The 114200-nt window shown below is 42.5% G+C and carries 124 protein-coding genes and 2 other annotated features (2 of these 126 cut by a window edge); of the genes, 99 read left to right on the plus strand and 25 right to left on the minus strand.

Going from position 1 to position 114200, the window contains the following annotated elements; translation table 11 throughout:
• From CYJ37_RS19845 to CYJ37_RS19870, 6 genes are all read left to right on the plus strand, one after another.
• Nucleotides 1-323: the 3' portion of a (deoxy)nucleoside triphosphate pyrophosphohydrolase gene (locus CYJ37_RS19845; protein ID WP_101551296.1), read on the plus strand. Its footprint begins 73 nt before the window's first position; 323 of the gene's 396 nt are visible here — the last part of the coding sequence; its start codon lies off the left edge, out of view; the stop codon is at nucleotides 321-323.
• Nucleotides 324-436: 113 nt separating this feature from the next.
• Nucleotides 437-3322, plus strand: coding sequence for a DUF3427 domain-containing protein (locus tag CYJ37_RS19850; protein ID WP_101551297.1), 2886 nt, complete (start codon nucleotides 437-439; stop codon nucleotides 3320-3322).
• Between the two features lie 171 nt (nucleotides 3323-3493).
• Nucleotides 3494-4006: a hypothetical protein gene (locus CYJ37_RS19855; protein WP_101551299.1), complete on the plus strand. Its 513-nt coding sequence runs from the start codon at nucleotides 3494-3496 to the stop codon at nucleotides 4004-4006.
• Between the two features lie 25 nt (nucleotides 4007-4031).
• The gene (locus CYJ37_RS19860) at nucleotides 4032-4424 is read left to right on the plus strand and encodes a hypothetical protein (protein ID WP_101551301.1); all 393 of its coding nucleotides are present in this window, start codon (nucleotides 4032-4034) and stop codon (nucleotides 4422-4424) included.
• 167 nt (nucleotides 4425-4591) lie between these two features.
• Nucleotides 4592-5179: a hypothetical protein gene (locus CYJ37_RS19865; RefSeq protein WP_101551303.1), complete on the plus strand. Its 588-nt coding sequence runs from the start codon at nucleotides 4592-4594 to the stop codon at nucleotides 5177-5179.
• A gap of 180 nt (nucleotides 5180-5359) precedes the next feature.
• Entirely contained in the window at nucleotides 5360-7204 is a 1845-nt protein-coding gene (locus CYJ37_RS19870) for a PDDEXK-like family protein (RefSeq protein WP_101551305.1), read from the plus strand.
• Nucleotides 7205-7541: 337 nt separating this feature from the next.
• Here the strand turns inward: CYJ37_RS19870 and CYJ37_RS19875 are convergent, their stop codons facing one another.
• On the minus strand, nucleotides 7542-8003 hold the full coding sequence (locus CYJ37_RS19875; RefSeq protein ID WP_101551307.1) for a hypothetical protein: 462 nt from the start codon (nucleotides 8001-8003) through the stop codon (nucleotides 7542-7544).
• 599 nt (nucleotides 8004-8602) lie between these two features.
• On the opposite strand from CYJ37_RS19875, the gene CYJ37_RS19885 reads away from it, so the two are divergent.
• From CYJ37_RS19885 to CYJ37_RS19900, 4 genes are all read left to right on the plus strand, one after another.
• Entirely contained in the window at nucleotides 8603-8902 is a 300-nt protein-coding gene (locus CYJ37_RS19885) for a hypothetical protein (RefSeq protein WP_101551310.1), read from the plus strand.
• A 264-nt stretch (nucleotides 8903-9166) separates the two neighbouring features.
• Nucleotides 9167-10060, plus strand: a complete 894-nt coding sequence (locus CYJ37_RS19890) for a hypothetical protein (protein ID WP_101551313.1) — start codon at nucleotides 9167-9169, stop codon at nucleotides 10058-10060.
• 20 nt (nucleotides 10061-10080) lie between these two features.
• Nucleotides 10081-10365 (plus strand): hypothetical protein, encoded by a 285-nt coding sequence (locus CYJ37_RS19895; protein WP_180827390.1) that lies wholly within the window; start codon nucleotides 10081-10083, stop codon nucleotides 10363-10365.
• Nucleotides 10316-11632 carry a replicative DNA helicase gene (locus tag CYJ37_RS19900; protein ID WP_101551317.1) on the plus strand — a complete coding sequence of 439 codons (1317 nt, stop codon included), beginning with the start codon at nucleotides 10316-10318 and terminating at the stop codon, nucleotides 11630-11632. Before CYJ37_RS19895 ends, CYJ37_RS19900 begins: the two co-directional genes overlap by 50 nt.
• A 169-nt stretch (nucleotides 11633-11801) precedes the next feature.
• Here the strand turns inward: CYJ37_RS19900 and CYJ37_RS19905 are convergent, their stop codons facing one another.
• Both CYJ37_RS19905 and CYJ37_RS19910 read right to left on the minus strand, forming a co-directional pair.
• Entirely contained in the window at nucleotides 11802-12236 is a 435-nt protein-coding gene (locus tag CYJ37_RS19905) for a hypothetical protein (protein ID WP_101551319.1), read from the minus strand.
• A 53-nt stretch (nucleotides 12237-12289) separates the two neighbouring features.
• A complete protein-coding gene (locus CYJ37_RS19910; protein WP_257964256.1) occupies nucleotides 12290-13411 on the minus strand; it encodes a hypothetical protein in 1122 nt (373 codons plus the stop codon).
• Nucleotides 13412-13949: 538 nt separating this feature from the next.
• On the opposite strand from CYJ37_RS19910, the gene CYJ37_RS19915 reads away from it, so the two are divergent.
• The 3 genes from CYJ37_RS19915 to CYJ37_RS19925 all read left to right on the plus strand — a co-directional run bounded on the left by CYJ37_RS19915 (nucleotide 13950) and on the right by CYJ37_RS19925 (nucleotide 17475).
• Nucleotides 13950-15341, plus strand: coding sequence for a YfcC family protein (locus tag CYJ37_RS19915; protein WP_257964257.1), 1392 nt, complete (start codon nucleotides 13950-13952; stop codon nucleotides 15339-15341).
• 121 nt (nucleotides 15342-15462) lie between these two features.
• Nucleotides 15463-16320: a MurR/RpiR family transcriptional regulator gene (locus tag CYJ37_RS19920; protein WP_180827391.1), complete on the plus strand. Its 858-nt coding sequence runs from the start codon at nucleotides 15463-15465 to the stop codon at nucleotides 16318-16320.
• Nucleotides 16321-16344: 24 nt separating this feature from the next.
• Nucleotides 16345-17475, plus strand: coding sequence for a M20 family metallopeptidase (locus tag CYJ37_RS19925; protein WP_101551324.1), 1131 nt, complete (start codon nucleotides 16345-16347; stop codon nucleotides 17473-17475).
• A 194-nt stretch (nucleotides 17476-17669) separates the two neighbouring features.
• Here CYJ37_RS19925 and CYJ37_RS19930 read toward each other — a convergent pair whose 3' ends face one another.
• Together CYJ37_RS19930 and CYJ37_RS19935 are read right to left on the minus strand one after the other, a co-directional pair.
• Nucleotides 17670-18584 carry a metallophosphoesterase gene (locus CYJ37_RS19930; RefSeq protein ID WP_101551325.1) on the minus strand — a complete coding sequence of 305 codons (915 nt, stop codon included), beginning with the start codon at nucleotides 18582-18584 and terminating at the stop codon, nucleotides 17670-17672.
• Nucleotides 18585-18641: 57 nt separating this feature from the next.
• Complete coding sequence (locus CYJ37_RS19935; protein ID WP_101551327.1) at nucleotides 18642-19370, minus strand: phosphatase PAP2 family protein; 729 nt, start codon at nucleotides 19368-19370, stop codon at nucleotides 18642-18644.
• Between the two features lie 503 nt (nucleotides 19371-19873).
• On the opposite strand from CYJ37_RS19935, the gene CYJ37_RS19940 reads away from it, so the two are divergent.
• From CYJ37_RS19940 to CYJ37_RS19990, 11 genes are all read left to right on the plus strand, one after another.
• The gene (locus CYJ37_RS19940) at nucleotides 19874-20152 is read left to right on the plus strand and encodes an ArsR/SmtB family transcription factor (protein ID WP_101551725.1); all 279 of its coding nucleotides are present in this window, start codon (nucleotides 19874-19876) and stop codon (nucleotides 20150-20152) included.
• A 174-nt stretch (nucleotides 20153-20326) separates the two neighbouring features.
• Entirely contained in the window at nucleotides 20327-20713 is a 387-nt protein-coding gene (locus CYJ37_RS19945; protein WP_101551329.1) for a VOC family protein, read from the plus strand.
• A 201-nt stretch (nucleotides 20714-20914) separates the two neighbouring features.
• Nucleotides 20915-21187 (plus strand): hypothetical protein, encoded by a 273-nt coding sequence (locus tag CYJ37_RS19950; protein ID WP_101551331.1) that lies wholly within the window; start codon nucleotides 20915-20917, stop codon nucleotides 21185-21187.
• Nucleotides 21188-21400: 213 nt separating this feature from the next.
• On the plus strand, nucleotides 21401-22093 hold the full coding sequence (locus CYJ37_RS19955) for a response regulator transcription factor (RefSeq protein WP_101551333.1): 693 nt from the start codon (nucleotides 21401-21403) through the stop codon (nucleotides 22091-22093).
• Nucleotides 22094-22190: 97 nt separating this feature from the next.
• The gene (locus CYJ37_RS19960) at nucleotides 22191-23114 is read left to right on the plus strand and encodes an ABC transporter ATP-binding protein (RefSeq protein WP_101551335.1); all 924 of its coding nucleotides are present in this window, start codon (nucleotides 22191-22193) and stop codon (nucleotides 23112-23114) included.
• The gene (locus CYJ37_RS19965) at nucleotides 23107-23856 is read left to right on the plus strand and encodes an ABC transporter permease (RefSeq protein ID WP_101551337.1); all 750 of its coding nucleotides are present in this window, start codon (nucleotides 23107-23109) and stop codon (nucleotides 23854-23856) included. Before CYJ37_RS19960 ends, CYJ37_RS19965 begins: the two co-directional genes overlap by 8 nt.
• Before the next feature lie 21 nt (nucleotides 23857-23877).
• Nucleotides 23878-24771, plus strand: coding sequence for a sensor histidine kinase (locus CYJ37_RS19970; RefSeq protein WP_101551339.1), 894 nt, complete (start codon nucleotides 23878-23880; stop codon nucleotides 24769-24771).
• A gap of 620 nt (nucleotides 24772-25391) precedes the next feature.
• Complete coding sequence (locus CYJ37_RS27390; protein WP_101551341.1) at nucleotides 25392-25715, plus strand: hypothetical protein; 324 nt, start codon at nucleotides 25392-25394, stop codon at nucleotides 25713-25715.
• 144 nt (nucleotides 25716-25859) lie between these two features.
• The gene (locus tag CYJ37_RS19980; RefSeq protein ID WP_009792042.1) at nucleotides 25860-26057 is read left to right on the plus strand and encodes a hypothetical protein; all 198 of its coding nucleotides are present in this window, start codon (nucleotides 25860-25862) and stop codon (nucleotides 26055-26057) included.
• Nucleotides 26058-26117: 60 nt separating this feature from the next.
• The gene (locus CYJ37_RS19985; protein WP_022543409.1) at nucleotides 26118-26537 is read left to right on the plus strand and encodes a hypothetical protein; all 420 of its coding nucleotides are present in this window, start codon (nucleotides 26118-26120) and stop codon (nucleotides 26535-26537) included.
• Between the two features lie 146 nt (nucleotides 26538-26683).
• On the plus strand, nucleotides 26684-27064 hold the full coding sequence (locus tag CYJ37_RS19990; RefSeq protein ID WP_101551343.1) for a hypothetical protein: 381 nt from the start codon (nucleotides 26684-26686) through the stop codon (nucleotides 27062-27064).
• Nucleotides 27065-27193: 129 nt separating this feature from the next.
• Here the strand turns inward: CYJ37_RS19990 and CYJ37_RS19995 are convergent, their stop codons facing one another.
• Nucleotides 27194-28102: an EamA family transporter gene (locus CYJ37_RS19995; RefSeq protein ID WP_101551346.1), complete on the minus strand. Its 909-nt coding sequence runs from the start codon at nucleotides 28100-28102 to the stop codon at nucleotides 27194-27196.
• A 326-nt stretch (nucleotides 28103-28428) separates the two neighbouring features.
• On the opposite strand from CYJ37_RS19995, the gene CYJ37_RS20000 reads away from it, so the two are divergent.
• From CYJ37_RS20000 to CYJ37_RS20055, 12 genes are all read left to right on the plus strand, one after another.
• Nucleotides 28429-28668 carry a hypothetical protein gene (locus tag CYJ37_RS20000; RefSeq protein ID WP_101551348.1) on the plus strand — a complete coding sequence of 80 codons (240 nt, stop codon included), beginning with the start codon at nucleotides 28429-28431 and terminating at the stop codon, nucleotides 28666-28668.
• Nucleotides 28669-28846: 178 nt separating this feature from the next.
• Complete coding sequence (locus CYJ37_RS27395) at nucleotides 28847-29005, plus strand: hypothetical protein (RefSeq protein WP_180827392.1); 159 nt, start codon at nucleotides 28847-28849, stop codon at nucleotides 29003-29005.
• Nucleotides 29006-29158: 153 nt separating this feature from the next.
• The gene (locus CYJ37_RS20005) at nucleotides 29159-29542 is read left to right on the plus strand and encodes a hypothetical protein (protein WP_101551350.1); all 384 of its coding nucleotides are present in this window, start codon (nucleotides 29159-29161) and stop codon (nucleotides 29540-29542) included.
• 319 nt (nucleotides 29543-29861) lie between these two features.
• Entirely contained in the window at nucleotides 29862-30383 is a 522-nt protein-coding gene (locus CYJ37_RS20015; RefSeq protein WP_101551353.1) for a hypothetical protein, read from the plus strand.
• A 312-nt stretch (nucleotides 30384-30695) separates the two neighbouring features.
• Entirely contained in the window at nucleotides 30696-31040 is a 345-nt protein-coding gene (locus CYJ37_RS20020; protein ID WP_009792033.1) for an ArsR/SmtB family transcription factor, read from the plus strand.
• A 16-nt stretch (nucleotides 31041-31056) separates the two neighbouring features.
• A complete protein-coding gene (locus CYJ37_RS20025) occupies nucleotides 31057-32352 on the plus strand; it encodes an arsenic transporter (protein WP_101551355.1) in 1296 nt (431 codons plus the stop codon).
• A gap of 28 nt (nucleotides 32353-32380) precedes the next feature.
• The gene (gene arsC / locus CYJ37_RS20030; RefSeq protein ID WP_009792031.1) at nucleotides 32381-32800 is read left to right on the plus strand and encodes an arsenate reductase (thioredoxin); all 420 of its coding nucleotides are present in this window, start codon (nucleotides 32381-32383) and stop codon (nucleotides 32798-32800) included.
• Nucleotides 32801-32891: 91 nt separating this feature from the next.
• The gene (gene arsD, locus CYJ37_RS20035) at nucleotides 32892-33251 is read left to right on the plus strand and encodes an arsenite efflux transporter metallochaperone ArsD (RefSeq protein WP_101551357.1); all 360 of its coding nucleotides are present in this window, start codon (nucleotides 32892-32894) and stop codon (nucleotides 33249-33251) included.
• 15 nt (nucleotides 33252-33266) lie between these two features.
• A complete protein-coding gene (arsA, locus tag CYJ37_RS20040) occupies nucleotides 33267-35039 on the plus strand; it encodes an arsenical pump-driving ATPase (RefSeq protein WP_101551359.1) in 1773 nt (590 codons plus the stop codon).
• Between the two features lie 13 nt (nucleotides 35040-35052).
• Nucleotides 35053-36000, plus strand: coding sequence for a thioredoxin-disulfide reductase (gene trxB, locus CYJ37_RS20045; protein ID WP_101551361.1), 948 nt, complete (start codon nucleotides 35053-35055; stop codon nucleotides 35998-36000).
• A 14-nt stretch (nucleotides 36001-36014) separates the two neighbouring features.
• Complete coding sequence (locus CYJ37_RS20050; RefSeq protein ID WP_101551363.1) at nucleotides 36015-36434, plus strand: protein-tyrosine phosphatase family protein; 420 nt, start codon at nucleotides 36015-36017, stop codon at nucleotides 36432-36434.
• 472 nt (nucleotides 36435-36906) lie between these two features.
• Nucleotides 36907-37443: a CBO0543 family protein gene (locus tag CYJ37_RS20055; protein ID WP_101551365.1), complete on the plus strand. Its 537-nt coding sequence runs from the start codon at nucleotides 36907-36909 to the stop codon at nucleotides 37441-37443.
• A 297-nt stretch (nucleotides 37444-37740) separates the two neighbouring features.
• Here the strand turns inward: CYJ37_RS20055 and CYJ37_RS20060 are convergent, their stop codons facing one another.
• Nucleotides 37741-38205: a hypothetical protein gene (locus CYJ37_RS20060; protein WP_101551367.1), complete on the minus strand. Its 465-nt coding sequence runs from the start codon at nucleotides 38203-38205 to the stop codon at nucleotides 37741-37743.
• Nucleotides 38206-38420: 215 nt separating this feature from the next.
• Between CYJ37_RS20060 and CYJ37_RS20065 the strand changes: the two genes are divergently transcribed.
• Nucleotides 38421-39674: an ATP-binding protein gene (locus CYJ37_RS20065; protein ID WP_142385286.1), complete on the plus strand. Its 1254-nt coding sequence runs from the start codon at nucleotides 38421-38423 to the stop codon at nucleotides 39672-39674.
• A 152-nt stretch (nucleotides 39675-39826) separates the two neighbouring features.
• Nucleotides 39827-40312, plus strand: a complete 486-nt coding sequence (locus CYJ37_RS20070; protein WP_180827393.1) for a hypothetical protein — start codon at nucleotides 39827-39829, stop codon at nucleotides 40310-40312.
• Nucleotides 40313-40396: 84 nt separating this feature from the next.
• Here CYJ37_RS20070 and CYJ37_RS20075 read toward each other — a convergent pair whose 3' ends face one another.
• The 3 genes from CYJ37_RS20075 to CYJ37_RS20085 form a co-directional block, all read right to left on the minus strand.
• Nucleotides 40397-40846, minus strand: coding sequence for a hypothetical protein (locus CYJ37_RS20075; protein WP_101551371.1), 450 nt, complete (start codon nucleotides 40844-40846; stop codon nucleotides 40397-40399).
• Nucleotides 40847-40962: 116 nt separating this feature from the next.
• Nucleotides 40963-41619, minus strand: a complete 657-nt coding sequence (locus CYJ37_RS20080) for a Type 1 glutamine amidotransferase-like domain-containing protein (protein WP_101551373.1) — start codon at nucleotides 41617-41619, stop codon at nucleotides 40963-40965.
• Nucleotides 41620-41767: 148 nt separating this feature from the next.
• Nucleotides 41768-43465, minus strand: a complete 1698-nt coding sequence (locus CYJ37_RS20085; RefSeq protein WP_101551375.1) for a M3 family oligoendopeptidase — start codon at nucleotides 43463-43465, stop codon at nucleotides 41768-41770.
• 151 nt (nucleotides 43466-43616) lie between these two features.
• Here CYJ37_RS20085 and CYJ37_RS20090 point away from each other — a divergent pair, with 151 nt between their 5' ends.
• The 6 genes from CYJ37_RS20090 (at nucleotide 43617) to CYJ37_RS20115 (ending at nucleotide 50210) form a co-directional block, all read left to right on the plus strand.
• Nucleotides 43617-44105 (plus strand): pyridoxamine 5'-phosphate oxidase family protein, encoded by a 489-nt coding sequence (locus CYJ37_RS20090; RefSeq protein ID WP_101551377.1) that lies wholly within the window; start codon nucleotides 43617-43619, stop codon nucleotides 44103-44105.
• A gap of 171 nt (nucleotides 44106-44276) precedes the next feature.
• The gene (locus tag CYJ37_RS20095; protein ID WP_101551379.1) at nucleotides 44277-45503 is read left to right on the plus strand and encodes a DUF819 family protein; all 1227 of its coding nucleotides are present in this window, start codon (nucleotides 44277-44279) and stop codon (nucleotides 45501-45503) included.
• 447 nt (nucleotides 45504-45950) lie between these two features.
• Complete coding sequence (locus tag CYJ37_RS20100) at nucleotides 45951-46805, plus strand: hypothetical protein (RefSeq protein WP_009792020.1); 855 nt, start codon at nucleotides 45951-45953, stop codon at nucleotides 46803-46805.
• A 324-nt stretch (nucleotides 46806-47129) separates the two neighbouring features.
• On the plus strand, nucleotides 47130-48425 hold the full coding sequence (locus tag CYJ37_RS20105; RefSeq protein WP_180827404.1) for an aldehyde dehydrogenase: 1296 nt from the start codon (nucleotides 47130-47132) through the stop codon (nucleotides 48423-48425).
• Nucleotides 48426-48543: 118 nt separating this feature from the next.
• Nucleotides 48544-49506, plus strand: a complete 963-nt coding sequence (locus CYJ37_RS20110) for a helix-turn-helix transcriptional regulator (protein ID WP_101551385.1) — start codon at nucleotides 48544-48546, stop codon at nucleotides 49504-49506.
• A 74-nt stretch (nucleotides 49507-49580) separates the two neighbouring features.
• Complete coding sequence (locus CYJ37_RS20115; RefSeq protein ID WP_101551387.1) at nucleotides 49581-50210, plus strand: type 1 glutamine amidotransferase family protein; 630 nt, start codon at nucleotides 49581-49583, stop codon at nucleotides 50208-50210.
• Between the two features lie 137 nt (nucleotides 50211-50347).
• Here the strand turns inward: CYJ37_RS20115 and CYJ37_RS20120 are convergent, their stop codons facing one another.
• Nucleotides 50348-52390, minus strand: a complete 2043-nt coding sequence (locus tag CYJ37_RS20120; protein ID WP_101551389.1) for a S9 family peptidase — start codon at nucleotides 52388-52390, stop codon at nucleotides 50348-50350.
• A gap of 307 nt (nucleotides 52391-52697) precedes the next feature.
• On the opposite strand from CYJ37_RS20120, the gene CYJ37_RS20125 reads away from it, so the two are divergent.
• The 9 genes from CYJ37_RS20125 (at nucleotide 52698) to CYJ37_RS20170 (ending at nucleotide 60858) form a co-directional block, all read left to right on the plus strand.
• A complete protein-coding gene (locus tag CYJ37_RS20125; RefSeq protein ID WP_180827394.1) occupies nucleotides 52698-53396 on the plus strand; it encodes a hypothetical protein in 699 nt (232 codons plus the stop codon).
• Nucleotides 53397-53597: 201 nt separating this feature from the next.
• Entirely contained in the window at nucleotides 53598-54329 is a 732-nt protein-coding gene (locus CYJ37_RS20130; RefSeq protein ID WP_180827395.1) for a plasmid pRiA4b ORF-3 family protein, read from the plus strand.
• 167 nt (nucleotides 54330-54496) lie between these two features.
• Nucleotides 54497-55258: a transposase gene (locus CYJ37_RS20135; protein WP_180827396.1), complete on the plus strand. Its 762-nt coding sequence runs from the start codon at nucleotides 54497-54499 to the stop codon at nucleotides 55256-55258.
• Nucleotides 55259-55640: 382 nt separating this feature from the next.
• Entirely contained in the window at nucleotides 55641-56597 is a 957-nt protein-coding gene (locus CYJ37_RS20145; protein WP_101551398.1) for an ABC transporter permease, read from the plus strand.
• Nucleotides 56584-57540: an iron chelate uptake ABC transporter family permease subunit gene (locus CYJ37_RS20150; protein WP_009792007.1), complete on the plus strand. Its 957-nt coding sequence runs from the start codon at nucleotides 56584-56586 to the stop codon at nucleotides 57538-57540. The genes CYJ37_RS20145 and CYJ37_RS20150 overlap by 14 nt, the downstream gene beginning before the upstream one ends.
• Nucleotides 57537-58304, plus strand: coding sequence for an iron ABC transporter ATP-binding protein (locus CYJ37_RS20155; RefSeq protein WP_101551400.1), 768 nt, complete (start codon nucleotides 57537-57539; stop codon nucleotides 58302-58304). The genes CYJ37_RS20150 and CYJ37_RS20155 overlap by 4 nt, the downstream gene beginning before the upstream one ends.
• A gap of 196 nt (nucleotides 58305-58500) precedes the next feature.
• Complete coding sequence (locus CYJ37_RS20160) at nucleotides 58501-59529, plus strand: siderophore ABC transporter substrate-binding protein (RefSeq protein ID WP_101551402.1); 1029 nt, start codon at nucleotides 58501-58503, stop codon at nucleotides 59527-59529.
• A gap of 278 nt (nucleotides 59530-59807) precedes the next feature.
• Nucleotides 59808-60443, plus strand: a complete 636-nt coding sequence (locus tag CYJ37_RS20165; RefSeq protein WP_101551404.1) for an O-methyltransferase — start codon at nucleotides 59808-59810, stop codon at nucleotides 60441-60443.
• Between the two features lie 82 nt (nucleotides 60444-60525).
• Complete coding sequence (locus CYJ37_RS20170) at nucleotides 60526-60858, plus strand: antibiotic biosynthesis monooxygenase family protein (RefSeq protein WP_101551405.1); 333 nt, start codon at nucleotides 60526-60528, stop codon at nucleotides 60856-60858.
• A 70-nt stretch (nucleotides 60859-60928) separates the two neighbouring features.
• On the opposite strand, the gene CYJ37_RS20175 is transcribed toward CYJ37_RS20170, so the two are convergent.
• Nucleotides 60929-61573 carry a GGDEF domain-containing protein gene (locus tag CYJ37_RS20175; RefSeq protein WP_101551407.1) on the minus strand — a complete coding sequence of 215 codons (645 nt, stop codon included), beginning with the start codon at nucleotides 61571-61573 and terminating at the stop codon, nucleotides 60929-60931.
• Between the two features lie 243 nt (nucleotides 61574-61816).
• Here CYJ37_RS20175 and CYJ37_RS27820 point away from each other — a divergent pair, with 243 nt between their 5' ends.
• The gene (locus CYJ37_RS27820; protein ID WP_257964258.1) at nucleotides 61817-62188 is read left to right on the plus strand and encodes a hypothetical protein; all 372 of its coding nucleotides are present in this window, start codon (nucleotides 61817-61819) and stop codon (nucleotides 62186-62188) included.
• Between the two features lie 268 nt (nucleotides 62189-62456).
• Here CYJ37_RS27820 and CYJ37_RS20185 read toward each other — a convergent pair whose 3' ends face one another.
• Entirely contained in the window at nucleotides 62457-63317 is an 861-nt protein-coding gene (locus CYJ37_RS20185) for an RNA polymerase sigma-70 factor (RefSeq protein ID WP_101551409.1), read from the minus strand.
• Nucleotides 63307-64593, minus strand: coding sequence for a phytoene desaturase family protein (locus CYJ37_RS20190; RefSeq protein ID WP_101551410.1), 1287 nt, complete (start codon nucleotides 64591-64593; stop codon nucleotides 63307-63309). The genes CYJ37_RS20185 and CYJ37_RS20190 overlap by 11 nt, the downstream gene beginning before the upstream one ends.
• 53 nt (nucleotides 64594-64646) lie before the next feature.
• Between CYJ37_RS20190 and CYJ37_RS27400 the strand changes: the two genes are divergently transcribed.
• The 6 genes from CYJ37_RS27400 (at nucleotide 64647) to CYJ37_RS20215 (ending at nucleotide 71104) form a co-directional block, all read left to right on the plus strand.
• The gene (locus CYJ37_RS27400; protein ID WP_022543421.1) at nucleotides 64647-64796 is read left to right on the plus strand and encodes a hypothetical protein; all 150 of its coding nucleotides are present in this window, start codon (nucleotides 64647-64649) and stop codon (nucleotides 64794-64796) included.
• Nucleotides 64797-64898: 102 nt separating this feature from the next.
• Nucleotides 64899-66566 carry an SWIM zinc finger family protein gene (locus CYJ37_RS20195; RefSeq protein WP_101551412.1) on the plus strand — a complete coding sequence of 556 codons (1668 nt, stop codon included), beginning with the start codon at nucleotides 64899-64901 and terminating at the stop codon, nucleotides 66564-66566.
• Between the two features lie 86 nt (nucleotides 66567-66652).
• Nucleotides 66653-67531: a DUF1835 domain-containing protein gene (locus CYJ37_RS20200; protein WP_257964259.1), complete on the plus strand. Its 879-nt coding sequence runs from the start codon at nucleotides 66653-66655 to the stop codon at nucleotides 67529-67531.
• A gap of 51 nt (nucleotides 67532-67582) precedes the next feature.
• The gene (locus CYJ37_RS20205; RefSeq protein WP_101551414.1) at nucleotides 67583-68434 is read left to right on the plus strand and encodes a DegV family protein; all 852 of its coding nucleotides are present in this window, start codon (nucleotides 67583-67585) and stop codon (nucleotides 68432-68434) included.
• 98 nt (nucleotides 68435-68532) lie between these two features.
• Nucleotides 68533-70575 carry a sigma-70 family RNA polymerase sigma factor gene (locus CYJ37_RS20210; RefSeq protein WP_101551416.1) on the plus strand — a complete coding sequence of 681 codons (2043 nt, stop codon included), beginning with the start codon at nucleotides 68533-68535 and terminating at the stop codon, nucleotides 70573-70575.
• A gap of 85 nt (nucleotides 70576-70660) precedes the next feature.
• The gene (locus CYJ37_RS20215; RefSeq protein ID WP_101551418.1) at nucleotides 70661-71104 is read left to right on the plus strand and encodes an NUDIX domain-containing protein; all 444 of its coding nucleotides are present in this window, start codon (nucleotides 70661-70663) and stop codon (nucleotides 71102-71104) included.
• A 157-nt stretch (nucleotides 71105-71261) separates the two neighbouring features.
• Here CYJ37_RS20215 and CYJ37_RS20220 read toward each other — a convergent pair whose 3' ends face one another.
• Complete coding sequence (locus CYJ37_RS20220) at nucleotides 71262-71831, minus strand: TetR/AcrR family transcriptional regulator (RefSeq protein ID WP_257964260.1); 570 nt, start codon at nucleotides 71829-71831, stop codon at nucleotides 71262-71264.
• 264 nt (nucleotides 71832-72095) lie between these two features.
• Here CYJ37_RS20220 and CYJ37_RS20225 point away from each other — a divergent pair, with 264 nt between their 5' ends.
• The 5 genes from CYJ37_RS20225 to CYJ37_RS20245 all read left to right on the plus strand — a co-directional run bounded on the left by CYJ37_RS20225 (nucleotide 72096) and on the right by CYJ37_RS20245 (nucleotide 79053).
• Entirely contained in the window at nucleotides 72096-74039 is a 1944-nt protein-coding gene (locus tag CYJ37_RS20225) for an efflux RND transporter permease subunit (RefSeq protein WP_101551420.1), read from the plus strand.
• 11 nt (nucleotides 74040-74050) lie between these two features.
• Entirely contained in the window at nucleotides 74051-75865 is a 1815-nt protein-coding gene (locus CYJ37_RS20230; protein WP_257964261.1) for a YhgE/Pip domain-containing protein, read from the plus strand.
• 237 nt (nucleotides 75866-76102) lie between these two features.
• Nucleotides 76103-76312, plus strand: a complete 210-nt coding sequence (locus CYJ37_RS20235; protein WP_374703163.1) for an excalibur calcium-binding domain-containing protein — start codon at nucleotides 76103-76105, stop codon at nucleotides 76310-76312.
• A 305-nt stretch (nucleotides 76313-76617) separates the two neighbouring features.
• Nucleotides 76618-77853: a methyl-accepting chemotaxis protein gene (locus CYJ37_RS20240; protein WP_441296446.1), complete on the plus strand. Its 1236-nt coding sequence runs from the start codon at nucleotides 76618-76620 to the stop codon at nucleotides 77851-77853.
• A gap of 138 nt (nucleotides 77854-77991) precedes the next feature.
• Nucleotides 77992-79053, plus strand: coding sequence for a DmpA family aminopeptidase (locus CYJ37_RS20245; RefSeq protein WP_101551425.1), 1062 nt, complete (start codon nucleotides 77992-77994; stop codon nucleotides 79051-79053).
• A 36-nt stretch (nucleotides 79054-79089) separates the two neighbouring features.
• Here CYJ37_RS20245 and CYJ37_RS20250 read toward each other — a convergent pair whose 3' ends face one another.
• Together CYJ37_RS20250 and CYJ37_RS20255 are read right to left on the minus strand one after the other, a co-directional pair.
• Complete coding sequence (locus CYJ37_RS20250; RefSeq protein WP_101551427.1) at nucleotides 79090-80292, minus strand: DUF4085 domain-containing protein; 1203 nt, start codon at nucleotides 80290-80292, stop codon at nucleotides 79090-79092.
• A gap of 53 nt (nucleotides 80293-80345) precedes the next feature.
• Nucleotides 80346-80777 (minus strand): hypothetical protein, encoded by a 432-nt coding sequence (locus tag CYJ37_RS20255; protein ID WP_142385287.1) that lies wholly within the window; start codon nucleotides 80775-80777, stop codon nucleotides 80346-80348.
• 303 nt (nucleotides 80778-81080) lie between these two features.
• Nucleotides 81081-81309 (plus strand) — a binding site (T-box leader).
• A 52-nt stretch (nucleotides 81310-81361) separates the two neighbouring features.
• On the opposite strand from CYJ37_RS20255, the gene asnS reads away from it, so the two are divergent.
• The 5 genes from asnS to CYJ37_RS20280 all read left to right on the plus strand — a co-directional run bounded on the left by asnS (nucleotide 81362) and on the right by CYJ37_RS20280 (nucleotide 86076).
• Nucleotides 81362-82753 (plus strand): asparagine--tRNA ligase, encoded by a 1392-nt coding sequence (gene asnS / locus CYJ37_RS20260; protein ID WP_009791976.1) that lies wholly within the window; start codon nucleotides 81362-81364, stop codon nucleotides 82751-82753.
• 164 nt (nucleotides 82754-82917) lie between these two features.
• Nucleotides 82918-83814: a DMT family transporter gene (locus CYJ37_RS20265; protein ID WP_101551430.1), complete on the plus strand. Its 897-nt coding sequence runs from the start codon at nucleotides 82918-82920 to the stop codon at nucleotides 83812-83814.
• The gene (locus CYJ37_RS20270) at nucleotides 83811-84086 is read left to right on the plus strand and encodes a hypothetical protein (protein ID WP_101551432.1); all 276 of its coding nucleotides are present in this window, start codon (nucleotides 83811-83813) and stop codon (nucleotides 84084-84086) included. Before CYJ37_RS20265 ends, CYJ37_RS20270 begins: the two co-directional genes overlap by 4 nt.
• Nucleotides 84087-84316: 230 nt before the next feature.
• Nucleotides 84317-85045 (plus strand): EAL domain-containing protein, encoded by a 729-nt coding sequence (locus tag CYJ37_RS20275; protein ID WP_022543432.1) that lies wholly within the window; start codon nucleotides 84317-84319, stop codon nucleotides 85043-85045.
• 26 nt (nucleotides 85046-85071) lie between these two features.
• Entirely contained in the window at nucleotides 85072-86076 is a 1005-nt protein-coding gene (locus CYJ37_RS20280) for a GGDEF domain-containing protein (RefSeq protein WP_101551434.1), read from the plus strand.
• Between the two features lie 88 nt (nucleotides 86077-86164).
• On the opposite strand, the gene CYJ37_RS20285 is transcribed toward CYJ37_RS20280, so the two are convergent.
• Both CYJ37_RS20285 and CYJ37_RS20290 read right to left on the minus strand, forming a co-directional pair.
• Complete coding sequence (locus CYJ37_RS20285; protein ID WP_009791970.1) at nucleotides 86165-86566, minus strand: DUF1761 domain-containing protein; 402 nt, start codon at nucleotides 86564-86566, stop codon at nucleotides 86165-86167.
• A gap of 12 nt (nucleotides 86567-86578) precedes the next feature.
• Nucleotides 86579-87514 (minus strand): AraC family transcriptional regulator, encoded by a 936-nt coding sequence (locus CYJ37_RS20290; protein ID WP_009791969.1) that lies wholly within the window; start codon nucleotides 87512-87514, stop codon nucleotides 86579-86581.
• 168 nt (nucleotides 87515-87682) lie between these two features.
• On the opposite strand from CYJ37_RS20290, the gene CYJ37_RS20295 reads away from it, so the two are divergent.
• The 5 genes from CYJ37_RS20295 to CYJ37_RS20320 all read left to right on the plus strand — a co-directional run bounded on the left by CYJ37_RS20295 (nucleotide 87683) and on the right by CYJ37_RS20320 (nucleotide 90899).
• A complete protein-coding gene (locus CYJ37_RS20295; RefSeq protein WP_022543433.1) occupies nucleotides 87683-88555 on the plus strand; it encodes a YitT family protein in 873 nt (290 codons plus the stop codon).
• A 114-nt stretch (nucleotides 88556-88669) separates the two neighbouring features.
• The gene (locus CYJ37_RS20300; RefSeq protein ID WP_101551436.1) at nucleotides 88670-89065 is read left to right on the plus strand and encodes a VOC family protein; all 396 of its coding nucleotides are present in this window, start codon (nucleotides 88670-88672) and stop codon (nucleotides 89063-89065) included.
• A gap of 327 nt (nucleotides 89066-89392) precedes the next feature.
• Complete coding sequence (locus CYJ37_RS20310; protein WP_101551440.1) at nucleotides 89393-89593, plus strand: hypothetical protein; 201 nt, start codon at nucleotides 89393-89395, stop codon at nucleotides 89591-89593.
• Between the two features lie 27 nt (nucleotides 89594-89620).
• Entirely contained in the window at nucleotides 89621-89998 is a 378-nt protein-coding gene (locus CYJ37_RS20315) for a hypothetical protein (protein WP_101551442.1), read from the plus strand.
• A complete protein-coding gene (locus CYJ37_RS20320) occupies nucleotides 89982-90899 on the plus strand; it encodes a hypothetical protein (protein ID WP_101551443.1) in 918 nt (305 codons plus the stop codon). The genes CYJ37_RS20315 and CYJ37_RS20320 overlap by 17 nt, the downstream gene beginning before the upstream one ends.
• Before the next feature lie 187 nt (nucleotides 90900-91086).
• Here the strand turns inward: CYJ37_RS20320 and CYJ37_RS20325 are convergent, their stop codons facing one another.
• Nucleotides 91087-91863, minus strand: coding sequence for a metal-binding protein ZinT (locus CYJ37_RS20325; RefSeq protein ID WP_253616395.1), 777 nt, complete (start codon nucleotides 91861-91863; stop codon nucleotides 91087-91089).
• A gap of 303 nt (nucleotides 91864-92166) precedes the next feature.
• On the opposite strand from CYJ37_RS20325, the gene CYJ37_RS20330 reads away from it, so the two are divergent.
• From CYJ37_RS20330 to CYJ37_RS20370, 9 genes are all read left to right on the plus strand, one after another.
• On the plus strand, nucleotides 92167-92937 hold the full coding sequence (locus CYJ37_RS20330) for a TerC family protein (protein ID WP_022543436.1): 771 nt from the start codon (nucleotides 92167-92169) through the stop codon (nucleotides 92935-92937).
• A gap of 139 nt (nucleotides 92938-93076) precedes the next feature.
• Nucleotides 93077-93535, plus strand: a complete 459-nt coding sequence (locus tag CYJ37_RS20335; protein ID WP_101551447.1) for a DinB family protein — start codon at nucleotides 93077-93079, stop codon at nucleotides 93533-93535.
• A 116-nt stretch (nucleotides 93536-93651) separates the two neighbouring features.
• Nucleotides 93652-93896 (plus strand) — a binding site (T-box leader).
• A 53-nt stretch (nucleotides 93897-93949) separates the two neighbouring features.
• Nucleotides 93950-94948 (plus strand): tryptophan--tRNA ligase, encoded by a 999-nt coding sequence (locus tag CYJ37_RS20340; protein ID WP_101551449.1) that lies wholly within the window; start codon nucleotides 93950-93952, stop codon nucleotides 94946-94948.
• A 375-nt stretch (nucleotides 94949-95323) separates the two neighbouring features.
• Nucleotides 95324-95797, plus strand: coding sequence for an 8-oxo-dGTP diphosphatase (locus tag CYJ37_RS20350; protein ID WP_180827397.1), 474 nt, complete (start codon nucleotides 95324-95326; stop codon nucleotides 95795-95797).
• 103 nt (nucleotides 95798-95900) lie between these two features.
• Complete coding sequence (locus tag CYJ37_RS20355) at nucleotides 95901-96590, plus strand: hypothetical protein (RefSeq protein WP_257964262.1); 690 nt, start codon at nucleotides 95901-95903, stop codon at nucleotides 96588-96590.
• Nucleotides 96591-96819: 229 nt separating this feature from the next.
• Nucleotides 96820-97353 (plus strand): dihydrofolate reductase family protein, encoded by a 534-nt coding sequence (locus CYJ37_RS20360; protein WP_180827406.1) that lies wholly within the window; start codon nucleotides 96820-96822, stop codon nucleotides 97351-97353.
• 81 nt (nucleotides 97354-97434) lie between these two features.
• Nucleotides 97435-97611 carry a hypothetical protein gene (locus tag CYJ37_RS27405; protein ID WP_165352667.1) on the plus strand — a complete coding sequence of 59 codons (177 nt, stop codon included), beginning with the start codon at nucleotides 97435-97437 and terminating at the stop codon, nucleotides 97609-97611.
• 46 nt (nucleotides 97612-97657) lie between these two features.
• Nucleotides 97658-98002 carry a DUF3139 domain-containing protein gene (locus CYJ37_RS20365; RefSeq protein ID WP_094768748.1) on the plus strand — a complete coding sequence of 115 codons (345 nt, stop codon included), beginning with the start codon at nucleotides 97658-97660 and terminating at the stop codon, nucleotides 98000-98002.
• A 185-nt stretch (nucleotides 98003-98187) separates the two neighbouring features.
• The gene (locus CYJ37_RS20370; RefSeq protein WP_101551458.1) at nucleotides 98188-98745 is read left to right on the plus strand and encodes a DUF5412 family protein; all 558 of its coding nucleotides are present in this window, start codon (nucleotides 98188-98190) and stop codon (nucleotides 98743-98745) included.
• 162 nt (nucleotides 98746-98907) lie between these two features.
• On the opposite strand, the gene CYJ37_RS27410 is transcribed toward CYJ37_RS20370, so the two are convergent.
• A complete protein-coding gene (locus CYJ37_RS27410; RefSeq protein ID WP_180827398.1) occupies nucleotides 98908-99057 on the minus strand; it encodes a hypothetical protein in 150 nt (49 codons plus the stop codon).
• 282 nt (nucleotides 99058-99339) lie between these two features.
• Between CYJ37_RS27410 and CYJ37_RS20375 the strand changes: the two genes are divergently transcribed.
• The 9 genes from CYJ37_RS20375 to CYJ37_RS20415 all read left to right on the plus strand — a co-directional run bounded on the left by CYJ37_RS20375 (nucleotide 99340) and on the right by CYJ37_RS20415 (nucleotide 105417).
• Nucleotides 99340-99780, plus strand: coding sequence for a hypothetical protein (locus CYJ37_RS20375; protein ID WP_257964278.1), 441 nt, complete (start codon nucleotides 99340-99342; stop codon nucleotides 99778-99780).
• A 618-nt stretch (nucleotides 99781-100398) separates the two neighbouring features.
• Entirely contained in the window at nucleotides 100399-100851 is a 453-nt protein-coding gene (locus tag CYJ37_RS20380; RefSeq protein WP_129613505.1) for a DUF6843 domain-containing protein, read from the plus strand.
• A gap of 113 nt (nucleotides 100852-100964) precedes the next feature.
• Complete coding sequence (locus CYJ37_RS20385) at nucleotides 100965-101450, plus strand: GNAT family N-acetyltransferase (protein ID WP_101551462.1); 486 nt, start codon at nucleotides 100965-100967, stop codon at nucleotides 101448-101450.
• A 406-nt stretch (nucleotides 101451-101856) separates the two neighbouring features.
• Complete coding sequence (locus CYJ37_RS20390; RefSeq protein ID WP_101551464.1) at nucleotides 101857-102432, plus strand: GNAT family N-acetyltransferase; 576 nt, start codon at nucleotides 101857-101859, stop codon at nucleotides 102430-102432.
• Between the two features lie 90 nt (nucleotides 102433-102522).
• Nucleotides 102523-102996, plus strand: a complete 474-nt coding sequence (locus tag CYJ37_RS20395; protein ID WP_240684249.1) for a GNAT family N-acetyltransferase — start codon at nucleotides 102523-102525, stop codon at nucleotides 102994-102996.
• Nucleotides 102997-103064: 68 nt separating this feature from the next.
• Nucleotides 103065-103343: a CPCC family cysteine-rich protein gene (locus tag CYJ37_RS20400; protein WP_101551466.1), complete on the plus strand. Its 279-nt coding sequence runs from the start codon at nucleotides 103065-103067 to the stop codon at nucleotides 103341-103343.
• Entirely contained in the window at nucleotides 103340-103705 is a 366-nt protein-coding gene (locus CYJ37_RS20405) for a hypothetical protein (RefSeq protein WP_101551468.1), read from the plus strand. Before CYJ37_RS20400 ends, CYJ37_RS20405 begins: the two co-directional genes overlap by 4 nt.
• A 268-nt stretch (nucleotides 103706-103973) precedes the next feature.
• Nucleotides 103974-104678, plus strand: a complete 705-nt coding sequence (locus CYJ37_RS20410) for an aldo/keto reductase (protein ID WP_257964263.1) — start codon at nucleotides 103974-103976, stop codon at nucleotides 104676-104678.
• Nucleotides 104679-104892: 214 nt separating this feature from the next.
• Nucleotides 104893-105417: a hypothetical protein gene (locus CYJ37_RS20415; RefSeq protein ID WP_249276826.1), complete on the plus strand. Its 525-nt coding sequence runs from the start codon at nucleotides 104893-104895 to the stop codon at nucleotides 105415-105417.
• A gap of 306 nt (nucleotides 105418-105723) precedes the next feature.
• Here the strand turns inward: CYJ37_RS20415 and CYJ37_RS20420 are convergent, their stop codons facing one another.
• On the minus strand, nucleotides 105724-106491 hold the full coding sequence (locus tag CYJ37_RS20420; protein ID WP_101551472.1) for an SDR family NAD(P)-dependent oxidoreductase: 768 nt from the start codon (nucleotides 106489-106491) through the stop codon (nucleotides 105724-105726).
• Nucleotides 106492-106666: 175 nt separating this feature from the next.
• Between CYJ37_RS20420 and CYJ37_RS20425 the strand changes: the two genes are divergently transcribed.
• The 6 genes from CYJ37_RS20425 (at nucleotide 106667) to CYJ37_RS20450 (ending at nucleotide 111725) form a co-directional block, all read left to right on the plus strand.
• A complete protein-coding gene (locus tag CYJ37_RS20425) occupies nucleotides 106667-107920 on the plus strand; it encodes an aminopeptidase (RefSeq protein WP_101551474.1) in 1254 nt (417 codons plus the stop codon).
• 15 nt (nucleotides 107921-107935) lie between these two features.
• On the plus strand, nucleotides 107936-108457 hold the full coding sequence (locus CYJ37_RS20430; protein ID WP_101551476.1) for an SMI1/KNR4 family protein: 522 nt from the start codon (nucleotides 107936-107938) through the stop codon (nucleotides 108455-108457).
• Nucleotides 108458-108596: 139 nt separating this feature from the next.
• Nucleotides 108597-109385: an SMI1/KNR4 family protein gene (locus CYJ37_RS20435; protein ID WP_101551477.1), complete on the plus strand. Its 789-nt coding sequence runs from the start codon at nucleotides 108597-108599 to the stop codon at nucleotides 109383-109385.
• Between the two features lie 158 nt (nucleotides 109386-109543).
• A complete protein-coding gene (locus CYJ37_RS20440) occupies nucleotides 109544-110083 on the plus strand; it encodes an RNA polymerase sigma factor (RefSeq protein ID WP_101551480.1) in 540 nt (179 codons plus the stop codon).
• Nucleotides 110073-110996 carry a stage II sporulation protein P gene (locus tag CYJ37_RS20445; RefSeq protein ID WP_101551482.1) on the plus strand — a complete coding sequence of 308 codons (924 nt, stop codon included), beginning with the start codon at nucleotides 110073-110075 and terminating at the stop codon, nucleotides 110994-110996. The genes CYJ37_RS20440 and CYJ37_RS20445 overlap by 11 nt, the downstream gene beginning before the upstream one ends.
• 291 nt (nucleotides 110997-111287) lie before the next feature.
• The gene (locus CYJ37_RS20450) at nucleotides 111288-111725 is read left to right on the plus strand and encodes a DUF1801 domain-containing protein (RefSeq protein WP_022543444.1); all 438 of its coding nucleotides are present in this window, start codon (nucleotides 111288-111290) and stop codon (nucleotides 111723-111725) included.
• A gap of 284 nt (nucleotides 111726-112009) precedes the next feature.
• Here CYJ37_RS20450 and CYJ37_RS20455 read toward each other — a convergent pair whose 3' ends face one another.
• The 3 genes in view from CYJ37_RS20455 to CYJ37_RS20465 are tightly spaced (at most 55 nt apart) and all read right to left on the minus strand, a layout consistent with a single transcriptional unit that may run on beyond the window.
• Nucleotides 112010-113218, minus strand: coding sequence for a methyl-accepting chemotaxis protein (locus CYJ37_RS20455; RefSeq protein WP_101551483.1), 1209 nt, complete (start codon nucleotides 113216-113218; stop codon nucleotides 112010-112012).
• Nucleotides 113215-113811 (minus strand): ECF transporter S component, encoded by a 597-nt coding sequence (locus CYJ37_RS20460; RefSeq protein ID WP_022543445.1) that lies wholly within the window; start codon nucleotides 113809-113811, stop codon nucleotides 113215-113217. Before CYJ37_RS20460 ends, CYJ37_RS20455 begins: the two co-directional genes overlap by 4 nt.
• Before the next feature lie 55 nt (nucleotides 113812-113866).
• Nucleotides 113867-114200 carry the 3' portion of a DICT sensory domain-containing protein gene (locus CYJ37_RS20465; protein WP_009791931.1) on the minus strand. 215 nt of this gene lie beyond the right edge of the window, so only the last 334 of its 549 coding nucleotides appear in the window; the start codon falls outside the window, past its right edge — the gene reads right to left on this strand; its stop codon occupies nucleotides 113867-113869.

Raw genomic sequence — 114200 nt, forward strand, 5'->3', positions numbered from 1 at the left:
CCGAGAAGTCCCTACCGTTATTATGGGAATTCCCTGGTGGTAAGATTGAAGAAGGCGAAAAGCCTGAGGATGCTCTTAAACGAGAAATCAAAGAAGAGATGCGTTGCACAATTGAAATAGGTGAACAGATTGAACACACCGTTTATGAGTATGATTTTGGAATTGTTCACTTGACTACATATTACTGTCAGCTAGTTGAAGGTGAACCAGTTCTTACAGAGCATGCTGCGATAAAGTGGTTGGCTCCTAATGAATTGTCCACTCTCGAATGGGCTCCTGCTGATATTCCTGCTATTGATAAAATTGCAAAAGTCTACGCGTGAGAAAAGCTATCCAACTTTTGGTTGGGTGGCTTTTTTAATGGTAACTGTTTACAGGGGATAAAAAGACCATTACAATTTTAATATAAAAATGGAAATTGAATGGTGATAATGAAATGGACTTTGTTCAAAACTTACAAGACTCGATATATAGAGGTTTCATAAATCAAGCCCATGGAAAATCGACGAAATATAAGCCGAAGTTATTGATCAATAATGCTCAAAATAAAGAGAATGTATTAGCATCACTACTTGAGGAACTTACTCATTGCAAAGATTTTTTCTTCTCTGTTGCTTTTATCACAGAAAGCGGCTTGGCTACACTTAAGTCGCATCTTTGGGATCTGAATCAAAAAGGGATTAAAGGCAGAATATTAACATCTACCTTCCTTCAGTTCAACCAGCCTAAGGTCTTTAAGGAGTTAATGAAGATTCCCAACTTGGAAGTCAGGGTTACTTCTCTGAAAGGCTTTCATTCGAAGGGATATATCTTTAAGCATGAGACTCATTATTCTTTAATCGTTGGTAGCTCTAACCTTACAGCTCAGGCATTGAAGGCTAATTACGAATGGAATGTAAAACTTAATTCTCATGAAAATGGAGAGATCGTTCATCATTTTGTTAAACAATTTGAGGAAGTCTGGAAAGAATCTGATCTACTAACAGCTAAATGGGTCGAAGAATACGAAAAGCTCTATCAAGGGCCACCTTCCTATGGTTCCCAAGTCATTGAGCTCCCAAGTCAATACCAGACTAATTCACTTGAAGAAGCTTTGAAAGTACAGCCAAACAAGATGCAGGAAGCAGCTCTTCAAAGTATCCAGCAGGTTAGAGAGCAAGGCAAAGAAAAAGCACTTGTGATCTCCGCAACGGGAACTGGGAAGACTTATCTTTCTGCCTTTGATGTTAGAAGTTTTGCCCCTAAGAGAATGTTATTTATCGTCCATCGAGAGCAAATCTTACAAAAAGCGAAAACGGATTATCAGAAAATATTAGGTGGCGCAGACAGGGACTATGGTATTTTATCGGGGAATTCTAAAGAGCAGAATGCTAGGTATCTATTTGCCACTATCCAGACACTTTCGAAGGATAATGTTTTACACCAGTTTGATCCTACAGAGTTTGATTATGTGTTAGTGGATGAAGTTCATAAAGCGGGTGCCAAATCCTATTTAAAAGTGATGGATTATTTTAAGCCGAAATTTCTAATGGGGATGACAGCTACGCCGGAACGTACGGATGATTTTAATATTTATGAACTGTTTGATTACAATATTGCTTATGAGATTCGTTTACAAGAAGCTCTTGAGGAAGATATGCTTTGTCCATTTCATTATTTTGGTGTAACGGATTATGAATATGATGGACAGTTACTGGATGAAACAGCTGCGTTAACAAAACTGGTTACAGAAGAAAGAGTGCAGCATATTCTTGAGAAAATAGACTACTATAGTTATTCGGGAGAAAAGGTAAAAGGGTTAATGTTCTGCAGTGGTAAAGAAGAAGCAGCAAAACTCTCTGAAGCACTCAATAGTCATGGTCTTCATACAGTTGCTCTTCTAGGAAATCACTCTCCTGAGGAAAGATTACTCAGAGTTAATCAACTTGAAAATGGAAGCTTAGATTATATTATCACCGTTGATATTTTTAATGAGGGTGTTGACATACCAAGTGTAAATCAGGTGGTCATGTTAAGGCAGACCCAATCAAGTATTGTCTTTATCCAACAGCTTGGCCGTGGACTAAGGAAGCATGATTCAAAAGACTTTGTTACCATCATTGATTTTATCGGGAATTATAAAAATAATTATCTCATCCCTGTTGCTCTGTCGGGTGATCGTTCCCAGAATAAGGACAATATACGCCGACGTACAAAGGACACTCACTATATTCAAGGTGTATCTACCATAAACTTTGAGGAGATCGCCAAGAAGCAGATTTTTAAGGCCATTAATGATAGTAACTTAACTGCCTTAAGGATTCTACGAGATGCTTACACGGAATTAAAAAACAGAATCGGTAGGGTACCGTATCTATACGATTTTATAGAGCATAACTCGATTGACCCGGCAGTTATTGTTATGGAACATACAAATTTTTATAAGTTCCTAAATAAGATTAAAGAAGAAACACCTGAACTATCAAAGTATGAATTCGATATATTAACTATGCTTTCTCAAGAGGTGTTGAATGGAAAAAGAAAGCACGAAATCATACTTTTAGACCTTTTATTAAAGAACGGAAAAGTAACAAAGGAAAGGTTCGTAGAAGAACTGGCTTCTCAAGGTTGTCATACTAGTGAGGAAACCATTAACTCTGTACAAAGAGTTCTGGATCTTTCTTTTTACACGCAAAATTCGGTAAAGAAGTATGGTCATCAGCCAATAGTTCAAACTAAGAATGACATTTACACTTTTAATGAGACTCTTCAAGAGAAACTGTCTTCCAATGCTTACTTTCAACTGTTAGTAGAAGATATTATAAAAACGGCAATGGCGAAAAGTGTGAGTTACAATTGTTCAGAACAGTTAACGCTATTTCAAAAATACTCACGTAAAGAAGTCTGTAAACTACTAAACTGGCAGAATGATGAGAGTGCAACGGTCTTCGGCTATAAAACAAAGCACAGAACCTGTCCAATCTTTGTTACGTATCATAAAAATGACGACGTTGAATCTAGTGTTAACTATACTGAAGAATTCATTAACCAAGAGACTTTTAGATGGTCCACCCGAAGTAATCGGAGGTTGGAATCGGATGAAGTACAAACCATCCTTAACGCCGAAAAGCTGGGGATTGACCTACATCTTTTTATAAAGAAAGACAATGATGAAGGTACAGATTTCTATTATTTAGGCAAAGCCACCCCAGAGCTAGGTAGTGAAGAAGAAGGAACAATGATAAACGACAAGGGAAAGGAATTACCTGTCGTTCGGGTGAATTTGAAATTAGAGAATGAAGTTGAATCTTCTTTGTATCATTATTTGATAGAGGATAAGTAAGAGCCAGGGGGACAGGTCCCTTGGCTCTTTTTATTGTAGGCCCAGGTGCCTGTCCCGGTGGCCCTGCTGCGGCAATGCGTGGGAATTATACCCTTATTTATGGGTTTATTTGGTATAATTATAATAACATAGATATAGTCAGAATCGTGGTTACGTATAGAGGAGGACTCCATGCTTAATAAATCCTTAGAACTTTCAAAGCTTGAAACAACAATTAGTAGACGGCAGAAAGAACTGTTGGAGTTGGAACAAAAGATAGAGGAAAAGAAAAGGCTACTGAAGCAGTTAAATCGGAAAGTCCGAAAGTTTGAAGACTACAATGCTGCTGAAAAAGAGGTGGCTGTAGCGGGAGCAGTAGAAACCGTGCCTGCTTTTGAAAGGAAGATAGGGGTTATCGCCAAGACAGACTTGAAAAACCTTTTGGAAAGTGGCAGTGTTCCACTATCCGTGATAGAGAATTTAATGGACAAAAGATACTCGAAAAATACCTTTGACTTGAATTTTCCTTTGCTGAGGGAAGTAACGGACATGGGTAAGATTGATGAACTTAAGATGGATCATACTGGGCGGAGCCGGTATTATGCTAAGCCTATTAGTATTTTGGGGAAGAAGTATTTGTTGTGTTCGCAGTGGTATGACTCGAGCAAAACTAGGTTGGTTCAGTGGATAGGAAAGTATAAATAATATTGAAATATATAGGGGGTTAACAATGATGCTAGCACTGGAATGGGAATCAGATCAATACAAACTATTTTCTACCACAAATATAGAAAACAGGGTAAATGCCGATAAGTTGTTTTTACGTTTTCTTATTGCAGTGGAAAAAAGTAGAGTAGATCTTGGCAAAGTGTTCACTATTCGAGAAATTACGACGTTTATTCCAAGAGAAAGTTCAGGATTAAAAAATTATGCTACATATGGTTTTTCTTTTATGAGTATGCTGAGTACCCAAAAGAATCGGGACTATTTCATATTTGAAAATCCAAGGGTAAGAGATGAGTTTACATCCCAATGCCAAAATAGATTAAGAGATAATTTTTATTGGAGAAAGCATTATTTAGAAGAAAGAGTAAGGATTAATCCTAAGTATTTAACGATATAAGTAGAAAGTTGAAGCGATAATATTAGAGAATAAATATATGGGTCATGGTGATATGGTGTTTAATTTAGCAGTGATGGGTGGGAAAATGGAAACCGATTCAGGAAAAGTTGTTTTTAAAAGGCTTGAGAAGAATTGGACAAGTATTCTTTAATATGTAGGTGATCAATGTGAATAAGGATCAGTTACTTGAAATTGCCATGAGAAGACTGACTCGTGAACAATTAAACTTCTTTGAAGACATTAATAATAATGATGAAGAGAATATTTTTAGACAAGTATGTATGTTTGACCTGTCATTAAATGACGGAGTAGGGATCCATAACATTAATCGAAATGATAATACGGGAAGATATCATACAAAAGACAGGGATATTTTCAGACCATTCCAATATATTCACGCCTACTTTAAAATGGATCACCAACAGATTGAATGGCTCACCAGAGAGATAATACATATGTGTGGTTTGCATTTAGAGTCTCTAATTAAACGTATATTTAAGATATCTAGAATACCATTAGGTCAAGCGTTATCTTATAAAATAGCAAGTATAAAGTTAAATGACCTCTTATATAAAGATTTAAAGGTTATAGTTAAACCTTATAATGATGCGAAACACTCCTTGTGGCAGGAAAAGGATTCTCACATGTTCGATATATATACTACCGTCCTATGCTATGCTGTTACCAGAAAGTTGTCCATTGAGCTATTAAATATTGCCGATTTGTATACCCCTGAGTATGTATGGAAGAACTAAATGATTACTAGTACGGTGAGTTGAATGCTAGAAATACCTTTTAAAAGCCGGAGAGACAGGCCTCTTAAGGGACCTGTCCCTGCGGCTCTCTGATGCCTGGGAAGTATTTAGAAGTAATAATATTTCAATTAAAAGAGACCATTTTCATTAGTTTATTTTTAATTTATTGGGAGGAAAAGGATGAGTTACTCTTTTGATTCTATAGCACAACTTGATCATTCAAAGGAATTTGCAATTTTACATAAAATGTTCCATCAATTTAACCCTTTAAAGGTATTAAGAGTTGACCAGTTTGAAATTCGTCATTCAAATGTTCTGGCTTGGTTACTAGATCCCGATGAGAATCATCAGTTTGGTAGTTTTTTTATAAAAAAGGTATTATCTCGTTTAGTTACAAAAAGCGAGAATGAAGAAATGTTAGCTAATGTAGATTACTTACCACTTCTTTATTCAACTTTAACAGATACTGTGGTTAATCGTGAGGTAAAAACATCTAATGGGAGATTTATTGATCTTTTAATAGAACTGCCTTCCTTAAAAGTAGTAATTGTAATAGAAAATAAGTTTCGTGCCTCAGAATCAGAAAATCAATTAATAGATTACCTTGATTACGTAACTGAACAATACAAGGGTTACACAATATTACCTGTATACCTAACACTAGCAAGTGATGCACCATCACATCCAGAGTATTGGTCGTTAAACTACCATGACATACTCGATATAATCACTCAACATCTAGAGTTAAACCAAGAAGTAATAGCAGATAACATTCATGATTTCCTCACCTACTATACAGCAATTTTACATGAAGAACTTGTAGAAGATGAGGAATCTATACAAATGGCTCTTGAAGTATACCAAAGGAATCAGGCAGCTATTGACGCCTTATTTGTTAGTCAACATAGTGAGTTTCGTAAACAACCTAGATTTAAAGATTTATATATGCAGATTGATAATTTATCTTTGAGTCAACAATTAGCGTTAAAACAAATTTATTTTAAAAAGAAAAAGACTATAGATTTCATCTTTAGAATTGGAAGTAATGTTTTACGTCAAGCGTTTTTAGCATTTGCTCATAAAGAGGAAATTCCCCAAGAGGCATACAATGCACATGTAAGAGTTCCTAACTTCATACTGCCCGAATGGCAAGATTTTGATGAGATAATTGGAAGGCCAGAGCAAGGATATTGGTTAGGGCATGGTCTAATCATTTGGTTTGAACGAACTTGGGACGATCTTCTGAAAATTAACGTTGAGGTAGGACCAGTTCCTTATGATAAGAGAGTACAGATACTAAATGCTCTTGAAATCCAAGGTGTAACTTTCCGTTCTTCAGCAAAGTTAGAAGGCAAAAAGTATACTAAAATTTATACTGAGGCAACATTGATAAGTGATTGGGCAGATAAATCAAATATAGTTGGAGGCATGGAAAGGTTATATAACAGTGACCTATTTAATAACTTGTTAAAACAAATTGCAACAGCTATTGAAAGCCTAATAAAAATAGAACAACAACAAAATGAATTAGAATTTACCGACACAAATGCATTAGACTATAACCCACCAAAACGAATAATTCCGAAAGACGCTTTCGTAAAATTTGCAATGAATCATGGAATTCCAAGTGACCTTTACAAAATAAAAAATCATGATGCTTCTTTCCTTGTCCCTATCTTTAGAGAGCTTGAGAATAGTTATGGTGTCACACGAATGAAGTGGTGGTGGCATGACAGTACCTTTACATATTGGTATGAGAGGTTAAAGGATGGACGACTGAAACTAACCTTAGAACTGGGCCCATTAGTTCCAGAGAAGCGCTTATCAATTATTGAACAACTTGAAGAAATGGGTGTAGGATTCTCGGTAAAGTCAAAACTCCCTTCAGCTAGGTATACCCGTATTTTTTCAGAGAGTGTAGTAATACGTAATTGGGAGGATGAAAAAGAAGTCTATCAAGCAATGGAATATTTATATAAAGATTCTAAGAATCAAAGCTTACTTAAGTTAATTGAGTGTTTATAGAGCAAAGCATAGAGCCAAGGGGACAGGTCCCTTGGCTCTTCTTAAGGTTGGCCAGGTGACCTGATTTACATATTAAAGTTAATGGATTGGTGAAAGAGGGTGCATACATGTTTGTAGCCATAGATCAGTATGATAGCAATTAATTTCTACAAGATTCTTATTGATGGGGATATCCCATGCGTGAGCGGCACAATTTAGTGGCGACACGTTAATTAAGTAAAAAGAGAGCCGCTGGTAAGAATAGGCCAGCGGCTCTCTAATATGCATTCATTGGCCACATAATCCGTAAATAGTGATTAAAACTCCGCAAGAGGCTGTTTGTGTCGCAATACTCAATTTACCTTCTTTTTTTATCTACTGGAAATTTTGTCTTTCGTTTAACCTCCGAAAGAGCTGGAGTAAAGATCTTTTCAATAACTAATTCCATTTTTTCTTTATCATCCTTTTTCAATTTCTTATATGTTGGACAATTTTCGAATTTTTCATTTATTAAATAGTATCTTCCAATAGAGATTGCATTGTGCCAATTTACACCGATATCGAAGATAATATTTTCATTCTGATCTACCAGTTCTTTGGTGAATTCACCTATGCTTTTTTTTCTTCCAAATTTCGATGATAAAGAAAAATCAATTGTCTTATTTAGTAAAAACAATGAAACCCCGATTACCGCAAAACCAGCCAGTATATAAGGAAGTGCTTTATAAAATAGCATTAATATTCCCAGTAAAGAAAATAATACCCAAGAAACTATTGGAACGAAAAAAACAATAACTAAGAATAAAATAATAATAGGCACAATAACCATCCTCGTAAAAAAATAATAAACCTAATATTACCATAGTTTTTTCAAAGAAACATTTACAATTTACATAACCCAATGGCTAAACAGATATGTGAATAGGTCTAACGGCGAAAATTGTGAATAGAGCTTAGCGTTAGATCCCCTAATATTTCTGTTTCTGAAGCCTATCAGTTTGGTGAGTACATTTTACACAGCAGGACTTCATTATTAAGATCTACTTAAGCATGTTTCAAAAAAAGAATGGCTTGCTGCAACTGATTTTCCAGATAGAGGTCATAGAGAAGGATTATGGTTTCATGCTGAGAAAGAAGAACCAAAAATCAGGGAATTGGATTTGATATAAGCGGATTGATTCGTCAACTTATTCGAATGGCAGTATTTACAATGGAAAGCTGTGATGGAAATGGCAGAAGACATGCTTTCATCGGTTTCCGCCCTGGAGTGAAGATGGATAAAGTCGAAAAACTTTTCGGATAATCTCCCCCTAAAAAAATCAGGATCCAAGGTCAGCATTTTATTCTTCCTTATATACTAGGGCTGAGCTTTTAGATTTAGTTGAAAAAGCAATAAAGATTGATCCTGGAATGCTTGAAATGCCAACAGAGGAAATTGCTAAGCTGCTGTTTTTAGACCAGCACGAAGAACTCCTAAACATTGATGGAGAAAGCGGTTTGGAGAAAAATGTCCGAGAACATGTGATGGAAATCCTTACTCCTCTTGTAGATCACGTGACGGTCGATTCTAAAGATAACATCCTCGCTCAAAAGAAATATCAAGGCGGACATGGTCCAGTTATTCTATTAAATGCCCACCTGAAGCCAAGGGGACAGACCCCTTGGGATGTTGGGCCAAGGGACCTGTCTCTGTGGCTCGCGACAATCTGCCTTGTTTAACTTCTTCCTCCTAAGAATCTTTTTGTAAGTGAAATGAGTTTGATAGGGGTGATATTAATATATATTCCATGGAAGGTGGGGGGATTTTGAATAAACCTTGAAAAGAGCCAGGGGACCTGACCCCAGTGCCCACAAAAGAGCCGAGGGACCTGACCCCCTGGCCCAGACCCCATGGAACAACCAAAAAAAAGTTCCGCACACCATGTCCATTTCCCATTCACATCTATATATAAGAGGTGAACAAACAAAAAGGAGTGGTTGGTAATGCAGATGCAGATGAATGGGTGGACTCAGTTTGAGAGGCAGGTTCGGTGGAGTGAGGTATTTCATCATGTGGAGGATTTGCGGTTGTATTTGCTGCTGAAGAGTGATGCGATGGTGAAGGATGAGGTGCCGTGCGGTGAGTTAGTGCTGAATGCGGGGCAGTATGTTCGTTCGATCACTCTGCTGCGGGAGGATCTGTGGTTTTATAATGTGAAGAAGAAGGATTTTTACAGTCATTCGCGGATTCAGCGTTCGATTAAGCGGCTGGAGAAGCTCGGTCTGATTACGGCGGAGCGGTTTCCGCATGGGTTTTTGTTTACGGTGCTTGGAGTGGAGGAACCTGCGGATGGCCGAGAACTGGCTGGAATGGGTGTGGAGGAACCAGCAGATGGCCGTGAATTGGCTGAAGTGGAAGCGAAAAATACGGCAGAAGTACAGGCTGAAAACGAACAGGATCCTTTTTTGCCGCCTACACGTGAATCGGACGTGGAGGACTCGCGAATCGAACCTGAAGACACAATAGAGAAAAGAAATAAAAGAGAGAAAAGAAAGAATAAAAACAACAACAACAACAGCATCTCCGAAGATGTCCGGAGAGCAAAAATCGCTGCTGTTGCTGAACATTTCATGGTAAGGAGAGGCAAAGGCTTTTTCCTGACAGCAATGGATTTGACAGCGATTGAAAGAATCTGTGAGTCTCCGCTATCGACTGAGCAGCTGACAGCGTTTATGGACGAGCAGTTTGACAAGGTGGAGCAGGGCGATGTGCATGATACGATCAACAGCCCGAAATATTTGGAGAAGATCCTGGAATCGTATGAACCGCCGGAGGTGCTGGAGCAGAGGCTGGAAGAGGCGCTTGCTGCCTTGGGTGAGAGAGTGGAGAATGCATGACGCTGGAGGAGTTCAACAGGGTGATCAAGGAAATCCATCTTGCTTTTCCCGGAAAGCGGATGGACCTTGATACTCTTGAAATCTGGCATCAGCATTTATCAGAATGCAGGTATCCGGCCGTGAAGCAGCGGCTGGATGCTTATATCAGGCAAAATTCATACCGGCCGGCACTGGCTCACCTTTATGTGAGGGATGAGACGGAGACAACGGTGCTGGACATGATGAGAGAATGGGAACGGGAAGGGGAGAAGAAGATTGGGGACAGAAGGTATAGGGATAAACTACGACCGCCTTGGGAGGAGTGATCAGCCGAGGGAGAAGCTGCTGGAGGCAGAAAGCATGATACTTGGGGCAGTACTGCTTGAGCCACAGGTGATTGAGCAGCTGACTTTGGGACCGGAGCATTTCACACAGGCGGAGAACCGGCAGATTTTTTCCGCGATGAGGGCCTTGGAGAGCAAGAAACTGAAGATTGACATGGTCATGCTGGTGGAAGAGCTGGGCGACCAGATTGAGAATGCCGGTGGCGTGAGTTATCTGGTGGAAGTCGCCAATAGCTGTCCGACGGCGGCCAATCTTGATCAGTATGAACAGATTGTCCTTAAGTATTACCAGCTGGGCCTGATCCGCAAATCCGCCCACTATTTCCTTGGCGATTTCACCCCTGAATCTGCGGCAGAGCTTTATAAAACGCTCATCCAATACCACACTCTTAACAACAAAGACAAAATGACAAAAGATGAACTTATGCTGCAGCTGTATGAATCGCTATATGAACAGAAGACAGGACTCCCGGGCGTGGACACTGGATTTGAAACACTGAATGGGCTGACCGGAGGCTGGAAGGAAGGGGAACTCATCATTCTCGCAGCAAGGCCCTCAATGGGAAAGACAGCGCTTGCCATCCAGCTCGCCTGGGAGTGTGCAAGCAGGAACGGGATATCTCTTGTCTTCTCACTGGAAATGAGCGCAAAGCAAATCTTCCAGCGGCTGCTCTGCAGCCTGTCCGGCATCAACATGATGAAATGGCATAATCCTCATAAATATCTGTCGATGGAAGAGATGGGGAGGATGCAGGAGGCCATGAACAGCGTGTATAAAGCCAAACTGACCGTGGAGGAGAACGGGCTTGTCACCCTGATGGAAATCCGCCAGCATATCATGAACCTGAAGCGTGAGCATCCGACGGAGCCATTCCTTGTCGTCATAGACTACCTACAGCTCATTACCGTCAAGGAGCGCTTTGACCGCCACGACCTTTCCATCGGGTACATCACAAAGCAGCTGAAGAGCATGGCGAAGGAATTCAAGATTCCTATTATCCTCTTGTCGCAGCTGTCCAGGGGAGTGGAGTCAAGGGCGGACAAACGTCCCCGGCTTTCTGATCTGCGCGATTCAGGCAATATTGAGCAGGATGCGGATTTGGTGCTGTTTTTGTATAGGGATGCTTATTATGACAGCAAGAGTGAGGTGGGGAATGAAGTGGAGGTGAATATTGCGAAGAATCGGAATGGGCCGGTGGGGATGGTTAGGTTGGGGTTTGAGAAGGAGGTTGGGCGGTTTTGGGGGTGAGGAGTCAAGGGAGCCAAGGGGACAGACCCCTTGGCTCTTTCTGATGGTGGGCCAAGGGACCTGTCCCCCCGGCTCCTATATATCTTCCTGGTATAATTCCTCTCCGTCTTTGGTGAAAACCTTTATCGTCTGAATGTTATTAGGGTCTAACATTGTTCTTGCTATGTAACTAATTGTATAGGATTTTTCCTTCTTTTGAAACTAACTCAATATAGCCTACTTTTTGAGGCCCCTTTTCAAACTTTACTCCAACATAATTATTATATTTTCCTTTGAGAAGAATCACATAAAAATCCGATTTTCCTTGCTTTATCTCTTCTGATTTTACTTCCCTGCTATTTTGAAATTCTACTAACCCTATAGTGCTATCTGATGATTTTTCATATAAAGAATATACATACTCTTCATCAGGATGGTATTCTAGGCTTTCGTATTCATTATGTTTCATATAATTATCATAGGCATTTAAAAGGCTGTTTTCATGGGTATCTGTTTCATTAAATACTAATTCATATACTACAAGCCCAATTACTAAAACACCCAATAGTGCCAAAGCAAGGATTGAATATCTCCTCAATAATATCACCTTCCAATTTTGAGCCAAGGGGTCTGACCCCCCGGCTCAAAGGCCAAGGGGACAGACCCCTTGGCTCTCTACTATTGATAATTAACAAAACCCGGAGCAGGATCCAATTCCAAAACATCCTTAGGTGTCATCAACGGCTCATCCTTCTTATAAAACACTTTAAACCCGCCGTACTGAATAGGCTCCTTTTGCACAAATTCATTGTATCCGGCTCTTTTGATGGCATCCAATCCATGGCCGTCGAAGTTGATGACGACTTCTGTGTTGTCTGTGGGGTGGATGGAGTCCTTGTTGATGAGGACATTTCCTGCGAATTGATGGACGATGACCAGTTTGTCAGGCAGTCCATTTTCGGCTGTTAGGTTTGATACATATTCGATTGCCTCTTGAATTTCCTTCCCGTCGACTGTGCCCAGATCCACTCCGGGCATTTGTCCTTCTTTGACATGGAATTCGGTATCGATGGCTAGGTGGACGAAAGGCAGTTTTAGGTATTTATCCACCGATTTGACCTGGTTCATGACGGTATCACGGGCAAGCTGGATATCCAGGATCAGCAGGGCGTTGTTTTCTTCGGCCAATTTCGCATATGTTTCTATATCTTCACTGGCTGTCGGGTGTATGTAATCACTATCATCTCCCGGGCTCCGCTGGGCGACGGTCGAAATCAATTCAATCGCCGGGATGGCTGGCCGCTCAGGATCCAATTCGGAATACTCCTTCGTTTGGGCCAGCAATTTTTCCATAAATACCTCAGGACTGTATTCTCCCAGGATTCCCATGTTTTTCGAGTTGGGATGACCATAATAGGAAACAATTCGATGTTCCTTCAGCGGTCCGTCAGTTTGATCCTCGGCGCCAGCTGTCAAGGTCTGGCCTAAAGGAACGCTTCTTTTCGTACTGCCTCCATGTGCCTGTGTCTTTGGCATTTCCTCAAGCTGCTGACTTGTATACTTGGTTTTCAGCGGCTGTGCTCCTTCAGAAGGTTTAATTGCCTGGTACGACGCTTCACGTGCAAACCTTGGTGACTTTGCAGCTTCTTCAAGCGTATACTGCATCTCACTAAGAGGCAGCTTTGACTCTTCATGCATCTTTGATCCTTCCTCTGACGACGTTACCGATTGCGAGCAGCCTGCTAACATCAAATAGGGGATGGCTGCCAGACAAGCCCCTGTTCTCAATCTCTTATTCACGTAATCCCACCTAATAAAAATTTATAAGAGGTCCCTTGGCTCCTTTTGTGGCTGGGCTGGGGACCTGTTCCTGTTAGTCTCTATACCCTCGGGGAGGGGAATCTATTACTCTATGGTAACATTCATTGAGATGTAGCGCCTTTGACATGATATTTACCAACTAATTACAAAATGTGTACCCCAGAATGCCAGCTGTTTACCACTAATTAGATATAAAATAATAATCCCTCTTTCAAAATTCTTGAAATGCAGTTTCAGCTCCTGTAATTCTAAAGAATCATTATAAAAACAATTCGAAAAAATTTGACTTTAAATTTTCATATGCTAAAATCCTATTATGAAGAATAAACTTCTTCTAAAGTGTTATACAGAAGTTTATTCTTCATTACTTAAAAGGAGGGTTTACTATTTGATAGAATAAAAGCAGAGTTATTTTTGACAGAGTTATTTTAACCTTTAAAATGAAAGCGCTATTATTCATCAGTGTTTGTATTGTTTTAAAAAAATTAAATCTAAGTATATAGGGGGGCGATTTTTTTTGAAAAGATTGAAGATAAAGGGGATGCCAGATGCTTTTGTTATTTTATTTGGCCTTCTTGTCCTGGTATGGTTAGCGAGTTTTATCATTCCAGCCGGAGAGTTTGAACGAACCACAGAAGGCCGCCCTACTGTTATTCCTGGTACCTTTCATTTAGTAGATTCTGAGAGATTAGGTATTATGGATTTGTTTCTTTCCATTCAATACGGCATTATTGATACTGCAAATCTTATTGGCCTGGTAATAATAATGGGCGGGGCAATTGCCGTTATTGAAGCATCTGGAACAATAGATTCTGGAGTAAGGGTATTGGTTGATAAAACCAGAAATCAGAAATACTTGCTTGTTGCTGTTGTTTCTACTTTATTTGGAGTTATTTCAGCAATTGGAGTTGGCTCAAATGCAGTTATTGCTTTTATTCCCTTAGGAATTATTCTTGCTAAAGCATTAAAGCTGGATGCAATTGCCGGGATAGCTATTGTTTATTTAGGTTACTTTTCGGGGTCAGCAGCTGCTGTATTCGATCCGATAACATTAGGGGTTGCTCAAGAAATTGCCGGCTTGCCGCTTTTTTCTGGTGTAGTCCTGCGAATCGTACTGTTTTTTGCCCTGATTATTGTAACTATAATTTATGTATCTCTATATATTAAAAAAATCAGCGCTGATCCAGCAAAAAGTTTTATGGGAGAACAGCCATTTAGTGATTCTGTTTCATCAACTGATGATAAAACAGTACCATCCTTTAATGGTACACATAAATTGCTTATCCTCTACTTTACACTTTGTTTAGGGATTTTCGTCTATGGATCTATCAATAACGGCTGGGGTATTAATGAGCTGTCAGCAATCTTCATCATTAATGCTATTGGAAGCGCTCTTATTGCTAGAATGGGTCCCAATACATTTGTAAAAGTCTTTATGGGCGGCGCTAAAAATCTCTTATATGGAGCTTTGATTATTGGTATAGCAAAAGCTATCACCGTTCTAATGGAACAGGGATTAATATTAGACACTGTAGTAAATGCACTATTTATTCCTCTCAGCAATTTATCACCTATGTTCGGGGCATTAGCGATGTTTATCTTCAATTGGCTCTTTAATTTTCTAGTTCCGTCAGGCAGTGGTCAGGCAGCTGTTGTCATGCCTATGTTAACCCCTTTGGCAGATATGCTTGGGCTGACAAGACAAACAGCTGTTATTGCCTTTAAATTAGGTGATGGGATTACAAATATTATCACACCAACTTCAGGAGTGCTGATGGCAGTCTTAGCTGTTGGCGGTGTTTCATGGGTTAGATGGATCCGCTTCGCCTTCCCATTAATGTGTCTTTGGACACTTATTGGCATAGCCTTTGTTGTGGTTGCCGTTCTTATTAATTATGGTCCGTTTTAGTCAAGATGCATCTAACATGTATTCAAAAAGATCAGGGAAAATTTGGCTTGCTTGCGAAGTATAATATTCTACATTATTATAAAATGTAAGTAAATATTTCTCCTGAAAGGTGATCATTAATTTGAATACAAATACCATCAACTTTGAAGAATTGGTTAAAGAAAAGTATGATACCTTATCACTCGGAAAGAAAAAAGTCGCTGAGTATATATTACAAAACTTGGAGAAGGCCAGTTATAACACTATAAATGAAATTCAAAGCAAAGCTAATGTTAGTGAAACAACGGTTATTCGTTTAGCTTACGCTCTAGGTTTTAGTGGCTTTTCCGATATGCAGAAGACTATTCAAAAACAAATTATTGAAAGCAGCAATAAATACAATGCCAGAACTGATTTTGATTTGAACATAAATAGTAGTGATCCATACTCTAGAATGATTGAAAAAGATATCCAAATTATCAAGCAATCATTAAACAACCTGGAAGTGGACAAATTTGAGCAGGCTGTAAATCAAATAAGTCAAGCTGAAAATGTATTAGTAGTCGGTTATCATACAGCTTTTGCTGCTGCTTCTTGGTTTTCGTTAACATTAGGGCTTCTTCGTAACAATGTTCGATTAATTGAGTATAGAAATGAATATGAAGAACTTTTAAGCATTACAAAAAATACAGTTGTAGTAGCAATTTCGTTTCCCCGCTATCGAAAAAGCACTTTTGCATTCTTAGAAAAAGCCAAAGACCAGGGAGCTTTTACTATTTCAATAACTGACACAAAGGTATCACCAATTGGCAGAATTTCAGATATCACGCTGCTTACTAATACGAATAGAGATGAAAGTGGTTATAATTCGATCTCTCCTGTTCTTAGCTTTTTAAATTTGCTAATCTTCGGAATACGAAATAAAGACAATACACAAATGAACGAGCGGCTTCAAAAATTGGAGGAATTTTATAAAAAGGATGATGCTGTTTTTGAATGACCGTTTTTACAAGGAGTGGCAATTATGCAAGATGTATTATCCTACTTGAAAAGTCATCAAGCAGAAATGCTTATGGACCTGGAACAATTAGTTAAAGCAGAATCACCGACCCTTAATAAGGAATTGGTTGATAATTGTGGAGCTGTACTAACAAAATTATTTGAAACCCATCTTGACTTGGAACCAGAAGTAATTCACCAAACTGAGACAGGTAATCACCTCCGATTCTCCTATGGTGAAGGGGATTCTCAAATTTTAATCATTGGGCATTTTGATACCGTATGGGAGGAAGGGCGACTTCCTTTTATTATTAAGGACAATAAAGCTTATGGACCGGGAACGATTGATATGAAAGGCGGTCTTATTCAAACTATATGGGCATTAAAAGCATGTAAAGAACTAGGAATACAACTTAATAAAAAGGTCATCATACTATGTACCAGTGACCATGAAGGTATTGCTTCTTATACAGCTCGTCCATTCATTGAAGAAGAAGGATTAAGAAGCGATGTGGTTCTTGTTCCAGAAGCATCGGTGAGTAATACTGGTGCCTTAAAAACAGAAAGAAAAGGTATATTGAGATATACAGTCACAATTCAAGGAGTAGCCGCACATTCTGGAAATAATCATGAAGACGGCATTAGTGCTAATGTGGAAATGGCCAAGCAAATACTCTACTTAGATTCTCTTACTAATTATGAAAAAGGAACAACGGTTAACATCGGTATTGCTCATGGCGGCAACAGCATTAATGTTATTCCAGAAAATGCTGAAATGAAGCTCGACATTCGTGTTACAAGTATGGAAGAAGCTGAACGAATAAATCATTTAATATATAATATAAAACCCTTAATGGCTGGAACATCCATACATATAGATGGAGGAATTGTCCGGCCAACGATGAAAAAAACAGAAAAAACAGAAATGCTTTTTAACCTTGCTAAAGATTGTGCAACTGAACTGGGGTTCCCATTAGAGCAAGCTTCTGTTGGAGGCGGAAGTGATGGCAGCTTCACCGCTGCACTGGGAATACCTACTCTTGACGGGCTGGGCTCTGTCGGAGCTGGCCCGCACGCCGAATATGAACATATATTAATTGACCAATTACCTGTACGAGCAGCATTATTATCAAAGATGTTATCTAAAATAACATGAGCCAAGGGGTCGGGTCCCTTGGCTCCTTTTGCGGCTGTATGGGGGACCTGTCTCTGTTAATCTCTTTACCCCTAAGGGAGGGTAATCTATTACACTAAGATAACATCCATTGACATGTATCGCCTCTAACTGATATTTACCGCCTGATGACGAAAAGTGTATTACAGAATGATAGGCTGTTTACCACTAAAGTGCTATGACGCAGTCTTTAAAGTAAATAACGTTACTTCCGGCGGACAGTTAATACGGATCGGTATATCGCTGAAGCCGATTCCTCGATTTACATATAGCTTGTTCCCGGCAGCTCCGTAATCTTCTATCCAGCCATCGGCATGGACATTTTCCTTTTTAGCATAGGTCATCCAAGTGGATTGCGGAGTAAAGGGAATCCGCACCTGCCCGCCGTGTGTATGGCCTGCCACAGCAAATGGAGCTGAGCCGGCCTCCAGCTTTGCGAAGGTATCCGGATTGTGCATCATGACCATTCGTGCTGCTGTTTCCGGTATTGCTTCAAGAGCTTTATCAGGTTGTGCTTCATCCGGCCAGGCTGCGCCTATACCTGCGAGATACAGGCTGTTCTCCGTGGCGTTTCCAGGTTCAACACCGTCCTCCGTCAGCTCCAGAGCAATGGACTCATTATGGAGTACTTCTATCCCCATGTCATTTAATTCAGATGCAACGTTCCCGGCTGACTTTCTGTTTGGCTCATCAGTTCTAAGCTTCATGGCATAATCATGATTTCCCAGTACGGCAAATATGGGTATCTCCTTTTCTGTTAAAGGACGAAGCAGTTCTTTGACATGGTCCATTTCTTCTTTGGAGCTTTTGGCAGCATGGTAGACAAAGTCTCCTAAAATGAAAACAGCGACAGGATTCATTTCAGCAATCCTTTTCGAAGTTTTCTTTACTGTTGCTGTGTTATCCATCCACATCCCTACCTGATAGTCTCCCAAAACAGCGATTTGCTTCCCTTCCCACTCTTCCGGCAATTGATTGATAACCGCCTCTTCTTTTTCTACATCAATAAAATACGGTTCAACAAGACCCCAGACGAGAATGAGCAAAATAAAAATACCTAAGCCCATGCCGATTTTATTTAAAGAATTCATAGCTGTGTTCCCCTTTCTGCATAAGACCATTTATAATGAACGGATCCTCAACTAACTCTAAGCATGGGAACGCTGTTCAAAGAATTTCCGGACTGCTTTTATAGGCCGGATTGAATTGCTGCTCTGCCAAGCAACCCATTCCAAAGCGAGAACACAAAGCAACAGCCAAATGCTGCCCGCAATATGTCCCGCGATTACATCGCTCGGAAAATGGGCTCCAAGATAGATTCGAGATAAACCGATTAATATAACGATGATGACGGCGAAAAGACTGGCTGTCCATTTTACCTCTTTTTTAACTCTCGAGCGGATAATGAAGTAAATAAGAAACCCGTAATAAATGAGAGAACCCATCGAATGTCCGCTGGGAAAACTGAATCCCACCGCATCGATGTCCGGGTTTATAGAAGGACGCCCCCGTTGGTAATAGTGTTTTAGCAAAAGAGTGAGAAGTCCCCCTCCGCCAACTCCTATAATAAAAAAGAGCACACCCCATTTATTTTTGGCTTTAAACCATAAGTAAACCACTGTCAAAATTGATAAGGTTGTCAAAAACCAGACAGAACCCAGTTCAGTGATAAAAATCAGGATATGATCAAGAGCGGTGCTTTCGATACTTTTCAGATAGCCAATAATCATACCGTCAAAAGACTTAACCTCTTGTTCCATCACTTCCTCCGCAATCTCTGCAAATAAAAAGATAAAACCTGCAGCGATTGCTAATCCGGTTATTATTAATAGGACAGGAAAGCTGGTTTTTTTCAATTTTTCTTCGTTAAGTTCCAATGTGTCTTTCCCCCTTTTTTTTGATGGTTCTGTAAATTACAACAAACTTGAGATAAGACTTGCAGCAGCCCGTTTCGCCTTAATAAAGGATTCGCTGTTTTTACATCTGCAATGGACTGCTGTTCTGGGTGCAGCAAATCCATTTCTGCTCGTGAAGTATGGCATTATTACGGGTTTCCTTAATCCCTACCCGGGTGATTTTCGGTTAAACACCTGTAATTAGAGGACTTCTCACGTCACTAAAAAACTTAGAGTTTATATATTTTTTAATTTGAATGCATGAAAGCACTGTAGAGGATTGTTATATACCGCACTAAAACTAAAGGGGGATTATGCATGGTCGGCTGCCAATCAGGTAGCCTCTTTTATAAAAGGGGGGCAATTGGAGTATCAATGGGCATAATTTTGTATATGACTTTAATCTGCTATGTCTCCTTAATTTCATGCAACTTTTTGGTTGCTTACTATTGACGAGCAACTTTTTGGTTGCGTATAATCAATACATGAAATGGGAAAAAGACACAACATTCAAAGCACTTGCTGACTCGACTCGGCGACTAATATTAGACGAACTATCCGAACGCAATGAGATGACGTTGTATGAACTTACGTCCCGTCTTATCATGGAACACAATCTTTCCATTTCTCGTCAAGGGATAGCTAAGCATCTCTCTGTATTGGAAGAGGCAGGCCTTTTAAAATCAATACGAAAGGGCAAATATCGAGTACTTAAGTTCGACAATGAACCACTTAAAGACTTGCTGAAAGGCTGGATTGAGTAATATACGAGAAACAAGAATAGTTTAACAAAAGTGTACGGAGTTTACTTCTGGGTTCGAATAGTTCACTAAGTGGCAAAATAGAAATAAGATTTTTGAAGAACGTATGGTTAACTTACAATTGCATTACGCACATCACCATACAAATTACAGCAGACATAATAGGAGGATTCATTTATGAAAATCATTGTTACCAGTTTATTTGTAGACGATCAAGATAAGGCACTAAATTTTTATTCAGAAACGCTTGGGTTTGTAAAAAAACACGACGTTCCAGTTGGTGAATTTAGATGGATTTCGCTTGTTTCTCCAGAAAACCAAGACGGTACTGAACTTATACTTGAACCCAATGACAATCCAGCTGCCAAAGAATATCAAAAGAAATTACTTGAGCAGGGTATTCCAGCAACAATGTTTGGAGTTACAGATGTTCAAAGAGAGTATGAAAGATTGTTGAAGCATGGTGTCAATTTTACAATGGTGCCGACAAAGATGGGTGATAACACAATAGCTGTCTTCGACGACAACTGCGGCAACCTTATTCAGATAATAGAAGATAAGTAAGAGCCAAGGAGCCGGGTCCCTTGGCTCTTTCTGATAGTGGGCCAGGGAACCTGACCCTGTGGCTCTTTAGATGCCGTTTTTAGGATAAGCCAGAGAAAATGAAGAAATAGTTGGATACTAAAGTCTACTTTGCATAAGTCATTGGCATCGTGGGTAAAGAATAACAAAATCACAGTTCAGATCAAAAAAGGGTGGAGGGTTGTGAATAAAGAGCTATTTGAGTTATTGACAAATATACTGAGAGACGTTGATCGGGTTAAATCATATCTAATACAAACGATAACAATACGTAATGATGGAATCGATATGCAGGCAGCAGAAAGAATTATTAAAAGGTTGGAACGCATTGCACAAGACGCAGATGAGGAATTAATCCATACGCTAGTAAGAATTGAGCAGAATTTTGATTTAGAACATTCTAAGTATAGAGTAACTAAGGAAGAATCTTCAGTCAGAAATCAACCAAAGGAATAAAGCCGTCCTATAGGGCGGCGAGCCAAGGGGACAGACCCCTTGGCTTTTTTTGTGGCTGAGCTGTGGACCTTGTCTCAAAAAGCGTACCACAAAATAAGCCGCTGAGTTTCCGGAAATTCGGACAAAGCGTCTTCTTTCTTCCAGCCCTCGACCAACTTGACATTCCCCGGCTTTCAATAAATGATAAGGTTAATAAATATGAGGATGATTACAATGAATGATACGGTACATATTTTAATTATCGAAGACGATGAGGACATTAATCGCCTGCTGTGCAATATTGTGAGGAAAAGCGGCTATTCGCCGAAGCCGGCTTATTCCGGAACGGAAGCATTGATATACCTGGATTCCGGGACGTGGGATATGATCCTGATTGATCTGATGCTCCCTGGATTATCCGGTGAAGAGCTCCTGAAAAAGGTGACGAATGAGAGCAATATCCCCGTCATCATCATTTCGGCGAAGCTTGAGACTCAGTCAAAGATTCATGCGTTAAGAGCTGGGGCTGATGATTACATAACCAAGCCTTTCGATATTGAAGAGGTATCTGCCAGGATTGATTCATGTCTGAGAAGATATCGGGACCTGTCGGGGACGCCGGTAACAAATCAATTGACCCATAAGGATATTATTGTGGATGTGGACGCTAAGACTGTGAGTGTGAACGGGATTCAGCTTAAATTGACGGCCAGGGAATACGAAATATTGCTTCTGATGGTGGCGTCCCCTCATAAGGTTTTTTCCAAGGCGAACTTGTTCGAGAGCGTGTGGAATGAAAAATACCACGGAGATGAAAATACGATAAATGTTCATTTGAGCAATATCAGGAGCAAGCTGGCGAAAGCAAATAGTGATGAAGAGTATATTGAAACGGTCTGGGGAATGGGCTATAAGCTCAAATCTTAAGGTTTTCTTAAGGATTTACTTAAGGGTTTCTTATGTTTTCCTTCTTATAGTATAAGAGTGTTCAAAGTTGAATAATGACGTAAGGAGGAAACTCTTCATGAATGACTATGTATTGACGACCAGCCAGCTGTCGAAGAAATATCAAAAGAATATGGCGCTCGATAAAGTGAGTGTAAAGATAAAAAAAGGCTCCATTTATGGTTTCATCGGACAGAATGGGGCCGGGAAATCCACGCTGATCCGAGTGATAACAGGACTTGCGTATCCAACCGCGGGGACATTTGAATTATTTGGAAAAAGCAATGAACAGGATATCATCGAGGCCAGAAAGAGAATCGGAACCATTATTGAAGGGCCGGCCTTATATCCTCAGATGACGGCCAAGGAAAACCTGGAAGCACACCGTCTCCTGAAAGGCATACCAGGCAAAGAGTGCATTGACAAAACGCTTAAGCTGGTTGGTTTGCAGGATACAGGAAAAAAGAAAGCGAAGAATTTTTCTTTAGGAATGAAGCAGCGTCTCGGACTGGCGATTGCCTTACTGGGAGATCCTGAGTTTTTAATTTTGGATGAACCTATTAATGGTCTGGATCCTATGGGAGTTGTGGAAATCCGGGAACTGCTGAAAAAACTGAACAGGGAATATGGAATCACGATTTTGATCTCAAGCCATATTTTAAGTGAGCTGCATCTATTGGCCACCCATTATGGCATCATCCATAAAGGAGAGCTGCTGGAACAGTTATCTGCGAAAGAGCTTCAAGAAAAATGCCAGCAGTACTTGCATATCAAAGTGGATGATCCAAGCAAGGCGGCAACCATCATAGAAAGCCGGTTATCTGCGCATGATTTTGAAGTAATGCCTGAAGGGACGATTAAACTGTTCACCTCTGTTGATGCACCACGAAAAGTCTCCAAAATGTTAACCGATGAAGGCTTGATCATCGAAGAATTCATGCCGATGGGAGAAGATTTGGAAACATATTTCACCAATCGCATCGGAGGTGTCCAGCATGGGTAACTTAGTGAGAACAGAGTGGTATAAATTAAAGAAAGATCGCTCATTCCGATTCCTGAGCTGGATGCTGCTTGCGCTTGCAGTGCTGTTTCCTCTTCTGGAATTCGACAATGGCGCTTCAGGCCTGCCGGCAGTAAGTGATTATTACAAGGAGAGCATTCTTGGACCCCATGCGAATATTGTGAAGCTGATCCCCAGTATTCTCGCCGGTTTCTTTATTACGAGTGAATACTCCATGGGGACGATGAAAAGCATCGTATCTTCAGGGAAAAGCAGGCTGAGTATCTACTCTGCGAAGTTAATCGTGTTTTCCATCGGAGCGGTCATTATATCATTAATTTTACCTATCGTGATGACGGGCACGAGTGCTGTCTATTTCGGATTTGACGGTATGCCTGACATCTCCTATTACCTTCAAACCATCGGGCTGATTGTTTTATATGGAGCTGCTTTTGCCTCCATCATGGCGATTTTTTCGATCCTGTTTACGGACAGTGGAAAAACGATAGGGTTTCTATTGATGTTCTTTATTTTTGCTGACTGGCCGTTGCAAATACTGGCAGCCAAAGTGCCGTTTTTTGAACCGATACTCAATCATTCTGTTTTTAAGCTGATCTATGACATCAGCATCGTGAACAGCTTGAACAGCAGTGACTTATTTTTCATAGTAGCAATTCCACTTCTGACGTTCCTGCTGTTTTGGGGAATAGGCGTCTATATTTTTAAACGAAAAGAAATCAAGTAACCAGAAAGCGGGTGAGGTCCCATGCTCTATTTGTTCATAATCGTCCTGATCGCATTCGCCATTGTCCTCACTCGTTTCTATCTGCTGAAAAAAGAAATCAAACGTACAACCCGGCAGCTTCATCAATTCAACCAGAATCAAACAAGCAAGAAGGTTGATATCAGCTTTAATGACCGTCATTTTGAGGAGCTTGCAAAGGAAATCAATAACCAGATTGACCTGACGAAACAAGCAGAGGCAGTCAAGCGCTCGACGGAAAACGAGCTGAAACAGGCCATCTCTCATATTTCACATGATATCCGCACGCCGATGACCTCGATTCTGGGGTATATTCAGTTTTTAGAATCCGATGAACTAAGCCCCGAGTTGAAAAAGGAATACATCGCAACGATAAAAAATAGTGCAGGAAGATTAAAAACCCTCCTGGAAGATTTTTTCGAGCTGTCGATTATCGAACAAACCGATTACCCGATGAAGCTGGAGAGGGTCCGGTTCAACGACTTGATTGCAGACGCTCTATTAGGGTTTTATGAAGAATTCAAAAAGAGAACCATAGAGCCGGACATCCATATTCCTGATCATGAAATCATGATCGATGCCGATGCATCTGCTGTTAAAAGAGTCGTGGAAAACCTAGTGGTCAACGCGATTCGGTACTCAACAGGGAATGTGTCCATCAGGCTTTACGAGAGGGATGCAGCGGTTGTATTGAGAATTTCCAACACCGTCGACAAACTGAGTGAACAGGACGTACACCACATGTTCGACCGGTTCTATAAAGCCGACCAAACCCGGACAGGCAAAGGAACCGGACTTGGACTGCCCATTGCCAAAAGCCTGATGGAAAAAATGAACGGAAAAATATCAGCTGAGCTAAAAGGGAACCAATTAACCATGGTTTGTGAATGGAAATAAGCCAAGGTAAGCCATGGGGACAGACCCCCTGGCTCTTTTTTTGTTTGGATCGGAGACCTGTCTCTGTTTGTCTCTTTAGCCTCAGGGAGGGAATCGATTATTTCGGGATAACAACCATTGCATTACGTGTAGACTCATTGCGCAGTTTATAAGTCAATTACAGAATTTTGTGTTAAAATATCCCAAATGGGTTTGGGGGGGAATACTTCACATTAAAGTATGAAGGGAGTAATCTAAAAAGTATTACAGGTAAAGAAATTAAATATCGTATTGAAGCAAAGTCTGGAATTACCGAGGGAATGGGAACTTTATCTAATGGCGGGGTTCTGCAAAGTCAGGATTTTGGAGATATGTGCAGTGGGTGTGCCTTTATCCAACAAAATACTGTGATTACAATGACTGTTGAATGGGATGAAGAAACCGAAAGTATCGAATTAAAGAAGGAATAACGCCTTGTATTTGTTTAATCCCTCTGTTCAATCAGCTGCCGCTGCGAGGCGGCTTTTTTTATAAAAAGCCGTGTGAGTCCACCACGAAAAACCATACAAATAGATTATAATTAGAAGAAGCGACAGTGGTGTATTGCCCTGCTCATTTATTGAAGAAAAGGTGAGAATAGCTTGCAAGGAAAATATGTTACAAACCGTTCAATATCACTTCCCAGATTAGCAAAATATTATAGTTCCGGAATGTTAATTACATTCATAGGCTTTTTATTGAACGAATCTGGAGTAGTGGCTCATTTGACCTTCTCATTAAACACCTTCATCATTCTATTTCTTCTTTTACCCTGTTTCTATACTTACATTATGGTTTTCAGTGATTTCAATGAAGCCGCCTCCCGCGTGAAATTGATCCTTGGTGTAGTGACAATGATCGGAGTAGTAATGGGCCTGTTTGTCTGTGGTTTTCTTTTTGGAGTGGAAGCTGAATGGTTCAGATAAGATGATTAATCATGTAAAGGTATTGGGGAATAGTTTACTTTTAAGCTGATCGATGAAATTTTGAGGAATATATAGCTAATTATAATCAAAGCAGAAATAATAAACCAACTGGTCAGCACTCTTAAAAATTGGGGGGAGAGAAATATGCTTATTGTGGCAGGATGGTATGTTGGCTGGTTTTTGATGCCCATATTGTGCATTGTGTTTTGTTTGAATTTAGTCTCTATATTGAAAAAGGTGAAGAGCGGCGAAAAAACAGCAATCAATACAGTATTGCTGACAATATCTTTTACACTTATCATGTGGACCATTGCCGTACTGGCTTCAGCAAGTATGTATTAAGATTATTACTTGCAGATCATGCGGTCCGGGAAGATAAGCTCAATAGCGATTGGAGGATTAATGGAAAACTTAATAGATTTACAACAAAGTTATAAACAAAACCAATTTTCTATTGAAATAAGGGATTATATTAGTGCTGCTGAACACAGTTTTGTTGTACATTGTGAATCTTTATTAAATGAGTTTAAGCCTTATTTTGAAAAGAAAAACCAAAGAATTCTCATTGAGGTATTGAAAGATGGTGTAGATAAATTTCTGCCTGGTTATATCTCTTATGTTTTTATAGAAATTGAATCCCACTTAGGAAGACATAAGATTCAATTAAGAATTCCTATATGGAGTTGCCAAAGAACAATTTTAGGAATTCCAATTGCCAAAAAGGTTCCTGGCAGTAAAGTAACAGGAACTTTAAATACATTAAAAAATGCCGAAAGTGTCCTTCGGGAATTTATTCAAGACAACCTGGAAAAGGGGAGTTAAATTCCTTTATTAAGCTGCGAAATCAAGCAGCTTTTTTTCTTTTTATAAAAGGGGAAGGATAGTGAAAATAGTTATGAAACTTATTTTATCGAAAAACGTCTATTCTATAAGGTTATAACAAAGTAGCATGATTAATGGAGGTATATATGAGGGGCTTATTTATTAGCTTTGCAATCATCTTGTTAGTTTCTTGTGATAACCAATCCTTAGCAACAGTTGTTGATGATTATGATGTTAGTAAATTAAGCATTGATTTTGGTAATGAAAAGGCATACGAAATAGGAGCTAATGCTGAAGGAATGCCGATTTTTAAAGATTCTAAAAAAGCATTAGAACAGGCAAAGCTGGACTACAAAGAAGCCTTTGCGGCAGTAGCTAAGGAGTTTGATCTAGAACCCGTTAGTGATAGTAACTATAAAGAATACAAACAATATGGGTGGCAAGTATCTGTGGGGGATAAAGATGTTCAAGAACAAGGTGTGGGATTATCGAAGTTTTTTGATATATATGAAAATAGTTTTGAATAAAAGTTAATATTAGGCTGTCATAAGGCTGAGTTTTTGGAGCCAGGGGGTCAGGTCCCATGGCTCTTTTAGAAATTGGGCCAAGGGGTCTGTCCCCATGGCCCGGTATTCATTATAAGGAGCAACTCTAAATCACGAAACGGATTTGGTTTGTATAGACACAGCTTCTATTTGATCTTTAGGTTTTAAATTGCCTGCGACAATCCCAATTAATATGATGACAACTCCCAGCCATTGTGAAAAGTTTACAAATTCAGCTAATATAAGTGCCGATAATGTTACTGCTACTGGAAGCTCTGAAGCAGTCAAAATCGTGCCAAGTCCTGGTCCTATATGGGGCATGCCAATTGAAAATAAAAGTGGTGGTAAGGCAACACCAAACAAGCCGAGTAATAAACCATAGGGGGCGACCCCCATTAAGACAGGTAAATCAACTAGAAACATTGGTGGATATACTAAAAGTACGACAATTAAACCACCAGTAGATAGGAAAGCACTTTTCAGGACAGGCGGAGTATCTTTTCCGACTGAACTGCTGAGAAATATAAAAGTTGTAAACGTTAAAGCCGAAAGCAGCCCCCAAGCAGACCCATGCAAGGAGAGAGCAACTTCATTTTTTGCAAGTAAGCCCGCAGCTAGAAATGAGCCTATAATAAGAATGCCAATTGAGATGATTTTCCCTTTTGTTGGTTTTTTCTTATGAAAGACCCACTCGAAAAGCGCACCAATCCATACAAATTGAAATAAAAAAATGATGGCTAGTGAAGCATTGAGTGTCTGCAGCGCCTGATAATAAAACACACCTGTCAAACCAAACGGAATTCCAGATAACAGTAATTTGAAGGTTTGATTTAAAGAAATTTTTTGCTTTTTTTTAAACATAACGAGCACCCAGGTAAGTAAGACCCCAAATAAATATTGGGCACCCGTTACCTCTGTTACCGAATAATTTGCTGCATAAGCAAGCTTCACAAATGTAGACAACACCCCATAGCAGCATCCACCTAAGAAAACGATTAGTGCATAATGCCAAGTTTTCATTTACTCTGCCCCTTTCTTTACATAAAAAAGCCACACAACCGTCAACTGACAATTGTGTGGCGAAAATAGAGATACCTCTAGAAAAATCCACGTCCTAAATTGGTTTTATTATTCAATTCTTCAAAAAGTATAAGAGTAAAGGTGCCTATTGTCAACGGGTCGGGTGAGACTCTTTGGGAATACTGAAGGTTATTTGTACTAAAAGGTGCTTTAACTGTCAATAAGGCAGCTGAATCTTATTTAACTAATGGGAGAGTAGTTCAATAGGATTTCGCTCCCCACCTTGCTAAAAAACTGTATAATTTAGTAAAAGGGGGAGGGAGTTTATGAGAGACATACTAGGTTATTTCCTTATAGCTCAAGCCATTCTCACAGGCGTTATTGTTTATTCAATAAATAGTTTATCTGATTCTATCAAGGCATCTGCTGCTTACGTTGCAACAACAGATAGAGATAAGCAATTAAGCTGGGGCTCTGATCTAGGGATGCCTTCAATTGCGTTATTTTTGCTAATAGCAGTTGCAGGCTTGGGTATTTTTTTGGTTGTAAATAAAAAGGGAAACTGAAATAGAAGAGTGTATTATTCACTAAGGAAAGTGCACTTTTTCTACGTTCCTTATTAAACTAATGGGTGATTGATCCAAGAAGGATTATCGCCTTTTTTGCTGAAAATTACTTAATGGCTAAAACATCTATTTGCTCACGCTGTACCAGGAGATATGATTTTAAAGGGGAGATTAAACAGTGGAAGGAGAAAAACAAAAGAAAGTTCAAAACTTATATAGAAGGATAAAACACCAGAATAGAGCAGATAAAAAAGGCAATGAAATAGGAAGATTTGGAATCCTAGTTATCCTGCTATGGCTCTTACTTCTTGTATTGAATGCACTTTTTGATATATAAAATAAGATTGGAATTTGGAGCTCACAAGAATGTAAACGTGATATTAAGAAGATCCAGCTGCCATTAGGTGGTCGTTCTTTGGGGGAAAGGGACAGCTTAGTTGAAGAAGAATACAATAATATATCGTGATTTAAACTAACAAAGGGTGATGAGATGAAAAAGGTGCGGTATATACTTGGCATATTAATAATAACTATTGTTGTGTTCATTTTTGCAGGTAAATTACACTACCCCTCTCTTCCAGTTGATGATGTATCAGCAAATGAAGCTATTGATAAACTAAAAGAATCGGATAGTAAGATAACTGAAATTTCAGTAGATGGGGACTTTATTTGGTATATCACACGTAGTGAGGATAAAGGTATTTCAATCGCTGATGAATATACTAAACAAATGGTTGCCTCATATGGATGGGAATTTAAAGAAAAAGATGGTGCCGGCCTGTTCTTTGAAAAAGAAGGAAAGAGGCTAATTGCCACCACTCAAATGTGGACTGAAAATTATGTACTCGTAAAAATTCCTAGTGATTTTAAATGAACTTGAGGAGCCAGGGGGTCAGGTCCCATGGCTTCTTTTGAAATTGGCCAAGGGGTCTGTCCCCATGGCTCTTTTGAAATTGGGCCAAGGGGTCTGTCCCCATGGCTTTTTTTGAAATTGGGCCAAGGGGTCTGTCCCCATGGCTCTTTTGAAATTGGGCCAAGGGGTCTGTCCCCATGGCTTTTCCCATGGCTTTTACCCATGGCTTTTTAAGAATTATTTAAGAACTACATAAGGATTCATTTAGAATTGCTCCTTATAATGAGTGCATATTAGCCGATAAGGCTATAAAAACTTATGATTAGAAGGAGTTTTTTGCATGGCAAAGAAAGTAGGGTATTATACGGTTTTATCCCACCTTTGGATTCAGTGGATCATTTTGGGGAGCATTTTACTTAATACGTTTATGGTGTATCCGAATATTTTTCATAACGTACCATTTTCATTGGAGCAGTCCATGGACTGGATGGCAGTTGCTAGTCCACATACTTATTTTCCGCCGTTGGGCTTTGTAAGTATCCTGACCGGCGTTTTGGCAGGAATTTTTGTGTGGAAAGTGAAATCTGCAAGAAAGTGGGTGCTCCTCAGCCTGCTGGCAATCATATTAGAAGGGGCAGCTTCCATTCTTTTTGAATGGCCACGGAATGAAATCATGTTTATTGAAGGTGCTGACCTCCATTCTATAGAATTCCTTAAGCAAACGGTGAAGGAATTTAAAATTGTCCATTGGTTTAGGGTTATATGTAATATTCTTGGATCACTGTTCATCTTCACAGGGTTTATTAAGCTTGATCGATTCTTGACAGCAGATAAAGGCTATCAAGGGGAAGTTAGTAATTAAGAATATCGAGATGTTGTTTCTGTCTATTGTAATTTTAAACTATAGGTGCGATGTCCAAAAACAGCTGCCAATTCTAGGCGGCTTTTTTTTCGTGATTAAAATTAATAAAGGGTGATGAGATGGGATATTCCCAGACCCCAAAAGAATAAGCTTCAGAAAAAAGGCGACGAAGAAGTACAAAAAGTATTATGAATGAACAACCTGAAAAGGAACATATTAAAATTAAGTAAAGTTTTAAAAAAAATCAAAACCTGTTGCATATATAAGTGAATTATTATATATTGATATCGTAAAGCGGGAGGTGAATAGACGTTGAAAGTGTCCACAGTTGAAGTTGAAAAAGCTGCCAGCATCTTAAAATTATTGGGTGATAAAACGCGGTTAACTATGCTGAAGATCCTGGATAATAATGATTGCTGCGTTTGTGAATTTGTTGAGATTTTTAAAATGAGCCAGCCTGCCATCAGCCAGCATATCCGAAAGCTAAAGGATGCAGATGTGGTAAGGGAGGCCAGGAGAGGCCAGTGGATCATTTATTCTCTGAACAAAGCGAGCGACTACTACCCGCTGGTGAAGGATGTACTGGATCACCTTCCGAGTCAGGATTATAAATTGAAAGAACTTGAAGAACAAGGATTAAGAATTTCTTGTGAGTAAGAGGGGGTAGCATGTTTTGACTCAAATAATTTTGGCATCATTGATATTTTTGGCGACCCTCATATTGGTAATATGGCAGCCGAAAGGATTATCGATTGGCTGGTCTGCATGTGGGGGCGCTATTCTTGCCTTGATTGTAGGAGTAGTTGACTTCAATGATGTGATTGATGTGACATCCATTGTCTGGAATGCAACGCTTGCTTTCATTGCAATCATTATTATTTCGCTGATTCTGGACGAAATTGGATTTTTTGAATGGGCAGCTCTGCATATGGCAAGAGCTGCAAAAGGAAGCGGAGTAAGAATGTTTGTTTATGTTTCCATTTTGGGTGCTTTGGTTGCAGCATTTTTCGCTAATGACGGAGCCGCATTGATTCTGACACCCATTGTTCTTGCAATGGTCAGAAACTTGAAGTTTGATGAAAAAATGGTTTTTCCATTCATCATTGCGAGCGGATTTATTGCCGATACAACATCCTTGCCGCTGGTAGTCAGCAACCTTGTTAATATCGTTTCGGCTGACTTTTTTGGAATCGGGTTTGTAGAGTTTGCATCCAGAATGATTATTCCAAACTTCTTTTCACTCGCAGCAAGCATCATTGTCCTGTACTTATACTTTAGAAAAAGCATACCGAAGAATTATGATTTATCCCATCTGAAGGAACCTTCCGCAGCGGTTAGGGACAGCAAGATGTTCCGGCTGTCATGGCTTGTACTGGCAATCTTGTTAATTGGCTACTTTGCAAGTGAATTCATTGGATTGCCTGTTTCAATCATTGCCGGTGTCGTTGCCATCTTCTTCTTATTAATGGCACGCAGGAGTCCAGCCGTCAATACCCGCACAGTCATTAAAGGGGCACCTTGGGCAATTGTGTTTTTCTCCATCGGAATGTATGTAGTGGTATATGGGCTGAGAAACGTGGGCCTTACCAATGTGCTGGCTGATATGATTCAAATGACAGCTGACCAGGGGCTGTTTGCGGCAACCATCGGGATGGGTTTCATTGCTGCCATTCTTTCATCTGTGATGAATAATATGCCAACCGTTATGATTGACGCACTGGCCATTGCTGACACGGATACCAGTGGAGTGATCCGGGAAGCATTGATTTATGCCAATGTCATTGGATCTGATCTGGGGCCGAAGATTACACCTATCGGATCTCTGGCAACCCTGCTGTGGCTGCATGTATTGTCTCTAAAAGGAGTAAAAATCTCCTGGGGAACCTATTTCAAGACTGGAATTGTTCTAACCATTCCAACATTGTTCATCACATTAGTTGGTTTATATATTTGGTTGCTGATTATCTAAAAAACTTACCTAAAAGGAGAATCTCAACATGACTAAAAAAACAATCTACTTTCTATGCACAGGAAACTCTTGCCGCAGCCAAATGGCAGAAGGATGGGCTAAGCAGCATTTGAGTGATGAGTGGAATGTATACAGTGCAGGAATTGAAGCACATGGTTTAAATCCTAATGCTGTAAAGGCCATGAAGGAAGCCGGCATCGACATCTCCAATCAGACTTCTGATATCATTGACACTGAAATTTTAAACAATGCGGACCTGGTTGTAACACTTTGCGGTGATGCAGCTGACAAGTGCCCGATGACTCCTCCTCATGTAAAACGCGAACACTGGGGATTTGACGATCCAGCCAAAGCGGAAGGAACAGAAGAAGAAAAATGGGCCTTCTTCCAGCGTGTACGCGACGAAATCGGCGACCGCATCAAAACTTTTGCCGAGACTGGCAAGTAAAAAGAAAATAGCCAAGAGAAATTACTCTCTTGGCTAGCTTTTTACCTTTTATATAAGTATATGCTTATTTTATTTTAAAGGAGAGAGTCTCATGACAAAAGTGGAAATTTTTGATCCGGCTCTATGCTGCCCTACCGGGGTGTGCGGACCGAGTGTGGATCCGGAACTGACCAGAATGGCTTCCGCCGTATTTTTGCTGGAAAAAAAGGGGTTTGACATTAAACGATATAATTTGGCAAATGAACCTGCTGTGTTTGCGGACAATAAAGAAATCTGCAAGGTTCTTCATGAAAAGGGGCCAGGCGCCCTGCCGGTCACGCTGGTGGACGGATCAGTTGCCAAGGCGGGCAGATACCCCTCTAACGAAGAATTGTCTCAATGGTTCGGAGTGGATGCTGACTCACTGGCTGAGAAAAAGCCCAGCGTTAAATTCAAGATCGACCTGAAATAGGAAGGAGGAATAAGCATGTTTCAACCATTTGATGCAAGAGCTGTTGCGAACACTAAATTCCTTTTCTTTACAGGTAAAGGCGGGGTGGGCAAAACCTCAGCTGCTTGCGCTTCTGCTGTCAAGCTGGCTGATGAAGGAGAAAAGGTCCTGCTCGTCAGTACAGATCCTGCATCGAATTTGCAGGATGTGTTAGAGGTTGCTTTAACAAATACACCCATGCCCATTCCCGGAGTTTCCAATCTGTCAGCATGTAATCTTGACCCGGAGGAGGCTGCACGTGCCTATCGCGAAAAAACAATCGGGCCTTATCGCGGCAAGCTTCCGGATTCAGTCGTAAATACAATGGAAGAACAGATGTCAGGTGCCTGTACAGTCGAGATTGCCGCGTTTGATGAATTCACCAGCTTGCTTTCGGATGCTTCAGTTGTAGAAGCTTACGACCACATCATTTTTGATACAGCACCAACAGGGCATACCCTTCGCCTGCTTCAGCTGCCAACAGCCTGGAGCGGCTTTTTGGAGGAAAGTACACATGGTGCCTCATGTCTGGGTCCTTTATCTGGACTCGCGGAGAAGAAGCAGATTTACTCCGTAACCATGGAAGCACTGGCCAATCCCGGCCTCACCACACTGATTCTGGTGTCAAGACCGGATGAATCATCTTTGCTGGAAGCAAGCCGTGCTTCCAAGGAATTAAAAGAGATTGGGATCAAGAACCAAAGTCTGATTATCAATGGGTTCATGCAGTCGCATATTCCTGATGATGAGGTTTCAGCATCATTTTTCCAGCGTCAGCGGAGTGCATTAAAAAGGATGCCGGATGAATTGAAGCAAGTGGCTGCTTATTCTATTCCGTTTGTATCATATTCCCTTACAGGGCTTAACAATCTGCGCTACCTATTTAAGCAGTTTACTCTTCCGCAGACAGAATTGGCTATTGATCAAAAGTTCTTCAATTTGCCTGGATTAAGTGAGGTCATTAAAGACTTTTCTACAAGGGGCACCCGGGTCATTTTCACCATGGGCAAGGGCGGAGTTGGCAAAACCACAATGGCATCTGCCATTGCAGTTGGGTTAGTGGAAAAAGGTCATCATGTGCATTTGACCACCACTGATCCTGCTGCGCATCTTGAATTTGTTTTTCAAAACAGCCAGTTGAATCAAAAATTGACTATCAGCCGGATTGATCCGAAAAAAGAAGTTGAGGTCTATAAATCCCAGGTACTGTGCAATGTAAGGGATGAATTGGATGATGAGTCTCTTGCTTTTATAGAAGAGGACTTAAATTCCCCATGTACTGAAGAAATTGCCGTATTCAGAGCATTCGCAGAAGTTGTAGCAAAATCGGAGAATGAAGTAGTGGTCATTGATACTGCTCCATCAGGACATACCCTGCTGCTGTTGGACGCAGCACAGTCGTTTCATAAAGAACTTGCACGCTCTGCGGGTGATATACCTGAAAGTGTCCAAATGCTTCTTCCAAGGTTAAGAAACCCTAAGGAGACGGGTGTCGTCATTGTGACCTTGGCTGAGGCCACTCCTGTGCTGGAAGCTGGCAGACTGCAGGAAGACTTGAAGCGTGCGGATATCACACCTGAGTGGTGGGTGATTAACCAAAGTCTGTATGCGACAGAAACAAAGGATCCTGTTCTAAACGGAAGGTCAGGTGCCGAATTCAGCTGGATTGAAAAGGTGGCAGATGAGCTGAGCGAGAAATGCGCCATTGTCCCGGTTCAGGGAGAAGCAGGCACTGGATATCAGGAATTAAAGAAGTTCATCAACCACTAATGGAGGGATTAGGATGGAAAAAGTCGTTATTTTAGGGACCGGTCCAGCTGGATTGACAGCTGCTATCTATTTAGCTCGTGCAAATATGGAGCCGCTGGTAATTGAAGGCACACAGCCAGGAGGCCAATTGACATTAACAACCGAAGTGGAAAATTTTCCTGGGTTTGCAGATGGAGTAATGGGCCCGGAATTAATGGACAATATGAGAAAACAGGCAGAAAGATTTGGAGCCAGGTTTAAAAGGGGATGGGTTACTGAAACCGACCTCTCGCAAAAGCCATTTATACTAAATGTGAGCGGTTTGGGAGAAATAAAGACAGAAGCGCTGATTCTTTCAACCGGTGCATCTGCCAAGCTTCTGGGTATTCCTGGTGAAGTAGAAAATATCGGACGGGGAGTCAGCACATGTGCTACTTGTGACGGATTCTTCTATCGCGGCAAGAAAGTAATAATTGTTGGAGGCGGAGATTCGGCTATGGAAGAAGCAAGCTTCCTAACGAAATTTGCTTCCGAAGTGACCATTGTTCACCGGCGTGACGAACTCAGGGCCTCAAAAATTATGCAGGACCGCGCGAAAGAGAATCCAAAAATATCCTGGGCGCTTAACAACACACCGATTGAAGTGGTATCAGATGGAATGAAGGTAACAGGCTTAAAAGTCCGGAACAATGAGACGGGTAAAGAAGAAGTAATTGAAACAGACGGAATCTTCGTGGCAATTGGACATACACCAAACACAGCATTTCTCAACGGGCAAATCGAAACAGACGAAACAGGCTATATTAATGTTATCCCTGGTACGGCAGAAACCAATATCCCTGGCATTTTTGCCTGCGGGGATGTACAGGACAAGAGATATCGCCAGGCAATTACAGCTGCAGGGACAGGATGCATGGCAGCACTTGATGCCGAACGATATCTGGAAGGAACGGCAACACATGATTGGAGCAAATCATTATAAAAGGCGGGAACAGCATGACAAAAAACTATCATGAACTAATAAAAGATCGCATTTACATTGGCGGAGCAGATGATGTAGAAGAAATGATGAAAAATGAAAAAGCAGATGTGATTTTCGATCTTCGGGCAGAGGCTCCAGAAGCGGACTATGTGCGGATTCACAGCCCCATTGTAGATGATGCTGAGCAGCAGGATGAATCAATTAAACAGTCTGTTGAGCATGTGGTAAATGCCTATAATAGAGGGGAAAAAGTATACTTCCACTGTGCAGGCGGAAGCAATCGTACAGGGACCGTTGCGATCGGTACATTACTCTCTTTAGGGAAAGCAAAGACGATCAGGGAAGCAGAAGAAATGGCGAAGGCCGCCCGGCCAAGAATCAATGTAAAGCCAGAGATGAAAGCATCCCTTCAGCGTCTTTTCCCTAATGCTTAATGAAGCCAGGGGGTCTGTCCCCTTGGCTCTTTTTGAAGCCAGGGGGACAGACCCCTTGGCTCTTTTTGCTTTTTCCTGTAGCTCTATACACTATCGGTGAGAGACATCTATAAAAGTAGAGGCACTCTTATTCCTGAAGCTGCTTTCCTATGATTTACTCTTCCTTATAAACATATCGGGAACCCATTATCAATCAACCATTCCCTAGAAAGTGGGTGGGAATGTTGCAACCTCGAGAAGAGCCAGGGGGACAGGTCCCATGGCTCTTTTTTATAACGGGCCAAGGGGTCTGACCCTGTGGCTTAATTGCCTCTTTAACCGATTGGATTTTAATAACTGGTATCCGATATGTTTTCCTAAACTTAGAGACAGGCTAGTGAGTAAGAAAATACATTAGCTCCTAGAGGATATGGATATTGGCATATAGTATCGGAAAGGATAAGTGTAGATTTAGGGTAGGGGTTGAAAAGGCATGAAACCATCATATGAAGATGTTAAAGAAGCTAGAGAATTATTGAAAGAAGTGGCCTTTAAACATTGGATCCAAGATGATTTATTCACTTGGAAATGGTGGGTATTACTTGCAGCCACAATTATCCCATGGATATTATGGCTTAGCTTTCGCGATAAAAAGCGAACATTTGAAATTTTAAGCTATGGACTTATCTGGGCAGCTGCGGCTTCGCTTTTTGATGTCATTGGCGGAGAATTGATCCTATGGGGATACCCAGACAAATTGTTGCCGATGGTCCCTCCTTTGTTTCCGGCAGATATTACAGTCATTCCTGTTTTATTTATGTTTATTTACCAGCTTTCTAAAAGGTTTTATAGTTATTTTATTCTGTCTGTGCTGGGGTCGGCATTGTTGGCTTATGTTTTTGAGCCCCTATTTGTTAAAGGAGAAATGTTTATTTTACATAACTGGACACATACAAAGTCCTTCTTAGGATTTTTTCTTCTATCTCAGATTGTATATGTGATAATAGCCAGACTGAAATCGAGTATATAGACTTGAATTGTTTCCAAGTCATTAAACTAAATATGTCTCCGAATTCCGATTAGGAGCCAATGTTGCAGGTCAGCTGACAAAATAGGCAGATGTTCTATTTGAAAAGAGACGGTATTTCTGTAATTAGTTTTATCTGTGGAAGATTGTATGGAACAAATGGGTGCTATAGCAAGATTTATCCACTACAGGAACATTAGAAATTAATCCATATAGTTAACATGACTTTGAATAAACTCTGCCTAATTCCTCGGTAAAAATAAGGAGGATTAGGCTTCTTTGCAGCAAACCCTTCAGAAGTTAAAGGGTCAGCCCCTTTTTCTTAGCATCCTCATCCAGCCCTGTGCCAATTGCTATACCAATACACATTCCCAGCGGCAGGCCCAGTACCAGATTATCAAATACAACAAGGCCAATTGCTGTACCAATACTTATGCCAATGGACATATATAATGCCAGATAATACCCTTGCGTTACCAGTTTGTGCTGTTTCTGCAGATGGGAGCTAATGGTGCCAATTAGTTTTTTATGATGTTTAACCTCACCTTCTGTAAGATGTTCTGCTTTGCTTTTTAGACGGATCAGGTGATTTTCTAAACCTAAAAAAAGCTGATTACATTTTTCGCAATCTGATGAAAAGGAACTTAGCCTTTGTATGATTCTTTTGCATTTATCCAATTCAAGCTTCGCAGCCGTTTTTGCATCAGCCTTTTGTCCGATTTCTTCAAGAAAACTGTTAAGTTCATCAACCTGCTGATTATCCATATTCACCCTCCGGAGAATGTTATTATCTTTATTTACGTTTTACTGAGGGTATAGTTTCAATTTTCTGATGAGCCAAGGGGACAGACCCCTTGGCTCTTTTTGAGGCTGAGCCAGGGGGTCTGTCCCCCTGGCTCGAAAAAAAGACAAAAATACCTAAAAAGTGTGAATTTTTGCTAAAATATAAGTACATAGAACAGAAGGCGAATGGTGCCCAGATGAGTATAGTGAAAGATTTCCTGCTGCAGTTGACACTCATGGTTATTCCGATCTTCAGTTATTTTACGTTTATTCTGGAGAAGGTAAAAGAGGACCGGTCCATTAAGATATTGATGACACTTTTGTGGGGAGTGTCAATCTTATTGTGCATGTCCTTTCCTGTGGAATACGCCGAAGCGGCGCGGCTCGATATCCGGTTTATCCCTCTCCTATTCGGAACGTTGTACCTCGGAGTATGGTCCGGTGTGTTTCTGACAGCCCTGATCATTCTATACCGCCTGTCTTTCGGAATCAGCATGGGTTTTTTGACGACTGTCATGGTGTCAATCATTACGCTCCCCGTCATTTTGTCGGTTCAGCGATTATTTTTACGTCTGAATAAAGATCGAAGGATTATCATTTCGACAGGATTATCGTTCTTTTACTGTCTCTGCGGCATGGCGGTGTCCGGGATCATGAATGGCTTCTCTACCAACGTGGTGAAAGTTCAGGGTATTCATCTGCTTTTTACCGTTGCTGTGACGTGGTTCTGTACCGTATTAGTTGAGAAAATCCGTGAGAACCACCAGCTCAGGCTGAAGGTCCAGGACTCTGAAAAATTCAGGGTGATCAGTGAACTCACCGGTGTGTTTGCCCATGAAATCCGCAATCCTATGCAGGTGACCAGGGGATTCCTGCAGCTCCTTGATGACCCGGAGCTCCCTTATCCCAAAAGAGAATACATTAAGCTTTCAATTGAGGAATTAGACCGGGCCAATGAAATCATCAACGATTTTCTCACTTTCGGAAAACCTTCCAGCAGTACAGATAGAGCTGTCAATGTCAGTGAACACTTAAAACGTACAGCAGCGCTGATTCAAACTTTCAGCGTGAATCAGCAGGTTGAATTTCAAACCGACATTCAGGATGACTGCTGGATAAAAGCAGATCCCCAGAAGCTGAATCAGTCCCTGCTCAATATCTTGAAAAATGCAGTGGAGTCCATGCCGAATGGCGGGACCGTGTCGCTTTCATGTCATCATACCGCCAGTGGACACATCAGGCTCACCGTCAAGGACCAGGGAATCGGCATGAACCCGAAACAGGTCCAGCGCCTTGGATCGCCTTATTATTCTCTTAAGGAAAAAGGGACAGGACTCGGGATGATGGTCAGCTACCAGATCATCCATTCCTTTAAAGGGAGAATCAGAGTAGAAAGCGAAGAAGGGGTGGGGACGGAATTTATTATTGATTTTCCGGGTGTTGAACCGTAGGGAGCCAGGGGGACAGACCCCTTGGCTCTTTTTGTGAAAATTGTTGTTATATTTAGACCTGGTGAAAATTTACATTTTGTAGTATTGTTCAAAGGGAAGGCTTATTCAGCTAACAGTCAGTTTAGTAGAAGATTATGAAAAGGGGTGATGTTTTGCCCAAGTATATAGTTCTAATCTTTACTTTTATTATAATTGTCACGGGTTGTCGTGAAACAGAAATACAACTAAGTGAAAATGCCAAAATCGCAAAAGACTACCTAGAACAGAATGAGTATGAAGTTATTTCATATCAGGGTGAGAGTGATCTAGAAATTACTAAAACAGAATTACGCACTATGCCTACCCAACAACTTTGGTCTGTTCAACGTATAGAACCTGATGAATATCTGAATAAGAAAATAGATGCAATTCTTTTTACAATTAAAAATCATCCATTAGATGATGTATTTAATAGGGGAGAAACTTCTGTAACAGTTTGGTTATTAGATGGAGAAGTTATTGGAGGTTTGTCATCTCCGATTTCTAAAAGCAACGATATAGTTGGAGCTCCATATTCTTTGAATGGTAAAACCAGTGAGGAAATAAAAGGAGATTATTCAACGTGGTTAAAAAAGTGGACAGACAAGTACGGAGATTAAAACCTTATTAAGTTAAGGAGAGAGCCAGGGGGACAGACCCCGTGGCTCTTTTTGTGAGTGAGCCAGGGGACCTGACCCCGTGGCTCACTCTACGACAATATTTCCAACATATTGGGCATCGCCTTTGTCTGTGTCGAGGTCAAACACTATCACATATTCACCAGTTTCTTCAGGTAAGTAGAAAGATTGCCCTTTTTCTAATTTCAATTTTGTCTCACTGTCGTTTTTCCAAACCGAAACACTGACTCCATCAGAATCAAAATGGCCAGCTTCGAGGATGTATTGAACTTTTTGTCCTGAATTAAAGTGCATCACTTCTTGTTTTTTAGCTAATGCTTGAACATCATCCGTTTTCTTGTTGTATTGTTCGTCGAAGTCCCACTCAACATTCGCTTCTTCAAGTGCTGTTTCTTGGGTAATATCATCAGGATTAAATAGGGAAACTGTTGGCGGGGAAAAATCATAGTCTTCTCCAAAACATCCGGCTAAAACAGAAACAAATAGTAAACATGAAATGAAGCTTAAAAACCTCATATTAATCACTCCACATTTTTTGTAAAAACCATGGGGACAGACCCCTTGGCTCTTTTTGAGATTGGGCCAAGGGGTCTGTCCCCATGGCTCGGATCTGCCCCCATGGCTCACGGCAGCTAAAGCGTCTCATCCAATCTCTCAATCTTTGACCGGGAAATCAAATAGACAGTGCCTAAAATATCGATTTTGTCTCCCTTAACTCGCACAGCGCAGTCTTTGTTTGAAGCATAGATATTCATTTCCTCGGATAAGGGGGAGAGTTCATTTTGAACGAGTGCAAGGTTATGTTCGAGGTCAAAATGAGAAAGGACGGCAAAATCGCCAAGGCCGATTCCGTCGTACAGAGTGCTGACTTCGACGTTATAGCCAAGGTTTTTTGAACATAACCATTTAGCAGACATATTAATCGCACCAGCGCTGGCTCCCATAACAGTGGCACGGCTTTTTGTAATAGGATCCGACAGCTCATATCCTGCGAGGAACTTATTTTGTTCAACGGTATTTCCGCCCAATAAGAAAATGACTGAAGCATTACTAATTAAAGTATGGGCCTCTTCATTCAGGATACGGTAATTAATCAGGTGGTATTCATCAAATACGATGCCGGCCTGGTCCAGCCACGAGCGTTCCGTAGCGCCCATTTCTTCATAGATAGATGGATTTGAGCTGATCATAACAAGCGATTTTCTATCAATTATATCCTCCTGAAGCCGCTTGCTCAGCTTCTCTGGAAAATGATTATTAAACCAGCCTAAATAGTAGTGAGTTTTCATGTTTACCTCCGTAGTAGAAAAGAGCCAGGGGGTCTGACCCCGTGGCTCTTTTTGTGAATGGGCCGAGGGGTCTGTCCCCCTGGCTCAAACTGGGCCGAGGGGTCTGACCCCGTGGCTCAAACTGGACCAAGGGGTCTGTCCCCGTGGCTCAGTGAATATCCTGAATAACCTTCTCCAAAAACTCACCCATCCTTTTAACGGCGGATTCGGAAAAGTCGAAGCTGACGCCGGTTTCTTTATAGATATCGGCGATGGATTGATTGTAGTCGGCACTTGCGCCTTTTTTAAATAATTCCACGGCTTGCTCTGGGTTGTTGTGATAGTTCTCAAGGATTTGCAGAGATCCAAGCATGGAGATGGAGTATTCGATGTTATAGAAAGGCACTTGGAAGTAGTGCAGGGTGTCTGCCCATAAAATGCCCATTACGTCTTCGAGACCGGATGTGTCGACAGGGCTTAGGCCATATCGTTTTGCGATTTCGAAGTATTTTTCATCGCGCTCTTTGGCGGTGTGATTTGGATTGGTGTACATCCAATGCTGGAAGAGGTCGCCTGATAATGGGCCGTATAGCATGGTGAATGCCCGTCTCAGTTCTTCACGCTGGGCGCTCTTGAAGTCTTCTTCTTCTGGATAGAAGCGGTCGAGCTTGTCGAGTAAGAGCAGTTCCATCCCATGGGAATAGAGTTCAGCGACTTCCATGCGGTGCTGGTGTTCTTCCAGCGGACCGTGCTCAGCAAACTCGAGGTATCCATTCACTGCATGGCCCATTTCGTGGATAAGGGCGATCAGCGAGAAGAAGGATGGACTGAAGTTTGCAAACACAAAGGTATCTCCTGAAACTGACAAGGTGGTGCAGAAACCGCCTGGGCTTTTGCCTTTCCGGTCTCCTAGATCCAGCAGCCCATTTTCTCTCATATAATCGAAACGGTCTGCAAAATACGGATCCGTCTTGCCCAGCATTTCAGAAACACCAACCATTAGATCTGACACTTCGGTATATGGCGGATTTTTCATTAATTTAGCGGTGTTATCCCAAGGGCGATAGGCATCAACGCCAAGCTTGGATTTGAAAACCTCTGCGAGGCGGTTCCAGGCAGGGATGATATGCTTTTCTACATTTTCATGGAAGTCATAGCAATCCTGGATTGTGTACTCGCGGTTTTTTACTACAAACATATAATCGCGGTAATTTTCAAAGCCTGCGTTTAAAGCGATCTGGTGGCGCAGCTGAACGAGTTCGTCCATGATGCTGTCCATATCGGGCTTGATTTGGCGGTGGGCTCCCAGCATGGCATAATAAGCTTTTTCCCGCACGCTTCTGTCCAGATTATCGAGCTGGGACTGGATGAATGGATAAGGCTTTTCCTCGCCATCCCATTCAACGGTCAGCCCTGCTATGATTTCGCTGTACTTTGTAGAAAGCTCCTGCTCTTTTACCATCAATGGGATGTTTTCTTCCCTGAAAAGTTTTACCTTGGACTCACGGACACGGCGCATTAAACCGTAGCGCTTGTCATCCAATTGAGCAGCATAAGGTGACTCACAGAATTTCTCATTCATTTTGGCTTCATATTTCATTAGCAGCGGCTGAATGACCTGCTGATCGTGAAGATAAGTCGACTTGATGTCCGCATCCTCGGTATTTCGGTAAAAATCAACCTGGTGGCCTGTCATGGCTTCATCAATTTTAATTCCTAATTCCTTTTCATCCTTCAGCCAATTTTCAAGGTCAGAAACGGAATCGATCGGCACCTCAAGTAAAGCTTGAAGCTGCGCTTCAATTCCTTCCGCATCCTGGAGATCGATTAATTCTTTATAATAATTGCTTTTTACTTCCTGTGTCATGAAATAGCTCCCCTTACCCCTTTGAATTATTTTAATTGTCTCAATAATCATATTATATAATTTCGGCTATTATTTCTAGCTTTTCAGACCGATGCTTTAAAAGATTGTGTGGAGGGTAATATATATTTATAAACTTTGAGAAGATGGAGGACTGTTAAATATGCTAAAACAAGAAGAAATGGAAACGCTGAGAGAGTTAATCAAAGACGTGGACACGGCCATGCTGACAACGGTCTCTGAGGAAGGGCTCGTTTCACGCCCGATGAAAACACAGGAGGTCGAGTTTGATGGGGACCTATGGTTTTTTACTAAAAAAGAGACAGATAAATATCATGAGATTTTACATGACAAAGATGTGAATGTTGCATATGCAGGCAAATCCTATGTTTCTGTCCGCGGCCGAGCGGAAATCGTTGAGGATATAGGGAAGAAGAAGGAATTGTGGAGCAAAATGTATGAGAAGATTATGCAAACTTCTTATGACGATCCGAGCGTCGTGCTGATCAAGGTAAAGGCAGAAGCAGCCGAATATTGGGAAAGCGGCAGCTTCACGAAGAAAGCCGTCTTCATGCTGAAGCGGATTACTGGGCAGGATGCAGAAGAAGCAGGAGTTAATGAGACGGTGGAGATGGAAAAGTGAGCCAAGGGGTCAGGTCCCTTGGCTCTTTTTGAGTTTGGGCCGGAGTGGGCCATGGGGTCTGTCCCCCTGGCTCGGCCGGCGAACTCAATCCTACCGGCTTAAATATTTTGAATTTTCAGCTTGTCATAGTAATATATTTTTAGTCGAAAAATGTGAAAGGGGGGCGAAGTTTTGGAGGATACTTTGATTAAAGCCGATGATTATGTAACGCTGTGGGGGATTATTGTGGTGTGGGCTTCGGCGAGTATTATTCTGGAGCAGCGCTACAGCTGGGCGGCGAAGATTTCTGGTGCAATCATTGCGCTGATTGGGGCTATTATTCTATCTAATACCGGAATTATTCCGACAGTGTCGCCAGTGTATGATGCGATCTGGACTTTTATCATTCCGCTCGCCATTCCGCTGCTGCTGTTTCATGTGAATTTTAAGAGGATCTGGAAGGAAAGCGGGAGGCTGCTGATTATTTTTCTGATCAGTTCGATTGGTACGGTTGCAGGAGTAATTATCAGTTTCTTTTTATTGAAGGATCATATACCGGTCCTGGATAAGCTCGGCGCCATGCTTAGTGCCTCCTATATTGGCGGCGGGGTGAACTTTGCAGCCATGGCAGCTAAATTCGAGGCACCTGGAGAAATGGTTTCTTCGGCAGTGGTCGCAGACAACCTGATGATGGCGATTTACTTTATCGTTTTGATGATGATTCCGGCCATGGGCTTTTTTAGACGGCGCTTTAGGGCACCGCACGTGGAGAAAGTGGAAAGCGGAGGAGTCAGAGAAGAAGGGAAGACACTTGCGGAAAGCTTTTGGGAACGAAAGGATATATCTTTGAAGGATATTGCGTTGTCTGTAGGGACTGCGTTCCTTCTTGTGGTGGTTTCTTTTAAAATCGCGGCATTCATGGATGGATTGATACCTTCCGGGGAGGATACTTCTTTCTTTTTAAATCTGCTGAATGGATTGTTCGGTGACAATTACTTGATGCTGACAACGTTAACTTTCTTGGCACTTGCCTTGTTTCCGAGATATTTTGAGTCGATTAACGGAAGCCAGGAAATTGGTACTTTCCTCATTTACTTGTTCTTTGTGGTGATTGGCATTCCGGCATCCATTCCGCTGATTGTTCAAAATGCGCCGCTGCTGCTGGTGTTTGTATTCATTATTGTGGTAGTGAACTTGGCCGTGTCATTGACTGCTGGCATGTTGTTAAAGTATAACCTTGAAGAAATCCTGCTTGCCAGCAATGCCAATGTCGGCGGGCCAACAACTGCAGCAGCCATGGCTATTGCAAAAGGATGGAAGGATCTGATTGGGCCGATTCTTGTGGTTGGGACGTTAGGGTATATTATAGGGAATTATGTAGGGACTACGTTGGGGTTGTGGTTTTCTGGATTTATGTGATGAGCCGGGGGGACAGGTCCCTTGGCTCTTTTTTGAGTTTGGGCCGGGGGGTCTGTCCCCCTGGCTTGCTTAGGACTTTTTGGGCCGGGGGGTCTGTTCCCTTGGCTTGCTTAGGACTTTTTGGGCCGGGGGGTCTGTCCCCTTGGCTTGCTTAGGACTTTTTGGGCCGGGGGGTCTGTTCCCTTGGCTTACTTGGGGCTTTTTGGGCCGAGGGGTCTGTCCCCCTGGCTTGTTTTTAATTTATCCAATAAATGTTATAATAGGTTTACAAATGTTTTAATCGTATCCGGGATTTCGCTGTATTGTTTTGCAGATTGAATTTCGGATACTTTTTTTATTTCCTTTTCAAACTGAAGGAAACTTAAACAATTGTGCAGCCTTTTAGGAAAGATAGTCGGATGAAAAACAGCATCTGGGTTTTTCTACAATATAAGGAGGATTAGAATAATGAATCTAATCAATAAGAAGGTTACGCACAAGCTGTTTGGTATGGGGAGTATAGTTGAACATAATGATACTAGTATAGTGATACATTTCGCATCGGAAAAGAAGAAGTTTGTTTTCCCTGATGTATTTGGAGAGCACTTGATACTGCATGATGAAATGATTTCTAAATCACTCGATGCGATTATACAAAATAAGGAAAATGAGCGTAGGGAAGAAGACAGGAAGAAGGAAGAAGAAAAGAATCGATATCGGAAAAGTCAGGAACTCCGCTTGGGATATGAAAAACTGATGAAAAATCATAAGCTTCATCCGGAATCACAAATGGTTTTTTGGTGTGATGCAGAAGAACAGGATCGTTCTTTTACAGAGTGGAAGGTTTTTTCTGGTGTTATTAAAAGCGGCAATAATAAGGGGAAGCCAAACAAACCCAGCCGCCTGCACCAAAATAGTGCTGTTCTGCTGACAGCAGTAGATCCCAGTAAGCCTGAAAAAGACAGACGCATCTTAGGTGTCTACATGGTGAAGGAGAAGTTTATTGGCAAGCTTTGTGAAGATGGAAATATTCCGGCTCATTCAACATACAGACTCCAGCTTACAGAAGAGGAATCGGAACAGATGCCCTTCTGGGATTATTATGTGAATGAAAAATCTCCTCAAAAAATGACATGGAATACAGGGAAATACCGCTATTTTGAAAATTCATGGATGGCTCAAACTTTGCGTGATATAGTCGCGCTGAAAAGTGACCCAAAAGAACGGGAGCATGCACAGCAATTTTTTGAGCATTTTTGTAAGATGAATCAAATAATCGAGCAGGATTTGCCCAAGCCTAACGGTGCATTAATGCGTAGCTAGAGATGAGGGAGCCAAGGGGACAGGTCCCTTGGCTTTTTTGTTTTTTGAGCCAGGGGGTCTGTCCCGGTGGCCGGGAGAGCCAAGGGCAGAGAGCCAAGGGGACAGACCCCCTGGCTCTTTTTGAGTTTGGGCCAGAGGACCCGACCCCTTGGCCCGGGCAGGTTCCTTGCTTATAAAAAATATCTGTACTATAGTATGTCGAGTCAACAATAAATGCATTAATTTAATGGGCAAGGCCATATGTGAATAGTAGAAATCATTCCCATAAGCTTTGGTTCCAAGCTATAAAATCACTAGAGTATACAATACAAAGGAGTGTTCATGATGGAAAACTACCAAGAGCTTTTGAATAAACAACGCGCCTATTTCCGTTCAGGAGAAACGAAAAGCGTTTCATTCCGACTCCGCACATTAAATACATTAAAATCCCTTGTGCTAAAGCACGAACAGGATATTCTTGATGCTGTTAAGCAGGACTTGAATAAGTCCGAGCTTGAAGCGAAGCGAGCTGAAGTTGGACTAGTTATCAGCGAGATTGACTATATGGTGGAAAATCTAGAAGAATGGGCAGCAACGAAAGAAGTGCCGACACCAGCGTCTCACAACGGTGCCCAAAGCTTTATTAAGCCTGAACCATTTGGTTCCGCACTGGTGATTGCACCTTGGAACTACCCGTTCCAGCTAGCCGTGACACCACTTGTAGGCGCGATTGCCGCTGGGAACACAGCTGTGTTAAAGCCATCTGAACTTACGCCGAAAACATCTGCTTTGCTGAGTGCGTTGATCAATGGCAACTTCCCGAAAGAGTATCTTCACGTGGTGGAAGGGGAAGTGGAAACAAGCACAGCACTTCTGAAAGAAGACTTTGACTATATTTTCTTCACAGGCAGCACAGGCGTTGGTAAGATCATAGCGGAAGCGGCGGCCAAACATCTCACGCCAACGACGCTTGAGCTCGGCGGAAAAAGCCCGACGATCGTGCATAAAGATGCCGACCTTAACGAAGCCGCACTGCGTATTGTGCGCGGAAAATTCGCCAATGCCGGCCAAACATGCGTGGCACCGGATTATCTTCTCGTCCACAGCAGCGTGAAGGATGAACTGATGAGCAAGTTCAAAGAAGTCATCACTGCGGCTTTCGGTGAGAATATCGTGGAGAACCCGAACTTTGGACATGTTGTCAGCAAGCGGCATTTCGATCGCCTTGTTGGCTTCCTTGATAACGGAAGGATTGTGACAGGAGGGCAGCATAACCGCGACGAGCTCATCATTGAGCCGACTATTCTGGATAACATTTCATGGGAAGATCCCGTCATGCAAGATGAAATCTTCGGACCGATCCTGCCTGTTATGACCTATGATAACCTGGACGAGATCATTGAGCCGATCATGAACCGCCCTAAACCGCTTGCTCTCTATCTTTTCTCAAATGACGAATCGGTACAGGACCAGATTCTGGGTTCAATCTCCTTCGGTGGGGGATCCATCAACGATACCATCAACCACATGACGTCCCATTACCTGCCATTCGGAGGCGTAGGCGCGAGCGGCATGGGAGCCTATCACGGGAAAGCAAGCTTTGATACGTTTACTCACTTTAAGAGTGTGTTGAAACGATGAGCCAAGGGGACAGACCCCTTGGCTTTTTTTGTTTGGGCCAGGGGACCTGACCCCCTGGCCCATGTTATGCTATTGGCAATGATAGGAATGGTGATTATAAATTACGAGGGTGGATTAGATGGCTAAAATGGATCAGATGATGCAGATTCTCTGGATGCTGAGTTCGGGGAGGAAGGCTACTGCGAAGCAAATGGCTGAAAAGCTGGAGGTTAATATTAGAACGGTTTACCGGTATATTGATGCTCTTTGTGCCAGCGGTGTCCCGATTATCGCGGAGGCGGGCCATCATGGCGGATATACGCTTTTACACCAGTTCGTTGAAAGTCCTCTCCTGTTTAGTGCGGAAGAACAAACAGCCTTGCTTCAGGCAGCTGCTTTGGCGAAAGAGGTGGGGTATTTTTCAGGGGAGTTACTGAACAGCGCAGCATCAAAGCTGTCCATGTACTCAACGCCAGAGCAGGAAAGTATGGTCCGGCGGCGTGTGGAGGGACTTGATGTGATCGGTTCTGCCGCTGGTCTGCCTGAGGGTGCCATTTTGAGGGAGCTCGAGCATGGGGTCTTCAACCAGGTTTCTATGGAAATTGATTATTATACGGTTCGTGAAGACCAGCCTAAGCGGAGGAAAATTGACCCTTATGGAATCATTTATTGGAACCGCCGCTGGTATGTGGCGGCATTCTGCCATCTGAGGAACGAAATCCGCAGTTTCAGGGTCGATAGGATTGCCGGTATGGCTGAAACCGGAACCAGCTTTAACCGTCCAGCAGGTTTTTCAGCCAGCGGTTTTTTTATGAAGAACCTGCTTCCGGAGAAAGAACAAACGCAGGAATTTGTGCCTTTTGTTGTCAGCGGCAGAACCGGCGCACTGGATGACTTATGCCGGCATTGGTTTTTAGGTCATCATCTGGCAGAGCGCACTTCAGAAAGGGCTGTGTTTATTTTGGAAAAAGAAGCCTTGCATACCTATGTGGCGCATCTGCTCCTGCCTTATGGGAAGTCGGTTCAAATTCTGGAACCGGCCAGTATGAAGAAGAAAATGCTGGAGGTTTTATATGAATTGGCTGATCACTATCAGAAATGAAACTTTACTGGCGCGGGCTGTCAGTGAAGTTTTTTTATAATGGGCCTCTAATGACTGGTAGAGGAGACCTGATGATGCACAAAAGAAAAGCTTATCTTTATGTTTTTGATACGATGTCAGACTGGGAAGCGGGGTATTTGATTGCTGAACTGAATTCGGGCAGGTATTTCAGGAAAGGGGTGGCGCCAATAGAGGTGATGACCGTAGGTGCGGACAAAAACCCTGTAAAAACAATGGGAGGGGTGACCATACAGCCTGATTTATCTATGGAAGAGTTCAGTTTGGGGAGCCAAGATATCCTGATTCTTCCGGGCGGGGATACCTGGCTTGAGCCCATTCACGAGTCCATCCTGGAAGAAGCCTCTAACGGGCTGCAGAGGGGAACTATTGTTGCCGCCATCTGCGGCGCAACCATGGGCCTGGCAAATAAGGGGCTGCTGGACACAAGGAGGCACACAAGCAATGATCCAGGCTATTTGAAAGCCGTCTGCCCGCTTTATGCCGGGGAACAGCTGTATCAATTCGAGCCCGCAGTGGCAGATGGGAGTCTGGTTACCGCTTCAGGCATAGCTCCCTTGGAATTTGCGGCAGAGGTCTTGAAGGAGCTCGATGTTTGCAGGCCGGAAACATTGCAGGCATGGTTCAAGCTTAATAAGACGCATGAGCCGGGGTACTTCTATGAGCTGATGAATACTTTACAATGAAGGAATGGGGTTTCAGGCCGGCTGGGGCTGGCCCCTTTGGAGGTTTGGGCCGAGGGGTCTGTCCCCTTGGCCCGCAATTTAGAGCCAAGGGGACAGACCCCTTGGCTCTTTTAGATTTTGAGCCACAGGACCTGTCCCTATGGCCTAATCTTATCCAAAATAAACGCATAACAAGCCGCGGTTTCCTTGAGATGGTTGAAACGTCCTGAAGCGCCGAAGTGGCCGGCCCCCATGTTGGTTTTAAGCACGAGAGTATTTTCATCCGTTTTCAAAGTTCTTAGGCGTGCAGCCCATTTGGCGGGTTCCCAGTAGGCAACCCGAGGATCGTTCAAACCGGTTGTGATATACATGTGCGGGTAGTTCTTGGCTTCTACATTGTCGTAAGGGCTGTAAGATTTCATATAGAAATAGTCTTCTTGATTTTCAGGATTGCCCCATTCATCCCATTCCAGGGTGGTGAGGGGAATGGTTGCATCGAGCATGGTTGTGACGACGTCGACGAATGGAACTGCCGGCACGGCCACCTGGAACAGATCACCGGCCATATTGGCCACTGCGCCGACGAGCAAGCCGCCCGCACTGCCGCCATAGGCTGCCATTTGGCTTGAGGATGTGTAGCCCTTTTCAATAAGAAATTTCCCAGCAGCAATGAAGTCGGTGAAGGTGTTTCGCTTGTTCCGCATCTTTCCGTCTTCATACCAATTCCGTCCCATTTCGGAGCCGCCGCGCACTTGTGCCGTGACATAGATGACCCCTTTTTCCAGCAGCGGCAGACGATACGGATCAAAACGAGGATCGCTGTTTGCTCCATAAGATCCATATGCATACAGAATCAACGGTGCAGGTCCAATATCCAGCGCACCATCCTGATAGACGACGTTTAGAGGGACTTGGACTCCATCCTCGGCAGACGCCCACAGCTGTTCTTGCTGGAAGAGGGACGGATCATATTCACCGCTGACAGGCGCAACTTGCAAACAATTCCTCTCGCCCGTAAGAAGATTCAGCCCGTAAGTTGTTTTTGGCGTAACCAAGGACTCAAATTGGAGAAGTGCCTCTGCTGTTTCGTAGCTTTGACCGGGCAAAACGGATACGGTAAAGAGGGGCTCATCCCATTCTATTCGAGCCATCTCACCATCGTGCAGTACCCAAATTTGCGTCAGTCCGTTCTCCCGGCCAAAAAGAAGCAGCGTATCCTGATATGGGTATATAGCTTGAAGATAACGATCCTCGCTATGCCCGACAACCTTCATCCGTGCAGAAAGGTCATCAGCCGGGCAGCGGAGCAGCTGGAAGTTCAACGCATCCTCATTTGTCAGTATGAGCAGGTCATCCTCCCAATGCTCGACACTATACTCTATCCCTTCCCGGCGCTCATCTACTAGCTGTAAAGGAGTCAACGGAGAAGCTGCATCCAACAGGCGAACCTCGCTCGTCGTTTTTGACCTGGAATGTGCAAAAATATATTTCCCGCTCTGCGATTTTGACACATACAAAGAGAATGTTATGTCTTTTTCTTCATATAACAGTTCATCACTGCTGTTTTCACTTCCAAGGCGATGCCTCCAAAGCTGGTATGGCCGCTGACTTTCATCAACCGTTATGTAGAAAATATACTCTCCGCACTCACTCAGCTCCATGCTGCCATGTATAAACACATTCGGTACTTTGTCCGGAAGAAGCTCACCTGTCTCCAGATCCTTTACATAAATGGTATACCGGTCAGTTCCATCACGGTTCTCCAAATAAGCCAGTCGGTTATGATCTGTGCTTATACGCTGCAGCGTTACACTTAAATAATCACCCTCAGCGGCTAATTTGTTCAGGTCCAGTATGACTTCCTCTGCCGCTTCCGGCAGCTGCTCGCGGTTTGCTGCCTTCTTGCGTGCATAAATCGGATACTGCTTGTCCTTGTCCAAAAAAGAATAGTAGAAGTACGGTCCATGCTGCACCGGCACCTTCACTTCTGAATCAGGAACACGGTCAACCATGCTTTGGTAAAGCTGTTCAGTCTGTTCCTCCAACGGACGCATGATCTCGTCGTAATATCGATTTTCTTCCTCGAGATAAGTAATGACCTCCGGATTGTTGCGGTCCCTCAGCCAATAATAATCATCTTCGCGGACATCCCCATGCAGGTTGTGGGGGTGTGGGATGCGTTTAGCAATAGGTGGTTTCATTGGGATTCTCCTTTCGTTGTTGGTAATAGTTTCGAGGTAGTGGGAGGGAAATCCTCTTTTTGAGCGGAGGGAGGTTTTGGGCCGAGGGGGCGGGTCCCTTGGCTCTTTTTTGAGGCTGGGCCAGGGGAACTGTCCCTGCGGCTTATCTTTATGGTATAATTTGGATGTATTTTAAGGAGGGAAGATAGTGTGAGAATAGAATTATTAAAGTTTTTCTTAATTTCAGGTTCAGAGAATAGTAGCAGGCTAAAATTTGTTTATAAGTATCCTTTGAAAGCAAATGAAAAAGCTTATTTACGTGGGCGCTATGACTCAAGCAACTAAAGGAAGTAAATATCATTTTCAAACATACGTAAATAAGTATAGTGGGGTATTAAATCAAGATATATTCTCTCATTCTCCTTCGTTATTGGCATATACGCATGGTGAAAGAATAATAAACTGGAAATCTCCTCTTGCTCATGAAAGTTACAAAGAATACCAAGATGACTTTTTACAGCTATATTACGATGATGAAGATGAGTGTAAAAAATCAAAACAGTTTATACGGGACCACTGGGCGAAAAACGGGCCAGTTTGGGATGGTATAGGACTAGTCAGTGGTATCACCAAAAAAGGGTTAATTTTGGTGGAAGCAAAATCACATCTCCGTGAAACTCACTCCAAGATCAAAGCTACTTCTGCAAAAAGTATCTCTCAAATTACAGAAACAATTGCTCTTACCCAAGCACAATTCGGTTCCTCTGCATTTATAACTCCTTGGCTGAACGAATACTATCAATTAGCGAATCGATTTGCATATTTATATCTCCTTAACCAAGAACTGCACATTCCAACATGGTTGATACTTGTGCAATTTATAGATGATTTTACTCACATTAAAACATCTAAAGAACAGTGGATTGCGCATTATCAAAAAGTTTTCCACACTTTGGGAATAAGTCACCATGCTCCAATGCTGTCCCAAATTATTTTATTGTATCTTCCTGCCATACCAAGAAATTGATTAAAGCCGAGAGCAAAAGGGAGCCAGGGGGACAGACCCCTTGGCTCTTTTAAGACTGAACCACTTGACCTGTCCCTATGGCTCCGCTTTATTGGGTATAATAAAGAAAACACTGTTTGTTTCGGCTACTCATAATTTCAGAATGAGCCACTTGACCTGTCCCCCTGGCTCACCACCCAATAGTATGGAGGCGAATATAACTTGAAATCATATATTCTAAGAATAGAATTAGAAGGGTCAAACCCATTAATATGGAGAAGAGTCGTCATGCCAGCCGGAGCGACGTATAAGAGGCTTCATGATGTCATCCAGAATGTGACCAATTTTCGAAGTGGTTATCCTTATGACGGTTATCATCTTTTTGAGTTTGACCTGATTGAGGACCAGAGGATTGTTACAGATAATGAAGAAGCTTATCTTGAGCATCAGCATTTTAAGAAAAACAAGGCCATGTATGCAGAGCGGCTTAAATCAATGCCGGTAGAAATGTTGGATTTTGAGAAGAATTATCAGGAAAGATTGAAGATTGAAGTGCGCAAGCCTAGCGGTTTAAAAATCGATGATTATCTGGAAAAATATAAGGAAATCAAATATTCCTATGATTTTGGTGACGGCTGGCGTTTTAACGTGAAGCTTGAGCAGACTGTCGATGACTACTACTTTGGTTTTCCAACCCTGCTTGATGGAGCAGAAACAGCACCCCCTGAAGATGTGGGCGGGCTGCCTGGATTCTATGAATTTCTAGAAGTTTATCAGGATGAGAAGCATCCTGAACATGAGGACATGAAAGTTTGGGCAGAAACGATGTATTTTCGGGAATATGATCCTGATTCCCTTAATAGTAGACTAAAAGGGCTTCATTATAAGAAAACTGAGTGGGATAAGATTAACCACGAAAGATATGAAGTTATTGAGGATAAGTATCGGAAGTGAGCCAGGGGGACAGACCCCTTGGCTCTTTTTGAAATGGGCCAAGGGACCTGACCCCCTGGCCCACCCCCGTGCAGGAGTTTTCATCTCCTGGTCGAATAGGTATTATGAAAGCCAGGGACTGCATGGCTGGATGGCTGGTCCCTGCGGCTAAAGAATGGAGGTGCCAAATGCCTAGACAGGCAAGGAAGAAGAGTATGACCGGAATATATCACGTCATGTTAAGGGGGATCAATAAGCAGACGATTTTTGAAGATGATGAAGACAGGAGGCGATTTATTTATACGGTATTGAAGTATAAGAAGAAATATGATTTCGATCTTTTTGCTTACTGCCTTATGGATAACCACGTTCACCTGCTGCTGAAAGAAAAAGAAATAACTTTATCAGATATAATCAAAAACCTCAGCTCAAGCTATGTTTATTGGTATAACACTAAATATGATCGCAGCGGCCATCTATTTCAAGGCCGGTTCCGAAGTGAAAATGTTGAAACCACACCTTATTTCCTCAAAGTAATCCGCTATATTCACCAAAATCCTCTGAAAGCTGGTCTGGCCAGGAATGCATTCTCCAGTAAGTGGACAAGTATCCATGAATATACTTCTCCATCAAGCCCATTAAACACCGCGGCTGCCCTTAAATTATTCTCCCAAAACAAAGACGAATCCATAACCTTATTCAAAGAATATATGAATGCACTAAACCAAGATGAATGCCTGGAGGATAACCCGCGTTCACGCAAAACAGATGAACAACTGATCAGCTATATACGAGAAATCGGAATTCATCATACCAGTATGCTGCAGCAAATGAATAAACCTCAGCGAAATACGATCTTAAGAGAATTAAGAAAACTAGAAGGAGTCTCGGACCGGCAAATATCGAGAGTTACGGGGGTATCGAGAAGCATTATTCAGAGATTAGGCTGAGCCGCAGGGACAGGTCCCGTGGCTCATTTGGGAAAGTGGGCCAAGGGACCTGACCCCTTGGCCCAACCCCTTGGCTCAACCCCACTGGCCCAAAACGAGCCAGAGGGCCTGACCCCCTGGCCCAAAACGAGCCAGAGGGCCTGACCCCCCTGGCCCAAAACGAGCCAGAGGGCCTGACCCCCTGGCCCAAAACGAGCCAGAGGGCCTGACCCCCTGGCCCAAAACAAGCCAGAGGGCCTGACCCCCTGGCCCAACACCCCCCCGCCCAAATTCCCCTTTGATTTTTCCCAATCCTTGTCATATAATAAAAACTAAATAAGGATGATAATCATTATCAACTGAAATGACTGTTTATAGAGACAGAGAATTAAGAGGATTAGCTATGAAACTACGGGTTTTGGCAATTGCTGCTTTTGTGTTGTCTGGTGTGTCGCTTTTTATTGGGGCGATTGATATTGGGATAGGTGATTTGCTTGATTGGGAGTCGGATGAGGCGCAGATTTTCCTGATCAGCCGGGTGCCGCGTTTGATGGCGATTATTCTGGCTGGGGCGGGGATGAGTATTGCGGGTTTGATTATGCAGTCTTTGAGCCGGAATAAGTTTGTGTCGCCGACGACGGCCGGTACGCTGGATGCCGCGAAGCTGGGGATTTTGATTTCGATGCTGTTTTTTACGAATGTGACGTATACGCAGCAGGTGCTTTTCAGCTTTGCGTTTGCTTTGGCGGGGACATTTGTTTTCATGCAGATTCTCGATCGGGTGAAGTTCAAGGATGTTATTTTTGTGCCGCTGATCGGGATTATGTATGGAAATATTTTATCCTCGATCACGACGTTTTTTGCTTATGAGGCAGATCTTCTCCATAATATTTCTTCCTGGCTGATGGGGAGCTTCACGTTAGTGATTTCCGGCCGGTATGAGCTTTTATACATAAGTGTTCCAGCGGTGATCCTGGCGTATATTTACGCAAATAAATTCACGGTGGCAGGAATGGGCGAGGATTTTGCGAAGAATCTGGGCTTGAGCTATAAGGTTGTGCTGAACCTGGGGCTGATCCTGGTTGCCATCATTTCCACTACTGTCGTGCTGACAGTCGGTGTTATTCCGTTCCTGGGGCTGATTGTGCCGAATATCGTTTCGCTTTATCTGGGCGATAATTTGCGCAAATCCATTCCGCATACCGCTTTATTGGGGATTGTGTTCCTGCTCATTTGCGATATCATCGGGCGGATTGTGATCCATCCATACGAGATTCCGGTCAATGTAACAGTGGCAGTCATCGGCAGTGCGATCTTCTTAATTATGCTGTTTAGGGGGAGAGCATATGCGAAAAAATAGTACGAAACTGATATTCCTTGCCGTGCTGGCCATTGTTAGTATATTATTCTATGCTTTTTACGATATTAAAGGCGGCTTCGACTACGCCTTCCCAAGGCGGATGATGAAAATAGCTGCCATGGTGATAACCGGAACCGCGATTGCGTATTCGACCGTCGTGTTCCAGACGATCACCCATAACCGCATCCTGACGCCTTCGATGATGGGGCTTGGCTCCATGTATGAAGTGGTGCAGACCCTGATCTACTTTTTCGGCGGATCAATGTCTGTCTGGGTGCTCAATAAATATTTGAATTTCGGCACAGCGATTTTTGCGATGGTCCTGTTTGCGCTGCTGCTCTATCGGTTCTTATTCAGAGCTGACAAATATCCTATATATCTGCTTCTGTTGATCGGGATGATCATCGGGACACTGCTCGGCAGCCTTGTGACTTTCCTGCAGGTTATCATCGATCCGGTTGAATATTTAAGCCTTCAGAGCCGCTTGTTTGCGACTTTTACCAATGTGAAATCTGATTTATTAATGATTGCAGCCGGCATTCTGCTTGTGGCGTTCATTTACGGATTCCGCATCATGGGCCAGCTGGATGTGATGTCGCTCGGACGCGACAATGCGATGAATCTTGGCATCAATTATGACCGCATGGTGATGAATATCCTCATCCTGTCGTCCGTGCTGATTGCCACTTCGACCGCATTGGTGGGGCCGATTACCTTCTTTGGCCTGATCGTAGCCAATCTTTCTTATCAATTTCTGGTTACCTATAAGCATTCAGTGCTGATTTTGGGTGCCAGCCTGATCAGTATCATTGCCCTGGTCGGCGGGCAGTTCCTTGTGGAACATATTTTTGAACTGCGCACCACATTAAGTGTGATTATCAATTTTGTCGGCGGTATTTACTTTATTTACTTATTATTAAAAGAAAGTAGGTCAGCAGGATGATAGAGATCAAGGGTCTTACAAAGCATTTTGGCAAAAAGCCTGTTGTGGAGGATGTGTCGGTCACAATCGAGCCGGGGACGATTACGTCATTCATCGGACCGAATGGGGCCGGGAAATCGACGCTTCTTTCGATGGTTAGCCGTCTATTGGATTCAGATACAGGTGAAGTTCTGCTGGATAAAAATAATATTAAAAAATGGAAGTCAAATGGATTCGCCAAACGCGTTTCCATTTTGAAGCAGTCCAATTATATCAATGTCCGTTTGACCGTGCGCGAGCTGGTTTCGTTTGGCCGCTACCCGTATTCAAAAGGCCGCCTGACAGCAGAGGATGAAAAACTTGTTGAGCAGGCGCTGGAATATATGAATCTGCTGGAAATGCAGGATCAGTTTCTGGATGAACTGTCAGGCGGGCAGAAGCAGCGTGCGTTCATTGCCATGGTCATTGCGCAGGATACGGATTATATTTTGCTTGATGAGCCGCTCAATAACCTTGATATGAAGCACTCTGTCCAGATTATGAAAATTTTGCGCAGGCTGGTCGATGAGCTTGGAAAAACGGTTGTCATTGTGCTGCATGATATTAATTTTGCGTCTGTGTATTCGGACCGCATTGTCGCTTTGAAGAATGGGAAGCTTGTGAAAAACGGGAAGACCCATGAGATTATTAACTCTGACGCTTTGCGGGAAATTTACGATATGGACATTCCTATTCAGGAGCAGAATGGATGCCGAATCTGTGTTTATTTTAATTCACATGCTTGAAAAATTTGTGGGCAGTTTCTGCAAAATAGTCTACTAGAAGGCTGTTTTGCGGAGACTGTATTTTTTTTACAAAAAATCAAAATTATTTATAAATCTAGTTGACTTTGAGATTTGCCGGCTCTATAATGAGAATTGTTATCAGTGATAATGATTATCATCATCAAATACCAAATACATAGCAAGGGGAGAACGACAGATGAAAAAATGGAAAATCGCGTGTGCACTACTAGCAGCTTCACTCATGCTTGCAGCATGTGGATCCGATGAGGAAGCCTCAGGAGAAAAAGAAGTTAAGCCTGCAGCTGAGCAGACTTCCGGGGCAGCAGCTGAGCAGAATGGTGCTTATCCAATGACGGTATCTCCAACGGTGGCTTCTGTCGAAGGGGAAGAGGGCGCTGAACCGTACAGCTTTGAAGATATAACATTCGAAAAAATGCCGGAAAACATCGTTGTCTTTGATTACGGTTTCCTGGATACATTGGATGCACTCGGCGTTGAAGGAATCACAGGGGTTGCAAAAGACTCTTCATTGCCGGATCAGCTTGAAAAATATACTTCTGACGAATATACAAGCGTGGGCAGTTTAAAAGAGCCGCTGCTTGAAGATGTTGCCGAGCTTGACCCGGACGTCATTTTCATCTCAGGACGCCAGTCACCATTCTATGAAGAGCTGAGCGAAATTGCACCGGTCGTATTTGTTGGAACTTCACAGGAAGACTATTGGGGCACATTCCAGTCATCTGTTGACCTGGCAGCGAAAATGTTTGGAAAAGAAACTGAAGCAGAAGAATATATGGCGAAGATCGATACAGCTTTAGAGGAAGTCAAAACGCTGTCTGGAAACTATGAAACATCATTAGTGACCATGTATAACGAAGGGAAATTGTCCGGCTTTGCTACAAACTCCCGTTACGGCTACATCTATGATCAATATGGCTTCAAGCCGGTAACAGAAGATATCGAAGCTTCATCCCACGGATCAAACTTCGGTTTCGAAGCACTACTGGAATTTGATCCGCAGGTATTATTCGTAATCGACCGCACAGCAGCCGTTGGCGGCGACTCCAACATCAAAGCCGATATGGAAAATGCCATCATCAAGAAAACAGAAGCCTACAAAAACAAGAAAATCGTATACCTCGACGGGCCGCTTTGGTACCTGAGCGGAGGCGGACTCCAGTCCGAACTTTCAAAGATCGAAGAAGTATTGGCTGAGTTGAAATAAAAGTGAGCCAAGGGGTCGGTTCCCTTGGCTCTTTTTTGAGACAGGGCCAGGGTGGCGGGTTCGTTGGCTCTTTTTTGAAGCTGGGCCAGGGGGTCGGGTTTGTTGACACTTTTTGAAGCTGAGCCAAGGGGTCGGGTCCCTTGGCTCTTTTTTAAGACTGAGCCAGGGGGTCGGGTCCGTTGGCTCTTTTTGAGACTGGGCCAGGGGGACGGTTCTGTTGGCTCTTTTTGAGAATGTGCCGCGGGACCTGTCCCTATGGCACATAGGGGAGTGATTTCATGAAGAAGATAAATGATTATATTGATTCGGTGTTCTATAAGGAGGATGCACTGCTGGAGGAAGTTCTTTCATCCATCGTGGAAAATGGGATGCGGTCTATCTCTGTTTCGCCATCCACAGGAAAGCTGCTGACGATGCTGGTCTCGATTTCAGGTGCTAAAAATGTACTGGAGATTGGAGCGCTTGGAGGGTACAGCGGAATTTGCCTTGCAAGAGGATTCGGCAGCGAAGGAAGATTGACTTCACTTGAACTGGTGGCAAGTTATGCAGAACTGGCACATAGAAATTTAGTAAAAGCAGGCTTCGGTGATCAGGTGTCCTATCTGACTGGACCAGCTTTGGAAAGCCTGGACCAGCTTGAGGATGACAATAAGAAGTTCGATTTCTTCTTCATAGATGCCGATAAAGAGAATTATGAAAACTACCTCGAGCATTGCATTCGTTTGGCGGAAGAGGGAGCATTGATCGTTTGTGACAATGTACTCGCAAAAGGTACGGTAGCCGACGAAAATGCAGAGCCCACACGCCATACCGAATTTATGAAAAAGTTCAACCAAGCTGTTGCTGACCACCCGAGGCTGGAATCTGTATTGGTGCCAATTGGGGATGGTCTGACAGTATCTAGGGTGAAGTGAGCCGAGGGGACAGGTACCGTGGCTCATTTTGAAACTGGGCCAAGGGGTCTGTCCCTATGGCTTATTAATTGGAGGGATATAGATGTTTGTACAGATACGCAAATGGACATTGACAGAAGGAAATGCTGATAAGATTCTTGATCGTTTTCAAAAGAAGCCTGGTGAAGGGCCATCTCTGATTGAGCAGCGAGAAGGATTCATTGGCCGTGAGCTGATGGTGAAGAATGCCCGCCGCGGAGAAGAAGAGGTGGTAATGATCATCCGCTGGGAGTCAGAAGAAGCATGGAAAGCATGGGAGAAGAGTCCGGAGCATATTGCGGGGCATAAGAACAAGATTAAAGAGAATGGCGGGAAGCCACCGAAGCCTGAGTATGTCATAGATATGGAGATTGGTAATTATACGGTGGTTGAGTGAATTTGAGCCTAGGGGACAGACCCCTTGGCTCTTTTTTGAGAATGGGCCAGTAGACCTGACCCCTTGGCTCCTACAAGGCTTTCTTTGAATTCTTACTGCTATACATATGGTGGTCAGCAATCTTGATTAACTCAAATAAGTTTTTGCTGTCATCTGGATAGAGGGCAGATCCAATAGAAAGTGTAATAGGCATTTTTACTTCCTTAGATAGATCTTTTATTTTCTCTTCGAGTTTTTGCAGAACGGTTTGCATTTCTGCCTCGTCATTGGATTGTCCGATGAGCAGAAATTCGTCACCACCCCAGCGGGCGACGATATCACTTTGTCTTGCTGTTTCAGCAAGTGCTTTGCTGATTTTAGTCAAAATCATATCGCCTGTAAAATGCCCAAAGGTGTCATTAATCACTTTAAAATTATCACAATCAACTATTACTACGAAAAGTTTATTGTTCATTTTTTCTGTTAGGTTAGATAGTTTTTTAAAGTTGCTTAAGATATATCTTCGATTGTATGTCCCTGTCAGTTCATCTTTCTCCGAATAAAATCTCACTTTGTCATACTGTTTGCCAGCCCAATAGCCAAACCAGATTAATAAGGGATATGTATACAAATCCAGAGGCTCTACTTCTCTATCACGGAGATAGTAATAGAGGATATATACGGAGTGAAATAATAACAAACTCAAACTTCCGATGATTTTACCAGTATGCTTCATTATCGCTCACCTTTGTAGTTGAAAAGTTTGTATTTATCATATCATGTGCTCGTAGATATTTGTTATTTCGATATAAAGTTTTTACAATTAAAGAAAGTTTTTCCTTTTATAAAATTCTTTATGGTAAAGTGATATTTATAGAATGAGCCAAGGGGACAGGTCCGTTGGCTCTTTTTGAGACTGGGCCAGGGGGTCTGTCCCGGTGGTTCAAAACGAGGGCTCCGCCCCATATTGAGGTGCCAAATGATTAAGTTAATTAGAAAGATACCAGGATTTGTTTTAAGTCTCGTCTTTGGAATATTACTGGGGGCAATCGTCAAGTATTTAGATACAGTCTCTGTTGATGGGCACTGGGGGCGCAATATCCTAAGCTATTCAGGGGATATTTTTACAAGGCCCGGCATTTGGGTATTGATCGGGACCATTTTGGCAGCGTATAGTAAAAACATTGTTACGAGCGGCTCTGAATACGTTCCTGTTCTTTATTGGTATGCTGATAAGTTATTATGTGTATTCTGCCTATTTATTCGGATTTTTTCCAACGAGTTATTTTCTTCTATGGGGCAGTATAGCCATCGTATCTCCTTTCTTGGCTATGATTGTTTGGATAGCTAAGAATGACCCACGTCTAGCTTTTGTCCTGCCGGCTCTCCCGATGGGACTTTTATTAAGCCTTGCCCTGGGAATAGGTCTATTTTATGTGGATGTATCTTATGTAGAAGAGTTAATGATGTACATCGTTCTATGCATCATCTTTTATAAAACAGGTAAGCAAATGGCTATTGTCGTTATTCTTTCATTCGTTGTGGCTATTATTTTCGGCCTGTATAGTCCAATTCAATTTTGAGCCAGGGGGTCTGTCCCCCTGGCTCTACCCCTGGCTCTATCCCCCCAGCTTCTCCGGATTCATAGTAATATAAATCTCCGCAATACGATCTTCAAAAATCGAAAAGCTTATGGTGCTGTGGATGCGGCCGTTCATGTAGTTGACCATGGCAGGCTGGCCATTGACGGTGGTGAGGGTAAATTGCACTTCATTGGATAAATTGCGTGTAATTCCCTGTAAGAAGGCGAATACCCTCTGGCGGGTCAGAATCGGACGTACGGCTGCTTTGACTTTTCCGCCGCCGTCGGAGTAGAGTGTCACATTTTCTGAGATGAGTTCGAGCAGGTCTTCTGTACGTTCTGTTTGGAATGCGAGGATGAAGCGCTGGATCAATGAGAGGTTCTTTTGATAATCCAGGCTTTCTCCTTCGGCTGCGGCCATTTTCTGTTTGGAGCGGCTGAACAGTTTGCGGCAGTTTTCTTCTGTTTTTTCAATCATTCTGCTAATCTCCGAATATGAAAAGCCGAACGCCTCCCGCAGCAGCAGGACTGCCCGTTCATGAGGGGTGAGATGCTCCATCATCCGTAAATAGGCGATGCTTAAATACTCCTTTTCCATGAGGATTTCCGACGGATTGGCTCGCTTGTCTCCCGCCGACAGGAGGGGCTCCGGGTTCCAGGGACCGATGTACTGCTCTCTTTTTACCCTCGCAGATCTTAAAAAATCGATGCAGCGGTTTGTCATCATTCTGCATAAATAAGCCTTCTTGTTCTCAACCTCCAGTTCAGGCAGCTGATAAGCCCGAAGGAAGGTTTCTTGGATCAGATCTTCGGTTTCTGAGACGGAGCCGGTCATGCGGTAGCCGAGAGAAAATAATAACGGCTTATACAGCACATAATCTTCATCGCTAATTTGCATGCTTGATCCTCATTTCTTTATCAATCACTTCCAGAGCGGCCTGTTTTCCGCTTTCCGCTGCAGCCTCTGACAATATGAAAGAAGGCGAGGCCCAATCTCCAGCAGCGTAGAGCCCGGGGAGGATGGCGGAGCTGCGGGTAAATAACGATGTGTCATTGACCATTGGCAATCGGCCATTCACCGTTATTTGTGGAAGGCATCTCTTCGTAATGATATATTTCTGCCAGCCAGGCTGTATTACCTCTAAAAAATTCTCCAGATTCCTTTTTTCTTCAGTAGCATCAATGGACTCATCGGGATGATGGTATTTCAGCACATGGAGAATGGTGCTTTCTCCTTTCTTTGACAGCCGGGCATAGTTAGAGTGAACAGAATAATAGTAGGGTGCATCGATTCCCATGGCAAATAAGTTTTCCGGATTGGGAAGCCTGGATAATGCAACATCCAATGCGGCCGCTTTGATGGGTTCAAAGTGATTGAAAGGCAGCTTGGCAGATTCGCCGAGCAGGTCATTCAGTGCTTGAGGGGGGCCGGTATAAATGATGTTACTGCAATAGATCGGTTCCTGATTGGATACTGTGATCTGCCACTGGCCGTTGTCCAAAGCAGTCAGCTGCTTCACATTTGCACTGGTCTGAATCAGTACATAGTTGGTCACGGCTTGGTTGTACAGCTGATCAATGATGGATTGCCACCCATCATCCACATAAATCACACCGCCCATGCCGATTTGCATGTGGGCCAGCATGACGCTCGCACTGATTTGTTCGGGGGCATGGGAATAGCTCACAAGGCGTCCGAGTGTAAAAAGAAGCTTTTGGTTGTTAGGAGTCTTCGTTGTTTCGTGCACAAATTGATGGAAGGTTTGATTACTGTATTGGCCGGGCTGCAGCTTCTGAATCTTGCGCAGAATGCCTATCCATTCTATTTTTTCTTTCCAATTTAGAAGCTTTGACTGCAGGACCCCGTTGGGTGAAAAAGGTGCCGCAAAGGAGTGGTGGCCATCCATCAACAAACCGCCTAGTTTAGGGGCACTGCCATTAATCTCTATGCCCAATTCTTTGAGGATGGGTAATGCTCTTCCTTTTTTATAAAGAGCGTGGGGTCCTATATTAAAAAACTGGCCGCTGATGATATCCGTTTTTGCACGCCCCCCGGCAGACTTCGCTTTTTCAAGCAGCAGAGTCTTCATCCCTGCTTTTCCTAAAACAGCTGCTGAAACAAGGCCGGCTAAACCGCCTCCTATAATGACAGTATCCCAATGATTTTGAGTCATAAATATCCCTCCTGTTTTAAATTCATTCTTATGACGGTTGAAGGAGGAGTTTTGTGACTGATGAGCCAAGGGGACAGGTCCCTTGGCTCTTTTTAAAATGGGCCAGAGGACCTGTCCCCTTGGCTCAAAGAAGAGAAAAAAGGATTATTAGGAGGATATTCGACAGAGACCAGCGAAACAGAAAATATGGAGTCATAGGGTGATGGTAAGATGAGCCACGGGGTCAGACCCCTTGGCTCGTTTTGAGATGGGCCAGGGGGTCTGTCCCCATGGCTCTCCCCATGGCTCATAAGGGAGGGTGAAACATGAACTTAAGTAATTTCAAAAGTGCAATTGATGCCGCGATTCTCGACAGAGGGCATGATTATTATATAGACGGGCGCTTGGAGCATATAGAAACCAATGCTGAAAATAAGTATTTTTTCCAAGCGGAGGGGACGGATATTTATGAGGTTTGGGTTGAGGTTGAGGAAGATGGGGAGATTGCCGATTCGGAATGTGATTGCCCCTATGACTATGGCCCGATCTGTAAGCACCAGGCTGCAGCTTTTTACCAGCTGGCGGGAATGTTGGATGGAGTTAAGCAGGAACATAGGGCAGTGAAAAAAACTGAGAAAGTTCCCGCTCTGGAAGAGGTCCTGGCTGATTTATCAAAGGAAGAATTGGTTCAAATTCTTCTGGAAGCCGCCTATTATGATGAGGGACTTGAAAGAAAACTCTTATTGAAATATGTAAAGGGAGGCAGCAAACAAGAGCTGAAGGCATGCAAAAAGCTGATCAAGGATATTGTGAGGGAGTATAAAGGCAGGGGCGGGTTTATTACTTCCAGAAACGCTGGCCGGTTTACGATCGAGCTGGAAACAGTCCTCGAAAAAGCGGGTGATGTCAGTGATCCGGAGCTGGCTGCAGATATGTCTTTGTTACTTCTGGAGGAAGCTATAGCTTCCTTTCAATATACAGATGATTCAGATGGAGACGTTGGTTTTCTAATCAAGGGAACTCTCGAGAAGATTGAGGAAATCGCCATGGATGCAGCTGGAAGTGACCAGAGGGAAGTGGTGTTCAACAAGCTATTGAAGGCTGCAAATAGTAACATGTTTGATGGCTGGGACGAATTCCAGATTGACCTTCTCCAAATTTGTCTGATATTTGCCTCGACTGATTATTATAGAGAACAATTAAGAAATATTATTGAGTCCCAGCTACTAAGAGAAGCGCCGGATGATAGGTATTCGAAATACAGGAAGGAAAGCCTGCTTCAGCTATTATACCAGCTGCTTGATCAGTATGGGCCGGCAGAGGAAGCGATGAAGTTTATGCAGGAGCACCTGCACTTTTCCTCTTTTAGAAAGCAGCTGCTGGAGAAATATCTGGAGGAAAGCCATTACGAAAAAGTCATCGAAGTTGCTTTGGCTGGAGAGGACCAGGATAGAGAGTATGCTGGACTGGTAACCAAGTGGAAGGAATACCGGTACAAAGCATATAAAGCCCTTGGAAGGAAAGAAGAGCAGCAATCATTGGCGAGGGAACTGTTTTTAGATGGCGACTTTGGCTTGTACGGGGAGCTGAAAGAGCTTGGAAAAGAGAATGAACGGTTTTATGAGAAGCTTAAGGAAGAGCTGAAGGGGAATAATAGATGGAATAATGAACGCCTCCTGCTTCAATTGATAGAAAAGGAAAATGATACGGAAGAGCTTATGATCTTTGTCCGGAAAAATCCCAGCTATATTGAAAAATATGCCGGAAAGCTCGCAAACCATTATAAGGAAGAAGTTACCGGGATTTACAGGGTATATATCTATAATGAAGCAAAATCTGCATCCAATCGAAGCCAGTATCGGGAGGTTTGCCGGAAGTTAATTCATTTTAAGAAACTTGCCGGGAAGCCGGAGCAGGCTGAAATCATTGAAAGGCTGGCAGAAGATAATAAAAGAAAGCCCGCTTTTTTGGACGAGCTGGAGAAGATACGGTGATGTGAGCCATGGGGACAGACCCCTTGGCTCGTTTTGAGACTGGGCCAGGGGGTCTGTCCCCATGGCTTAAGGGAAGGAGGTCAAGCATGGGACAAGAGAGAGGTTTGAATCGCATACATATTTTGTTTGGGGAGTCCCCTGCTGGATCTTTGAAAAATGCCTTTAGGGATATGGGTATTTATGAGCAGGAGAGGGTTGTGTTTTTTAGGGACATCTTTTCAGTTGGTCCTGTTTGGATGCTGCATGAAGAGAGCGGGAGAGAAAACAGGATAGAATGGATGAAGGATTTGATCAGTGATGATTATGAGGAATATCCCGAATATCGAAATAAGTTTGAGAAGACGATCAGACAGATACAGGGTATTTCTGATGGCTCTCATATTATTATCTGGCATGCTGATAATGCCCACGAGCAGACGGGATTGCAGTTTGTTGTGTATCTTTTGAAGGGGAAAAATATAGATATCTCCGCGATCAACACAACAAAAGCGGGTGAAGAAATGTTTCCAGACAAAAAAGTGAAATTTACTCCATTGCACACAGGGGAAATATCCCCTGAGACACTTCAGCTGATCTGGGAAAGCCCATTTGGAAAATGGTTAACAGACCATGATAGAGAACATCTGGAAAAAGAGTGGCTGATCCTTTCAGAAGATCGGGCAAATTTAAGAGTATGGAGAAACCAACTGATCCACAGCTTTCCCGAAGACTACTATGATACATTTATAAAAAGCAGGGCCGAAAAGCTGCATGCCAAGCAAAAGGAAAAGGATTTCATGAAATCAGCAAGGCTGATTGGCGACGTGCTTGGGCGTTTGGATCAGTATGTAGGAGACGAATTTCTTGAATATCGATTGAAGAAAATGATAGCAGCAGGCGTATTCGAGGCGGAAGGCAGCCTGCTGGCGATGAGGTTTTATAGTGTGAGGCTGCGCCAGGGGGACAGGTCCCTTGGCTCGTTTTGAAAGTGGGCCAGGGGGTCTGTCCCCATGGCTTCTAACTAGGAGGCGAAATAAGTGAAAAAGATCATTCTCACGACTGAAAGCGGAGCTGATTTGCCGGCTGATTTAACTGAAAGGTATAACGTTCAGGTGGTTCCGATGCACATCGTAATGGATGGGAAGGATTATTTGGATGGCCATTTGCCGGTTGAAGATATTTATGATTATTATGCACGAACGAAAAAGATTCCCTCTACGACATCAACGAACTCTTATGAATACGAGGAGTTTTTTGCGAAGATAAGAGAGGATTATCCGGATGGCATCATTTTCCATATTGGCTATACAAGCAAAGCTTCTTCTTCTTTTCAGAATGCCGTAATCGCAGCGGAAGAGTTTGAAAATCTATTCCTGATTGATGCCCTAAATGTGACAGGCGGATTGGCTGCCGTTGTCATCTACGCAGCAGAACAGCTGGAACAGGAACCTGGCATGGAGCCTGCAGCCCTGATTGAAAAAATTGAAAGCATCGTGCCTAAGTCGAGGCTGGCTTTCATCCCTGGCAGCCTGGATTTCTTAAGAGCGGGCGGGCGCGTAAGCAATATGGCGTACCTTGGCGGAACACTTTTAAAAATAAAACCCTGCATAGAATTGGTTGACGGGAAGCTCGTCTCCACGAAAAAATACCGCGGAAAAATGAGCACGGTGGCTGAAAAAATGATGCAGGATTATTTAAATGATTACAAAATCAACAGAGACCAGCTTTACTTCATTTACTCAATTGGCCTTGATGAACAAATCAAGAAACGGATGGACGAAATCGCGGCAGATGCTGGCTTTAAAAACGTAAAGTGGATCCAAGCAGGCGGCATGATCTCCACCCACTCCGGAGCCGGCGGCTTTGGAGTGGCTGGAATAGAAGTGTGAGCCAAGGGGACAGGTCCCTTGGCTCTTTTTGAGATTGGGCCAGGGGGTCTGTCCCCCTGGCTCACTAACAGGTATAATTAGGAAATAGAGGGGGGAATATGTTGATCAACCCAGAGAAAGTGAATGCTGATATACCTGCGGATATGAGTAGTAACGATTTACTGTCTATTGTTAATTGGTTCGAGAAGCATCAGCGGCTTTTTTATGTGTTTGGCTGGTCTTATCTGAGGAATCAGAAGCAGCTGGAAGATCTTTTTTATCAGACCATTTTAAAGGTGCAGAAGGATTTTTCGAAAATAAATAGCAAAACAACATTTGATACATGGGTAACAAAGGTTTTTATACATAAGTGCCGGGAGCATGCTGCAACCGTGAGTTTAGAAGCTTCAGAGGAAAGTGATGCGCATCGGGAATTATTTAAAGCGCTTAATCAGTTAAAAGGACAAGAGAGAGAAGTGCTTGTTTTTACGTATTTAAGGGGACTGTCTACTGAGGAAACAGCCAGCCTTCTCCAGCTTTCCGTTAAAGAGGTAAAGGAGCTGCTGGTTTCTGGAATCCAGTCGCTCAGAAATGGACTTAGGTATGGGGAGCATTTTAATGGCTGTGCGGAGTACCAAAAGTTTTACTTAGATTATCTTGGGCGGAACATGGAGAGGCCGCTTAAGATTGATTTCGAAAAGCATATTTATCATTGCCCGGAATGTCAGGAGGATCTGGCTTCTTTTCAGGAAGCACAGCTGCATTTGACGAAGATCATGGAGGCGTTTCAAATTCCGGCCGGCTTTATGGAGAGCATTAAAGAAAGAATTGCCCAGACTGAAAACCTGAGGCAGCAAAAGAACAACAAACGTAATAGAATCGGATTTATTGCTGCAAGTGTATTGGCTATACTCATGTGCACTGGTTTCTTTACAGGGGCTTTCGCAAAAGTCTATTATTCCTTATCGGAGGAAAATCCAGAGCTCCGTCCTTTTCTGCAGGCGAAACTGGGTGAAAGGCTGAATTTGGTAGCAGAAAATAATGGGGTGAAGATTAAAATTAAGAGCGTGATCGCTGATGAGGTTCAGACGCTGATTTTTTATGAAATCGAAGATACGAAGAAAAACAATCAGTATATGATTAATTTTGATGATGGCGTTTATGTGGAGGATGAGCAGTCCATCATGAATGAGCAAATGTATCCTCCGTATAATCCCCCTGACCTGGAGTCGGATTTAAACAAGGAAGAACAGAACATCTATCATGGAAAAATCAGTCTGAGGCCGCTGCTAAAAGATAGCGGCACTGTCAAGCTGAAGATTACAAAGATGATGAAATTAACCCGCAGCTCCTCTGTCCGGGATACTTTTAGCGGAAGCTTAGAGGAGGCAAGAGGTGAGTGGGAATTTGAGATTCCTGTAGTCAAGCAGCCTTCCACCGAGTATGAACTGGAAAAAGACATAGAAGTTGAGGGTCTCCCAGTCCGGATGGAAAAACTGATTCTTACTCCGACAGCCACCCTTCTGCAATATAGCATGGGTTATGCACAGTCAGGAAAAAAGAGGATAGATAATATTGATTTTGCCAGTTTAGAAGTGAACAATAAAAAATTAAAAGCGGATCTTTATGGCGGGGCCTCTTTAGGTTCATGGCATGGTTATCAAGCACAATTCGAACCTCTTTTTGAAAAAAAGGCAGGGAAGATTGAGGTGAAATTCAAGAGGCTGTATTTATCTTTTGATGATTATAAATCAATTAGATTGGACCCATCCAAGCAGTACCCGCAAACCTTTAACTATGCTGGCAGCAGGATTTCCATTGATAAGGTAGAGGTTGGTAAGCCTACCACTGTTGTCTTAAGCAATCATGACATTAAAGATCGCGCCTACGAGTCGTTTCACTTCAATATTGTAACGGAGAAAAGTGAAAATACTTCAATCGAAATGGACTCTGAAGGAGTCTACGTCGATAAAAGCGGGAAAAAATACGATGTTCATCAAATCACACCTGCTCTATACGAAAAGCTCGAGTACCTTCGCCATTTCTCTACCGTTGAAAGAGTCAAAATACAAGGTGAAAATTTAGTTCCCCAAGCCCTTGAAATCTATGGGTACAGTACTACTAAATATTTGGAAGATGTTGTGAGGATATCTTTGGAATAGAGAGCCAGGGGGACAGACCCCTTGGCTCTTTTTTGAAACTGGGCCAGGGGGTCTGTCCCCCTGGCTCAAATAAGGAGAATGCCGAATGATTAGAAATGCTGTTGGGGCCATCGTATTTCAGGGAGAGGAATACCTTTTGGTTCATAAGGTTAAAAGAAGTGCTTTAAAAGCTTCGGAAGGACAAACGAAAGGGGAGTGGGATTTCCCTAAGGGCGGGGTCGAGGATAGCGATGAAAATCTTAAGGACGCGATATTAAGAGAGCTGGCAGAGGAAACAGGATCTGCTGAATATCGGATTATAAAGCAGCTACAGGAAAAGATCTGTTTTGATTTTGATAGAGAGTTTGCAAAGAAAACAGGCTGGAGCCGGCAGGAAACGGTGATGTTTGTTGTTGAGTATGTGGGGGATAGGTCTGAATTGGAGGCAGAGGACAGCGAGATTAATGAAGTTGAATTTGTTGGGAGAAATGAGGCGCTGGAGCGGCTGGCGCATGAGGAGAGTAAGGCGTTTTTTGCTGAGGTGTTTTGAGCCAAGGGGACAGACCCCCTGGCTCTTTTTGTGACCGGGCCAAGGAACCTGACCCCCTGGCTCAAACCGGGCCAAGGGACCTGACCCCCTGGCTCAAACCGGGCCAAGGGACCTGACCCCCTGGCCCAAACCAGCCCACAGAACCCAATCCCCCACCTCACCGCACCCCCAACAACCCCCGATTAATCACCCCATTAATAATCTCCGCCATCTCCCTAGGACTGTGATCCATCCCATTATTAAGCCATTTCTTTATCGCATGAATGCTGCCGCTGATGATGAAGGTACTGAGGTATTCAGAAAGGTTTTCATCGTACGCGGTGTCTGCGAGCCAGCTGGTCATGAAGACCTGATGGGCGAAGTTGATGACTTTTGTTTCGAAGGTTGTGTTTGTTATTTCGTTGAGGAGGGTGGTGCATACTTCGTGTTTGCTGGCGAAGTATTCGAGCAGTTTTTCGATCATTTGGAGGGCCTGGTCTTCTTTTTCGAAGTTGTACTGGCTCATATAGCCCTGCATGTCCTGGATGATTTCGTCTTCGATTGTGTCCAGGAGGTCATAATGATCGGTATAGTGGGAATAAAATGTGGAGCGGTTGATGTCGGCGAGACTGCAGATTTCTTTGACGGTGATATAGGAGATTTGCTTGTCCTTCAATAGCTTCATGAGGCTGTCTTTCAATACCATTATTGTATATTTTTTGCGTCTGTCCATTTTGGGAGAGGTCATAACCAGTTTCCTTTCTTTTTGCGTTTTCCAACACTTTTGATCATTGTGTCGGGAATACCACGGAAGTTAGAGAACTGTTCGTTGAATAGGCAACACCGTGTTTATATAATGATAAAGTGTATAGAAAAAAAGGGCAAGAGAGGGTGAACACGCATCAATATTGCTGCACGAATACTTAAACATAAAAAAGCCGTTGCCATCACGTTTGCGGTTTTGACTGTGCTTTGCGCCCTGGCGCAGTTCACTGTGTCGGTGAACTATGATATGAAGGAATATCTGCCGGAGGACGCCCAGTCGACGAAAGCCATGGAAGTGATGGAGCGGGAATTCGAAGGGAATGTCCCGACGAACCGGGTGATGATGCGGGACATGACCATACAGGAAGCTCTTGCTTTCAAAGAAAAGCTGGCCGCGATTGACGGTGTATCTGATGTCATGTGGCTGGATGATGTGATCGACATCAAGGCTCCGCTTGAGATGTCGGACCCGAATACGGTAGATGACTATTACAAAGATGACTATGCCTTGTTTTCTTTCAGCATCCGTGAAGGAGAGGAAGTCCAGATCACCGATCGCATTTATGACCTCATCGGCGAAGACAATGCGATGGCCGGTGAATCGCTGAATACGGCTACCCAGCAAAAAATGGCCGGCACGGAATCGATGTATGCGGCCGCCTTCCTGGTGCCGATCATCATCATTATTTTAGTCGTTTCAACGACCTCGTGGGTGGAGCCGCTGCTGTTCCTCACCGCCATCGGTGTGTCGGTTCTGATCAATATGGGGACGAATATTTTTCTCGGGGAGGTTTCCTTTGTCACTCAGTCGGTCGCCCCGATCCTGCAGCTTGCAGTCTCGCTGGATTATGCAATTTTCCTCCTGCACAGCTTTAACGATTACCGGAAAAAGGTGGGAGACCCGCGGGAAGCGATGGAGCTGGCGATGAAGAAATCATTTTCGGCAATCGCAGCCAGCGCGTCCACAACCTTCTTCGGTTTCATTGCCTTATCATTCATGGAGTTTGAAATCGGGTCTGATCTTGGCATCAACCTGGTCAAAGGGATTTTACTGAGCTTCATCAGTGTCATGGTGTTCCTGCCGGCATTGACATTGCTTTGTTATAAATGGATCGACAAGACGCAGCATAAGCCATTGCTGCCATACATCCGCGGCAAGGGGAATTTTGTGCTGAAGTTCCGGGTGCCGGTTCTTTTGCTTGTCGCCATCCTGATTGTTCCGTCCTTTCTTGCGCAAAGCAAGACCAATTTCACTTATGGAGTTGGAGAGCTGCCGGAAACAACCAGGGCGGGGAGCGATTTTGCGAAAATTAAAGAAGAGTTCGGGGAAAGCACGCCGATGGTCCTGCTTGTACCGAAGGGGGATACGGCCAAGGAAGAAGAGCTCGCCAGCGAGCTGGAGAAGCTTGACCATGTAACGAGTGTCATGGCGTATGTTAACACCGTCAGTGCGGCAATCCCTCCAGAGTATCTTGACCCCAGCATCACCGAACAGTTCTACTCGGAAAATTACAGCCGGATCATCCTTCAGACAGATACAAAAACTGAGGGAGACGAGGCATTCAAGCTGATCGAGCGGGTCCAGGATACTGCTGAAAAACTGTACGGGGATAAGGTTTATTCAGTCGGGGAAAGCGTGACATTGTATGATATCAAAAATACGGTCAAAAAAGATAACACGCTGGTCAATCTGCTGACTCTCCTGACCGTCGCATTCGTACTGTTTGTAACCTTCAGGTCGATTTCGATTCCGCTGATCCTGCTGCTGACCATTCAGACAGCCGTCTGGATCAATCTGTCGGTCCCTTATTTTACAGATTCTTCATTAGTATATGTCGGCTATCTGCTCGTCAGCATCATCCAGCTGGCCGCGACTGTCGACTATGCGATCCTGCTGACAGATGCTTATAAAGAGGACCGGCAGGAAATGTCTGCGCTGGAAGCAGTCAAGAAGACAATGGATGAAAAAATATTCTCGATCGGCATTTCGGCCTCAATTTTATCAAGTGTAGGCTTTATCTTATGGATTACGTCATCGAACCCAATCGTAGCTTCAATCGGACTGCTGCTTGGAAGGGGAGCGCTGCTGGCCTTGATCATGGTTGTGTTCTTCCTTCCGGCGTGCCTGCTGATCTTCGATAAACTGATCATGAAAACAACATGGAAAGCAAACTTTTATAAGGAGAAGTGATGATGAGGAGAATGAGAAAATTCTTGGCTGTCTTTGCCAGCATCCTAATGATGATGCCCGCCCTGCTCGTTTCGGCTGATACAGCGGGCAGCAAGTCAGGGGAAAAAGTCTCCCAGGAAACAGGAGAGCTTTCCTCAAAGGACGAAGTGGTGTATGCAAAGCTCAGCCCAGCCGGTGAAAATCAGGAAGTTTATGTGGTCAACATTTTAAATATTGAAGAACCTGGGGAAGTGACTGATTATGGCCCCTATACGAACCTGAAAAACCTGACGGATCTCTCGCCGATTGAGAAATCAGACGCAGCGGTGAATGTGACGGCAGAGGAAGAAGGAAAGTTTTATTATCAGGGTGATTTGAATGAGTCAGCCCTGCCATGGAATGTTTCCATTACGTATACATTGGATGGGCAGGAAACCGCACCGGAAGAATTGGCTGGAAAAAGCGGCCATGTGGAGATTGGGATTCAAACCTCCAGAAATGAAAGTGCAGAAGCTTCCTTTTTCGAAAACTATCTGCTGCAGATTTTTTTCCCGCTGAATGGGGAGAAATTCAGCAATATCGAGGCTCCGGACGGGATGCTTGCCAACGCGGGGAAAAACAAGCAGGCCACATTCACTGTGATGCCGGAAAAAGAGGGAAATCTGACACTTGAAGCAGATGTGGCAGATTTCGAGCTCGAAGGCATTGATATCACAGCCATTCCGTCTTCACTCCCGATTGATGCACCTGACATCGATGACATGACAGGTGAGATGGATACACTGACAAAGGCGATCAAAGAGGTCAATGATGGAGTGGGGCAGCTGCAGAACGGCGCTTCGGAATTGCATAATGGCGCAGCTAAGCTCAACGACGGCTCCAGGGAGTACCGTGATGGCATAGCGGCGCTCGATGGTTCCTCTTCCAAGCTGGTCAGCGGCTCAAAGAGCATCGAGCAGGCTCTGCAAAAGCTGAATAGCATTCTGAGCGCTGGCTCTGGAGATATGGGTCTCGGCGATTTGAAAAAGATGCAGGATGGACTGTCCCAATCCGCAGCCGGCCTGCGGGAAGTGTCCAGGAATCTGGCAGCATTGCAGCAGGCCTTTAGCGCCTCTTACAATAGCTTGAATGAAGCAATGGAAGGCATTCCGAATCATGAGATTTCCCAGGCACAGATCGAGCAGCTGAAGGAGAGCGGGGCCGATCCGGATGTGGTCGCGCAATTGCTTGAGACTTATGCCGCGGCTAAAAATGCCAAAGGAGTCTTTGCTGCTGGAAAAGGCAGTTTTGAAACTGTCAGCGGGACATTGGAACAGGTCAGTACCTCTCTGACAGGAATGGCCAAAAATCTGGATGCAATGGCCGCGGGACTTTCGCAGGCTCTGAACAGCTCAGATGCTGCCGATGCAATGGCCCAGCTGCAGGCAGGCGTTAATGCCCTTGCCGCCAATTACGAATCCTTTCACTCGGGATTGGTGGACTACACCGGCGGAGTGAGCAGGCTGGCAGGTTCCTATTCTGAACTGCATAACGGCATTGCTGGCGTGGCTGACGGAACAGGAGAAATCGCCAACGGCGCAGCGAGCCTTCATACCGGTACCACTGAACTTTATGAAGCAACCAGGGATCTGCCTGAACAAATGAAAGAAGAAGTTGAAGGCATGCTCGAAGAATATGACAAGAGTGACTTCAAACCGGTATCCTTCGTATCAGCGCAAAACGAAAAGGTAAACTCAGTTCAGTTTGTGCTAAAGACAGAAAGCATTAAGCAGGAAGAAACGAAAGAAAATGAAAAGCCTAAAGAAGAGCCGCAAGGGTTTTGGGCCAGGTTGAAGGCTTTGTTTTAATAAGCCAAGGGGACAGATCCCTTGGCTCTTTTTAATACTGGGCCACCGGATCTGTCCCCATGGCTTTTATTGGGACAGAGTTATGAGGTGACTGCATTTCTATCAAAGTATTGTAATAGAGGGGTATATTGGATTATTATTATGATAAGTTAAAATATGGAAGGTGAGAAATCTAAAATGAAAAAATCCAGTGCTCTAGTCATTTCATCCTTATTGATTTTAAGTGTTTCCTTCTCTATGAACGTAGAAGCTAAAACACCGGCAGCTGCCAAAACCTATAAAAACTGCACAGAATTAAATAAAGATTATAAAGGAGGAGTAGCCCGTTCTTCTTCTGATAAAAATAAGGGCGGAAAAACCAAATATAAACCATATGTCTCCAAGGCCCTGTATAATGCAAATAAAACAAAGGACCGGGATGGCGACAATATAGCTTGTGAAAAATAATAGAAAGCCAAGGGGACAGACCCCTTGGCTCTTTTTAATACTGGGCCACGGGACCTGTCCCCATGGCTTAACAAATTTAAGTCAGCTGCAGAACATTGAATTAGGTCTAATGAAACAAATAATTTGATATTTTGCTATAAAAATATCTAAAATAGGTTTTGGACAATCATATATTAGGTATATGGATATAGGTAAAATGATACATAAAGAATTCAATAAGGTTAGGGGCTAGAACAATGGATAATAACAACAAGTCGGGAACTTTCAAAGAAATCGTAAATGTTCAGCGCAGTATAAAAGCTAAAATGATTTTTGCGGTGATTGTCAGTCTGCTGATCAGCACGCCTATTTCCGAACTTATCAACAGACAATTGAAAGGTATTTTTGACGGAAGCTTTGGCGTCATTGTCAGCACCTGTGTGACGCTGCTGGTGTCGACATTAATCATTTCATTATGTACGACATTCCTGGTTACCAACCGTCTGAAAAAGGTGCTGGAAGCAACAAAATCCGGGGCCGAAGGGGATCTGAGCATCCAGATTAAAGATAGATCCAGAGATGAAATCGGGCAGCTGGCCTCATCGTTCAATGTGATGATCGATAATCTCAGGCAGGTGGTTGCGAAAACAAATGATACCGCCTCCAAGGTCTCTGCTTATTCGGAAGAGTTCCAGGTCAGCACAGAACAAAGCGGCGCATCTGTAGAGCAGATTTCCGCCACCTTTCAAAACATTGTATCCGGTTCCGAATATCAGGTGAATAAAACACAGGAGCTTCAGGACTCTGCAGGATTGATTAATGATGAAATGAAAAGTATGGCCTCGTCCGTTCAATCAGTCTCTAAAATGATTGCCGAGACGAACGCCAAGGCAGATATGGGAATGAAGCTGATTGGCAATACCGTCTCAAAAATGGACTTAATTCAAGAGTCTGTTCAAGAATCATCCAGCATTGTAAACTTGCTGGGAAACAAATCTAAAGAAATCAGCCAAATGGTGACGCTGATCAAAGGCATCTCTGATCAAACCAATTTGCTGGCGCTGAACGCTTCCATTGAGGCAGCTAGGGCAGGGGATGCAGGAAAAGGGTTTGCCGTTGTGGCTGAGGAAGTAAGAAAGCTTGCCGAAGAATCCGGCCAAGCGGCCGAAAGCATCAAAAAGCTGGTCGAGAATATTTTAGATCAGACAGCCGATGCCGTTGAATCCATCAATAAAGGCACAGAGATTGTAGACAATGGCAGGACTATGGTGAATGAAACAGGCGAAGCATTTAAAGACATTGCAGGCTATGTACATGAAATCGGCAAGCAGTCAACAGACTCTCTGAAAGCGCTTGAGAGTATAGGGAAAACATCAGCACGTACCGGGGAAATCATCAGGGAAATTGCCGGCATTGCCAGGCAGGCCTCAACAGGTGTCCAGCATGTCGCCGCCTCCCTGGAAGAACAGTCCGCTTCCAATGAAGAAATAACATCTGCTGCGGGAAGATTGAATAAGATGGCCGGTGAATTGAGTGAGGAACTGAGTAAGTTTACAGTGTAATCCTTTTACATAATGAAAGGGAATGGGATCTAATATTGTTTTAGAGAGGAGCCGGCCATATTGGGCCGGCACTTTTCATTTACTGTCGGCAGAAATTATTCTAAACTAAGAAAAACGCCACTAGAACGGAGGGCCGCAATGCATGCCAAAAAAAGAATCAGAGACTATGGAGTAAAAATAGGAACCCTTCAGACAGGTCCGCGCAATAGCATCACAGATGTGGAAGGCGTAACTGTGGGGCATACCACGCTGAGCGAAGCTGACAAACAAACCGGGGTTACGGCAATTGTGCCGCATCCCGGAAATCTATTTAAAGAAAAGCTGATTGCCGCAACCCATGTGATCAACGGGTTTGGGAAGAGTATGGGGACAATTCAGATCAATGAGCTGGGTACGCTTGAATCCCCCATTATCCTGACCAATACGCTCGGGATCGGTACAGCGGCAGATGCTTTGATTCAGTATATGCTGGAGTCTAATCCCGAAATCGGCCGGACGACTGGAACGGTAAATCCGGTGGTGTGTGAATGCAATGATATGTTTTTGAATGATATCAGGGCTGGGTTTATAGAGCGGGAGCATGTTTTCCAGGCACTGCAGAATGCCTCGGCCGAGGTGGAAGAGGGAACGGCTGGAGCCGGGACCGGCATGCTTTGCTATTCGCTGAAGGGCGGGATCGGGACAGCTTCAAGGGTAATGGAGATGGACCATGGGACATATACATTGGGCGTTCTCGTGCTGACGAATTTCGGCGGTTTAAAGGATCTGCGGGTGAATGGGAAAGCGGTCGGGGTAGAGCTGAGTGAGGCTATCCAAGCTAAGGAGGAGCAGGATAGAGGTTCGGTTATCATCATTGTGGCTACAGATCTGCCTGTGTCGGAGAGGCAGCTGAATCGAATTATTAAAAGGACGGTTACAGGATTGTCCCGGACGGGGTCAATCATCGGGACGGGAAGCGGCGAGGTTGTCATCGGGTTTTCGACTGCTGTGAAAATCCCTCATGAAAAACCGGCAGATTGCCTGACCTTTTCTATGATACATGAAGAGGATATCGATCTGGCCTTCAGGGCGGCAGGCGATGCAACGGAAGAAGCTGTCCTGAATTCTTTGGCAGCGGCAACACGGGTGGTGGGCCGGAATGGGAATGTGCGGCCGGCTTTGAGTGATTTGCTGCGGGAGCATGGTATCCGGCTGGTGTAAAAAAGACCTTGCCCCAAATAATACGGGGCATGGCTCCTATTCATGATCAATCAATTCTCCGTACTTTTTCATATTATCTTCACTCAAAACCCCAGCTTTATAAAAATAGTTTGCATATACAAACAGCATCATTTCATTTTCTTCTGTGAACTCCAGCTTCTCCATGATGAGATTGATCGTCTCCGCATGCTCTTCAGGACTGGTATACATCGTATTCCAGGCGCTGACCTGCTGTTCAGGGATCCCGCTGAAAATGGCAGCTTCCAGCTCTTCCGGCGGGACCGGCTCCTTTAAGTGTGCGTAGGGGTCTTCATCAATGTCAGTGTAGATGAAGCCGATCGGATTATATTCCTCCAAAGGGTAGGTGTATTGCCCGCTTGAGGTTGTTACCACTGCGTTTAGTTGGTTTACTTCCAGCTTTCCATCTGCTAGAAGAACGGATTCCTCCAAGCTGCTAATCTCGCTTATAAAGTCAGGCACAGCCAGCCAATAGCGCTGACCCTGCGGCAGCTGTGCGATATATTTCCCAAGCGGCATATCCTCTAATTTTCCTTCATCTTTTAATCTCGTAAAAAGCACCGGCCTATAAAAATACTGCACAGTCAAATCCTTCATATAAATGGTCCACTGGGCATCCGGGCATTCAAACAGAACGCGGAAGGCAAAGCCTGCAGCGGTTTTCTGCAGCTCATAGTAAATCAGCCATTGGCCGGTCTGCAGCTGCTCAGCTGCTTCTTCTTCAGTGATATCATGGAAAGTAAAGTGGATATAAGGCTTTGTGGAAAAACCGCTCTCTGTATTGATATAAAGATGAAGATTGCCATTCTCCAGCTTAATCCGCTCTATGATGGCATCATGGAGGCTATCTGTGAAAACTTCCTGGACAGCAGGTGATAAATGGGCAGCAGCCTGTGTTGTCTGCTCATGTGCTGCATCCAGAACCTGTTCAAACTCCCTGTCACTGTTGCGCATCCATTGAAGATAATCCTCCCGGACCGATTTTGGCAGGGAAGGCTGATTGAGCGTTCCATTCTCCACATAAGGAACAAAGCGGCTAGGGAGCACAGTAAGCAGTTCTGCTTTAATATCTTTCAATTCCTCTTTCCGGCGGGAATGGAGATCTTCTCCTTCCTCCTCGGCTTCTCTCAAGGCGCTTTCCCAGTCAGAGTCCGTTTCAGGAATGGGAAGTAGGTTATGCTTTAAGAATGCTTCTTTTGCTTGAATTGTTAGATTCCACATTGAGGCACCTCAAATCATTTGGTAAAGTAGTATATTGTACATCTCCATTAAATCTAGTAAACAACCCCAAATTGCCGCGATGCGCAGCCATGGCATGTATCATTGTCAAACCGATGCTCCTTGGCAACCTTTTCACCGCAAAACTGACACTTTCGATATTGCCTTTTTCTGGTGTTAATAGTCTTAAGCAGCAGTTCAAGCATCACGTCCTGCTGCTCTTCTCTGTTCAAGGATTGAACTTCCTTCCAGGATAAAGAATGTTTTGTATAAATGCCAGGCACCGGAGCCGGAATAGGTCCGTTCCATTGTACAGCTTCATATCCAAAGTCCAGACCAGCATCGGTAAAATGGATATAAACCTCTGGTTCATCGGCAAATCCATCAAGCTTAAAATAAGCGGCATGATTACCAGTAAAACTGTTAATTGAGTATTGATCATAAAGGGATTCAATCCAGGTGAAGGCCTTCATTTTTAAAGATTTCAATGTGAGCATCCTTTTGGCTTTTTCTATTATTATAGCATTCTGGAAATATATGTGCCCCTGCTCATTCATGCCATTACCGCGAGTAAGGGAGCCAAGGGGACAGACCCCCTGGCCCACAAACTAAGCCAAGGGACCTGACCCCCTGGCCCACCAACCAACCCAAGAAACCCGCTCCTCAAGCTGTTTATCCACTCAAACTTTGGGCAATAATGCTTAATGAAGAGATTAATCTGCCCTGCAGCCAATATCCCAGTTGAAACTATCCCGCTCTTCGATTAATATATATGGTGTTGAACTAAACAAACGAAATCGATGATGAGGAAGAGTAGCTGGTGCTGTAATCTAAAGCGAGTCAGGGATGGTGTGAGCCTGATGAGGATGCATGAGTGAAGAACACCTCTGAGTTCTAACCGAAAAGGCTCACTGAGTAGGCTTAGACGTGTCCGGGACGTTATCTGCCGGAATTGATAAGCTGGCCGCATATTGCGGCAATGTGGGTGGTACCGCGGAAGCAAAGCCTTTCGTCCCTTTTAGGGGGACGTAGGCTTTTTTTTATGAACATTATTTTTTTAGGAGGATCAATCATGATTAAAGCAACTGTTAAAGAGCTGTACAGAGATCCTGAAGCCCATTTGAATGAGAAGGTGCGTATAACCGGCTGGGTCCGTACGTCCCGCGATTCAAAGACTTTCGGCTTCCTTGAAGTCAATGACGGCACTTTTCTTAAAAATGTCCAGGTTGTTTACGGAGACGAGCTGCCGAATTTTAAAGACATCACAAAAGCGGCCATCAGCTCTACTGTTTCTATAGAAGGTTCCATCGTTCTGACGCCTGACATGAAGCAGCCATTTGAAATGAAAGCTGAACAGATTACGATTGAGGGTAAATCAAATTCAGACTATCCGCTGCAAAAGAAGAAGCACTCTTTTGAATACCTGAGGACGATTGCCCATCTGCGTCCGCGCACGAATACGTATTCAGCTGTTTTCCGGATCAGGTCTCTGGCTTCTTATGCCATCCATAACTTCTTCCAGGAAAAAGGCTTTATTTACGCTCAAACTCCAGTCATTACAGGCAGTGATACGGAGGGTGCCGGCGAGATGTTCCGTGTGACAACGATGGACATGAATAATGTTCCTAAAACGGATGAAGGCGACGTGGATTTCAGCAAGGACTTCTTCAATGGAGAAGCCAATCTGACAGTCAGCGGGCAGCTATCAGCAGAAGCATTCGCTCTTGCTTTCCAGAAGGTGTATACATTCGGGCCGACTTTCCGTGCAGAAAACTCTAACACAACCCGCCATGCGGCTGAGTTCTGGATGGTTGAACCGGAAGTGGCATTCGCTGAGCTGCCGGATATTCTTGACCTGGCAGAAGCGATGATTAAGCATGTCATTCAGTATGTGCTGAACGAAGCTCCTGAGGAAATTACATTCTTCAACAGCTTTATCGATAAGACTCTTATCGAAAGGCTGAACACAGCGCTGAATACTGACTATGCACGCGTGACTTACACGGATGCAATCGAGCAGCTTAAAGAGTCAGGCGAGAAGTTCGAATATCAGCCTGAATGGGGTGCAGACCTGCAGACAGAGCATGAGCGCTACCTGAGTGAAGTCATTTATAAGCGTCCTGTCTTTGTCACAGACTATCCAAAAGATATCAAGGCTTTCTATATGAGAGCGAATGATGATGGCAAAACCGTTGCCGCTGCAGACCTGCTTGTTCCTGAAATCGGCGAGCTGATCGGCGGAAGCCAGCGTGAGGAGAGGGAAGAGCTCCTTAAAGAAAGAATCACTGAGATGGGCATGGACCTGAAGGACTACTGGTGGTATCTTGAGCTCCGCAAGTATGGAGAAACCAAGCACTCCGGCTACGGAATCGGCTTTGAGCGCCTGATCATGTACCTCACAGGCATGAAGAACATCCGTGATGTTATCCCATTCCCGCGTACTCCGGGGAATGCTGAATTTTAATTTACCTCCAGATCATTTTAAAAAGCCTGTCGCTATTCCTTTAGCGGACAGGCTTTTTCATTTGGGATTCCAGTAAGCCGGCAGCAGAAATCCAGAACCATTTTAGGGAACCGAAATACAATGGAAGCATTGAGAGCCTAAATGCGGGAAGGGGAAGTAACAGCGTGGGGGTTATTTTAGCCATTTTCTGTGCCATAGCTTATTCTTTCAACTATATATTCATCCAGCTTGGGATGAGAAAATCCCCGCAGGATAATGGCAGTTTCCTGTCTCTGTTCATTTGTGTGCTGACCGTGACGGGGATATACGGATCGATGTTTCTTTTTGGGGAAAAAGAGATGGCGCCTGTTAGCTGGATTGGTGTCTTTTTTTATATGCTGGCAGGATTTTGTACGGTATTTTTAGGCAGGACTCTTCTGTTTGCCGGTATTCGAAAAATAGGCTCTTCCAGGGCGGCCGCGCTGAAAAATGCTGCCCCGGTATTCACCATTATCATGGCCGTTCTTTTTTTAGGAGAAACCATTTCTCTTCTTGCCGGGACTGGAATCCTCGTCATCCTGACCTTCCTCTTTCTGCAGGCACGATTTGACTTCCGCTCAGCAGGGGACCATGCGGAACGAGAGGATAAATCGGGGTTCATGCTGGCGATTGCTGCGGCCATCTGCTTTGGCATTGGCCAGGGGCTGAGAAAATTAGGAATTCTGTATGATTCTGATGCAGTCTTAGGATCATTGATTGGCTCCGTATTCGCCCTGCTCGTGTTTATTTTGATGGAAATTGGCAGAAAGCAGCTGAAGCTGACATTGGCATGGAACTTTAAAAATATCAATCTCTATTTTGTGGCAGCCGGCATTGTGACAGGGTTTGCCCAAGTCTCTTTTTTCGTGTCCCTTCTTTATACTCATGTATCGTATGTCAGTACCATAGCGGCTATTGAGCCGATCATTACGATTTTCCTGGCCAGGATGCTGTTGGCCTCTGAAGAAAGATTCGACTGGAGGCTGATTGCAACAGCCTGTGCTGTCTTTTTGGGGACGGTAATTATTATTATTGGGCAGTGAAAGCCAGAACGGAAGCCATTGCAGGTTGGGGCATTCTCCAGCTTGATCAGGAAGGGCTGACAAAAAGGGAGAATGGGATAGTAACAGAGTGGAAGGATCAAGAAATCCCATACATACTTGAAGCAAGAGCTTTTATTCATGCGATTAAGACAGGGTACGCCTCCGGGATTAAAACGGACTATTTGGATGCCTGCCGAGCCCAGGGAATTGCAGCGGCAGCTGTGGAGTCAGCCCGTACCGGCGGCCTAGTAAAAATTATGGACGACTTTTAGCTTTGGAAAAAACGCAGTTATGAACAGGTTTTCCTTGATCAGTGGGAAGCGCGGGTAATAATGATGGGGGGAGCTCATAGGGGCTTTCCCTTTTTTTATCTTTGGCTACAATGTAGGAAGCTTGTCAAATTCTTATATACCTAGAAAGATTTTTACAAGAACCTTACACGAATTTAACAGAGAAGTAGTACATTTGGATTATCGACTTTATGTTTAGGAAGGTATTTTTGATGACAACTATGCTGTTTGAATCTAAAGAAGATCAAAACTTCCATATGTTCAATTTCTGCCATGCGTTTCAGCCTATATTCAGTTTGGCAGAGCATTGTATTGCAGGTTATGAAGGACTGATCAGAAGCTTTGAGATCCAAAATCCCGAAGTGCTGTTTGCAATGGCCAAACAGAACGGAAAGCTGTATGAGCTGGATGTTTTTTCGATTGCCCGGAGCATCAGCACATTTGAATATCAAGCTGCAGCTGCTGCATCTTTCCGTTTATCTGTGAATATTTTCCCATCTACAATGCTGGAACCGGCTTTTTTATGGAAAATCGATGATATAATGAAGAAAGCATTGCTGAAGCCGGAACAGATTACGTTTGAGTTGAATGAAGCTGAATCGGTTGTTTCTTTAAACAGGCTGAAGGATATTGTCCAATATTTGAAGTCTCTTGGCTTCAGGATCGCACTTGACGATCTTGGAAAAGGACAGTCTTCCTTGCGGATTGCTCTGGAGCTTGAGCCGGATATCGTCAAGCTAGACCGTTATTTTTGTGAAAACCTGGCTGAGTCTGTGAAAAAGCAAAAGTTCCTTGATTGGATTGCTGCCTATTTTATCAGCGAAGGTGTGGCCGTTACGCTTGAAGGGATTGAAACTGCGGAGCAATTAATGATTGCCAGGCAGGCAGGCATTCAATTGGGACAAGGATATTACCTTGGAAGGCCCAGCACTCATCTATAACTTTGTACTGAAATGAAGGTGTCGTTATGCAAGCGACGATTGGAGAAATCGCCGAGAGAGTCATGTTTGTTGCTCCTTCGACAAAATGTGAATATGTTTATTCCATTTTTAAGGAAACGCCGGAAATTGAAGGGGTCGTTGTCTGTATGGACAGCCGGCCGGTCGGGCTGGTGTCGAAAACGAAATTTTATCAAAAGTTGTCCACTCAGTACGGCTTTGACCTGTTCATGAAGCGGAAAGTTGAGCTGGTCATGATCCCGGAGCCTCTTGTTATCGACCATTCTGTCCCAATTACGGAAGCCAGTGCCCTTGCTATGGACCGGACACAGGAGCAGCTGTATGATTACGTAATTGTAACGAAAGAAGACCTGCTGATTGGTACAGTGAGCATCCGGAATCTCCTGATGAAGCTGGCGGAGGAACAGATCAGCATAGCAAGATATTCAAATCCGCTGACAGGGCTGCCGGGCAATTTCGAGATTAAAAATGCCCTCAAGAAGGCAATGTCCTCGGATCAATATACCGTGCTTTATATTGACATCAACTCATTTAAAACCTTCAATGATACATTTGGATTCAAAACTGGCGATGAGGTCATCCAGGCAACAGCAGCAATAATGAAAGATGTGATTGCTGCAAGTCCCATGAGCAGCCATTCCTTTATCGGGCACATTGGAGGGGATGATTTTATTGCGGTTTTCCCTCATCATAACTATCAAAACATCTGCTCGGCGATTCTCGAAAAATTTGATGATTATGCCCGTTCATTTTACTCGGAAGAAGAGCTTAAGGAAGGGTGCATCCAGGCAGTAAACCGGATGGGAATCCCGGACAGTGTCCCGATCCTTGGTCTATCCATTGCTGTTGTCCTCAACACGAATACTGACTTTCAAACGATTGAAGAATTGAGCAGAGAAGCCGCCCGGCTTAAGAAACACTGCAAATCTTTCCGCAAAAGTGTTTATCTTACTTTGGAAGATGAAAAATGCTGCCAGGCCTTAGAGGAGTACACGAGCGGGTCATTGGTCTAATGAGGAACATCACACAGCTCTCTTCTCGCTGCATAAAAAGGTGCCTGCCCTTGTAATAGAATACTGGACAGGCACCTTTCTTCAATACTTATAAAAATAACCCCACAACCATCCCCACCATAGTAAATGCAATTATATGGTCTCCAACAGCAATAACCAATGATTTCTTTGTGACAAGTCCGAATAAAGCATTTTTTACATAAACGATGGAGATCAATAATCCGGCGGAAAATCCCAGCACTGCGCCATCCAGCAGGCTGTCAGAGCCGGTCGCCTGAAGGACGGCAGCCATTAAATATGAAATCATGAATGCAATAATAACTGAGTAGATATATTTGAATGGGCCCTGGCTTTGTTTATTGATGATTTCATGATTGCTTGTATACTTTTTCGATAAGGCGATTGAATAATAGATTCCTCCGTAAAGGATGTATACCATTCCTCCGGCAATTACCGGAAGGAGGGAGATGCTGCTCCAATCAATTGACATAAGATTGCTCCTTTATTTGGGTTCGATGGCCAGGCATATTGCCCTGATTTTACACTCTACTGACAGCGACCCTTTGAGCGGCTTTACATCAACCAATTCCACGGGATTATCCAGATACCTGTATCCGCTTCTCGGCAGCCAGAAGCTGTACAGTTCAGAATAGCATTCAATCAGTCTGCCTCTTTCACTGTAATCGACAGGTTCATCAAACTCATATACAACATGCTTTCCCCCTTTAAAAAGAAAGGCGGGTTCGCCCTCCGGAATCTTATCCTGATCAATTGCTATGCGGCAGTCATATCTGGTTTTTTCCGGAGGTGTTATATATGGATTATTTCTCGGCACACCAAAGGTGAACGGATCCGGTTTCATTAGCTCCCTTGATGTTGTCCAATGGTAGAGGTCTTCCCAGGCATCCGGGATTCCTTCCGTGTAAGGGCCGACGCTTTGTCTATTCACAGTTGCGCAAACTGGAAGCTCAATGGTCCTGACTTTATCCAGGTCCAGCCATCTAAACTCATTATAGGGATTCTGCTGCTGTTCCTCTTTCTTTATATTGCTGAAAAGTTTAGATTTCTTGCTATCCTGATAGACTCTCGGAAATAATTCCAGATAGGCTCCTTCACGCCACTTCTTGGGGCTTGTACTGAAATTTTCTTTAAATGAATAGGTAAAATAAGAGATGGAGGAGAATCCGCACATGAGGGCTACCTCGGTAATTGGAATCTCACGCTCATATATCAATAAGTGTGCGGCATTCTCGAGCCGGAGCCTTTTTATATATGCAGCCGGAGATTCTCCCATGAATGATTTGAAGATGCGCTGAAAATGAAAAGGGGAGTAAGTCGATACCTTGGCCAATTTTTCAAGCGGCAAAGTATCCTGCAAATGCTGATCTATATATTCAAGTACTTTAGTAATTTGTATAAACTGTTCTTTCCCAGACATCTTTTGTACTCCTTAGTGTAAATTTCCTAACTTATATTAAACAGGATATGCTGTTCAGGGACAAGGGCGGGCAAGGCTCTTTCCCCTGGCAAGTGTGAAGTAGTGTTGGAGATTGGCTAAAATATGATACACTGTAAAAATGAAAATAGAGTAAAGGCAGGAAATTTTATGACTGAAAAGAGAAAGCATAAGTCGAATAAACTGAAATTTGCTATGAGGGTGCTGCTGGTCATCCTCGGGGGAGTCATAGCTGCATATGGCCTCGAAACCGTTCTGATTCCGAACGATGTCTCAGATGGAGGTGTCACAGGCCTCAGTATCGTTGGGGCGCAATTATTTGATTTTCCATTAGGGATTTTAATCGCGGTCCTGAACATCCCGTTTATCTGGCTGGGATATAAGCAGATCGGAAAAACCTTTGCGATCCTTTCCATCATCGGAATTGCTTCCCTGGCTATAGGGACAAGCATGATGCATCATACCCCGGCAATCATTGAAGGCGATACCTTGCTGGTCACAGTGGTTGGGGGGATCATCCTCGGGTTTGGCATGGGGCTGGCGCTGCGGAATGGCGGTGCTTTGGATGGCATCGATATGCTAGCCGTGCTGCTGTCCCGGAAATTGCCGTTTGGGACGAGCGATATCATTCTCTTCTTGAACATCTTTGTATTTATCTTCGTTTCAACCGTGTTTGGCCTGCAGGGGGCAATCCTGTCAGCAATTGCTTACTTTATCGCATCCAAGGTCATTCACATTGTTGAGGTGGGACTGAGCGGTTCCAAAACTTTTCAGATTATCACCACTCAGCCTGCATTGATGGTAGAGACCATTCGCGACCGTCTGGGCCGAAGTGCGACTTATAAAGAAGTCTACGGAGGCTTTTCCCATGAAAAATTCAGGGAGATCACCTGTGTCATCAACCGCATGGAAGAAACCAAGCTGAAAGAAATCATCAATGAAATTGACCCCGATTGCTTTGTCACTGTTTATGATGTTTCCGAAGTAAAGGGCGGAAATTTCAGGAAAAAGGATATCCACTAATAGAAAAGATGCCTGCTCCAAAAACTTTGGGGCAGGCGTTTTTTTGTAGAAGGGATTCCTAAAGATAGCTCGAAGTTAGTATTAGAAATTATAATTGGAAATCGGGAGGTAATCATGGGAAGACTAATTCATTTCGAAATTCATGTGGATGAAATGGAGCGTGCGAAAAAGTTTTATGGAGATGTGTTTGGCTGGTCGTTTCAGGACTGGAGCGAATATGCCGGGATGCCATACTTCGGCGCAGTGACGGGTGAAGACAGTGAAATGGGCATCAATGGGGCCTTGATCAAACGCCAAAGCCCGCCGCCCGAACCCGGTCAGCCAGTGAACGGCTATTCCTGTACTTTAGGTGTTAAAGATTATGACAGCACCGAAGCTAAAATCATTGAATACGGCGGAAAGGTCGCATTGCCGAAATACGCTCTGCCGGGGATGGCGTGGCAGGGATATTATGTGGATACAGAAGGCAATATCTTTGGAATCCATCAGCCTGATGAGGGTGCGAAATAGCGGCAAGTGCAAAAATTTCTGCGAAAATCCAGGAAGAATTTTTATATCCTATTGCTTATCATCATGATAGCCTGGTTTAGCTTGTATGACTTTCTAACAGAAAAGGAAGTCCACCTCCTTTCTAATTGTATCCAGGCTGCCGTATATATGGCCGTATATGCCTTCCTGGATTGGGGCTTTTTCGGAAAAGAACGGAAAAAAGAATAAAGAAGCAATGGGCATTTCCTTTTGATGGGGAAATGCTTTTTTTGTACTAATAAAAAGGAACTTTTTTCCTTATAAACCGTATATGTGATTAAGTAAATTGTCGGCAAAGGGGGAGCAAGGATGTTTTATAGTGATATACAAATGGTGCTGACCGCTTTATTTTTCTGGTGGCTTGTGCTGCTTCTGTTTCAGCGATTGGCCAATCGCTATCCTGAAAGGAATACGTGGAAAAAGGATATTTTGACTTCTTTTTATCAAAGCGTTTTGATTCTGATCCTGCTGCCGGTGCTGAAGTTTATATTGAACCAATTTGGGTACTAATAATCCGGCTAAGTAAGGAGTGAAGCGATGCGAGTCAAGAATATACTTATTGCTGCATCTATTTTTCTGAACATAGGATTAGGGCTGGTTGTCTATAAAGAGTTGAGCAAACCAGATGCTGGTGAAGTTGGGCTGATATTCAAGGAAGCGGTCAGGACAGAAAATGACCAGCAGGCCAGAACACTCATGGCCGAGGGAAGAAAGGCGAAAATCTCTGATGAGCTGCTGCAGCAAATTAAGGTAAGGATGAGTTCAGGTACAAGCTTCAATACCTATGAGCTGTTAAAATTTGAAAATGGCGAAATGGTGCTGCTTCATTTAACGCCTGATGATCGGTATGAAATACAGGATGTGATGATTGTGCCTGAGGAGATGAGAGGGGTATTTGATGGAGATGTACATTAACAATAGGAAGGGGAAGGCGGGCAGAAGGATAAAGGCTGCCTCTGCTGCCATTTTGCTAATGGGGCTTCTTATCGGCTGTACCAATACTGACAAGGATGCCGAGGTCACCAAAAGAGCTGAGCCTCCAAAAAATGAATTGACAAATTTTAAAACAGAAGATGGGAAAATTGATATTGTTATGCAAAATAAAGGGGGGTTACCAACGGATACGCTAAAGCAGATCAAAGAAGAAATCCTCAGCTTTTATGGGGCACTGCAAAAAGAAAAGATTCCTCTTTCTCCACCCTCCAGGATTTATTTGAATCTGCATAATGAGCAAAAGGTCAGCTCCCATAACGGCGGCACCATCAATCTTTATTATATTTCAGAAGGAAATGATCCGCTCATTCATGAAATGACCCATGCACTTTTTAATGATGAAAAAGGACAAGTTACACAAGAAGGCTTGGCGATTTTTATGCAGGAAACCTATTCGGAAAGAAGTGTGAATCCTAATTATAAGGAAGATACACATGAAATCATGAAGGATTTAATCTCTAAAGACATCATACTGCCTCTTGAAACCCTGCTGCTGGATGACAGATTCTTCTCCTATACAAACCTGGATAAAGACTCATCCTCCCTCAGATGGCTGGCTTACATAGAATCCGCTTCGTTTACAAGGTATCTTATCAATGAATATGGACTGGGAAAATTCTTAGAAATTCATGGTGAACCGGACCTTGCAACAACAATCCAGGCCGTCTATGGAAAGTCACTGAAGCAGTTAGAAGGAGAATGGAAGCAATTTTTGCAGAGTGGTTCTGAACCAAATGAAGAAGCGGTGAGAAGCTATGAGTCTGGCATTCAAGGAATTATGAAGCATTTGGAAGAGAATAAAGAGCGTTTATTGGGCGGGTGATAGGGGAGATTTTATAAGGATAGAAGCTCTTCCTTCAGGCTTGTTGGCAGGATAAAAGGGGCTTGGTTTAAAAAGCAGTGAAACGATTTAAACACTGAGCAATTTACCCAAAAAATGATGCAGATTAAAAAAGCTGAGAGACAAATATCACCTGCAAAAGGGCAATATCTCTCTCAGCTCTAATTTATTAATGAGCAGTCATTTCATGCACTATATCGTCTCCGCTTAAATCAGAGAAATAATAGGTTGGCCAGTGCTCCAGTTCTTTGAGAAGCTCTGCATGTTCTTCATCCCCGAAATAAATGTGGTAATGATGGGCTTTTGTCGGGTAGATGCTGTGATCGCTGAATTGGACATGCTTTGGCAGCCCATCTGTTTCTTCTCCTGCCAGATCAAATAGAAAACGGACGCCCCGGTTTCCAGCTTCATAGGTCAGGATTTCGTAGCCGTGATATTCATATTCTCCTGTTTTTGCTTCACCATTTCTGTAAAATGTCATCTCGTTATCCTTGATAACAATTCGTTCAACGTCTGTCTCATAACCGGTTTTATAATAAGCTTTGTACTCCTCAGGTGATTTATCCTTTTTTGTCTCAGCTTTGTGTTCAAAAACCTCATCCAGCGTTCCATCCAGCAGATAAGGATAAACAGACTGCCAGTCGCCTTCCCAGTCAGATAAGGGACGGTCTTCGACTTGGTCATCCTCAAATATCCCTGAATAGATTTGTTGTTCTTCCTCTGAGCCGTGGCTGTGGTCATGCTCGTGTTCATGATCTTCCTCGTCATCATGGTCATGTTCATGATCATGGCTTTCTTCGGCACTCTCAGTGGATTCCTCGGCATTTTCAGCGGATTCCTCAGGGGCTGCCTCTTTAGCCGGTGCATCGCTCTTTTCCTGGCAGCCTGCAAGGATGATGCCTAATAAGAAAAGGAAAAAAATAGAACTGGTAAGCTTTTTGCTCATAAATGATATCGCTCCGATCATTATGTATTGTATAAATCGTAATTGTTACTATTTATACTTTACTGAATATACTATGTGCGAAAAAATGTGTCAATGTAAAACGTAATTATTTTGATTTATGATTAAGAAAACTATTTGAAAAAATAATATTGCAGACAACATCATGTGTTATAAAATGGAGTTATTGTATACATTGAGGGGATCATTTAAAAAAGAAAATGATTAATGCTTAATTAAATGGTTATAAACTGCTTTATCAGGGAAATCTACAAAAAATGTATTGTTGTTGAGAGGAGTGTTTTTATGGAGGGCATATGGCTTGAATATGCATGGGCATTACTGATTTTAATTGGATTGGAGGGCTTGCTTTCTGCTGACAATGCGCTTGTACTGGCTGTCATCGCGAAGCATCTGCCTGAGGAAGAGAAGAAAAGAGCTATCAACTACGGAATTATTATGGCATTTGCCTTTCGATTTATCGCGCTTTTTGCCATTTCCTTCATTGCCAACGTGTGGCAGATACAGGCAATCGGGGCGGCTTACCTGCTTTACCTGGGATTGAAGCATGTGATTAAAGCAAAGTTTGGGAAGGATAACGAACATAACCGCGAGGATCTGAAAGAAGAGTCCCGCGGCAAGGGATTTTGGCCGACGGTAGGGAAAATTGCATTAGCCGATTTGGCATTTGCAATTGACTCAATCCTTGCTGCGGTTGCACTTGCTTTGGGACTGCCGGATTCACCGCTCGATGATTTCGGCGGCATGGACGGCGGACAGTTCATTGTCGTGGTCCTTGGCGGAATCGCGGGCTTGGTCCTTATTAAATTCGCTGCAACCTGGTTTGTGCAGCTGCTTGCGAAACGACCGGCACTTGAAACAACCGCCTATGCCATTGTAGCGTGGGTCGGAGTCAAGCTTGCTGTCATCACCCTTGCGCACGAAGATATCGGCGTCCTAGACCACCACTTTCCGCACAGCACAGGCTGGACACTGGTCTTCTACGGAATACTGATCGCAATAGCCCTCCTCGGATGGTTTGCACCGCAGAAAAAATCGAATACCGAAACATTATAAAGAGCCAAGGGGACAGGTCCCCTGGCTCTTTTTGCGGCTGGGCCACGGGGTCTGTCCCCCTGGCTCTTTTTTCAAGAAGGATTGGCGCCGTGTTTTGTGGAACTTATGGTGGATGTCATTATAAGAAGGAGTTCAAAAAATGAATGACCGCCACGAAAATCTTTTCACCCAGCTGCAAGCTTACAGGGAAGATATTCTGCTTGTGTTAGAAGGAATAACCGCCTGTCAGGCAGAGATTGTTCCCGATAAATTCCGCAATAACATCAGATGGAATATGGGGCATATTTATCTGGACCAATATTTATGGATTGAAGCGGTAACGAAGGAAAAATCACCGGTGCCGGAAGCATTCCGCACCTGGTTTGGCTATGGCTCAACACCTGCTGATTTTACTGAAGAAACACCCTCATTTGATGAACTTAAGGACCTGCTTAGACAGCAGCCAACAAGCCTGAGGAAAGCCTATGGCCACCGCCTTGAAGAAGAATATCCGCCAACAGAAATGGGAATGCAGACAATCGAACAAGTGCTGATCCGGACGATATTCCATGAAGGCATGCATCTGCAGGCTATCATGGATATTCGGAAGTGGCTTTGAGCCAAGGGGACAGGCCCCTTGGCTCTTTTTTATGAATGGGCCAGGGTGTCTGTCCCCCTGGCTCGAAATAACTCTTGACCTCTTGATATCCATATTTTAGAATTGATTTTAATTATTGGAGAGCGATGATGAAGAATAGTAGGCATTAAGAGTGTGGCAGAGAGCTGATGTTGGGTGGGAATCAGTACAGGATTAATGCTGAATGGGCTTCTGAGCTTCCGGGCTGAACTTGCAGTAGGTCCGGCGGAGTGCCTTACCGTTACAAGAGGCTAAGTATTGGAACCTTTGGTTTCAGTATGGATAAGTGCGTTTACTTATTGTGAACGAATGAAGGTGGCACCACGGGTTACTCGTCCTTTTTGGAGGGGTAGCCCTTTTTGTATTTCATCCGATTTTGAACTAGGGGGAGGCATTATGGCAAAAACGATTTTAACAGGGATAAAGCCTACAGGACAGATTCATTTAGGGAATTATATCGGGGCGATCAAGCCTGCATTGGAGCTGGCTGATTCAGGGGAATACAGGGCGGCTTACTTTGTCGCCGATTATCATGGACTGACCAAAATCCATGATGGGGCCGAATTTAACCAGTTATCATATGGGATTGCTGCAACATGGCTGGCATTGGGACTGAATCCTGACAAGGTGATTTTTTACCGGCAATCAGACATTCCTGAAATCTTTGAGCTGAACTGGATATTAAGCTGTTTTGCATCCAAAGGGCTTATGAACCGTGCCCACGCCTATAAAGCCGCTGTTGAAGCCAATAAGATTGCTGGGAAAGATGCTGACTTCGGTGTGAACATGGGTTTGTTCAACTACCCAGTGCTGATGGCCGCCGATATTTTGATGTTCAAGACGGAGGTTGTTCCTGTCGGGAAGGATCAGATCCAGCATATTGAGATTGCCAGGGATATTGCAGAAAGCTTTAATCATCATTATGGCGAAACATTTCTGCTGCCAGAGTATAGAATTCAAGAAGATACAGCAGTGCTGCCAGGCTTGGATGGCCGGAAAATGAGCAAAAGCTACAAAAATACAATTCCTCTTTTTGAGGAGCCGGGCAAGCTGCAGAAACTTATCAACAAAATCAAAACAGATTCACTGCCGCCAGAGGCGCCGAAGGATCCGCAGTCTTCCGTATTATTTATGCTGTATAAAGAATTCGCTTCAGCTTTTGAAGTTGAAAAGATGAGAGCAGAATATCAGAAAGGCATAGGCTGGGGAGAAGTGAAAAAGGAGCTCTTCCATACAATGAATAGATTCATGGAGGAGCCGCGGGAAAAATATAAGGAGCTGATGTCCTCGCCGGCAGCAATTGATAAGATTTTGCAGGAGGGAGCAGAAAAAGCCAGGGCTGTCAGTGCACCGTTTTTAAAAGAAGTAAAGAGGAAAATAGGGTTCACTGTATAACTGTTTAACCAGCAGGATTCTAACTTCCCTGCTTTATAAATGCCATATGAATCTGATTGGGGGATATTTTGAGGGCAAAAATAATCGTATTCCTAATTACTCTTTTCACCTTTCTTACATGGCTGTTCATGGCCATCTATTTTTCTACAGAGAATGATTGGTGGTCTGTGCTTGAAAGCAGAGAGACCAGCTATGATACAGCTGTAGTTGGAGTATCTTATGTAAAAGTTCTCTTGGGCACAGGTCTATTTCTAGCGGGGGGAACCTTAGTGTACATGTTAATCCGCTGAAAATGAACCAGGGGGTCAGGTCCCTTGGCCCATTTTGAGGCTGGGCCAGGGGACCTGACCCCCTGGCACGAAATGAGGAGATATTTTGGAGAATCAAATAACCTATAAGATCTGGACAGTGGTGATGATTCAGGATGGAGATAAAGTGCTGCTGCTGGACAGGCAGCATGACCACTTTAAGGGCTTTCTTCCGCCGGGCGGGCGAGTGGAATTCCCGGAGAGCTTTACTGATGGAGCAATCCGGGAGGTCAGGGAAGAAACCGGCCTTGAAGTGAGCAATCTTGTATTTAAGGGGATTTCGGAGTTTGTGAATCCGGTGAAAAATGAGCGGTATATGATGATGAATTATTGGACGAAGGACTTTGAGGGCGAACTGCTGGAGAATCCGCCGGAAGGGGAGCTGCATTGGATCAGCATAAAAGATGCAAAAAATTTGCCGATGCAGGAAGATATCAAAATGAGATTTGATTTGTTTTTCGAGCCGGGGACATTTGAGATACAGACGGTTTGGGATGAGGAGAGGAATGGGTCGGGGGCCATTATGATTAAGAGAACATGAAGAGCCAAGGGGACAGGTCCCTTGGCTTTTTTTTTGAAGCTGGGCCACGGGGTCTGTCCCCTTGGCTCACAATTTGGGAATGCTAAAAACGAGGTGAGGGCTATTGAAGAGAGTAGTATTTTTCTTATTGTCTATACTCTTAGTGAGTTTATCAAATGAAGCTGGAGCTGCAGAACCAAAACATAAAATAGTCGCCAAATCAGACAGCATTACTTTGCATGCCATAGAGAGGAATGGTTTTTTTTACGACTTTAAGTTGAATTTTCAGGGAAGTGAGTATTCCAGGCCCTTCTGGATAAATGCATCCAATCCCACTTACGCCCCTGAAATCCATAACGAGGATATTAATGGTGATAAAAAGAAAGAACTGATTATTACCCTGACCAAAGGTTATGGTACAGGCGTCTTAGAGCAAGAAGTGGCTGTCTTTCATGTAAATTGCCAGCCGTTGAGAGAAGTACTGGTTGACAACCCAATGGCAATTGTAAATAAGAATATAAAATCAAGCTTAACAAAAAACAAAGCAGTGATAACGATTGGACAGAAGTCTTATCAAATTGATGTTAAAAAGTTGAAGCTTTTACCTGATACCATATTTCCAGAGATTAACTTTGGCAGCATCATTAAGTACGAAATAAGAGATAATAAACTTTATGCTGTATTGTATCCCCAGCTGTCTCCAGGTGCTTTTGCAGGCAGCATTGTCATTGGATATGAATACCGGGATCGTATGTATCAGGCAAAATCAATAATTTTTGTGAGCCAGGGGGACAGGTCCCATGGCTCTTTTTAAAACTGGGCCAGGGGGTCGTCCCTGTGGCAAGTCATTTTGTGATGTCAAAACTGATAATAATAAAAAGACCTAAGGGCAGAAATATATTTTAATGTAACAGGCGGGTTGATCCAGGAAGGATAACCGCCTTTTTTATTGAATCCTTATTCTATAAAAGTGCAGTTTAAATCAAGTTCTTGTTGTTAAAATAAAAATGGGGCAAATTTCCCCGTAGTTAGGACGGTGTATGATGAAGAATCCGCGGAACATAGTACTCTTTATTGCTCAAAGCTTGGATGGATACATCGCAACAAAAGAAGACTCATTAGAATGGTTATTTAAAGTAGAGGGTGAAGGTGATAATGGCTACTCGGAATTTTATGAAGAAATTGACACAATCATTATGGGCAAAAGAACATATGACTGGATAATGAAACACGAAAAAGGTCAATTCCCATATAAAAATAAAGACTGTTACGTCTTTTCCAGGTCTCAATTAGAAGATACAGCTGATGTTAAGTTTGTGAACGAAGATATTGTAGATTTCGCCAATAGTCTTAAAAAAGAAGAAGGAAAAAATATTTGGGTAGTTGGCGGCGGAGAATTGTTACACACGTTTTTGAAAGAAAAATTACTCGATGAACTGTTTATCACAATTGCTCCTTCCATCATCGGAGATGGAATCCCATTATTTAAATCCGGCGATTATCAGCTGGACTTAAAACTTAAAGGGACCCGAACTTTTAACCAATTTGTTGAAATACATTACACAGTAAAAAAGTGAGCCAAGGGGACAGGTACCTTGGCTCATTTTGAGACTGGGCCACGGGACCTGTCCCCCTGGCATGTTTAAGGGGGAAAAATAATGGAAGTGAGAATGGAGTATTATGTTCTCGGGCTACTCACAATATCATTTATGTTTTTCAATATTGCTGCCTATTTGATGGGTGGTGTAAATGAGCCGTACAGAGACCTATTATTAACTATTGCAGTCGGTCATTTTGTGATGTCAAAACTGATTATAATTAAAAAGAAAGAATGAGCCACGGGACCTGTCCCCCTGGCCTCATTGAAACTGAGGGGACAAATTGAAAATAAACATTATTATTTCACTCTCATTGGTTTTAATAACACTTTTAGGAGTATTTTTGGGTGTGTTTCAATTACCGAAAAATCAAACTAGGGATCAAGTATTAAGCTATTTAAATGCTAGAGAAGATGCTCCATTAATTAGTTCGGCCGAGTTGGTTTATGATTGGAAAATGGGCAGATATATGGCAGATGTTAGATATGAAGATGAGTTGGATGTACGATACAGCTATATTTATGATAAGGAAAATAAAAAGGTTCGGGTCTATAATATTATTAAATCTAATCAAGGTATGGAGGGCGGAGTGCAAGAAGGTAAACATGACAGCTTGGATAATTATTGATAGATTCCTGATAAAACCATGGGAACATCAATTCACTTCTGGTCATTTACCTGATAAAAACTGAATTTGTAAAGTGAAGTGCTATTTAACTAACAAAGGCTATGCTCAAGATCAGCTGGCATAATAGGGAGGATTTCTTTATTTTTAGTTTGCTTGGAGAGTATAGTAATTAAAGCAGGGGGATTATGAATTTAATGTTATCTGGTTTCTTAGCATGTGTCGCTGCTACTATATTATTGGTGATTCTATGTGCCAAAATCATAAATGTTTTTGTCAAAAAGAAACGTTTCCCTAATAAATTACTTATAGCAGTATTGGCTGGGGTTATTTTGGTTTCTTCAATATATGTGTATGAAACGTACTTTTTTACCTTTAGTAAAATTGACAGAGACAATGTCCAAACGGGACCTGGATCTGTCACATCACCCAATAAAGAACTTACTGCTGCTGCTTTTTATGAACCATATGGCGGCGCGGCAGGCGGTGTTAACGTCTGGGTTGAAGTCACAAACAATCATAAGAAGAATAATGTTCAAACTGTTTATTATGCTGATGCAAAAAGTGACTTTTCAATGAAATGGATGGATGAAGACACCCTGTATATCCTCAATGACGACCCCGACTATCCAAATTTAAACAGAAGCATCAAGTTAAAAATCGGCAGAGAAATTTATCACGAAAATGGATTGGCTTGTAAAAGTCTGCTAATGAAAGACGAATTTGAGACTTGCTACCAAAACTAATATCGTCTATGTTCCAGATCAGCTGCTGCCAAACCAGGCAGCTTTTCTTATATATCTTATGAGGCAGAAATGACGTTTGGGTCGTCCTCACTTTAAGCTTGTAGTACTTAGAATAGTTAAGGCTTATTCTGTTGAAAAAAAGGCGATGAAATCATCGCCAATTTAAGCATCTTTTCTTGAACGTTCCTTATGATAAATATAATCAACCCGTTCTTTGGTTTTCATAAGCATTGAAGATAAAATTGCAGTGTAAATAGTTGTTAAAAGAATTGCAATAATTGCTATGCCAAACAAATTATTATCACGATGCATCAATACCACCACCTTCTTTTAGTTGCAATAATATATTGCTCTTGCTGCTTATTTTTATTCAAAAAATTAACGAATCGGAGCAGTTGGCTGTTGATACTCAATTCACTTTTTCCAGATAACAGATGCTTATGTTTTGGATGGCTGGTAAGCCAGATACCTTTCTTATCTCACAAAAGAGGGCAGCTTTCTGTAATGAAGTTAAGTATATGAGATAACATATGCCGGCCAAAGGCGGGTATTAGTGCATAGCATCTAATTGCGATGGGAAATCTATTGAAAAATATGGGAGTAACTTTCATAAGGAAAGTGATCGTTCTTTTCACCATTTTATTTATACTTACAAGTGGTGATTTTGTTAATGCTAAACCTTCCGAACCCAAGGTAATTAAACCTTATGCAGAAGATTGGTATGTCACTCCAGAAGACATTATTAAGGATATTGTATTTCCCTCAATTGATAAAAAAGTGACGCAGGAGTATTCAGGCAATGATGAAGCGATCTTTGGGTGGCAGTTCCAAAGAATCGTCGGTATTGTTTACAATAATAATCATTCTTATGATATTTCCATAAATATTCAAGTTCCAGAAGGAAGTAGCACACTCGGCAACTATGCACATGACCTTGTTAAAGTTAGGGTATCACCATCTTGTGATAGTCCTAAAATTGGTTGCAGTCATGGATTTAAAGTAGAAATAGTAGAGTACAGCCATTTGTCAGGATAAGTTCTAAATAATACTTTGTTTGAACAGCGGCGTTTCAAATCAATTTTTGATAACAGTTGTAAAAGAAATACAATTAAACTGCAGATGCTTATGCTAAATCGGCTGCCAATCAGGCGGCCTTTCTTTTGTATAACAAACGGGGTGTAATGTATAACAAAATTTTGACTGACATGTAACTATTTAAAAGTTAGTTCGTCTGTTTATTTACACAAGGCGGCATCATATAAAATTGACGAAAATAATATCTTTTATAAGTATTTTGTTTATGATCTGAGTTAATGTGCGATAACGGTTTTATTAACAACCCCGCAAAAGCATTCCGAATCCAAGGGATTTTCTTTAAAAAAAATGCCGGCATAATTGCTGGATAAAATTGTTTATTCTAATGCCCAGACGTTAAATGGGTTTCTGATTTTGAATAACAATTAGGTGAACAATTGGAGAAATAACTAAACAAATAGATAAGGCATGGAGTTTTAAAAACGGGACAGCAAATATATTGTTGGAAGTAGGATATATAAAACAGATACTCCAGCTTATTTTGCGAATATAGAGGGGAAAGAAATACTGTTGTTCCATTATTAGGTATTTATGGCTCAGATCGGAGGTAAAGTTTATTTGTTTACCAGAATTGGATTAGCTGCGTTAGCTCTAATAATCTTAGTAACAGTTTATAGGTTGATAGCCATTCAAGAGGGAGTTGACCAAACACATTTATTACCGATGGGTTTTGAGGGATGTGTAGTAATTAATTACAATGTGAAGGGGGCAAGGCCACTAAAAATAGATAACAATGAAATTGTTTATAAGGTTCCTAAGAGTGGGGTTTTAAACACTTCTTCCCCATCTGATTTTGGCTGGGTCAATGAACAGCATTCTGGAGGATACCAATTACGTGCGTTTTATGTTGACGGCAGAGGAAAAAAAATAAAAAAATTACATCAAGAAAAAATAAGGTTTGGAGCGAACGGAGCAGCTCAAGAGGAGGGAAAGCCAGAAAGACAATATTCCTATCAGATTTTTGGTTCAGAAGACATTGAAAACAAAGGCTGTCCAGCACTTGATAGATAGAAACTGCTTCTATTGCACTAATGGATGCTCACGTTCCAAACCAGGCAGTTTTTTTTCCACATAAGTGGCAGTCAAAGAAGGAATTTTTACTTCTTATTCAAAGGGGGCTTAAGATGAATATCACCATCCGCAAGATGCACTACGAAGATACAAAACAAGTTCAAAGCATAGCGAAAACAACTTGGAATGCCACATATGAGGGCATAATCCCCTTAGAAGTACAAAATAATTTTATAAAGTTAAATTATAGTGATGAAAGTATGAAACAACGTATAGAACGTTCTATTGTTTATGTTGCAGAAGTTGAGGGAGAAGTTGTCGGTTTTGCAAACTATTCCACAGTAAGGGATGGCGGAAAGGTCGAATTGGCGGCTATTTATCTTTATCCAGAATTCCAGGGCAGAGGGATTGGCACTGCTTTGGTACAACAAGCGGTTAAAGATTTAAAATGTATAAAAGAAATTTATATCAACGTCGAAAAAGATAATAAGATTGGCATGTACTTTTATGAAGCGAAAGGTTTTGAAACAGTTAAAGAATATGAAAAAGAGTTCGATGGTCATATTTTAAAACAAGTACGGATGGTAAAAAAAGTTTAATACCTAAGTTCAGATCAGCTGCCAAACCAGGCTGTTTATTCATTAAGGGATTTTTTGACAATGTTTATGAAAGAGGATATAATTTTTGAAAATTCAATATAAAAGTGTGGATTTTTACAGAGAGCTCCAGTTTGTTGAAATGGAGCAATATTCTTCTTAATGAACAAAGCCTTGGAGCTGCTTACCAGCCTAATGAAAATTAGGGATAGTAAGACGAATCCTTCAGATTGAATGATAGGTTATGAAAGTCCTGAATAAGTTGATTTGGTGACATATTAACAAACTGAGGTGGGTACCACGAAGTTATAACTCTCGTCCTCAAGAATCATTTTCTTAGAGGTGTGAGAGTTTTTTTGTTGCGCTATTTTGCACTTTGAATTTTAAGATCCAAAGGGGGAAAAATTCAATGAATCCTTTATTGTTAGATGTTCCTTTACAATTAGAAACAGACAGGCTTATTCTTCGAGCACCACTTCCAACAGGTGACGGTAAAATTGTAAACCAAGCAATTCGAGAATCCTTTAAGGAATTAAAACCTTGGCTGCCGTTTGCTCAGAAACTTCCTGATGTTGAAGAAACAGAGATTAACTTAAGAAATGCTCACATAAATTTTTTGAAGAGGGATAGTTTTCGTTTTCTTATCTTCGATAAAGAGAGTAAGGATTTCATAGGAATAACGAGCCTTGAGGCTATTGACTGGAATATTCCTAAATCTGAAATTGGGTATTGGATAAATACAAAATTCAGCGGCAATGGATATATGTTAGAAGCAGTAAAGAAATTAGCAGACTTTGGTCTGTATTATATCAAATTGAGAAGAATCGAAATAAGGTGTGAACCAATGAACTTTAAAAGTCGTGCTATTGCAGAAAAACTGGGGTTTGTATTAGAAGGCACTTTAAGAAATGATGATTTATCCGCAGATGGCAGCGAGCTGAGAGACACTTGTTTCTATTCCATAATAAATAAAGTAAGCCTGTGACCAAATTTAAAGTAACAGAGGCTTTTATTTGAGAAAAATTCCAAATGAAGCAGCATTTCTATAAAAAGATTTAAAGGGGTTGAATTAGTTTTGCTATCCTTTCGCAGCATTGACCTATCAAGAGATGCAGAAACAATAATTAAATTCCGAAGAGATTCTTATGTTATCAGTTTTGGGGACGATTATTTATTCGGCGATAATAAAAGTTACCTGAAGAAGATTGAGACAAGGCTTGTTAAATTTCCAGGTGGGATTGTTCTTGTGGAAAATGGTGATAAACCAGTCGGACAGGTTGAAATGCAAATTAAGGATATTGATAATAAAAAGATTGGCTATGTAAACCTATTCTACTTAATACCAGCATTTCGTGGTTTAGGATATGGATCTCAACTAATTGATTATGCGGAACATTTTTTTCAAGAAAATAATATCAATGAATACCAATTAAGGGTATCAGCTGCCAACAAGAGAGCTATAAGATTTTATAAAAAGCACGGCTTTAACACTCTGTGGATAGAAGAGGAAGGTACTGTTCCAAGAATTCGCATGCAAAAACTTTTGTAGGTAAGCAATCGCAGGATCTAAAGATTCAGTGAGGATTCTTTATAACAAGAAGTTTAGAGAGGTGTCTTATGAACAAAAATACATGCCCTTGCTGTGGTTATAAAACATTGGACAGCGAAGGTGACTATGATATCTGCGAAATCTGTTATTGGGAGGACGACCCATTTCAAAAAGAAAATGAGCTTGAAACAGGTGCTAATAAAGTGACTCTAATTGAAGCACAAAAAAACTTTATTAGGTATGGTGCTTGTGAACTGGGATTTGTTAAAAATGTTAGAGAACCAAATTCACAAGAAAAGAGAGATCCTAACTGGAAGCACTTATTCACACAAGGAGGCATCATATGAAATTCACAAAAATCTTATTACCTATAAGTATGTTGTGTATTTTCTTAGTGGGATGCAATAAAGGTCTTATTGACAATCCGGCTCCAAAGGACTTTCTTAGCGATGATAGTGCTGATATATTTCTTCTGGGTGGAATTGTGTATTCTAATGCCCAAGATGTTGATTGGGTTTCTGATCTGGAATATCAATTGGGTGAACAAATTGGAGAAATAACTAAAATAACAGATAAGGCCGGCAGTTTTAAAAACGGTACGGCAAATATATTACCTGTTGGAACTAAAATATATGAAACAGATACTCCAGCATATATTGCAAATGTTGATGGAGAGGAAATACCATATTTAAAACAGATTGAAGGTTAATCGTTACTATGGTTCAGATCGCTGCCTAACCGATGCTGCTGAAGCTTGTTCCGATCAAGGAAAATGATAGCCAGAGGAATGATACCTTCTTTCATATTACTTTTTGAAAATTCCATAATTTGATATGATATAAGTAAAGTAATTAGACAGAGGGAGTGCTTAAATATGGAATACATAACACTTAATAATGGGCTGGAAATGCCTATAGTAGGTACAGGTACAAATACGTATGGAAAAGAAAACAACGATTATAACGGGGCGTTAACAAATGAAATTCCTGAACTGGCATCAGCAATTGAGCTGGGTTACCGTTTCCATAGACGCAGCCATCATGTATCGAAACGAAAAGCTTGTCGGAAGTGTGTTAGCAGAAAGCAAAGTGCCTCGGGAAGAGTTTTTCATTACAACCAAAATTCCAGCCAGTGAAGAATATATTTCTTCCAAGGAAGCTACCCGGGCAGCTATTGATAATAGTCTGAAAAACTTCCAGACAGACTATCTTGACCTGCTTCTTATTCACTTCCCTATCGAGGACAAAGTACAGCTTAAAAACACTTGGGAAGTCTTTGAAGAATATTATGAAGCGGGCAAATTAAAAGCAATCGGTGTTTCAAACTTTGAAAAAAATCATCTGGATGAATTGAAAAAATTCGCCAAAGTGAAGCCGGCTGTTAATCAGATACAAATCAACTTAAAAGAACCCAACAAAAATCTCCTTGCCGTATTAAAAGACGAGGAAATTACCCCTGTTGCCTGGGGACCTATGAAAGCCGAAGCCCGCCAAAAAGAAGCTTTGGATGAAATCGGTAAGATCTATCATAAATCCGGTGCACAAGTCTTATTAAAATACCAAATCCAACGCGGTGTGATTGTTATCCCTAAATCTCACAACCGAGAAAATCAAGCGTCTAATCTAGACCTTTTCAATTTTGAATTGACTGCGGAGGATATAGAAAAGATAGAAAACCTATAAATGCTTAGTCCTTTATCCTGGTAATATGAATAATATTGCTGGGATTTTAATTTTTTTTGAGCAATTCAGCTGCCATTTCAAAAAAAGGCAATTACCTTATTGTTAATATATGGTAAAATAAGTTAATGAGGAGGCGATTGAAATTAAACGAACGCCATTTGAGCCACCAGCCTACGATGAACGGTTAAGCAAAGTTGATGAGCAAATCTGTTCTTTGCTGAAACAGCGGAGGGATATTTCAAACGATAACCCAGGGATTCCGTCTGATCATTTTATCTCTAACTGGGCTATAAAATATGATCTCTATGAAGAGTATTTGAAGGCGTTATTCGGGGGAATGAGAATATACGATTTCTTTAAACCGCGTATTGAACCGGCTGGATTCAGAAAACACCTATCGGTTTTAAAATCGGTTGAAAAAGATGATCGGATATATTCCATAACCGTTATTCGGCAGTATGAGAATGCCAGCGTTATACAGCTGCATATTGATTGGGATGAGCCGGATGATTCGCCAATCGGCCGGCATCATCATAATAGTTTTGAATTGTTTTTAGGAGAGCAATACGATTGCTGGCAGTCTCGTGGTGGTGGCTCAACAGGGCATTTTACATACAGCTTCATTGTTTCTCCGCCATTGCCTGACGATATTTCCAATACAAAGATAGTCTTTAAAGAGTATAGCGACACCTTTAAGGAAAAGCCAACAGGACTTGAAATTGTTATGAATATAGAATAACAAGCTAAATGCAGAAATGTTTAAGATCTGAATGTGAATTGGTCAGATCTTTTTTTCATATGAAAAGAGGTTATCTAAAGGAGTGATACCAAAGTGGAGAAAATTGTAAGGCCAGAGATAGAGACATCGGGTATTGTAGAGCTTTATACAGGGGTTTTGCCATATGTTCTTTTATCAATCATGGTTATACTCACTGCGGCTATCGTGTTTTTCGTTAAGAAACGCTGAAACAAAAAAAGTAACCAAGGGGACAGGCCCCCTGGCTCTTTTCTACACTAGCCCATGGGACCTTTCCCAGTGGCCATCTCAATCGGAAGCCGGCCGGCGTGAAGTATAAGGATAAATAGGATCCAGCAGTTCAAATTCATAACTCTCGCTATTTACTTTTCCAACTGTTTTCTCACTATCATAAAGATCCAGCATGAATCCGGCCATTTCCCGGGCGGTATGGTATTTTTGCACGTTGTCACGGTAGCTGAATTCATCTATTTCGCGAGCGTTTATAACAAATTCAGTTTCTGTCATAGCCGGCGCAAGCACTTTTACTTTCATGGCAGCTCCCTGATCCTGAAGTTCCTGGGCGAGCCCTTCTGTAAATGCACTCACATAAAACTTAGTAGCAGCATACGTCACCCCGTTTGGTACCATTCTATAGCCTACATCAGAAGCCACGTTGATTAATTGGGTGCCTGCCTTTTGAGAATAATCATGTGTGTATAAAGTGGAAAGGGTTGTGAGTGCTTCAATATTGACTCTGAGCATCTTTTCAATCTTTTGTACATTCTGTTCGGCAACGGGGGCACTGTTTCCGAAACCGGCGTTATTGATCCAGGTTTCAATATCGTATTCTTTTAGACTCTCATATAATGAATGAACATTTTCGCTTTCAGATAGATCTGCCGGTAGAATTACCACATCCAGATCGGCGTTTATGTTGTGGATTTCTGCTTTTAGCTTATGCAGCTGATCTTCCCGCCTTGCAGTCACAATGACATTTTTATTGCGTGAAGCAAATGCAAGCGCCGCTTCGTATCCAATTCCTGAACTGGCACCTGTAATCACCGTATACTTCATGAGAATTCCCCCTTCGAAATATTTCACAATTCATACTTATCTTACTGTTAACATTAACCAAAAAGCAAATGAACCAAGGGGACAGGTCCCTTGGCTCTTTTTGAGCCATGGGACCTGTCCCTGTGGCTTCATTTAAAGTACAATTACACAAAGAACACCACAGAGGAGATTCTAAATGATTAAAGGAATATATGAATTCATAAGTGAAGCACAGTTAAAAAAGTATGCAGAGCTTGCTGTGAGGGCTGGTGTAAATCTGCAAAAAAATCAATTATTGGTTATTCATAGTGATATACAAAATGCTGTGTTCGCACGTCTGATCCAAACGGCAGCCTACGAGGCAGGAGCTTCGAATGTATTTATAGATTGGACAGATGAACAGTCTGCCAAAGAATTTTATTTACATGCAGCAGATCGTGATATTGATCAGTTTCCTGATTGGCAGGCTGCCCGTTTTAAGGAGTGGGAAGATGCGGGTGCTGCTTATATCCATATTATTTCAGAAAACCTGGATGTTTTTAAAGAGGTTCCTCCAGAAAGGATAAGCCGTTTTCAAAAAGCTTCTCGTACCAAATTAAAGGATTATCATGCGAAAATCAGATCCCACGAGATACGCTGGTGTCTGCTGGCTGTCCCATATGTTTCCTGGGCAGCTAAAGTATTTCCGAACCTAAGTAGAGGAGAAGCCTTGTATTCATTATGGGAATTAATTTTAAAAGGATCCCGGGTAGATGGAAAAGATCCTATAAAAGATTGGGAGAGTCATAACAGAGCCTTCGAGTCCCGTAAAAAAATCCTGAACGAGAGCCAATTCAAAGCCCTCCATTTTACAAATAGCCGTGGAACTGATTTATTAGTGGGCCTGCCTGAAAATCATCGCTACATCGGCGGCGGTGTCACAGATAAAAATGGAATACCTTTCTTTCCGAACATTCCTACAGAAGAAATATTTACAGCTCCCCATAAAAATAAGGTGAATGGCAAATTGGCCGGTACGAAACCTCTTATCTATGGGGGAAGTGTCATCGATGAATTTTATCTGATTTTTAAAGATGGAATGATTACCGACTATTATGCTGCAAAGGGACAAGAAGTGTTGCAAAATCTGATTGAAACAGACGAAGGTTCACATTATCTGGGCGAGATTGCCTTGGTCTCTAATAAATCACCTCTTGCTCAGACAGACACTCTTTTTTACAATACCTTGTTTGATGAAAATACAGCCTGTCATATTGGAATCGGAAATGCTTCTCCCTCCAATATTCAAAATGGAATTGGCCAATCTGAGGAAGAGCTGAAGGCCGCGGGTCTGAATGCCTCACTTTTGTTAGTCAATGTGACCTTTGGTACCGAAGATATGAAAGTAGTGGGCATTAAAGAAGATGGAACTGAAGTTTTGTTAATGAAGGATGGAGATTTTCAATTTTAAGGTTTCTATCACTATATGAATAAACAGGACGTAAGCAGGAGAAATAAGATCCTGGAGAGAATTAATATTCATTCAGTTTTCAAAGGTGGCAAGCAGCTGATTATGTGGAGAGATTATTTGACAAGTATTTCAAAAGAGTGTGAGTTTAAAGCACCTGCAACGGAAGCGGAGACCGCTTTAATTAAGAAGGAACTAAAAGTTGAATTGCCGGATAAGTTGGCTGAATTATACAAGGAAACAAACGGAGTTTATGGGAACTATGGAATTTCGTTTGTTTGGTCCATAGAACAGATGATTAAAGAAAATTTATTTATTTGGACCCTTCATGAGCGAAGCGATTTTATGAAACCTCTGGATACCTTTTTATTTTTCTCTGATGCCGGAAATGGAGACTTATTTGGCTATTCAATAGCAGATGGAAGGGTTCAGACAGAGCATATTTATGTCTGGAACCATGAAGATGACAGTCGTTGGAGAGTAGCTTCATCTTTAGAGGAGTTTATCAGGGGATGGATGATTGGGGAAATCACTGTCTGATTTTCCCTTTAAAAAGTCTTTAATTCATCCAGGCAGCTTCCTTTTGTGGATAAAGGAGCATTTAAGCTTAATAGAAATTAACAAATAATTATTTTGAAGTTCTAGCTAATAAAAGAGTTTTTTGGGAGAGAATGCAGCTGTGAAAAATATATGGCAAGAAGATGATGAATACTATAAATTGGAACCTTTAAAAGATAAAGAAGTAGAAAGAGCAGAAAAAAAACTTAAAGTGAAGTTGCCTAAATCCTATATTTATCTTCTTAAGATCCAGAATGGTGGATATATTAACTATAATTCGTTCCCTTCTAATGTCCCAACATCTTGGGCTGATGATCATATTAATATTGATCACATTTTAGGTATAGGTGAAGAAAAAGGTATATTAGAAAGTGAATACTTAATAAAAGAATGGGGTTTGCCGAAAAATATTGTTTTAGTCTCAGGAAGTGGGCATTCGTGGGTAGCATTAGATTACAGAAATACAAAAGTAGAGCCTACGGTTATATACATTGATATGGAATCTGAACAGATTATTGAATTAGCTCCTAATTTTGACATATTCTTAAATGGATTATACGTAGAAAAAGCAGAACTTGAAGATATTTATCTTGAACAAGAGGGAAGACATTGGACCCCCGATGAACTTAACACAGCCTTATCAACGACTAACGAGCAAGAGATTACCCTCGCTTTGAACTATCTTTATGAAAATACTAAGGGAAATGAACATTTAATTGAACAAAGCTTGGTTGTTCTCCTTCAAAATCCTGTTATTGATATCAAACAGTTAGCAGTCAATTTTGCTCATCATTTCAATGAAGAAGGAATACTTTCTTCTGTAGTGGTTCAAGAAATGATATCAATTATACGGAAGGACAAGGAAATTGATTATTATGCCGATATGTATTTCAGTGAAAAACTGAGATGACATCTTCAGCTACCGGGAGCTTAAATTCCAAATCGCTGCCAAAACTGGCGGCTTTTTTATTTTATAAAAGGAGCAGGTATCCTTTGATTAAAATTAATTGTAACCTTTCTTGCAGCTCAAACGATTAATACTTGAAGACTAAACAAGGAGGGAACCATTTGGCCGGCAATGAAAGGTTAGGGGAGAGAATCGATCAGATCTATAAGAGTCATTATTTGGATGTATATCGTTTTCTTATTTGCTTTACTGGTAACCAGAATGATGCCGAGGACTTAACTCAAGAAGTTTTTTTACGAATCCTGAATAACTTGACCAGAGGCAAAAATATTGACCATCAAAGAACTTGGATTTTCTCCATTGCAAAGCATGTTGCCATTGACCATTATAGAAAAAGGAGATTTTCTTCCCTTTTTACCGACAGCTTCTTTAAACATATTGTCTCGGCCGAAAAGGAACCGGGAGAATTAATGGAGGAAAATGAAATGAAAAGGATTGTTCATGGTGCTATATCTGAGCTGAAAACAAAGTATAGGACTGTAGTGATCCTAAGAGGCATTAATGAATTTTCAATCCGGGAAACATCCGAGATCCTTCAATGCAGCGAGTCAAAGGTCAAAGTAGATTATCACAGGGCTTTAAAAATACTTAGGATGAAGCTTGAGTGGGATATAGAGGAGGTCATCGGGAATGCAAACTGATAAAGACTTGTTCGACTTAATAAAGGAAACATATCCAATCAACCCAAGAGAGAAATTTGTCTTGGACACTGCTGATAAACTCAAAAAATCGGCCAGGCAGATAAACAGAAGAAGCCGGCTCAAACAATTTACGGTTGCTTCAGCCAGTATTGCCATGTGCACATTGGCTCTTTCATGGTTCTTCTTTTATGGCGGAAAAGATATCTTTTATAACAACTTCTCCACTCCTCAAAATGAACATTCAGCTTCGACAGCAGCTATAAAAATCCAAGATCCTTTAGTATATATCTACCATTCACACAATCAGGAATCTTTTGTGTCAGAAACCTCAACGAATCACTCAGATGATTTGTTTCACAAAGAAAGAAATATTTCACTGGTGGGTGAGCGGCTTAGACAAGAACTTAAAAATTATGGAATTCATGCTATCCATGATAGCACGAATATTAAGGCGGAATTAGAAGAAAAAAGACTCTCGTATAGCGACGCATATAAAGTTTCCAGAGTACCACTCGAAAATGCCTTATCACATAATAAAAAGCTGAAAATGGTCCTTGATATACACAGAGATTCATCACAGAGAAATCAGTCAACGATTAGCATAGAGGGGAAGGACTATCCTAGAATTGCATTTATAGTGTCGAAATCCAGTGCTAAATACGAAGTGAATTTTAAATTTGCCCAACTGCTGCATGAATATACTGAGGAAAGATACCCCAACTTATCCAGGGGAGTTTTTACTAAGGATACCCCTACTCAAAATTCTTATAATCAAGATCTGTTTGGTAACTCTGTGCTGTTAGAAGTTGGAGGGAAGGAAAATACTTTGGAAGAAGAGTATCGAACTGTTGATGTTCTTTCAGAAGTCATTAGTGAGATCCTTGCCGACTGGAACGAACAAGAAAAGGAGTAAACGATCGCGTTATTTAGTTGGTCTTATATTGAAAGTCTGCTGCCCAAACTTGGCAGCTTTTCTTTTTTAATGCCTCTGCCAAAATTGCAGCTATTCTAGTAGGACTAAGGGAGTTTAGTTTCAGAAGGATTAATTTTTTGAATACCGAATATATAAATGAAGATAGAGGCCCGGCATAAAGTAAAGCTCCTTTTATAGAAAACTTAACCGGACATGTTTTACATTTCCGGAACAACAGATATTGGTAGATCGGCCCTTTCTTAAACAATGACCTATACAAGGAGTGGAACAATGAGAAATAATCCTAAAAGTAAATTGTCCGGTGATCAGCAAGTGTTTGAATTTATGAAACAGCTTGAGCATCCTCTTAAGGAAGAGATAGAAGAAGTGCGCAGAATCATTTTAAGTTCTGATGAGAGATTCACAGAGCATATAAAATGGAATGCGCCGAGTTTTTGCATCGAAAATGATGATCGGATAACCTTCAATCTGAAAGGGAATGCATTTTTTCGCCTTGTGTTTCATTGTGGTGCAAAAGTGAAACCTAAAGCTGCCCAGCCTCTATTTGAAGACCATACCGGATTATTAGAATGGCAGACGAATGATAGAGCTGTGGTGAAGTTTTTTAATGAGAATGATGTAAAAGATAAAGAAGAAAAACTTAGAGTGGTGATAGGGAAATGGATCGGCACAACAAGTTCTAAGGTGATTTCCGATACTGAAGATTGAACTAGATACCGAACGGAGCAGAAAGTCTAAATTAAAAACGCGGGTGGGGGGAATAAGAATCAGTGCTTAGCCATGTTAAAATTTTTTGAAGCTCTTGGGGCATGTGAGGGTTTAAACGATTACCTAGGGTTTAATGTGTTCCTGCTGCAGTAAGTTAAAAAGGTGCCTTGCCCCACTGGAGAAAAACACCTCTTTTTGTTTCCTAAGGGAGAGCCTGTTTCCGCTGTCCCTATTGAGCGGGGAATCCTGACTGAGGGCCTGCCTCAGTCTCAAGAATTAAGAGATTACTCAGCAAGCTTCATCTCATTTCTCTTTTTCATTTCCCCAGGCCGGATCCATACTACATTCCCTTGGTGCTCTGTTTGTTCTTTTAAGTGATCCTGGATTTTCCGGATATGCTCTCCCATGGTCATGACAGTCATGTCGAGCTCTATCAGGTGTGCCTGCTGCTCCATCGTCAGTTCAGATGAGCCCATGGTTTTTTGGCTTAAGTTTTCTGTGATTCCCAATACTTCCTGCATCATTTCAATCAGACGCTGATTTTCGGCTTCCACCTCAGTTGAGTCGCGTTTGATTTCGTGTGATTGCAGTGAAAGTGTATTGATGCTTGAAATCACGCCATCAAAGATATCGATCATCTGCAGGCTCTTATCTTTTCCTTCTTCTAATACCGACACATTCGAACTATACGATTTTTCTTGTTCTTCTATATTTCTGTTCACATCGGTTACGATGGTGTTAATCGTTTCTGCACTCTCTTTGACCTGAACGGACAGCTTGCGGATTTCAGAAGCAACAACTCCGAATCCAGCCCCATTTGAGCCTGCACGGGCAGCTTCAATAGAGGCGTTCAATGCAAGGAGATTTGTCTGGTTGGAGATATAATCGATAGCTCCGAGAGCCTTTGTGACTGCTTTCATTTTCTCAAGGAGCGTCTGGTTATAATCACCGAACTGCTTTGTGAGAGAGATGATTTTTGTGAAAACAATGCTGAAATCGTCGACCTTCAGCTTCCCCTCGTTGGACAGCAGCGTTACATCTGAGGTAGTGGAGTTCGTTACTTCAATAATGGCATCCAGGTTTTGTATCATCCCATTCATTTTTCCTAATTGATCCCCAAAGTACGAAATTAGCTCATGCTGCTTTTGAATATCCTGTACCATATCCATAAGCTGGCCGCCAACCATTTCAGAAGAAGCGCTTACCTGTGTGTTCATTGAAACTAAGTGCCCGCTGTGTGCTTCGAGATGGCGGAGCTCCTGCAGCGACTCCTCGATTGAGGTCTGAGCTGATGAGTTCTTCTCAGCAACCTCCTCATTTTGAGCATTCTCCTGTTTCATCATCCTGGCACAGCCGATGAAGAGGGCTGCCGTAATGACCAGGGTTCCAATAAGAGAAAGTATGAATGAGTCTACGTAATAGTGGAGTGCCGACAGCAGCACAGAAGCCAGGAGGACGGAAGCTGCCATCACAAGATTCTTCTTGTTTTTCATACAGCCAGACTCCTTTTCTGTAAAATACGCTCCAGCCTGAAAGCGAACGGCAGGCCGATTGAATAGACTACAAATATCTTAATTAGATTAAAGGGGATGATAATGAGCAGAACAGCTGATTCAAAATCTTTCACAAGCGGGTTCGCATCGGTGAAAGATGTCAGATACTGATCCATATTCAGTCCGAGCAGGTTCATGATCGCCGGCAATATAAAGTAATAGTTAAGCAGGTACATAGCCGCGAGAAATATACTGATCGAAAGGGTAAAGCTGACCCAGCTCAATTTTTTCTGATAGTGATAAAAAGCGCCTATCATTCCCACAATGAGCGCGCCAGAGCAGAAGTTGGCAATCTGGTTCACCGGCAGTCCCACATAGCTTCCGTGAGTTATATACTCAATGACATTTTTCAGGAATTGAACAAGGATTCCGGCAGCAGGCCCCATTGTAATGGCACCGATTAAGGCAGGAATATCGCTGACATCAAGTGTTAAGAAAACAGGGAAAAAAGGAAGCGGGATTTTAAATAAGTATAAAATAAGGCTAAGTGCTGTTAAAATGCCAATCGAGGCCATTTTCTGAATACGTGACATATGTAAAATCTCCTTTATTCATGATAAAAGGGCAGCCCTAGGGCTACCCTTGGCATTAACCGATAAGTGAGAATCCTATATGTGGTGTTAACAGTTTTGTTGCATGAGCAATTACTTGCGGGTTTGAAGTCTTAACTCCTTTAAACTTGCGCCCTTCTTCCACCTCATGTACGCCGAAGCCCTCCATGTCATAGGCAACCATCATGGATTTGAATACAGGGCTGTCAATAATGAGGAACCATTCGCGCATCAGTTCACTATTCTTTGGAAGCTCAATATAATGAATGCCATCACTTGGATCCATGGCTGCATCATTTTCTCCAAAGATATGAACGTTAGAGTACTCGGCCATAGCCTGGAAACGGTCCAGCACGTTCTTCGTGCGCGAG

Origin of the sequence: Bacillus sp. UMB0728 (assembly GCF_002858875.1) — a bacterium.
Taxonomy (GTDB): Bacteria; Bacillota; Bacilli; order Bacillales; family Cytobacillaceae; genus Bacillus_AB; species Bacillus_AB infantis.

What these genes read in the sequence shown, in the direction of transcription:
- CYJ37_RS20165 (WP_101551404.1), top strand. Translation starts at nt 59,808, where the DNA reads ATGAAGAAGATAAATGATTATATTGATTCGGTGTTCTATAAGGAGGAT.
- CYJ37_RS20320 (WP_101551443.1), top strand. Translation starts at nt 89,982, where the DNA reads ATGGAGATGTACATTAACAATAGGAAGGGGAAGGCGGGCAGAAGGATA.
- CYJ37_RS20185 (WP_101551409.1), bottom strand. Translation starts at nt 63,317, where the DNA reads ATGCAAATTAGCGATGAAGATTATGTGCTGTATAAGCCGTTATTATTT.
- CYJ37_RS20315 (WP_101551442.1), top strand. Translation starts at nt 89,621, where the DNA reads ATGCGAGTCAAGAATATACTTATTGCTGCATCTATTTTTCTGAACATA.
- CYJ37_RS20225 (WP_101551420.1), top strand. Translation starts at nt 72,096, where the DNA reads ATGAAGGAATATCTGCCGGAGGACGCCCAGTCGACGAAAGCCATGGAA.
- CYJ37_RS20330 (WP_022543436.1), top strand. Translation starts at nt 92,167, where the DNA reads ATGGAGGGCATATGGCTTGAATATGCATGGGCATTACTGATTTTAATT.
- CYJ37_RS20135 (WP_180827396.1), top strand. Translation starts at nt 54,497, where the DNA reads ATGCCTAGACAGGCAAGGAAGAAGAGTATGACCGGAATATATCACGTC.
- CYJ37_RS20235 (WP_374703163.1), top strand. Translation starts at nt 76,103, where the DNA reads ATGAACGTAGAAGCTAAAACACCGGCAGCTGCCAAAACCTATAAAAAC.
- CYJ37_RS20155 (WP_101551400.1), top strand. Translation starts at nt 57,537, where the DNA reads ATGATAGAGATCAAGGGTCTTACAAAGCATTTTGGCAAAAAGCCTGTT.
- CYJ37_RS27410 (WP_180827398.1), bottom strand. Translation starts at nt 99,057, where the DNA reads ATGCATCGTGATAATAATTTGTTTGGCATAGCAATTATTGCAATTCTT.
- CYJ37_RS27820 (WP_257964258.1), top strand. Translation starts at nt 61,817, where the DNA reads ATGATTAAGTTAATTAGAAAGATACCAGGATTTGTTTTAAGTCTCGTC.
- arsD (WP_101551357.1), top strand. Translation starts at nt 32,892, where the DNA reads ATGACAAAAGTGGAAATTTTTGATCCGGCTCTATGCTGCCCTACCGGG.
- CYJ37_RS20220 (WP_257964260.1), bottom strand. Translation starts at nt 71,831, where the DNA reads ATGACCTCTCCCAAAATGGACAGACGCAAAAAATATACAATAATGGTA.
- CYJ37_RS20390 (WP_101551464.1), top strand. Translation starts at nt 101,857, where the DNA reads ATGAATCCTTTATTGTTAGATGTTCCTTTACAATTAGAAACAGACAGG.
- CYJ37_RS19945 (WP_101551329.1), top strand. Translation starts at nt 20,327, where the DNA reads ATGAAAATCATTGTTACCAGTTTATTTGTAGACGATCAAGATAAGGCA.
- CYJ37_RS20000 (WP_101551348.1), top strand. Translation starts at nt 28,429, where the DNA reads ATGAGAGACATACTAGGTTATTTCCTTATAGCTCAAGCCATTCTCACA.
- CYJ37_RS19850 (WP_101551297.1), top strand. Translation starts at nt 437, where the DNA reads ATGGACTTTGTTCAAAACTTACAAGACTCGATATATAGAGGTTTCATA.
- CYJ37_RS20370 (WP_101551458.1), top strand. Translation starts at nt 98,188, where the DNA reads ATGAATTTAATGTTATCTGGTTTCTTAGCATGTGTCGCTGCTACTATA.
- CYJ37_RS20080 (WP_101551373.1), bottom strand. Translation starts at nt 41,619, where the DNA reads ATGAAAACTCACTACTATTTAGGCTGGTTTAATAATCATTTTCCAGAG.
- arsA (WP_101551359.1), top strand. Translation starts at nt 33,267, where the DNA reads ATGTTTCAACCATTTGATGCAAGAGCTGTTGCGAACACTAAATTCCTT.
- CYJ37_RS19855 (WP_101551299.1), top strand. Translation starts at nt 3,494, where the DNA reads ATGCTTAATAAATCCTTAGAACTTTCAAAGCTTGAAACAACAATTAGT.
- CYJ37_RS20310 (WP_101551440.1), top strand. Translation starts at nt 89,393, where the DNA reads ATGTTTTATAGTGATATACAAATGGTGCTGACCGCTTTATTTTTCTGG.
- CYJ37_RS19955 (WP_101551333.1), top strand. Translation starts at nt 21,401, where the DNA reads ATGAATGATACGGTACATATTTTAATTATCGAAGACGATGAGGACATT.
- CYJ37_RS20200 (WP_257964259.1), top strand. Translation starts at nt 66,653, where the DNA reads ATGGGACAAGAGAGAGGTTTGAATCGCATACATATTTTGTTTGGGGAG.
- CYJ37_RS20425 (WP_101551474.1), top strand. Translation starts at nt 106,667, where the DNA reads ATGATTAAAGGAATATATGAATTCATAAGTGAAGCACAGTTAAAAAAG.
- CYJ37_RS20340 (WP_101551449.1), top strand. Translation starts at nt 93,950, where the DNA reads ATGGCAAAAACGATTTTAACAGGGATAAAGCCTACAGGACAGATTCAT.
- CYJ37_RS20015 (WP_101551353.1), top strand. Translation starts at nt 29,862, where the DNA reads ATGGCAAAGAAAGTAGGGTATTATACGGTTTTATCCCACCTTTGGATT.
- CYJ37_RS20005 (WP_101551350.1), top strand. Translation starts at nt 29,159, where the DNA reads ATGAAAAAGGTGCGGTATATACTTGGCATATTAATAATAACTATTGTT.
- CYJ37_RS20085 (WP_101551375.1), bottom strand. Translation starts at nt 43,465, where the DNA reads ATGACACAGGAAGTAAAAAGCAATTATTATAAAGAATTAATCGATCTC.
- CYJ37_RS20445 (WP_101551482.1), top strand. Translation starts at nt 110,073, where the DNA reads ATGCAAACTGATAAAGACTTGTTCGACTTAATAAAGGAAACATATCCA.
- CYJ37_RS20245 (WP_101551425.1), top strand. Translation starts at nt 77,992, where the DNA reads ATGCATGCCAAAAAAAGAATCAGAGACTATGGAGTAAAAATAGGAACC.
- CYJ37_RS20230 (WP_257964261.1), top strand. Translation starts at nt 74,051, where the DNA reads ATGAGAAAATTCTTGGCTGTCTTTGCCAGCATCCTAATGATGATGCCC.
- CYJ37_RS20065 (WP_142385286.1), top strand. Translation starts at nt 38,421, where the DNA reads ATGAGTATAGTGAAAGATTTCCTGCTGCAGTTGACACTCATGGTTATT.
- CYJ37_RS20455 (WP_101551483.1), bottom strand. Translation starts at nt 113,218, where the DNA reads ATGAAAAACAAGAAGAATCTTGTGATGGCAGCTTCCGTCCTCCTGGCT.
- CYJ37_RS20060 (WP_101551367.1), bottom strand. Translation starts at nt 38,205, where the DNA reads ATGGATAATCAGCAGGTTGATGAACTTAACAGTTTTCTTGAAGAAATC.
- trxB (WP_101551361.1), top strand. Translation starts at nt 35,053, where the DNA reads ATGGAAAAAGTCGTTATTTTAGGGACCGGTCCAGCTGGATTGACAGCT.
- CYJ37_RS20050 (WP_101551363.1), top strand. Translation starts at nt 36,015, where the DNA reads ATGACAAAAAACTATCATGAACTAATAAAAGATCGCATTTACATTGGC.
- CYJ37_RS20295 (WP_022543433.1), top strand. Translation starts at nt 87,683, where the DNA reads ATGACTGAAAAGAGAAAGCATAAGTCGAATAAACTGAAATTTGCTATG.
- CYJ37_RS20215 (WP_101551418.1), top strand. Translation starts at nt 70,661, where the DNA reads ATGATTAGAAATGCTGTTGGGGCCATCGTATTTCAGGGAGAGGAATAC.
- CYJ37_RS20110 (WP_101551385.1), top strand. Translation starts at nt 48,544, where the DNA reads ATGGCTAAAATGGATCAGATGATGCAGATTCTCTGGATGCTGAGTTCG.
- CYJ37_RS20125 (WP_180827394.1), top strand. Translation starts at nt 52,698, where the DNA reads ATGACTCAAGCAACTAAAGGAAGTAAATATCATTTTCAAACATACGTA.
- CYJ37_RS20240 (WP_441296446.1), top strand. Translation starts at nt 76,618, where the DNA reads ATGATTTTTGCGGTGATTGTCAGTCTGCTGATCAGCACGCCTATTTCC.
- CYJ37_RS20430 (WP_101551476.1), top strand. Translation starts at nt 107,936, where the DNA reads ATGAATAAACAGGACGTAAGCAGGAGAAATAAGATCCTGGAGAGAATT.
- CYJ37_RS20100 (WP_009792020.1), top strand. Translation starts at nt 45,951, where the DNA reads ATGAATCTAATCAATAAGAAGGTTACGCACAAGCTGTTTGGTATGGGG.
- CYJ37_RS20105 (WP_180827404.1), top strand. Translation starts at nt 47,130, where the DNA reads ATGGAAAACTACCAAGAGCTTTTGAATAAACAACGCGCCTATTTCCGT.
- CYJ37_RS19925 (WP_101551324.1), top strand. Translation starts at nt 16,345, where the DNA reads ATGCAAGATGTATTATCCTACTTGAAAAGTCATCAAGCAGAAATGCTT.
- CYJ37_RS20420 (WP_101551472.1), bottom strand. Translation starts at nt 106,491, where the DNA reads ATGAAGTATACGGTGATTACAGGTGCCAGTTCAGGAATTGGATACGAA.
- CYJ37_RS19930 (WP_101551325.1), bottom strand. Translation starts at nt 18,584, where the DNA reads ATGAATTCTTTAAATAAAATCGGCATGGGCTTAGGTATTTTTATTTTG.
- CYJ37_RS27405 (WP_165352667.1), top strand. Translation starts at nt 97,435, where the DNA reads ATGGAAGTGAGAATGGAGTATTATGTTCTCGGGCTACTCACAATATCA.
- CYJ37_RS19870 (WP_101551305.1), top strand. Translation starts at nt 5,360, where the DNA reads ATGAGTTACTCTTTTGATTCTATAGCACAACTTGATCATTCAAAGGAA.
- CYJ37_RS20115 (WP_101551387.1), top strand. Translation starts at nt 49,581, where the DNA reads ATGCACAAAAGAAAAGCTTATCTTTATGTTTTTGATACGATGTCAGAC.
- CYJ37_RS19885 (WP_101551310.1), top strand. Translation starts at nt 8,603, where the DNA reads ATGCCAACAGAGGAAATTGCTAAGCTGCTGTTTTTAGACCAGCACGAA.
- CYJ37_RS20450 (WP_022543444.1), top strand. Translation starts at nt 111,288, where the DNA reads ATGAGAAATAATCCTAAAAGTAAATTGTCCGGTGATCAGCAAGTGTTT.
- arsC (WP_009792031.1), top strand. Translation starts at nt 32,381, where the DNA reads ATGACTAAAAAAACAATCTACTTTCTATGCACAGGAAACTCTTGCCGC.
- CYJ37_RS20055 (WP_101551365.1), top strand. Translation starts at nt 36,907, where the DNA reads ATGAAACCATCATATGAAGATGTTAAAGAAGCTAGAGAATTATTGAAA.
- CYJ37_RS20275 (WP_022543432.1), top strand. Translation starts at nt 84,317, where the DNA reads ATGACAACTATGCTGTTTGAATCTAAAGAAGATCAAAACTTCCATATG.
- CYJ37_RS19940 (WP_101551725.1), top strand. Translation starts at nt 19,874, where the DNA reads ATGAAATGGGAAAAAGACACAACATTCAAAGCACTTGCTGACTCGACT.
- CYJ37_RS20120 (WP_101551389.1), bottom strand. Translation starts at nt 52,390, where the DNA reads ATGAAACCACCTATTGCTAAACGCATCCCACACCCCCACAACCTGCAT.
- CYJ37_RS20460 (WP_022543445.1), bottom strand. Translation starts at nt 113,811, where the DNA reads ATGTCACGTATTCAGAAAATGGCCTCGATTGGCATTTTAACAGCACTT.
- CYJ37_RS19980 (WP_009792042.1), top strand. Translation starts at nt 25,860, where the DNA reads ATGCTTATTGTGGCAGGATGGTATGTTGGCTGGTTTTTGATGCCCATA.
- CYJ37_RS20300 (WP_101551436.1), top strand. Translation starts at nt 88,670, where the DNA reads ATGGGAAGACTAATTCATTTCGAAATTCATGTGGATGAAATGGAGCGT.
- CYJ37_RS20285 (WP_009791970.1), bottom strand. Translation starts at nt 86,566, where the DNA reads ATGTCAATTGATTGGAGCAGCATCTCCCTCCTTCCGGTAATTGCCGGA.
- CYJ37_RS20335 (WP_101551447.1), top strand. Translation starts at nt 93,077, where the DNA reads ATGAATGACCGCCACGAAAATCTTTTCACCCAGCTGCAAGCTTACAGG.
- CYJ37_RS20250 (WP_101551427.1), bottom strand. Translation starts at nt 80,292, where the DNA reads ATGTGGAATCTAACAATTCAAGCAAAAGAAGCATTCTTAAAGCATAAC.
- CYJ37_RS19890 (WP_101551313.1), top strand. Translation starts at nt 9,167, where the DNA reads ATGCAGATGCAGATGAATGGGTGGACTCAGTTTGAGAGGCAGGTTCGG.
- CYJ37_RS20325 (WP_253616395.1), bottom strand. Translation starts at nt 91,863, where the DNA reads ATGAGCAAAAAGCTTACCAGTTCTATTTTTTTCCTTTTCTTATTAGGC.
- CYJ37_RS19990 (WP_101551343.1), top strand. Translation starts at nt 26,684, where the DNA reads ATGAGGGGCTTATTTATTAGCTTTGCAATCATCTTGTTAGTTTCTTGT.
- CYJ37_RS19965 (WP_101551337.1), top strand. Translation starts at nt 23,107, where the DNA reads ATGGGTAACTTAGTGAGAACAGAGTGGTATAAATTAAAGAAAGATCGC.
- CYJ37_RS20175 (WP_101551407.1), bottom strand. Translation starts at nt 61,573, where the DNA reads ATGAAGCATACTGGTAAAATCATCGGAAGTTTGAGTTTGTTATTATTT.
- CYJ37_RS20375 (WP_257964278.1), top strand. Translation starts at nt 99,340, where the DNA reads ATGGGAGTAACTTTCATAAGGAAAGTGATCGTTCTTTTCACCATTTTA.
- CYJ37_RS20410 (WP_257964263.1), top strand. Translation starts at nt 103,974, where the DNA reads ATGAAATTCCTGAACTGGCATCAGCAATTGAGCTGGGTTACCGTTTCC.
- CYJ37_RS20190 (WP_101551410.1), bottom strand. Translation starts at nt 64,593, where the DNA reads ATGACTCAAAATCATTGGGATACTGTCATTATAGGAGGCGGTTTAGCC.
- CYJ37_RS20160 (WP_101551402.1), top strand. Translation starts at nt 58,501, where the DNA reads ATGAAAAAATGGAAAATCGCGTGTGCACTACTAGCAGCTTCACTCATG.
- CYJ37_RS19860 (WP_101551301.1), top strand. Translation starts at nt 4,032, where the DNA reads ATGATGCTAGCACTGGAATGGGAATCAGATCAATACAAACTATTTTCT.
- CYJ37_RS20170 (WP_101551405.1), top strand. Translation starts at nt 60,526, where the DNA reads ATGTTTGTACAGATACGCAAATGGACATTGACAGAAGGAAATGCTGAT.
- CYJ37_RS19995 (WP_101551346.1), bottom strand. Translation starts at nt 28,102, where the DNA reads ATGAAAACTTGGCATTATGCACTAATCGTTTTCTTAGGTGGATGCTGC.
- CYJ37_RS20145 (WP_101551398.1), top strand. Translation starts at nt 55,641, where the DNA reads ATGAAACTACGGGTTTTGGCAATTGCTGCTTTTGTGTTGTCTGGTGTG.
- CYJ37_RS20405 (WP_101551468.1), top strand. Translation starts at nt 103,340, where the DNA reads ATGAAATTCACAAAAATCTTATTACCTATAAGTATGTTGTGTATTTTC.
- CYJ37_RS19985 (WP_022543409.1), top strand. Translation starts at nt 26,118, where the DNA reads ATGGAAAACTTAATAGATTTACAACAAAGTTATAAACAAAACCAATTT.
- CYJ37_RS19960 (WP_101551335.1), top strand. Translation starts at nt 22,191, where the DNA reads ATGAATGACTATGTATTGACGACCAGCCAGCTGTCGAAGAAATATCAA.
- CYJ37_RS20385 (WP_101551462.1), top strand. Translation starts at nt 100,965, where the DNA reads ATGAATATCACCATCCGCAAGATGCACTACGAAGATACAAAACAAGTT.
- CYJ37_RS20400 (WP_101551466.1), top strand. Translation starts at nt 103,065, where the DNA reads ATGAACAAAAATACATGCCCTTGCTGTGGTTATAAAACATTGGACAGC.
- CYJ37_RS19970 (WP_101551339.1), top strand. Translation starts at nt 23,878, where the DNA reads ATGCTCTATTTGTTCATAATCGTCCTGATCGCATTCGCCATTGTCCTC.
- CYJ37_RS20360 (WP_180827406.1), top strand. Translation starts at nt 96,820, where the DNA reads ATGAAGAATCCGCGGAACATAGTACTCTTTATTGCTCAAAGCTTGGAT.
- asnS (WP_009791976.1), top strand. Translation starts at nt 81,362, where the DNA reads ATGATTAAAGCAACTGTTAAAGAGCTGTACAGAGATCCTGAAGCCCAT.
- CYJ37_RS20195 (WP_101551412.1), top strand. Translation starts at nt 64,899, where the DNA reads ATGAACTTAAGTAATTTCAAAAGTGCAATTGATGCCGCGATTCTCGAC.
- CYJ37_RS20290 (WP_009791969.1), bottom strand. Translation starts at nt 87,514, where the DNA reads ATGTCTGGGAAAGAACAGTTTATACAAATTACTAAAGTACTTGAATAT.
- CYJ37_RS20280 (WP_101551434.1), top strand. Translation starts at nt 85,072, where the DNA reads ATGCAAGCGACGATTGGAGAAATCGCCGAGAGAGTCATGTTTGTTGCT.
- CYJ37_RS20210 (WP_101551416.1), top strand. Translation starts at nt 68,533, where the DNA reads ATGTTGATCAACCCAGAGAAAGTGAATGCTGATATACCTGCGGATATG.
- CYJ37_RS20075 (WP_101551371.1), bottom strand. Translation starts at nt 40,846, where the DNA reads ATGAGGTTTTTAAGCTTCATTTCATGTTTACTATTTGTTTCTGTTTTA.
- CYJ37_RS20150 (WP_009792007.1), top strand. Translation starts at nt 56,584, where the DNA reads ATGCGAAAAAATAGTACGAAACTGATATTCCTTGCCGTGCTGGCCATT.